118 protein-coding genes (2 of these 118 only partly in view) are annotated in these 110,151 nt (G+C 62.4%); 64 read left to right on the plus strand and 54 right to left on the minus strand.

What is annotated here, in order from left to right; genetic code table 11:
• Positions 1-739, plus strand: the 3' portion of a protein-coding gene (gene lpxK / locus AB8B02_RS01345) for a tetraacyldisaccharide 4'-kinase (protein WP_309947190.1). It extends 272 nt beyond the left edge of the window; 739 of the gene's 1,011 nt are visible here — the last part of the coding sequence; its start codon lies beyond the left edge, outside the window; it ends in the stop codon at positions 737-739.
• A 47-nt stretch (positions 740-786) separates the two neighbouring features.
• Here lpxK and AB8B02_RS01350 read toward each other — a convergent pair whose 3' ends face one another.
• Positions 787-1,014, minus strand: coding sequence for a DUF2093 domain-containing protein (locus AB8B02_RS01350; RefSeq protein WP_089261889.1), 228 nt, complete (start codon positions 1,012-1,014; stop codon positions 787-789).
• 120 nt (positions 1,015-1,134) lie between these two features.
• A complete protein-coding gene (xseA, locus tag AB8B02_RS01355; RefSeq protein WP_439062906.1) occupies positions 1,135-2,736 on the minus strand; it encodes an exodeoxyribonuclease VII large subunit in 1,602 nt (533 codons plus the stop codon).
• A 122-nt stretch (positions 2,737-2,858) separates the two neighbouring features.
• On the opposite strand from xseA, the gene AB8B02_RS01360 reads away from it, so the two are divergent.
• The 6 genes from AB8B02_RS01360 (at position 2,859) to AB8B02_RS01385 (ending at position 6,940) form a co-directional block, all read left to right on the plus strand.
• Positions 2,859-3,845, plus strand: coding sequence for an alpha/beta fold hydrolase (locus AB8B02_RS01360; protein ID WP_120288567.1), 987 nt, complete (start codon positions 2,859-2,861; stop codon positions 3,843-3,845).
• 4 nt (positions 3,846-3,849) lie between these two features.
• Positions 3,850-4,401 carry a hypothetical protein gene (locus AB8B02_RS01365; protein WP_439062907.1) on the plus strand — a complete coding sequence of 184 codons (552 nt, stop codon included), beginning with the start codon at positions 3,850-3,852 and terminating at the stop codon, positions 4,399-4,401.
• 1 nt (position 4,402) lies between these two features.
• Positions 4,403-4,705 carry a winged helix-turn-helix domain-containing protein gene (locus AB8B02_RS01370; protein WP_439062908.1) on the plus strand — a complete coding sequence of 101 codons (303 nt, stop codon included), beginning with the start codon at positions 4,403-4,405 and terminating at the stop codon, positions 4,703-4,705.
• A 21-nt stretch (positions 4,706-4,726) separates the two neighbouring features.
• The gene (locus AB8B02_RS01375; RefSeq protein WP_439062909.1) at positions 4,727-5,230 is read left to right on the plus strand and encodes a DUF6622 family protein; all 504 of its coding nucleotides are present in this window, start codon (positions 4,727-4,729) and stop codon (positions 5,228-5,230) included.
• 103 nt (positions 5,231-5,333) lie between these two features.
• Positions 5,334-6,617: a phosphoribosylamine--glycine ligase gene (gene purD / locus AB8B02_RS01380; protein WP_439062910.1), complete on the plus strand. Its 1,284-nt coding sequence runs from the start codon at positions 5,334-5,336 to the stop codon at positions 6,615-6,617.
• Positions 6,618-6,685: 68 nt separating this feature from the next.
• Positions 6,686-6,940 carry a DUF6894 family protein gene (locus AB8B02_RS01385; protein WP_315840796.1) on the plus strand — a complete coding sequence of 85 codons (255 nt, stop codon included), beginning with the start codon at positions 6,686-6,688 and terminating at the stop codon, positions 6,938-6,940.
• Here the strand turns inward: AB8B02_RS01385 and AB8B02_RS01390 are convergent.
• Complete coding sequence (locus tag AB8B02_RS01390) at positions 6,911-7,339, minus strand: nucleoside deaminase (RefSeq protein ID WP_068733659.1); 429 nt, start codon at positions 7,337-7,339, stop codon at positions 6,911-6,913. The two genes, AB8B02_RS01385 and AB8B02_RS01390, sit on opposite strands and share 30 nt — an antisense overlap.
• Positions 7,340-7,517: 178 nt before the next feature.
• Here AB8B02_RS01390 and AB8B02_RS01395 point away from each other — a divergent pair, with 178 nt between their 5' ends.
• The 3 genes from AB8B02_RS01395 (at position 7,518) to AB8B02_RS01405 (ending at position 11,028) form a co-directional block, all read left to right on the plus strand.
• Entirely contained in the window at positions 7,518-9,851 is a 2,334-nt protein-coding gene (locus AB8B02_RS01395) for a pseudouridine synthase (RefSeq protein WP_439062911.1), read from the plus strand.
• A 209-nt stretch (positions 9,852-10,060) separates the two neighbouring features.
• Positions 10,061-10,615, plus strand: coding sequence for a 16S rRNA (guanine(966)-N(2))-methyltransferase RsmD (gene rsmD / locus AB8B02_RS01400; protein WP_439062912.1), 555 nt, complete (start codon positions 10,061-10,063; stop codon positions 10,613-10,615).
• A 23-nt stretch (positions 10,616-10,638) separates the two neighbouring features.
• Positions 10,639-11,028 carry a VOC family protein gene (locus AB8B02_RS01405; RefSeq protein ID WP_089261869.1) on the plus strand — a complete coding sequence of 130 codons (390 nt, stop codon included), beginning with the start codon at positions 10,639-10,641 and terminating at the stop codon, positions 11,026-11,028.
• Positions 11,029-11,139: 111 nt separating this feature from the next.
• Here AB8B02_RS01405 and mutL read toward each other — a convergent pair whose 3' ends face one another.
• The 3 genes from mutL to arfB form a co-directional block, all read right to left on the minus strand.
• Positions 11,140-12,960 (minus strand): DNA mismatch repair endonuclease MutL, encoded by a 1,821-nt coding sequence (mutL, locus tag AB8B02_RS01410; protein ID WP_439062913.1) that lies wholly within the window; start codon positions 12,958-12,960, stop codon positions 11,140-11,142.
• Positions 12,961-13,129: 169 nt separating this feature from the next.
• Entirely contained in the window at positions 13,130-13,525 is a 396-nt protein-coding gene (locus tag AB8B02_RS01415) for a VOC family protein (protein WP_439062914.1), read from the minus strand.
• A gap of 48 nt (positions 13,526-13,573) precedes the next feature.
• Complete coding sequence (gene arfB / locus AB8B02_RS01420) at positions 13,574-13,990, minus strand: alternative ribosome rescue aminoacyl-tRNA hydrolase ArfB (RefSeq protein ID WP_089263593.1); 417 nt, start codon at positions 13,988-13,990, stop codon at positions 13,574-13,576.
• A gap of 155 nt (positions 13,991-14,145) precedes the next feature.
• Between arfB and AB8B02_RS01425 the strand changes: the two genes are divergently transcribed.
• Positions 14,146-14,829, plus strand: coding sequence for an ROK family protein (locus tag AB8B02_RS01425; protein WP_439062915.1), 684 nt, complete (start codon positions 14,146-14,148; stop codon positions 14,827-14,829).
• On the opposite strand, the gene AB8B02_RS01430 is transcribed toward AB8B02_RS01425, so the two are convergent.
• The 8 genes from AB8B02_RS01430 to AB8B02_RS01465 form a co-directional block, all read right to left on the minus strand.
• On the minus strand, positions 14,826-15,728 hold the full coding sequence (locus AB8B02_RS01430; protein ID WP_439062916.1) for a ketopantoate reductase family protein: 903 nt from the start codon (positions 15,726-15,728) through the stop codon (positions 14,826-14,828). The two genes, AB8B02_RS01425 and AB8B02_RS01430, sit on opposite strands and share 4 nt — an antisense overlap.
• Before the next feature lie 9 nt (positions 15,729-15,737).
• A complete protein-coding gene (locus AB8B02_RS01435) occupies positions 15,738-17,072 on the minus strand; it encodes a M16 family metallopeptidase (protein WP_439064567.1) in 1,335 nt (444 codons plus the stop codon).
• A gap of 29 nt (positions 17,073-17,101) precedes the next feature.
• Positions 17,102-18,499: a M16 family metallopeptidase gene (locus AB8B02_RS01440; protein ID WP_439062917.1), complete on the minus strand. Its 1,398-nt coding sequence runs from the start codon at positions 18,497-18,499 to the stop codon at positions 17,102-17,104.
• A 144-nt stretch (positions 18,500-18,643) separates the two neighbouring features.
• Positions 18,644-19,357, minus strand: coding sequence for a hypothetical protein (locus AB8B02_RS01445; RefSeq protein WP_089263592.1), 714 nt, complete (start codon positions 19,355-19,357; stop codon positions 18,644-18,646).
• Positions 19,358-19,457: 100 nt separating this feature from the next.
• On the minus strand, positions 19,458-19,955 hold the full coding sequence (gene lspA, locus AB8B02_RS01450; RefSeq protein ID WP_439062918.1) for a signal peptidase II: 498 nt from the start codon (positions 19,953-19,955) through the stop codon (positions 19,458-19,460).
• Positions 19,952-22,984 (minus strand): isoleucine--tRNA ligase, encoded by a 3,033-nt coding sequence (gene ileS / locus AB8B02_RS01455; protein ID WP_439062919.1) that lies wholly within the window; start codon positions 22,982-22,984, stop codon positions 19,952-19,954. The genes lspA and ileS overlap by 4 nt, the downstream gene beginning before the upstream one ends.
• A 179-nt stretch (positions 22,985-23,163) precedes the next feature.
• A complete protein-coding gene (locus AB8B02_RS01460) occupies positions 23,164-23,724 on the minus strand; it encodes a sugar O-acetyltransferase (protein ID WP_184520225.1) in 561 nt (186 codons plus the stop codon).
• Positions 23,721-24,692 (minus strand): bifunctional riboflavin kinase/FAD synthetase, encoded by a 972-nt coding sequence (locus AB8B02_RS01465; protein WP_184513773.1) that lies wholly within the window; start codon positions 24,690-24,692, stop codon positions 23,721-23,723. The genes AB8B02_RS01460 and AB8B02_RS01465 overlap by 4 nt, the downstream gene beginning before the upstream one ends.
• Before the next feature lie 260 nt (positions 24,693-24,952).
• Between AB8B02_RS01465 and AB8B02_RS01470 the strand changes: the two genes are divergently transcribed.
• On the plus strand, positions 24,953-25,348 hold the full coding sequence (locus tag AB8B02_RS01470; RefSeq protein ID WP_089263591.1) for a response regulator: 396 nt from the start codon (positions 24,953-24,955) through the stop codon (positions 25,346-25,348).
• Between the two features lie 1,051 nt (positions 25,349-26,399).
• Here AB8B02_RS01470 and AB8B02_RS01475 read toward each other — a convergent pair.
• The 4 genes from AB8B02_RS01475 to AB8B02_RS01490 form a co-directional block, all read right to left on the minus strand.
• Entirely contained in the window at positions 26,400-27,254 is an 855-nt protein-coding gene (locus AB8B02_RS01475) for a TIGR01459 family HAD-type hydrolase (RefSeq protein WP_439062920.1), read from the minus strand.
• 15 nt (positions 27,255-27,269) lie between these two features.
• Entirely contained in the window at positions 27,270-28,745 is a 1,476-nt protein-coding gene (locus tag AB8B02_RS01480; protein ID WP_439062921.1) for an EAL domain-containing protein, read from the minus strand.
• A 153-nt stretch (positions 28,746-28,898) separates the two neighbouring features.
• The gene (locus AB8B02_RS01485) at positions 28,899-30,026 is read right to left on the minus strand and encodes a YihY/virulence factor BrkB family protein (RefSeq protein WP_439062922.1); all 1,128 of its coding nucleotides are present in this window, start codon (positions 30,024-30,026) and stop codon (positions 28,899-28,901) included.
• Positions 30,026-30,619, minus strand: a complete 594-nt coding sequence (locus AB8B02_RS01490; RefSeq protein WP_439062923.1) for a phage holin family protein — start codon at positions 30,617-30,619, stop codon at positions 30,026-30,028. Before AB8B02_RS01490 ends, AB8B02_RS01485 begins: the two co-directional genes overlap by 1 nt.
• Positions 30,620-30,804: 185 nt before the next feature.
• Here AB8B02_RS01490 and hisS point away from each other — a divergent pair, with 185 nt between their 5' ends.
• Together hisS and AB8B02_RS01500 are read left to right on the plus strand one after the other, a co-directional pair.
• Positions 30,805-32,310 (plus strand): histidine--tRNA ligase, encoded by a 1,506-nt coding sequence (gene hisS, locus AB8B02_RS01495; protein WP_439062924.1) that lies wholly within the window; start codon positions 30,805-30,807, stop codon positions 32,308-32,310.
• Positions 32,311-32,348: 38 nt separating this feature from the next.
• Positions 32,349-32,552: a tautomerase family protein gene (locus AB8B02_RS01500; RefSeq protein WP_068731140.1), complete on the plus strand. Its 204-nt coding sequence runs from the start codon at positions 32,349-32,351 to the stop codon at positions 32,550-32,552.
• A gap of 4 nt (positions 32,553-32,556) precedes the next feature.
• Here the strand turns inward: AB8B02_RS01500 and AB8B02_RS01505 are convergent, their stop codons facing one another.
• The 3 genes from AB8B02_RS01505 to AB8B02_RS01515 form a co-directional block, all read right to left on the minus strand.
• Positions 32,557-33,348 carry a thioesterase family protein gene (locus tag AB8B02_RS01505; RefSeq protein WP_439062925.1) on the minus strand — a complete coding sequence of 264 codons (792 nt, stop codon included), beginning with the start codon at positions 33,346-33,348 and terminating at the stop codon, positions 32,557-32,559.
• A 115-nt stretch (positions 33,349-33,463) separates the two neighbouring features.
• Positions 33,464-34,009 carry a DUF3617 domain-containing protein gene (locus AB8B02_RS01510; RefSeq protein ID WP_439062926.1) on the minus strand — a complete coding sequence of 182 codons (546 nt, stop codon included), beginning with the start codon at positions 34,007-34,009 and terminating at the stop codon, positions 33,464-33,466.
• 47 nt (positions 34,010-34,056) lie between these two features.
• Complete coding sequence (locus AB8B02_RS01515) at positions 34,057-34,350, minus strand: hypothetical protein (RefSeq protein WP_068731365.1); 294 nt, start codon at positions 34,348-34,350, stop codon at positions 34,057-34,059.
• 164 nt (positions 34,351-34,514) lie between these two features.
• On the opposite strand from AB8B02_RS01515, the gene AB8B02_RS01520 reads away from it, so the two are divergent.
• From AB8B02_RS01520 to AB8B02_RS01535, 4 genes are all read left to right on the plus strand, one after another.
• Positions 34,515-34,985: a hypothetical protein gene (locus tag AB8B02_RS01520; RefSeq protein WP_089261833.1), complete on the plus strand. Its 471-nt coding sequence runs from the start codon at positions 34,515-34,517 to the stop codon at positions 34,983-34,985.
• A gap of 86 nt (positions 34,986-35,071) precedes the next feature.
• Positions 35,072-35,758: a ribonuclease T2 family protein gene (locus AB8B02_RS01525; RefSeq protein WP_439062927.1), complete on the plus strand. Its 687-nt coding sequence runs from the start codon at positions 35,072-35,074 to the stop codon at positions 35,756-35,758.
• A 32-nt stretch (positions 35,759-35,790) separates the two neighbouring features.
• Positions 35,791-36,651: a 23S rRNA (adenine(2030)-N(6))-methyltransferase RlmJ gene (locus tag AB8B02_RS01530; RefSeq protein ID WP_439062928.1), complete on the plus strand. Its 861-nt coding sequence runs from the start codon at positions 35,791-35,793 to the stop codon at positions 36,649-36,651.
• A gap of 253 nt (positions 36,652-36,904) precedes the next feature.
• Complete coding sequence (locus AB8B02_RS01535; RefSeq protein WP_068731145.1) at positions 36,905-37,120, plus strand: cold-shock protein; 216 nt, start codon at positions 36,905-36,907, stop codon at positions 37,118-37,120.
• 151 nt (positions 37,121-37,271) lie between these two features.
• Here AB8B02_RS01535 and AB8B02_RS01540 read toward each other — a convergent pair whose 3' ends face one another.
• Positions 37,272-37,892 carry an outer membrane protein gene (locus tag AB8B02_RS01540; protein ID WP_068731146.1) on the minus strand — a complete coding sequence of 207 codons (621 nt, stop codon included), beginning with the start codon at positions 37,890-37,892 and terminating at the stop codon, positions 37,272-37,274.
• Positions 37,893-38,210: 318 nt separating this feature from the next.
• Here AB8B02_RS01540 and uvrC point away from each other — a divergent pair, with 318 nt between their 5' ends.
• The 7 genes from uvrC to AB8B02_RS01575 all read left to right on the plus strand — a co-directional run bounded on the left by uvrC (position 38,211) and on the right by AB8B02_RS01575 (position 45,074).
• Positions 38,211-40,304, plus strand: a complete 2,094-nt coding sequence (gene uvrC / locus AB8B02_RS01545; RefSeq protein ID WP_439062929.1) for an excinuclease ABC subunit UvrC — start codon at positions 38,211-38,213, stop codon at positions 40,302-40,304.
• A 121-nt stretch (positions 40,305-40,425) separates the two neighbouring features.
• Entirely contained in the window at positions 40,426-41,037 is a 612-nt protein-coding gene (pgsA, locus tag AB8B02_RS01550) for a CDP-diacylglycerol--glycerol-3-phosphate 3-phosphatidyltransferase (RefSeq protein WP_309947229.1), read from the plus strand.
• The gene (gene moaD, locus AB8B02_RS01555) at positions 41,034-41,285 is read left to right on the plus strand and encodes a molybdopterin converting factor subunit 1 (protein ID WP_068731149.1); all 252 of its coding nucleotides are present in this window, start codon (positions 41,034-41,036) and stop codon (positions 41,283-41,285) included. Before pgsA ends, moaD begins: the two co-directional genes overlap by 4 nt.
• Before the next feature lie 24 nt (positions 41,286-41,309).
• Positions 41,310-41,789, plus strand: coding sequence for a molybdenum cofactor biosynthesis protein MoaE (locus tag AB8B02_RS01560; RefSeq protein WP_309947231.1), 480 nt, complete (start codon positions 41,310-41,312; stop codon positions 41,787-41,789).
• Positions 41,789-42,826: a 50S ribosomal protein L3 N(5)-glutamine methyltransferase gene (gene prmB, locus AB8B02_RS01565; protein ID WP_309947233.1), complete on the plus strand. Its 1,038-nt coding sequence runs from the start codon at positions 41,789-41,791 to the stop codon at positions 42,824-42,826. Before AB8B02_RS01560 ends, prmB begins: the two co-directional genes overlap by 1 nt.
• Positions 42,827-43,275: 449 nt before the next feature.
• Positions 43,276-43,500: a hypothetical protein gene (locus AB8B02_RS01570; RefSeq protein ID WP_184513794.1), complete on the plus strand. Its 225-nt coding sequence runs from the start codon at positions 43,276-43,278 to the stop codon at positions 43,498-43,500.
• A gap of 176 nt (positions 43,501-43,676) precedes the next feature.
• Positions 43,677-45,074 (plus strand): MATE family efflux transporter, encoded by a 1,398-nt coding sequence (locus tag AB8B02_RS01575; RefSeq protein ID WP_439062930.1) that lies wholly within the window; start codon positions 43,677-43,679, stop codon positions 45,072-45,074.
• A gap of 62 nt (positions 45,075-45,136) precedes the next feature.
• Here the strand turns inward: AB8B02_RS01575 and AB8B02_RS01580 are convergent, their stop codons facing one another.
• Positions 45,137-46,249, minus strand: a complete 1,113-nt coding sequence (locus AB8B02_RS01580) for a branched-chain amino acid aminotransferase (RefSeq protein WP_439062931.1) — start codon at positions 46,247-46,249, stop codon at positions 45,137-45,139.
• 237 nt (positions 46,250-46,486) lie between these two features.
• Here AB8B02_RS01580 and AB8B02_RS01585 point away from each other — a divergent pair, with 237 nt between their 5' ends.
• Genes AB8B02_RS01585 through AB8B02_RS01595 form a run of 3 tightly spaced genes read left to right on the plus strand, consistent with a single transcriptional unit; the run spans position 46,487 to position 49,182 of the window.
• Positions 46,487-47,053 (plus strand): MarR family winged helix-turn-helix transcriptional regulator, encoded by a 567-nt coding sequence (locus AB8B02_RS01585; RefSeq protein WP_089261815.1) that lies wholly within the window; start codon positions 46,487-46,489, stop codon positions 47,051-47,053.
• Positions 47,050-47,775 carry a response regulator gene (locus AB8B02_RS01590; protein WP_089261813.1) on the plus strand — a complete coding sequence of 242 codons (726 nt, stop codon included), beginning with the start codon at positions 47,050-47,052 and terminating at the stop codon, positions 47,773-47,775. Before AB8B02_RS01585 ends, AB8B02_RS01590 begins: the two co-directional genes overlap by 4 nt.
• 18 nt (positions 47,776-47,793) lie before the next feature.
• A complete protein-coding gene (locus tag AB8B02_RS01595) occupies positions 47,794-49,182 on the plus strand; it encodes an ATP-binding protein (protein WP_089261811.1) in 1,389 nt (462 codons plus the stop codon).
• On the opposite strand, the gene proC is transcribed toward AB8B02_RS01595, so the two are convergent.
• The 3 genes from proC to AB8B02_RS01610 all read right to left on the minus strand — a co-directional run bounded on the left by proC (position 49,183) and on the right by AB8B02_RS01610 (position 51,014).
• The gene (gene proC / locus AB8B02_RS01600) at positions 49,183-50,016 is read right to left on the minus strand and encodes a pyrroline-5-carboxylate reductase (RefSeq protein WP_439062932.1); all 834 of its coding nucleotides are present in this window, start codon (positions 50,014-50,016) and stop codon (positions 49,183-49,185) included. It lies immediately after the preceding gene.
• A 69-nt stretch (positions 50,017-50,085) separates the two neighbouring features.
• Complete coding sequence (locus AB8B02_RS01605) at positions 50,086-50,517, minus strand: GNAT family N-acetyltransferase (protein ID WP_439062933.1); 432 nt, start codon at positions 50,515-50,517, stop codon at positions 50,086-50,088.
• Entirely contained in the window at positions 50,514-51,014 is a 501-nt protein-coding gene (locus AB8B02_RS01610) for a YbjN domain-containing protein (protein WP_089261805.1), read from the minus strand. Before AB8B02_RS01610 ends, AB8B02_RS01605 begins: the two co-directional genes overlap by 4 nt.
• 423 nt (positions 51,015-51,437) lie before the next feature.
• On the opposite strand from AB8B02_RS01610, the gene AB8B02_RS01615 reads away from it, so the two are divergent.
• Entirely contained in the window at positions 51,438-51,950 is a 513-nt protein-coding gene (locus tag AB8B02_RS01615; protein WP_439062934.1) for a 6,7-dimethyl-8-ribityllumazine synthase, read from the plus strand.
• An 11-nt stretch (positions 51,951-51,961) separates the two neighbouring features.
• On the opposite strand, the gene AB8B02_RS01620 is transcribed toward AB8B02_RS01615, so the two are convergent.
• The 5 genes from AB8B02_RS01620 to lgt all read right to left on the minus strand — a co-directional run bounded on the left by AB8B02_RS01620 (position 51,962) and on the right by lgt (position 56,630).
• Positions 51,962-52,915: a ribose-phosphate pyrophosphokinase gene (locus AB8B02_RS01620; RefSeq protein ID WP_092141570.1), complete on the minus strand. Its 954-nt coding sequence runs from the start codon at positions 52,913-52,915 to the stop codon at positions 51,962-51,964.
• Positions 52,916-53,081: 166 nt separating this feature from the next.
• Complete coding sequence (locus tag AB8B02_RS01625; RefSeq protein WP_092139012.1) at positions 53,082-53,690, minus strand: hypothetical protein; 609 nt, start codon at positions 53,688-53,690, stop codon at positions 53,082-53,084.
• A gap of 198 nt (positions 53,691-53,888) precedes the next feature.
• On the minus strand, positions 53,889-54,656 hold the full coding sequence (gene pgeF / locus AB8B02_RS01630; RefSeq protein ID WP_439062935.1) for a peptidoglycan editing factor PgeF: 768 nt from the start codon (positions 54,654-54,656) through the stop codon (positions 53,889-53,891).
• The gene (locus tag AB8B02_RS01635; RefSeq protein ID WP_439062936.1) at positions 54,653-55,777 is read right to left on the minus strand and encodes a class I SAM-dependent methyltransferase; all 1,125 of its coding nucleotides are present in this window, start codon (positions 55,775-55,777) and stop codon (positions 54,653-54,655) included. Before AB8B02_RS01635 ends, pgeF begins: the two co-directional genes overlap by 4 nt.
• A gap of 1 nt (position 55,778) precedes the next feature.
• Positions 55,779-56,630: a prolipoprotein diacylglyceryl transferase gene (lgt, locus tag AB8B02_RS01640; RefSeq protein ID WP_439062937.1), complete on the minus strand. Its 852-nt coding sequence runs from the start codon at positions 56,628-56,630 to the stop codon at positions 55,779-55,781.
• 176 nt (positions 56,631-56,806) lie between these two features.
• On the opposite strand from lgt, the gene AB8B02_RS01645 reads away from it, so the two are divergent.
• From AB8B02_RS01645 to ychF, 4 genes are all read left to right on the plus strand, one after another.
• On the plus strand, positions 56,807-57,058 hold the full coding sequence (locus AB8B02_RS01645) for an accessory factor UbiK family protein (protein WP_089261793.1): 252 nt from the start codon (positions 56,807-56,809) through the stop codon (positions 57,056-57,058).
• Positions 57,059-57,301: 243 nt separating this feature from the next.
• A complete protein-coding gene (locus AB8B02_RS01650) occupies positions 57,302-58,012 on the plus strand; it encodes a 50S ribosomal protein L25/general stress protein Ctc (RefSeq protein ID WP_068731165.1) in 711 nt (236 codons plus the stop codon).
• 21 nt (positions 58,013-58,033) lie between these two features.
• Positions 58,034-58,657 (plus strand): aminoacyl-tRNA hydrolase, encoded by a 624-nt coding sequence (pth, locus tag AB8B02_RS01655; RefSeq protein WP_439062938.1) that lies wholly within the window; start codon positions 58,034-58,036, stop codon positions 58,655-58,657.
• Between the two features lie 9 nt (positions 58,658-58,666).
• On the plus strand, positions 58,667-59,764 hold the full coding sequence (ychF, locus tag AB8B02_RS01660) for a redox-regulated ATPase YchF (protein ID WP_175367602.1): 1,098 nt from the start codon (positions 58,667-58,669) through the stop codon (positions 59,762-59,764).
• A 126-nt stretch (positions 59,765-59,890) separates the two neighbouring features.
• Here the strand turns inward: ychF and AB8B02_RS01665 are convergent, their stop codons facing one another.
• Positions 59,891-60,214 (minus strand): DUF4282 domain-containing protein, encoded by a 324-nt coding sequence (locus AB8B02_RS01665; protein WP_068731168.1) that lies wholly within the window; start codon positions 60,212-60,214, stop codon positions 59,891-59,893.
• A gap of 178 nt (positions 60,215-60,392) precedes the next feature.
• Between AB8B02_RS01665 and AB8B02_RS01670 the strand changes: the two genes are divergently transcribed.
• From AB8B02_RS01670 to AB8B02_RS01680, 3 genes are all read left to right on the plus strand, one after another.
• The gene (locus AB8B02_RS01670) at positions 60,393-60,851 is read left to right on the plus strand and encodes a MaoC family dehydratase (RefSeq protein ID WP_309947255.1); all 459 of its coding nucleotides are present in this window, start codon (positions 60,393-60,395) and stop codon (positions 60,849-60,851) included.
• Positions 60,852-60,860: 9 nt separating this feature from the next.
• Positions 60,861-61,343 carry a MaoC family dehydratase gene (locus AB8B02_RS01675; protein ID WP_439062344.1) on the plus strand — a complete coding sequence of 161 codons (483 nt, stop codon included), beginning with the start codon at positions 60,861-60,863 and terminating at the stop codon, positions 61,341-61,343.
• Between the two features lie 125 nt (positions 61,344-61,468).
• On the plus strand, positions 61,469-61,612 hold the full coding sequence (locus AB8B02_RS01680) for a hypothetical protein (protein ID WP_170849743.1): 144 nt from the start codon (positions 61,469-61,471) through the stop codon (positions 61,610-61,612).
• Positions 61,613-61,966: 354 nt separating this feature from the next.
• On the opposite strand, the gene AB8B02_RS01685 is transcribed toward AB8B02_RS01680, so the two are convergent.
• The 4 genes from AB8B02_RS01685 to AB8B02_RS01700 all read right to left on the minus strand — a co-directional run bounded on the left by AB8B02_RS01685 (position 61,967) and on the right by AB8B02_RS01700 (position 64,497).
• On the minus strand, positions 61,967-62,407 hold the full coding sequence (locus tag AB8B02_RS01685; protein ID WP_089261783.1) for a hypothetical protein: 441 nt from the start codon (positions 62,405-62,407) through the stop codon (positions 61,967-61,969).
• A gap of 171 nt (positions 62,408-62,578) precedes the next feature.
• Positions 62,579-63,475, minus strand: coding sequence for a hypothetical protein (locus tag AB8B02_RS01690; protein ID WP_439062939.1), 897 nt, complete (start codon positions 63,473-63,475; stop codon positions 62,579-62,581).
• A gap of 121 nt (positions 63,476-63,596) precedes the next feature.
• On the minus strand, positions 63,597-64,028 hold the full coding sequence (locus AB8B02_RS01695; protein WP_089261779.1) for a nuclear transport factor 2 family protein: 432 nt from the start codon (positions 64,026-64,028) through the stop codon (positions 63,597-63,599).
• A gap of 193 nt (positions 64,029-64,221) precedes the next feature.
• Positions 64,222-64,497: a hypothetical protein gene (locus tag AB8B02_RS01700; RefSeq protein ID WP_309947258.1), complete on the minus strand. Its 276-nt coding sequence runs from the start codon at positions 64,495-64,497 to the stop codon at positions 64,222-64,224.
• A gap of 144 nt (positions 64,498-64,641) precedes the next feature.
• Between AB8B02_RS01700 and AB8B02_RS01705 the strand changes: the two genes are divergently transcribed.
• Both AB8B02_RS01705 and AB8B02_RS01710 read left to right on the plus strand, forming a co-directional pair.
• Entirely contained in the window at positions 64,642-64,821 is a 180-nt protein-coding gene (locus AB8B02_RS01705; protein ID WP_089261775.1) for a hypothetical protein, read from the plus strand.
• A gap of 34 nt (positions 64,822-64,855) precedes the next feature.
• Positions 64,856-65,173: a (2Fe-2S) ferredoxin domain-containing protein gene (locus tag AB8B02_RS01710; RefSeq protein ID WP_439062940.1), complete on the plus strand. Its 318-nt coding sequence runs from the start codon at positions 64,856-64,858 to the stop codon at positions 65,171-65,173.
• A 5-nt stretch (positions 65,174-65,178) separates the two neighbouring features.
• Here AB8B02_RS01710 and AB8B02_RS01715 read toward each other — a convergent pair whose 3' ends face one another.
• Entirely contained in the window at positions 65,179-66,498 is a 1,320-nt protein-coding gene (locus AB8B02_RS01715) for a dicarboxylate/amino acid:cation symporter (RefSeq protein WP_089261771.1), read from the minus strand.
• A 197-nt stretch (positions 66,499-66,695) separates the two neighbouring features.
• Between AB8B02_RS01715 and AB8B02_RS01720 the strand changes: the two genes are divergently transcribed.
• The gene (locus tag AB8B02_RS01720; protein WP_439062941.1) at positions 66,696-67,718 is read left to right on the plus strand and encodes a trypsin-like peptidase domain-containing protein; all 1,023 of its coding nucleotides are present in this window, start codon (positions 66,696-66,698) and stop codon (positions 67,716-67,718) included.
• 3 nt (positions 67,719-67,721) lie between these two features.
• Here AB8B02_RS01720 and AB8B02_RS01725 read toward each other — a convergent pair whose 3' ends face one another.
• Complete coding sequence (locus AB8B02_RS01725) at positions 67,722-68,426, minus strand: GrlR family regulatory protein (RefSeq protein WP_309947265.1); 705 nt, start codon at positions 68,424-68,426, stop codon at positions 67,722-67,724.
• A 212-nt stretch (positions 68,427-68,638) separates the two neighbouring features.
• On the opposite strand from AB8B02_RS01725, the gene AB8B02_RS01730 reads away from it, so the two are divergent.
• Both AB8B02_RS01730 and AB8B02_RS01735 read left to right on the plus strand, forming a co-directional pair.
• Positions 68,639-69,448 carry a transporter substrate-binding domain-containing protein gene (locus AB8B02_RS01730; protein WP_439062942.1) on the plus strand — a complete coding sequence of 270 codons (810 nt, stop codon included), beginning with the start codon at positions 68,639-68,641 and terminating at the stop codon, positions 69,446-69,448.
• A 629-nt stretch (positions 69,449-70,077) separates the two neighbouring features.
• The gene (locus tag AB8B02_RS01735; RefSeq protein ID WP_439062943.1) at positions 70,078-70,812 is read left to right on the plus strand and encodes a hypothetical protein; all 735 of its coding nucleotides are present in this window, start codon (positions 70,078-70,080) and stop codon (positions 70,810-70,812) included.
• 4 nt (positions 70,813-70,816) lie between these two features.
• Here the strand turns inward: AB8B02_RS01735 and AB8B02_RS01740 are convergent, their stop codons facing one another.
• The 4 genes from AB8B02_RS01740 to AB8B02_RS01755 form a co-directional block, all read right to left on the minus strand.
• Positions 70,817-71,260, minus strand: coding sequence for a hypothetical protein (locus tag AB8B02_RS01740; RefSeq protein WP_439062944.1), 444 nt, complete (start codon positions 71,258-71,260; stop codon positions 70,817-70,819).
• Between the two features lie 26 nt (positions 71,261-71,286).
• Positions 71,287-71,412 (minus strand): hypothetical protein, encoded by a 126-nt coding sequence (locus AB8B02_RS01745; RefSeq protein ID WP_283805439.1) that lies wholly within the window; start codon positions 71,410-71,412, stop codon positions 71,287-71,289.
• Between the two features lie 338 nt (positions 71,413-71,750).
• The gene (gene uvrB / locus AB8B02_RS01750) at positions 71,751-74,759 is read right to left on the minus strand and encodes an excinuclease ABC subunit UvrB (protein ID WP_439062945.1); all 3,009 of its coding nucleotides are present in this window, start codon (positions 74,757-74,759) and stop codon (positions 71,751-71,753) included.
• Between the two features lie 40 nt (positions 74,760-74,799).
• The gene (locus tag AB8B02_RS01755) at positions 74,800-75,189 is read right to left on the minus strand and encodes an EF-hand domain-containing protein (RefSeq protein ID WP_439062946.1); all 390 of its coding nucleotides are present in this window, start codon (positions 75,187-75,189) and stop codon (positions 74,800-74,802) included.
• A 115-nt stretch (positions 75,190-75,304) separates the two neighbouring features.
• Between AB8B02_RS01755 and AB8B02_RS01760 the strand changes: the two genes are divergently transcribed.
• A complete protein-coding gene (locus AB8B02_RS01760) occupies positions 75,305-77,269 on the plus strand; it encodes an alkyl/aryl-sulfatase (RefSeq protein WP_439062947.1) in 1,965 nt (654 codons plus the stop codon).
• 176 nt (positions 77,270-77,445) lie between these two features.
• Here the strand turns inward: AB8B02_RS01760 and AB8B02_RS01765 are convergent, their stop codons facing one another.
• The 3 genes from AB8B02_RS01765 to AB8B02_RS01775 form a co-directional block, all read right to left on the minus strand.
• Complete coding sequence (locus AB8B02_RS01765) at positions 77,446-78,489, minus strand: hypothetical protein (RefSeq protein WP_439062948.1); 1,044 nt, start codon at positions 78,487-78,489, stop codon at positions 77,446-77,448.
• 166 nt (positions 78,490-78,655) lie between these two features.
• Positions 78,656-79,420 (minus strand): anti-sigma factor, encoded by a 765-nt coding sequence (locus tag AB8B02_RS01770; RefSeq protein ID WP_439062949.1) that lies wholly within the window; start codon positions 79,418-79,420, stop codon positions 78,656-78,658.
• Positions 79,417-79,995 carry a sigma-70 family RNA polymerase sigma factor gene (locus AB8B02_RS01775; protein ID WP_439062950.1) on the minus strand — a complete coding sequence of 193 codons (579 nt, stop codon included), beginning with the start codon at positions 79,993-79,995 and terminating at the stop codon, positions 79,417-79,419. Before AB8B02_RS01775 ends, AB8B02_RS01770 begins: the two co-directional genes overlap by 4 nt.
• A 153-nt stretch (positions 79,996-80,148) precedes the next feature.
• Here AB8B02_RS01775 and AB8B02_RS01780 point away from each other — a divergent pair, with 153 nt between their 5' ends.
• The 4 genes from AB8B02_RS01780 to AB8B02_RS01795 all read left to right on the plus strand — a co-directional run bounded on the left by AB8B02_RS01780 (position 80,149) and on the right by AB8B02_RS01795 (position 84,192).
• Complete coding sequence (locus AB8B02_RS01780; RefSeq protein ID WP_439062951.1) at positions 80,149-80,925, plus strand: DUF4394 domain-containing protein; 777 nt, start codon at positions 80,149-80,151, stop codon at positions 80,923-80,925.
• A 193-nt stretch (positions 80,926-81,118) separates the two neighbouring features.
• Positions 81,119-81,829, plus strand: coding sequence for a glutathione binding-like protein (locus tag AB8B02_RS01785; RefSeq protein ID WP_439062952.1), 711 nt, complete (start codon positions 81,119-81,121; stop codon positions 81,827-81,829).
• A gap of 22 nt (positions 81,830-81,851) precedes the next feature.
• Complete coding sequence (locus AB8B02_RS01790; protein ID WP_439062953.1) at positions 81,852-82,547, plus strand: glutathione S-transferase family protein; 696 nt, start codon at positions 81,852-81,854, stop codon at positions 82,545-82,547.
• 172 nt (positions 82,548-82,719) lie between these two features.
• Positions 82,720-84,192 carry a diguanylate cyclase domain-containing protein gene (locus AB8B02_RS01795; protein ID WP_439062954.1) on the plus strand — a complete coding sequence of 491 codons (1,473 nt, stop codon included), beginning with the start codon at positions 82,720-82,722 and terminating at the stop codon, positions 84,190-84,192.
• A 54-nt stretch (positions 84,193-84,246) separates the two neighbouring features.
• Here the strand turns inward: AB8B02_RS01795 and AB8B02_RS01800 are convergent, their stop codons facing one another.
• The gene (locus AB8B02_RS01800; protein WP_439062955.1) at positions 84,247-84,450 is read right to left on the minus strand and encodes a cysteine-rich CWC family protein; all 204 of its coding nucleotides are present in this window, start codon (positions 84,448-84,450) and stop codon (positions 84,247-84,249) included.
• A 122-nt stretch (positions 84,451-84,572) separates the two neighbouring features.
• Between AB8B02_RS01800 and AB8B02_RS01805 the strand changes: the two genes are divergently transcribed.
• A complete protein-coding gene (locus AB8B02_RS01805; RefSeq protein ID WP_439062956.1) occupies positions 84,573-86,066 on the plus strand; it encodes a DUF1800 domain-containing protein in 1,494 nt (497 codons plus the stop codon).
• Complete coding sequence (locus tag AB8B02_RS01810; RefSeq protein WP_439062957.1) at positions 86,063-87,289, plus strand: DUF1501 domain-containing protein; 1,227 nt, start codon at positions 86,063-86,065, stop codon at positions 87,287-87,289. The genes AB8B02_RS01805 and AB8B02_RS01810 overlap by 4 nt, the downstream gene beginning before the upstream one ends.
• Before the next feature lie 220 nt (positions 87,290-87,509).
• Here the strand turns inward: AB8B02_RS01810 and AB8B02_RS01815 are convergent, their stop codons facing one another.
• The 3 genes from AB8B02_RS01815 to AB8B02_RS01825 all read right to left on the minus strand — a co-directional run bounded on the left by AB8B02_RS01815 (position 87,510) and on the right by AB8B02_RS01825 (position 90,168).
• Positions 87,510-88,451, minus strand: a complete 942-nt coding sequence (locus AB8B02_RS01815) for an aldo/keto reductase (RefSeq protein ID WP_439062958.1) — start codon at positions 88,449-88,451, stop codon at positions 87,510-87,512.
• Positions 88,452-88,547: 96 nt separating this feature from the next.
• On the minus strand, positions 88,548-89,402 hold the full coding sequence (locus AB8B02_RS01820; RefSeq protein WP_439062959.1) for a lysophospholipid acyltransferase family protein: 855 nt from the start codon (positions 89,400-89,402) through the stop codon (positions 88,548-88,550).
• A gap of 223 nt (positions 89,403-89,625) precedes the next feature.
• Complete coding sequence (locus tag AB8B02_RS01825; protein ID WP_439062960.1) at positions 89,626-90,168, minus strand: PAS-domain containing protein; 543 nt, start codon at positions 90,166-90,168, stop codon at positions 89,626-89,628.
• 261 nt (positions 90,169-90,429) lie between these two features.
• Here AB8B02_RS01825 and AB8B02_RS01830 point away from each other — a divergent pair, with 261 nt between their 5' ends.
• A complete protein-coding gene (locus tag AB8B02_RS01830) occupies positions 90,430-90,786 on the plus strand; it encodes a DMT family protein (protein WP_068731204.1) in 357 nt (118 codons plus the stop codon).
• Positions 90,787-90,793: 7 nt separating this feature from the next.
• Here AB8B02_RS01830 and AB8B02_RS01835 read toward each other — a convergent pair whose 3' ends face one another.
• The 4 genes from AB8B02_RS01835 to AB8B02_RS01850 form a co-directional block, all read right to left on the minus strand.
• Positions 90,794-91,957 carry a PQQ-dependent sugar dehydrogenase gene (locus tag AB8B02_RS01835; RefSeq protein WP_439062961.1) on the minus strand — a complete coding sequence of 388 codons (1,164 nt, stop codon included), beginning with the start codon at positions 91,955-91,957 and terminating at the stop codon, positions 90,794-90,796.
• A gap of 82 nt (positions 91,958-92,039) precedes the next feature.
• Positions 92,040-92,195: a hypothetical protein gene (locus AB8B02_RS01840; RefSeq protein ID WP_439062962.1), complete on the minus strand. Its 156-nt coding sequence runs from the start codon at positions 92,193-92,195 to the stop codon at positions 92,040-92,042.
• A gap of 140 nt (positions 92,196-92,335) precedes the next feature.
• Positions 92,336-92,989, minus strand: coding sequence for a glutathione S-transferase family protein (locus AB8B02_RS01845; protein ID WP_089261726.1), 654 nt, complete (start codon positions 92,987-92,989; stop codon positions 92,336-92,338).
• 181 nt (positions 92,990-93,170) lie between these two features.
• Positions 93,171-94,397 carry a glycosyltransferase family 87 protein gene (locus AB8B02_RS01850; protein WP_439062963.1) on the minus strand — a complete coding sequence of 409 codons (1,227 nt, stop codon included), beginning with the start codon at positions 94,395-94,397 and terminating at the stop codon, positions 93,171-93,173.
• Between the two features lie 217 nt (positions 94,398-94,614).
• On the opposite strand from AB8B02_RS01850, the gene AB8B02_RS01855 reads away from it, so the two are divergent.
• From AB8B02_RS01855 to AB8B02_RS01900, 10 genes are all read left to right on the plus strand, one after another.
• Positions 94,615-95,817, plus strand: coding sequence for a pyridoxal phosphate-dependent aminotransferase (locus AB8B02_RS01855; protein ID WP_068731379.1), 1,203 nt, complete (start codon positions 94,615-94,617; stop codon positions 95,815-95,817).
• Positions 95,818-95,936: 119 nt separating this feature from the next.
• Positions 95,937-96,467, plus strand: a complete 531-nt coding sequence (locus AB8B02_RS01860) for a DUF992 domain-containing protein (RefSeq protein WP_068731210.1) — start codon at positions 95,937-95,939, stop codon at positions 96,465-96,467.
• Between the two features lie 188 nt (positions 96,468-96,655).
• Positions 96,656-97,132, plus strand: coding sequence for a DUF992 domain-containing protein (locus AB8B02_RS01865; RefSeq protein ID WP_068731211.1), 477 nt, complete (start codon positions 96,656-96,658; stop codon positions 97,130-97,132).
• 184 nt (positions 97,133-97,316) lie between these two features.
• A complete protein-coding gene (locus AB8B02_RS01870) occupies positions 97,317-99,380 on the plus strand; it encodes an elongation factor G (RefSeq protein ID WP_439062964.1) in 2,064 nt (687 codons plus the stop codon).
• An 11-nt stretch (positions 99,381-99,391) separates the two neighbouring features.
• Complete coding sequence (locus AB8B02_RS01875; RefSeq protein ID WP_309947291.1) at positions 99,392-99,901, plus strand: AAA family ATPase; 510 nt, start codon at positions 99,392-99,394, stop codon at positions 99,899-99,901.
• A gap of 64 nt (positions 99,902-99,965) precedes the next feature.
• Positions 99,966-100,238 (plus strand): helix-turn-helix domain-containing protein, encoded by a 273-nt coding sequence (locus tag AB8B02_RS01880; RefSeq protein ID WP_068731217.1) that lies wholly within the window; start codon positions 99,966-99,968, stop codon positions 100,236-100,238.
• Between the two features lie 49 nt (positions 100,239-100,287).
• Complete coding sequence (locus AB8B02_RS01885) at positions 100,288-102,027, plus strand: SulP family inorganic anion transporter (protein WP_439062965.1); 1,740 nt, start codon at positions 100,288-100,290, stop codon at positions 102,025-102,027.
• 142 nt (positions 102,028-102,169) lie between these two features.
• Entirely contained in the window at positions 102,170-103,015 is an 846-nt protein-coding gene (locus AB8B02_RS01890; RefSeq protein WP_439062966.1) for a shikimate dehydrogenase, read from the plus strand.
• Between the two features lie 72 nt (positions 103,016-103,087).
• Complete coding sequence (locus AB8B02_RS01895; RefSeq protein ID WP_184513867.1) at positions 103,088-103,717, plus strand: hypothetical protein; 630 nt, start codon at positions 103,088-103,090, stop codon at positions 103,715-103,717.
• A 25-nt stretch (positions 103,718-103,742) separates the two neighbouring features.
• Entirely contained in the window at positions 103,743-104,546 is an 804-nt protein-coding gene (locus tag AB8B02_RS01900) for an alpha/beta hydrolase (RefSeq protein ID WP_439062967.1), read from the plus strand.
• A 7-nt stretch (positions 104,547-104,553) separates the two neighbouring features.
• Here AB8B02_RS01900 and AB8B02_RS01905 read toward each other — a convergent pair whose 3' ends face one another.
• The gene (locus AB8B02_RS01905) at positions 104,554-105,693 is read right to left on the minus strand and encodes an alpha-hydroxy acid oxidase (protein ID WP_184513869.1); all 1,140 of its coding nucleotides are present in this window, start codon (positions 105,691-105,693) and stop codon (positions 104,554-104,556) included.
• Between the two features lie 123 nt (positions 105,694-105,816).
• On the opposite strand from AB8B02_RS01905, the gene AB8B02_RS01910 reads away from it, so the two are divergent.
• From AB8B02_RS01910 to AB8B02_RS01930, 5 genes are all read left to right on the plus strand, one after another.
• A complete protein-coding gene (locus tag AB8B02_RS01910; protein ID WP_141137017.1) occupies positions 105,817-106,014 on the plus strand; it encodes a hypothetical protein in 198 nt (65 codons plus the stop codon).
• Positions 106,015-106,264: 250 nt separating this feature from the next.
• The gene (gene glmM, locus AB8B02_RS01915; protein ID WP_089261706.1) at positions 106,265-107,611 is read left to right on the plus strand and encodes a phosphoglucosamine mutase; all 1,347 of its coding nucleotides are present in this window, start codon (positions 106,265-106,267) and stop codon (positions 107,609-107,611) included.
• Positions 107,612-108,083: 472 nt separating this feature from the next.
• Positions 108,084-108,953, plus strand: coding sequence for an outer membrane protein (locus tag AB8B02_RS01920; RefSeq protein ID WP_068731233.1), 870 nt, complete (start codon positions 108,084-108,086; stop codon positions 108,951-108,953).
• A gap of 154 nt (positions 108,954-109,107) precedes the next feature.
• Positions 109,108-109,944: an outer membrane protein gene (locus AB8B02_RS01925; protein ID WP_439062376.1), complete on the plus strand. Its 837-nt coding sequence runs from the start codon at positions 109,108-109,110 to the stop codon at positions 109,942-109,944.
• A 72-nt stretch (positions 109,945-110,016) separates the two neighbouring features.
• Positions 110,017-110,151: the 5' portion of a glutathione S-transferase family protein gene (locus tag AB8B02_RS01930; RefSeq protein ID WP_439062968.1), read on the plus strand. Its footprint extends 447 nt past the window's final position; the window shows 135 of its 582 coding nt (coding positions 1-135); the start codon lies at positions 110,017-110,019; the stop codon falls past the right edge of the window.

The raw sequence follows: 110,151 nt of genomic DNA on the forward strand, positions 1-110,151 counted from the left end.
AGTCGATCCGTCGAGGCATGGGGCGGCAGATGTCGGCGACGAACCGCTGATGATGGCACGGCGGGTGGCGGTGGTGATCTCCGGGGATCGCGTCGCAGGCGCCGCGCTGGCGCGCTCGACCGGCGCCAGCGTGATCGTGATGGATGACGGCTTTCAGAATCCGGCTATCGCCAAGGATGCGTCGTTCATTGTGATCGACAGCAATCGCGGTCTCGGCAATGGCCGTGTGCTGCCCGCGGGACCTTTGCGCGCGCCGCTCGATCTGCAGATCGCACGCACCGATGCATTGGTCGTGATCGGCGATGGTGTTGCAGCGACGGGCGTTGCCGCGCTGGTCGCGGGCCAGGGCGGTCCGGTATTGACGGCGCGCCTCGTGCCAGCCGAGACGTCAGTGACTGCCCTGCGCGGCAAGCGCGTGCTGGCCTTTGCGGGAATCGGCGATCCCCAACGCTTCTTTCGCACGTTGCGTCATGCAGATGTGGACGTGGCTGTGGAGAAGGCCTTCGCCGATCACCACCCGTATGCGCTCGGTGAGATCGATGCGCTGGTCGCACAAGCAAAGCGTGATGGGCTAGTTCTGGTGACGACGGAGAAGGATGTCGTCAAACTCAGCAGCATGCCGGCCGCAGCGGAGATCGTACCATTCGCCGTCACGCTGGCCTTCGAGGACAAGACGGCGCTGCAGGCTTTCGTGGTCGAGAAGCTCAATCGGGCAAGAGTGAAGACGCTCAGAATGTAAGGTGGGCGAAGCGAAGCGTACTCACCTACGGAACGACCGATACGAGCTTATTTCTGACCCTTCACGGCGTCCGGATAATGCCGCGCCAGCACCGCATTCGGCACCGCATAGGCTTCCTGCCGATCGACGCTCCAGTATTTCAACTCATCCAGCGGAATGCGTTCGCCTGTGATGGCGCAAGTCACATAGGTGCCGGGCGACACCACGCGGAAATCGCCGTCGAGATATTGCAACTGGGCTTCGCCGTGGCCCGAGGGGCCAAATTTGTTCAGCACGGCTGGTCTCCTGGATCGTCACTAAGTCGTCTTGCCGGATCGGTCACCGGCCCTGAATGTCGTCATCTCGTAGCATAAATAGGGCCGCGGCGTCGCCCAATAAAGGCGGCCGCGCAACCTCTAGAACAGGCTGCCCTGATCGATTTTCGTCGCCTTTTTCGGCGCGGCCGGCGACGCAGGCTTGGCCTCGCGCGGGGCAGGTGCCGGGCGGTCGCCATCGGCAGTCACGCCGACGCGGCCATCGGCGAATTCGATGCTCAGGCGGGCGCCGGCTCCGACAGTGGCGGCGGCATGCAGTGCCGCGCCTTGCTCGTCGCGCACCAGCGCAAAGCCGCGGGCCAGCACGCTGCGATAGGAGAGGGCACCGAGCAGCTGGCTCGACGCCTGTACGCGCGCCTGCTGGCGCTGCACCAGTGTCGTCAATGCACGGCGCGCGCGTTCGGCAAGGCGCAGAGCGCGCTCCCGATCGCGGGTGATGGCATTGCGCTGCGCCTGCGCATTGGCGAGCTTGGAGGCCTTCAATCGTGCTTCAAGGCCAGTGAAGCGATCGCGGCGCTGCCGAAGCAGTGCACGCGCGGAGAGGCTCAAGCGTTCACCCGATACCGTCAGTCGCTGCGTGGCGTGGGCGATCTGCGCGCGCAGCACGCGCAGCGTCAGCCCGGCGCTGGCCTGCGCGAAGCGGCGATGATGCGCGTGTGTATTTGCTTTCAGAGCGCGCGGCAGCGATGCGGTTGCGCCATCGAGACGCTGGCGCGGAATCGCGAGCAATTCGCTGAGATCCGGCAGGGCACGCGCCGCGGCGCGTAGTTCGTTGCGGCGGGATTCCTGGCCGCGCTGCCAGCACAGCATCATGCGGCGCTCGAAGCCGGATATCTCCACCATCAGTTCGGCGCGCACGGGCACCGCCATTTCGGCAGCGGCTGTCGGCGTCGGCGCGCGCTTGTCGGCGGCGAAATCGATCAGCGTGATGTCGGTCTCGTGGCCCACGGCCGAGATCAGCGGGATCATGCTCTCGGCGGCAGCACGCACCACGATCTCTTCGTTGAACGACCACAGGTCTTCCAGCGAGCCGCCGCCGCGCGCGACGATCAGCAGATCCGGCCGCGGAATGGCGCCGCCCGCCGGCAGCGCATTGAAGCCATGAATCGCGGCCGCGACCTGCTCAGCCGAACCTTCGCCCTGAACTTTCACCGGCCAGACCAGTACGCGGCGCGGGAAACGGTCTTCAAGGCGATGCAGGATATCGCGAATGACCGCGCCGGTCGGCGACGTCACCACGCCGATCACCTCCGGCAGCCATGGCAGCAGCTGCTTGCGCGCTTCGTCGAACAGGCCTTCCGCGCCGAGCTTGCGCTTGCGCTCTTCCATCAGCGCCATCAGCGCGCCGACGCCGGCGGGCTCGATGGCCTCGATGACGATCTGGTATTTCGACGAGCCTGGATAGGTGGTCAGCTTGCCGGTGGCGATGACCTCAAGGCCTTCCTGCGGCTTGAACCGCATCCGGCCATGGACGCCCTTCCAGATCACCGCCTCGATCTTGGCGCTCTCGTCCTTGAGCGAGAAATAGCAGTGGCCGGACGAATGCGGCCCGCGAAAACCCGAGATTTCGCCGCGCACCCGCACATTCCCGTATGTGTCTTCCACCGTCCGTTTCAGGGCTGAGGACAGCTCGGAGACGGTGAATTCGGGGGAATTGGTGAGGGGGGCGGCGGCTTTGGGCATCGAATCTCGGCTTTCAGGATGGTCGCAAAGTAGGGATGTCGGTCGCAAAACGCCAATCAGATATTGATTTGCAGATAACTCTGTTATACAGAGTAATCTGTATTCAGAGAATGGCGGGTATTATGGCGTCGATATTGACCTTCGCGGTGCGTGGCATCGTTTGGCTCCTTGCTGCGGTGGGTCTGGCGGCCCTGGTGCTGGCCGGCATGATTGCGGTGCCGGTTTCCCGGCCCAAGGCACTGGCCTCCATTGCGGACACGGCGCGCAGTGCGTATCGCGGGGACGTTCCGCCACTGCAGTATTTCCAGGCGAGAGACGGCTCGAATCTGGCCTACCGGCGCTACACGCCATCCGGACCGTCCGTGAACCGTGCCGCACTGCTCATTCATGGCTCGTCGGGATCGAGCATAGCGGTGCACGCTCTCGCGAAAGCGCTTGCCGCGCGGGGCGTCGAAAGCATCGCTCCCGACATGCGCGGCCATGGCGCGTCGGGGACCCGCGGCGATATCGCCTATCTCGGGCAGCTCGACGATGATCTCGCAGATCTCGTCGGCCATTTGCGCGGGCAGGGGCTGGCGTCGCCACTGACGCTCGCCGGGCATTCGTCGGGCGGCGGGTTTGCGCTGCGCGTGGCAGGGTCTGCCAATCAGGGGCTTTTCGCACGCACCGTTCTGCTGTCACCCTATCTCGGCCTGAAGTCGCCATCCACACGCGAGAACGCAGGCGGATGGGCCAGTCCGAATGTGCCGCGCATCATCGCGCTGAGTGTGCTGCAGTCATTCGGGGTGACGTGCTGTTCGCAGCTCCCGGTGGTTGCCTTTGCCGTGCAACCGGGGTCGACACGCATTCTGACGTCCGAATATTCATTTCGGCTGCTGCAGAATTTTGGCACGCATCGTGACTATCGCCTCGATCTCGATCCGGCGAATGGACCCATATCGGTCATCGCCGGGCGCAATGACGAGCTGATGTTCGCCGACAAATATCGCGAGGCGATGCAGTCGAAGGCCAATATCGACGTGCGCGTCCTCGACAACGCAAATCATATGGACGTCGTCAGCACGGCAAGTTTCGTCGCCGTCGTCGCCGACGATCTCGCAACGAGGTGACACAGTGATCAACAGCCAGGAAGCCAGCGCTGCGTTGATGGAGATCGAAAGCCTCAGTCGGCTGGTCCGGCAGTCGGTGTTCTATCGGCACGCCAGCACAATGCTCATTCTATGGGGCGTTGCGACTTTTATCGGTTATCTGCTCTCGTTCTTTGCGCCTGCTGCGGCTCCCGTCATCTGGTCGGTCGTCATTGTCGCGGGTGTCATCTGCGCGATCGTCATCGGGGCACTCAACAAGAAGCGCGAAGGCGTCAGCACCTTCGACGCCCGAGCAACGGCAGCGTTTATCGCGTTCGTGGCTTTTGGCTGTCTGTGGAGCATCGTTTTCGGGAACATGGCGCCGCGGCAGATCGGCGCGTTCTGGACGACCTACTTCATGTTGCCTTACGTGATGACAGGGTTCTGGTTCGGCCGCGTCTTTGTCGTCATCGGCATGAGCGTGATCGCGCTGACGTTGCTCGGTTACTTCCTGGCCGGACCATGGTTCACGCTCTGGATGGCTGTCGTCAATGGCGGCGGCCTGTTGCTCGGTGGCCTCTGGATGCGGCGTAGCTGACATGGCCGAACTCGACGACATCATCCATCAGCCTCTGCGGCTCAAGATCATGGCAGCGCTGAACGCTCTGCAACCGGCACAGGGGCTGGATTTCCCGCGCTTGAAGAAATTGACCGGCGCCACCGATGGCAATCTCGGCGCTCATATCGAGACACTGGCGAAAGCCGGTTATGTCAGCGTCGAGAAAGCGTTCGTCGGCAAGAAGCCGCAGACGACGGTGACAGCCACCGCCGCCGGGCGTGGCGCCTTCGCGCGGCACGTCGCCACCTTGCGTGAGATCATCGCAACTGCGGAAGGCAAGTAGAGCAAAGCCTGGGAGATTGTCATGGACATCGCGTGGCGCATTCTGACCAACACGCCGATCTGGGTGTTCGCGTTGCTGGCCTTACTGATCTGGCTCGGAAGCCTGTCGCTCCGGCCGCGAAAGACGCAGCTGCGCCGTTTGCTGATCGTTCCGATGGTGTTTCTCCTGATGGGGCTGTCGCGGCTGATCTTTGCCGGCGGCCAATTGCATCTGATCGGGGCATGGCTGGCAGCGGCAATCGTGATGGCGGCCGTCGCTCTGTGGGTCGGTCCCGGCGAGATGACGGTCGATCGGCAGGACGGCACCATTCTGCGCCCCGGGAGCTGGCTGCCGCTGATCCGCAACCTATCGGTCTTCCTCCTGCAATATGCCGTGGCGGTCGCAACCGCGATGAAGCTGGGTTCGGGTGCTGCCGTCCCGCGGATCGGTCAATTGGTGTCAGGGGCGTGCGCCGGCTATTTCCTTGGCTGGACGGTGGGTTTGATCCGCCGCTATCGCGCGGAAACAAATGTCGCCGTCGCTTGATGGGGTGGCCGCTTGGCCGGCTGATGACTCAGACCACTGATTGCTGTCCCGACGCGCCGTGCTAAATGGTGGGCGTGTTTGATTGCAATTGGTCTGGCTGGTTATGAACATTCTCCTCCTTGGTTCCGGTGGTCGCGAACACGCGCTGGCGTGGAAACTCGCCGCGTCTCCGCTGTTGACCAAGCTCTGGTGCGCGCCCGGCAATGCCGGCATCGCCCGGGAGGCCGAATGCGTGGCGGTGGATATCACCGACCATGCGGCCGTGATTGATTTCTGCAAGGTGAACAAGGTCGATTTCGTCGTGGTCGGCCCGGATGCACCGATAGCGGCGGGCATCGTCGACGATCTTGCTGCCGTCGGCATCAAGGCATTCGGACCCAGTAAAGCCGCCGGCCAACTGGAAAGCTCGAAGAGCTTCACCAAGGAACTATGCCGGGCCAACAACATCCCGACTGCGGCCTATGGCCATTTCCATGATGCAGAGTCTGCCAAGGCCTATATCCGGGCCCAGGGCGCACCGATCGTGGTCAAGGCCGATGGCCTCGCCGCTGGCAAGGGCGTTGTGGTGGCGATGTCTGAAGCCGAGGCGCTGGACGCGGTCGACATGATGTTCGATGGCGGTTTCGGTGAGGCCGGTGCGGAAGTCGTGATCGAGGAGTTCTTGCAGGGCGAGGAAGCCTCGTTCTTCGCGCTGTGCGATGGCGAGCACGCGTTGGCGCTGGCAACTGCGCAGGACCACAAGCGCGCCTTTGACGGCGACAAGGGCCCGAACACAGGTGGCATGGGCGCCTATTCGCCGGCGCCTGTTATGACCGAGGCGCTCTGCGCGCAGGTGATGGACGAGATGATCATGCCGACCCTGCGCGCGCTCAGCGCCATGGGGACGCCCTATAAGGGCGTGATCTATGCGGGCGTCATGGTGACCGAGCAGGGGCCGAAACTCGTCGAATACAATGCCCGGTTCGGCGATCCGGAGTGTCAGGTGCTGATGGTCCGTATGATGTCGGATCTGCTGCCGGCGCTGATTGCCTGCTGTGACGGGCAGCTCAAGAATTTCGATTTGCGCTGGTTCCCGGATCCGGCGCTGACGGTGGTGATGGCCACGAAGGGCTATCCCGGCCACTACGACAAGGGTACGCGCATTGCCGGCTTGGACCGGGCCGAGAAGATCGAGGGCGTCGAGATTTTCCATGCCGGCACCAAGGCATCCGGCGACTGGATTCTCGCCAATGGCGGGCGCGTCCTCAACGTGACGGCCTCCGCCAAGACCGTCGCTGAGGCCCAGCGCCGCGCCTATGAGGCGATCGGCCTGATCAACTGGCCGGAAGGTTTCTGCCGCCGCGACATCGGCTGGCAGGCCGTGGCGCGGGAGCGCAAAGGCAAGTAACGGTATTCGGGTGATCCTCTCGGGGAACCGAAGGTTGTGGAACGCGTTGATGGGGCTGTGAGGTACCCATGGCGCACTATTACTTCGACCTCAAGAACGGCACGACACAGCGCGACCATGCTGGTCGGGAGCTGCGCAGTGACGCCGAAGCGATTGCACAGGCTTATGTGATCGCCGACGAAGTCAGCGCCCGGCCGGCGACGCATCAGGACCATGAGCGCCACATCTGCGTCATCCACGAAGACGGGCACGAAGTGACCCGCGTTCCCGTTAGCTTGGCTGTCAGCAAAGCCTCAGCGCCGCGCTCTAAAAAACTCTCGTAACAGCGCGGCGGACTGGGTTTCGCCCACGGACGGATAGACCTCCGGCGCGTGGTGGCAGGTAGGCGAAGCGAAGAAGCGCACGCCGGAATCGACCCCGCCGCCCTTCGGATCCGCTGCGCCGTAATACAGCCGCCGGATCCGGGCGAAGGAGATCGCGCCCGCGCACATGGTGCAGGGTTCCAGGGTCACATACAGGTCGCAGTCGACCAGCCGCTCGCTGCCGAGCCTGGCAGCGGCCTCCCGGATCGCCAGGACTTCGGCATGGGCGGTCGGGTCGCGGTCCCGGAGGGTGCGGTTGCCGGCCGTGGCGATCACCTCGTTATTCCCTACGATGACGCAGCCGATGGGGACTTCGCCGGCATTTCCGGCGTTTTCGGCCGCTTTCAGCGCCAGATCCATGAAAGAAGGTGCGGTCAACGGCTCGTTTCCTGCGCAAAACTCTGCTACGGAGTTGCATTCAGCAAAAGTGGATACTGGTTTTGCGTGAGAATGCGCCCCAATGAGCGCGCATTTTCGGCCCGCGAACCGTTTCTGCACCGCTCAACCCAATTCAGCTTCCGCTGCAGTGAGACCCTTCATGCCCCGCGACAACGACAAAAACAACGGCCCCTCGCGCGGCCGGCCACCCGGTGGCAAAGGCGGAGCCGGCAAGGGCCGCTCCGGCGCCGCACGTGGACCCGACAAGAAATTCGCCAAGCGTGACGGCACATATGCCCCGAAGCCGCCCGGTGCTGGTGGCGGCGAGAAGCGATCTTTCGGTGGCAAGCCGTCTGGCGGCAAATCTTTTGGTGCCAAGCCTTACGCCGGCAAGCGCGATGACGACCGCGCGCCGCGCCGTGACTACGGCGATGCGCCGCGACGCGATCGTGACGATGCGCGTCCGGCCCGCTTCAACCGCGACGACCGCCCCGCGCGCAGCGGTGGCGGTGATCGCCCGGATCGTGGCCCCCGCAAGGATTTCGGTGACCGCGAGAAGCGTCCGTATTCCCCGCGCGCCGTTGGCGGCGACAAACGTCCCTACAGCCCGCGCGGAGAAGCACCGCGTGGCGACCGTCCGAATTTCAACAGGGATGACCGCGCCCCGCGTGGTGATCGCGGCGATGCGCGTCCGGCCGGACGTTTCTCCGACAAGAAGTTCGGTGAGCGGAAGCCCTACGCGCCGCGCGATGGCGGCGGTGAGAAACGCCCCTATACGCCGCGCGGCGAAGGTTTCCGCGGCGGCGACGGTGACCGTCCGCGGCCGCGCTTTGATCGTCCGCAAGGCGATCGCAACGATCGCCCACAGCGTGATCGCCCGCAAGGTGATCGCAACGATCGTCCGCAAGGCGATCGTCCGTTCAGCCCGCGCCCCTCGCGTGACGGTGATCGTCCGCGCGGCGACCGGCCCTTCAGCGCCGAGAAGAAGTTTGGCGGCGACAAGAAATTCTCCCGTGGTGCGCCGGATCGCGGTGGCCCGCGCAAGAGCTTTGGCGATCGTCCCGATCGCAACGATCGTGGTGGGCGTGATTTCGAGCGCGGCCCTGATCGCAGCGAGCAGAAACCCTGGCAGAAGCGCGAAGGCGGTTCGGATGATCGCGGCAGCCGCAGCGCGCGTCCGCCGCGCGATGGCGCGCGCAATTTCGATCGTCCGAAATTCGACAGGCCGAAATTCGAACGCCCGCGTGAAGATCGTCCGGAGCGCGGCGACAGCGAACGTCCGCGTTTCTCGCGTCCGCGTGAGGACCGTCCAAGCTTCGATCGTCCGCGCGAGCCGCGTGGCCGCACCGACTGGCAGGAGCATGGTCGCAGCGAGGCTCGCGACGGCGACGAGCGTCCGCGTCGCGAGAATGAGGACGACAGCAGGATTTTCGCCAAGCGTCCTGCATTCGGCGGCCGTGGTGAATATCGCGAGCGCGATCCGGAAGCGCGCCGCCCGGCGCGCGTTCCCGCGGCCAAGAAGGCCGGCGAGCGTATCGCCAAGGTCGTGTCGCGCGCGGGCCTGTGCTCGCGCCGCGATGCCGAGGAATGGGTCACGCAGGGCCGTGTTGCCGTCAATGGCCGCGTCATCAACTCGCCGGCGCTGGACGTCAGCACCAACGATGTGATCACCGTCGATGGCAAGCCGTTGCCGGCGCCGGAGCGCACGCGCTTGTTCCTGTATCACAAGCCGCGCGGCCTGATGACGACCCATGCCGATCCCGAGGGACGGCCGACGGTGTTCGATCATCTGCCAGAGGGCCTGCCGCGCCTGATCTCCATCGGCCGGCTCGATTTCAACACCGAAGGCCTGCTGTTGCTCACCAATGACGGCGGCCTCGCGCGCACGCTCGAACTGCCGGAGACGGGCTGGCTGCGCCGCTATCGCGTGCGTGCCCATGGCGAAGTCACGCAGGCGCAGCTCAACGAGCTCAAGAACGGCGTCGAGGTCGACGGCGTCAAATATGGCTCGATCGATGCGACACTGGAGCGCGACAAGAGCGCCAATGTCTGGATTGTGTTCGCGATCCGCGAAGGCAAGAACCGCGAAGTACGTAACGTGCTGGCGCATCTCGGTCTCGAGGTGAACCGCCTGATCCGCATTTCCTACGGCCCGTTCCAGCTCGGTGAAATCGAGGAAGGCGAGGTCGATGAAGTGAAGACCCGCGTGCTGCGCGAGCAGCTCGGCGAGAAGATCGCGGATGCCTCCGGCGCCGATTTCGGTCGGCAACTGCCGAGCAAGGGCGATGTGTCGCTCGACCCGGTGATCGTGAAGAAGCCGGTTCTGAAGCGCTCCACGGTGGAAGACCGCAAGGGCCGTCGCATTCTCGTGCAGCGCGCCGGCTCGGAAGAGTCGCGTGCCCGCAACGAGGACGCGGCCACCTTCGGTGGCCCGCCGAAGAAGCCGAAGCGCGGCTATCACGGCAAGCGCGATCTGAAGCCGCGGGACGCGTAAGAGAAGTCAAAGAGAAATACGATGTACATCGCGACGGCAGTTGTGCTCCCTCCCCCCTTGCGGGGGAGGGTCGGGGAGGGGGGTAACCCGGAGCTCCGACGTTTGTGGCTCACCCCCCTCCCGGCGCTTCGCGCCACCCTCCCCCGCAAGGGGGGAGGGGACCACGCTACACCTGCGGTGGCTTTGCCACTTTTCAAACGAGGCATCTGATGCGTGTCGTCGGTGGCCGGCTGAAAGGCCGCAACATCGCGTCGCCCACGACGCAGGCGATCCGTCCCACGGCGGATCGATTGCGCGAGTCGTTGTTCAATATCCTGATCCACGCTTACGAGAGTCCGATCGCTGACGCACGCGTGCTCGATCTGTTTGCCGGCACCGGCGCGCTTGGCATCGAGGCCGTATCGCGCGGCGCCAAGTTCACGCTGTTCGTCGATAACGGTTCCGAGGCGCGCGCCTTGCTCCGCAACAATGTCGAGGCGCTGGGTCTCGGCGGCGTGACCAAAGTGTATCGCCGCGATGCCGCCGATCTCGGCCCCGCCCATCCGGTCGAGCCGTTCTCGCTGGTGTTCCTCGATCCGCCCTATCGCATGAAGCTTGCCGAAAAGGCGCTGGCCTCGCTGCGCGATGGTGGCTGGCTGACGCCGGGCGCTTTGCTGGTGGTGGAAGAGGCGAAGGATGCTGCCTTTGCGGCGCCGGACGGGTTTGAAGAACTCGAGCGCCGCGCCTATGACGATACCGAGTTTACATTTCTGCGATCTGTGTAAGAAGACGTCAAAAGGAGCCGCCGATGTCTGCGATCGAATACACTTGGGATCACGTCCATATCCGCACGCCGGACACCGAAGCCACAGCGCAGTGGTTTGCTGACATGCTCGGCGCCGAGATCCTGCGTGCCCCCGGCCGCATCGATATCAGGCTTGGTGGCGGCATGATCTTTCTCGCCCCGGTGACGCCGGAGATGGGCGTCAACCCGCCGCCCGTGACGCCCTATCAGGGCCTCGACCATTTCGGCCTGAAGGTGAAGGACATCGACGCGGTGGCTGCGTCGCTGAAGGCCAAGGGCGTGGAGTTCACCAAGGAGCCGCATACGCTGAAGCCCGGCCTGCGCATCTGCTTCATCCGCGCGCCGCAGGGCGTGTCGATCGAGCTCCTGGAACGCGATCCCAAATATACGTGAGTCGAGCACCAGCCCGTCCACGTCATTGCGAGGAGCGAAGCGACGCGGCAATCCAGTCTTCGCTTGCGGCTCTGGATTGCTTCGCTGCGCTCGCAATGACGGCTGAGGGGTCTATCGTCGCCCGAACAGCTTCTCGATATCGCTGAGCTTCAGCTCGACATAAGTCGGCCGGCCGTGATTGCACTGGCCGGAATTCGGCGTGTCTTCCATCTCGCGCAGCAGGGCGTTCATTTCCTCGGGCCGCAGGCGGCGGCCTGAGCGCACTGAGCCGTGGCAGGCCATGGTCGCGGCCACATGCAGCAGGCGGCGCTCCAGCGGCAGCGCTTCGTCCCATTCGGCCATGTGTTCGGCGAGATCGCGCAGCAGCGATGCGGCATTGGTCTTGCCCAGCAATGAAGGCGTTTCGCGGACGGCGATGGCGCCGGGGCCGAAACTGTCGATGGCGAGGCCATAGCTCGCAAGTTCCTCGGCGCGATCGAAAAGCTTCTCCACGATCGCTTCGTCGAGTTCGACGATCTCGGGGATCAGCAGGATCTGTCGTTGCACGCCATTGGCGGCGAGCGATGCCTTCAGCCGCTCATAGACGATACGTTCATGTGCGGCGTGCTGATCGACCACGATCATGCCGTCGCGGGTCTGCGCGATGATGTAGTTCTCATGCACCTGCGCGCGCGCCGCACCGAGCGGCCGGTCGACCAGATCGGTCTGCGGCGTCTCTTCGAAACGCACATCGGCCGTGGGCGTGCCGACATCGAAAGCCGCCTGGCTGCGTTCGGCAAACGCCGCCGAACCATCGAAGCCCGGCGTTGGATTGACCGGATAGGCCGGCGAGCGCTGCCAGTCCCAGTTCGCATTCGGGCGCGGCGCAAAATTCGGGGCGAAGTTGGGGCGGAACGAGTCCAGCACGGCGCCGTCGCTATTGGCCGCGGTGCGGCGTCCTTCGCGAGCCAGGCCTTCTTTCAAAGCATGCACGATCAGCCCGCGCACCAGCCCGGCATTGCGGAAACGCACCTCGGTCTTGGCCGGATGCACATTGGCATCGACCTCCGTTGGGTCGAGCGTGACGAACAGCGCGACGACCGGATGGCGGTCGCGCGGCAGATAATCGGAATAGGCCGCGCGCACTGCGCCGATGATCAGCTTGTCGCGGACCGGACGGCCATTGACGAACAGATACTGCCCGAGCGCATTGGCGCGGGTCAGCGATGGCGCGGCCGCAAAACCTTCGACCACCACACCTTCGCGTTCGCTGCGCACTTCGATGGCGCTGAGACGAAACTCAGGCCCGAGAATATCGCCGAGCCGCGTCAACTGCCCGGCCGGACCGGGCAGCGCCGCCGCCCATGTCACCGGCGCGCGTTCCTCGCCGGCCATGGTGAAGGCGATGTCCGGCCGCGCCATCCCAAGGCGGCGCACCACTTCGCGGATCGCCTCGGCCTCGGTGCGGTCGGTCTTGAGAAATTTCAGCCGGGCAGGGGTCGCGTAGAAGAGATCGCTGACCTCGACGCGGGTGCCCTGCGACAGCGCGGCGGGGGCGATCGGCGATTTCTCGCCGCCATCAACGGTGCGCGACCAGGCATGTGGTTCGCTTGCGTGGCGTGTGGTGATGCTCAGTCGTGCCACAGAGCCGATGGAGGGCAGCGCCTCGCCGCGAAAGCCAAGCGTGCGGATCTGCAGCAGGTCCTCGTCATCGAGCTTCGAGGTGGCGTGGCGGTCTACGGCAAGCGTGAGGTCGCCATGGGTCATGCCACCGCCGTCATCGGTGATGGCGATCTTCCTTCGTCCGCCGCCATCGGTGAAGATCTCGACCCGGGAGGCGCCGGCATCGATGGCATTCTCCACCAGCTCCTTCACCACGCTGGCCGGCCGCTCCACCACCTCGCCGGCGGCGATGCGGTTGACGATGGTTTCTGGGAGCTGGCGAACGGGCATGGATCTCGGGGCGTGGTGATGGGTCGGGATTATGTAGGGAACCTCAAGCGCCATTCTATGGCCCCGGGCGCCCGATGTCCCCGCCGCAGCCCGCTTTTCCCCGGTTCTGGCTTTTTGTTTTGACGCGTTTTCTGGACGCGAACCGGTATCCACTTCGCTCGAAAACGCTTTAAGCGAATCGGCCGCCTTTCTGGATCACCTCGATCTTGTAGCCGTCGGGGTCGGTGGCGAAGAAGAATTGCGCCAGCGTGCGGCCCTCATGTTTGAAATCGCGCAGCGGACCGGGCGCAAGCTTCTCGCCCTCGAAGCGGGCATGTTCCGCGGCCACGTCGTCCACGACAACCGCGAGATGGCCGTAGCCGTCGCCCAGCACATAGGGCTCGGTACGGTCGAAATTCACCGTCAATTCGAGCTCGAAGGGCGAGGAGGGATGGCGCAGATAGATCAGCGCAAAGTCGGGAAATGCGATGCGCTCGGCAATCTCGAAGCCAAAAGCGCGTTTGTAGAAATCCAGTGCGCGTGCTTCGTCGAGCACGCGGATCATCGAATGAACGGGTTTGGCCATCGGGAAATTCCTGGAAAAAGTGGTCTGGCTTGTTGTGTGGGGCGCCGCTCAGTCGTCGAAACGCCCGCCGCGGCCGGCCTTGACGTCGCTGCGGCGCTTCTTGCCGTCGAGGCGGCGCATCTTCGAGCCCAGCGTCGGTTTGGTGGCCCGCCGCGGCGCCTGCCGGAAGGCGGCTTCCTGCATCAGCTCCACCAGCCGCTCGATGGCGTCGGCCTTGTTGCGCTCCTGGGTGCGGAAACGCTGGGCGTGGATCACGATCACGCCGTCCTTGGTCATGCGCTGGCCGGCGAGGGTGCGCAGCCGGATTGCGGTATCCTCCGGCAGCGCCAGCTTGCGGCTGTCGAAGCGCAATTGCGCGGCGGTGGAGACCTTGTTGACGTTCTGCCCGCCAGGTCCGGACGCGCGGACGAAGACGATATCGATGTCGTCTTCGTCGATGGCGATGGAGCGGGTGATCCGGAGCAGCATTCTGTCTCCGTAGCACAGGATACCGCGTTTTGCTTGGTGCACCCGTGCGCTTGATCGCAGATCGCAAAGATATGCCCGGGACATAGCGGCAATGCTGGAACTGGCGCCCTGCCGAGGCTTATCGTTGCACCATCAGTCAATCCGGACGTCTCATGACCAAGACCCCTCGCAATATTCTCACCATCGATATCGGCGGTACCCATGTGAAGGTGATGACCAGCCGTGAAGGGATCAAACGCGAATTCGAATCCGGTCCGGACCTGTCCGCGAAGGAAATGGTGCGCAAGGTCAAGGCACTGACCAAAGACTGGCGCTATGACGTCGTCTCTGCCGGCTATCCCGGTCCGGTGGCCGGCAATCGTCCGCTCAAGGAGCCACACAATCTCGGTGCGGGCTGGAAAGGGTTCGATTTCGAGCGGGCATTCCGTAAGCCCATCAAACTCGTAAACGACGCCATGATGCAGGCCGTCGGCAGCTATGATGGCGGCCGGATGCTGTTTCTCGGCCTCGGCACCGGACTGGGTGCGGCCATGATCATCGATGGTCTGTCCGAGCCGATGGAGCTCGGTCATCTGCCCTATCGTCACAAGACATTCGAGGATTATGTCGGCGCAGCCGGCCTGAAGCGGCTGGGCAAGAAGAAGTGGCGGCAGCGCGTGGCTGATGTCGTTGCTGATCTGACGGCTGCGCTGGAGCCCGACTATACGGTGCTCGGCGGTGGCAATGTGGAGATGCTCGACAAACTCCCGCACAAGATCCGGCGCGGCGACAACGCGAATGCGTTCAAAGGCGGCTTCCGGCTCTGGGATCCACCGAAGCCAGTGAAGCGCCGCTAGGCGCGCCGCGATCCACTGCGTTCGACCAGCTTCACCATGACCTGCAGCGCATGGTTGGTCGGCGTCGGAATGCTGTGCTCGGCGCCTTTCCGGACAATGAAGCCGTTGAGGAAGTCGATCTCCGACGGCTTGCCACGCGCGAGATCCTGCGACGTCGAGGATTGTTGAAGCGGCATGCTGGCCGCGAGGGCGAGCGTCTTGTCCAGGAGGTCGGCGGGAAGCGATACGCCGCAGGCGCGTGCCACCGCCAGGCACTCGGTAACGGCATCGGTCACGATGTCAGGCACGCCCTCGACCTTGAACATCTCGCCATAGGCAATCCCGGCCACCGCCGATAATGCATTATAGGCGCAATTGTTGATGAGCTTCGACCACTGCACCGCGTCGATGTCGCCGGCGACGGTGGTCGGCACGCCGGCGTCGCACAGCAGCTTCGCCAGCCTTTCGCTCTCGGGCGATGCGCCGATGATCAACTCGCCGCGGCCATTGTGCTTCACATGACCGGCGGCCGGCATCTCGGAGGCCACATAGACGGCTGCAGCGATCACCGGCTGGCTAAGGATGGCGCGCAGGCGCTCGGGATTGTCGACGCCGTTCTGCAGGCTCAGCACGATGGAGTTGGGCTTGAGCACAGGCTTCAGCGCTGTTGCCGAGCTGTCCGTATCGCCGGACTTCACGGCGAACAGAACGAGATCCGGCGGCGCGAGATCGGTGATCTGCGTCACCGCCTTCGCCGGAATGAAACCGTCGAACTCGGCACTCTCGAACCGAAGGCCGTGCGCATTGATGGCGTCGACATGGGTCTGGCGTCCGACCAATGTCACGTCATGACCGGCGCGCAGCAGCTTGGCGCCGTAGTAGCAGCCAACTGCGCCGGCACCGATCACCGCGATCCGCACGGCGGCGCCTCAGTTTGCCTTCGGTGCCGGGGCCACCGGCGCTGCGGCCGCCTGCGGCGCGCGGCCGACGACGACGGTCAGCAGGCCATCCGCCCACAGCTTCTTCGCTGCCGCCTTGGCCTGGTCCAGCGTCACGGCATCGACCACGGCATTGCGCTTCTCGATGTAATCGATCGGCAGTTTGTCGAGCTGATATTGCAGCAGCGCGCCGGCCAGTTTCGACGACGTGTCGAGCGCCAGCATCTGCGAACCCTTGAGATAGGATTTGGCCTCATCCAGCTCGCGCTGGGTCGGACCCTGCTCGGCCATGCGTTTCACTTCGCTGGTCACGGTATCGACCGTCTCGGTGGCGCGGTCGGCGCGAGTCGCGGTGCTGCCGATATAGATGCCGGAATGCTGCATCCACAGCAGCGAACCACTGACGGAATAGACCAGGCCGCGCTTCTCGCGCACTTCGTGATACAGCCGCGACGACAGCGTGCCGCCGCCGAGGATGTGATTGACGATATAGGCGGCCATGAAATTCGGATCGTCGCGTTTGACGCCCGGGCTGCCGAAGGTGATGACCGTCTGCGGCACGTCCAGCGTCACGGATTCCTTCTGCGGCGGCTTGGCTGCCGTGACTTCCGGGATCGGCGTCAGTGTCGCCTTGGCGGGCAGGCCACCGAAGGTCTTGTCCAGCAATGTCGCGAGCGTATCGGAATCGACGTCGCCGACCACGGCAATCTTCAGCGTGTCCTTCGCGACGATACGTTGCTTGTAGGCCTTGATGTCATCGACATTGATGGTCGGCACGTCGGTCAGGCTGCCGTTGGACGGTCGGCTATAGGGATGGTCGCCGAATGCCACCTGCAGAAACTTGCGCGTCGCCAGCGAATTCGGGTTCGAGGTTTCGCGGCGCAGGCCGGACATGATCTGCGCGCGGATGCGCTCGACATCGGGGGCATCGAAGCGTGGCGACGTCAAAGCGAGGCGGGCGAGGTCGAACGCCTCGTCGCGATGCTCTTTCAGCATGCGCAGCGAGCCACGCAGGTAATCGCGCTGGGCGTTGAAGTTGAGCTCGATGGCGCGGCGTTCCATGCGATCGCGGAAGGTCGTGGAATCGAGATCGCCCGCGCCTTCGTCCATCAGGCTGGCCACCATGTTGGCGGTGCCGGATTTATCCTTCGGATCCTGTGCCGCACCGCCGCCGAACGCATATTCCATTGCGATCAGGGGAACGGTTGCATCCTGCACGAACCAGGCTTCGATGCCGCCTGGCGTCACGAGCCGCTGCACCTTGGCCGCGGCGAAAGATGGCGTCACCGTCAGGGTGACGAGTGAGAAGGCGGTAGCGACGGCAATGCCGAGGCGGCCGGCGTTGAAGATGATGCTCACGACCGCTTCTCCTCGCGCTTCGGCGCAGATGTATCCTTGACCAGATAGCCGGTGACCGAGCGCTTCTTGTCGAGCCAGGTCTGCGCGGCTGCGCGCACCTGTTCGGCGGTGACCGCCTTAATGCGGTCGGGCCAGCTACGGATGTCCTCGACGCTGAGGCCCGTGGTGAGTGCCGCGCCGTACCAGCGCGCCAGTGAGGCCTGGCTGTCCTGCGCATAGGTGGCCTCGGCGACAAGCTGCGTCTTGACGCGTTCGAGGTCGGCAGCCGGCACCGGGTTGGTTGCGAGGTCGGCGATCACAGCGTCGATGGTCTTTTCGATATCGGCGAATTCAGCGCCCGGCTTCGGCGAGGCTGAAATCATGAACTGTGCGCTGTCGAGTGCCGTGCCCTGGTAGCTGGCACCGGCATTGATCGCGAGCTGTTTGTCGATGACGAGGGCGCGGTAGAGATATGAGTTCGCGCCGCCGCCGATCAACTGACCGAGCACATCGAGTGCCTGGCTCTCGCCGGCCGCAGCGGTGGTGGCCGATGGCACCAGATAGTAGCGGCGCAGGCTTGTCTGTTCGACACGCGGATCGGAGAGCGTCACCGTGCGCGGCGCGGCGGGCGTCGGCTCCTGTGGGCGCATGCGGCGTTCGGGGATCGCCGGCTGTGCCGGGACCACGCCATAGGTGCGCTCCACCATCGGGCGGATCTCCGTCGGGTCGACATCGCCGGCGATGATCAGCGTCGCATTGTTGGGGGCGTAGAAGCGCTTGTAGAAGGCGAGCGCATCCTCGCGGTCGAGCTTCTCGATCTCCTGATGCCAGCCAATGATCGGGCGGCCATAGGGATGGTTGAGATAGAGCGCAGCCATGATCTGCTCGGACAGCCGAGCATCCGGGCTGTTGGCGACGCGCATGTTGTATTCTTCCAGCACGACGTCGCGCTCGGGCAGCACGTTCTCGTCCTTCAGCACCAGGCCGGTCATGCGATCGGCCTCGAATTCCATCATCTTGCCGAGCTGGTCCTTGCTGATGCGCTGGTAGTAGCCGGTATAGTCGGTCGAGGTGAAAGCGTTCTCCTCGCCGCCGACGCGCTGCACGGTCTGCGAGAACTCACCGACCGGATGTTTCGCGGTGCCCTTGAACATCAGATGTTCGAGGAAATGCGCCAAGCCTGACTTGCCCGGCGTCTCGTCGGCCGAGCCGACCTTGTACCAGATCATCTGCGTCACGACGGGCGTGCGGTGATCCTCGATCACCACGACCTGCATGCCGTTATCGAGCTTGAACGTGGTTGGCGGTTTCGCCGTCACTGTCTGTGCGCGGGCGCCCGATATGGCGAGGGCGGGAGTCAGCAGCAAAGCGACGACTGCGACGGATCGTACGGCAAGTCGGAATGAAGAGGTCATGGCGGGGCTAACAGCTCCAAAGCATGGGGGAAGAAAGCAAAGAGAAAGGCATGACCAAGCCATCGCGCGGGACACATCCGCACGTGCAGGCTGATCGCAGTGAAAGGACGTCTTTGGAATGGCAGCGCAAAGGGAGCGCTGCGATCAGAACTTACCCGTCATCGGGTTGATGTTGTAATCGTTCTTCATGGTTTCCTTCGGCCCGGTGCCATAGGCATAGCCCGAGGCAGGCGTCTGGTAACCGGCCGGCGGCTGGGTCAGCGACTCGCGTGTCGGCTCGCCCTTGAATTCGGCGGTCTCACCCTTGTTGCTGCCGAACATGTTCTTGAACAGTCCGCCTTCATAGCCGAGCTGCTTCGGGCTCAGCACGATGTTCTTGTTCGGATCGCCTGGCGAGGAATTGTCCACGGCGGACGAGGCGCCACGTGCGCGCTTCGGCGCCATCTCTCGCGGGGTCAACGGACGCGCGGCTTCCAGCACTTCTTCCGGACGTCCGGTCTTGGCGTTGGCGGCGGCTGCGCGGCGCTGCTGCACGTCGGGATCCTTCGGCCAGTTCGCGACAGGCGCAGGGCCCTTGGCATCCGGCGGCGGCAGGTCGATCTTCGGCGGCACCACCAGCGGCGAGCGCTCACGATAATCGATCCCGGTGTTTTCCATATTGGTACCGCCGAGACCGGTCATGATCTGCTTGATGACCTTCTGCTCGAACGGCTGGTCTTCTTCCTCGGCATCCTGGGCGCGTGCGGCGCCTGCGGACATCACGAGACCAACGCTGAGGGCAACGGCGGTGAGGCGCAGGGCGCGCATCCAGGCGCCCGATGAAGTGTGCAGAGCCCAACCGGTTTCGGTCTCGCGCATCGTGTTCATCCTGTTCAAATATCTGGCGGATCGGCAAGAATCCGAAAAAACCTGCTGCGGTTCCGCTGGTATCGCCCTTGGCCTTGCGTATCGGCTGGGATCAGGGCGCTTTTGCGGCGGGTACCGTGAAGAAAGAGTCATACAGCAGGGCCGCTACACCGGCAACAATGGCGACATCGGCAAGGTTAAACACGTACCAGTTGTAGGTCTTGCCAGCGATTTCGACGTGCAGCAGGGCGAAATCGACCACCGCGCCATAGGCGAACCGGTCGATGGCATTGCCGATCGCGCCCCCGATGATCAGTCCCAGCCCGATCGTGGCCAGTCTGGTCTCCGATTTCGCCATCCAGACGGCCAGCGCCAGCACCGCGATCGCCTTGATGGCCACCAGCACGACCTGACCGGTGGGGCCGGAATCGGAGAACCAGCCGTAGCTGATGCCGGTATTCCAGGCCAGGACGAGATCGAAGAACGGCGTGATCCTGACCAGGCCGCGATGGCCGAGATCGAAGCCATAGAGCAGCCACAGCTTCGTCGCCTGATCGAGGATCAGGATGACGATGGCTGCGATCAGCCCGGAGCGAACGGCTGGTTTCAAACAGCCACTCCCAGCGCCTTCCACTCCCGCAGTGCCTGCGCGTCGCGCGGGGTAACGTCGGGATACTCCTTGTCCTCGCCCACCGTCGGCAGGATCTTCCACGACCGCGCACATTTGGTGCCGACGGCCTTTTCCACGACCACGGCAACGCCGGGCACGTCGTTCAGCGCGAAGGCGCCTGCGGGTGCTTCGGCATTGGTCAGCATCGCATTCGAGGTGATGCAGATCTCCGCAAGATCGACGTCGGCCAGTATGGCAAAGATCGCGGGGTCTGTGACATGGATCAGCGGTGAGGCCTCCAGCGACGAGCCGATGTTCTTGGCAGCGCGCTCGACTTCCAGCGCGCCGGTGACGACGCGGCGCACATTGCGGATGGTTTCCCACTTCGCGGCGAGCGCCTCGTTACGCCATGCCGGCAGCGTCTTCTGGAACGTTTCGAGATGCACCGACACGGAGCTGCTGCCATAGCGCGACAGCCATGCTTCTTCGGCGGTGAAGCTCAGAATGGGTGCGAACCAGGTCACGATCGAACGGAACAGGTAATCGATCACGGTCAGCGACGCCTTGCGTGTCACCGACGACGGCGCGTCGCAATACAGCGTGTCCTTGCGGATGTCGAAGTAGAAGGCCGACAGTTCGGTGTTCATGAAGGCGGCGAGTGTGGCCACCACCGTCTTGTAGTCGAAATCGATATAGGCCTGTCGCACCACCGCATCGACTTCGGCGAGACGATGCAGCATCAGCCGCTCGAGCTCCGGCATATCGTCGGCCTTGATGCGATCCTCGTCGTGGAAATGCGCGAGGCTGCCGAGCATCCAGCGCACGCTGTTGCGCAGCTTGCGATAGGTCTCGATGGTATTCTTGATGATCTCCGCGCCGATGCGCTGGTCGTCGGCGTAATCGGTGGCGCAGACCCACAGGCGCAGGATGTCGGCGCCGGAGTCCTTGATGATCTTCTGCGGCTCGATGGTGTTGCCGATCGATTTCGACATCTTGCGGCCGTTCTCGTCGAGCGTGAAGCCGTGGGTCAGCACGATGTCGAACGGTGCGCGGCCGCGGGTGCCGCTGCTCTCCAGCAGTGACGACTGGAACCAGCCGCGGTGCTGGTCGGAGCCTTCCAGATACATGACGGTGTCCGCACCGCCCTGGGCCTTGCGCTTGATGCCGGCAAGGCCGGGGAAGTGCACGGGGTCTTCGAGCACGAAGGCATGTGTGGAGCCCGAGTCGAACCAGACGTCGCAGATGTCGTCGACCTTCTTCCACTCCTCATTGGCAAGCGAGCCGAGGAAATGCTCGCGCGCGCCTTCGGCATACCAGGCGTCGGCGCCTTCCTTCTCGAACGCGTCGGAAATGCGCTTGTTGACGGCCTCGTCCTGCAGGATCTCTGCGGAGCCGTCGCCTTTCTCGCGCACGAACACCGCGATCGGCACGCCCCAGGCGCGTTGGCGCGAGATCACCCAGTCGGGCTTGGTGTTGATCATGCCGTTGATGCGGTTCTGGCCGGTGGCCGGCACCCATTGCGTGACCTTGATGGCTTCGAGGGCACGGTGACGCAGCGTGTCGCCGGGCTTCGCCTTGCCGTCGTCCGCCATAGCTCCCGGCTTGCCGGGAGCGTTCACTTCCAAAATGTCCTTGTCCATCGCGATGAACCATTGCGGCGTGTTGCGATAGATCACCGGCTTCTTCGAGCGCCAGGAATGCGGATATTGATGTTTCAGGCGCGCACGCGCCACCAGCATGCCGCGCTCGACCAGCGCCTTGATGACGGCCTCGTTGGCGTCGCCCTTCTCGCCCTTGTCGTTGATTACGCGGGTGCCAGCGAAGCCCGGCGCCTGTTCGGTCAGCGCGCCGTTCTCGTCGACAGTGTAGGGGATCGTGGTGGCGATGCCGCGCTCGGTGAGCTGGCGGCCATTCGACGTCCAGATATCAAAGTCGTCGCGGCCATGGCTTGGCGCGGTATGCACGAAGCCGGTGCCGGTATCGTCAGTGACGTGGTCGCCGTCGAGCAGCGGCACGATGAAGTCATAGCCACCGGCGAGACCTTTCAGCGGATGACGGCATTCGAGATCCTCGAGGATGTCGGATGACAGCTCGCTGCTCTTCTTCCAGGAGGTCACGCGCGCCTGCTTGAACACGCTCTCGGCCAGCGCATCGGCGAGGATCAGGAGATCGCCGGTCTTCAGCCAGTTGTCCTCCGGCGCCTCGGTCACTTCATAGAGGCCATAGGCGATCTTGCTGGAGAACGAGATGGCGCGGTTGGCCGGCAGCGTCCAGGGCGTGGTGGTCCAGATCACCACAGCGGCCTTGGCAAGCCGGCCGAATTCGGCGGCGACGGGGAATTTCACCCACACCGCATCCGACGTGTAGTCCTCATACTCGACTTCGGCTTCGGCCAGCGCGGTCTTTTCCACCACGCTCCACATGACAGGCTTCGATCCGCGATACAGCGTGCCATTGGCGGCGAACTTCATCAGCTCGCGCGCGATCTGCGCTTCCGCGAAATAGTCCATGGTGGCGTAGCGGCCGGCCCAGTCGCCGATGATGCCGAGGCGCTTGAATTCCTCGCGCTGGATGTCGAGCCACTTGTTGGCATAGGCACGGCATTCCTGGCGGAACGCGATCATCGCCGCGCCGTCCTTGAAGTTCGGCTTGGTCTTGCCCTTAGAGCGGTAGTTCTCTTCCTCGATCTTCCACTCGATCGGCAGGCCGTGACAGTCCCAGCCCGGCACGTAATTCGAGTCGAAGCCCAGCATCTGCTGGCTCTTGGTCACCACGTCCTTGAGGATCTTGTTGAGCGCGTGCCCGATATGGATGTTGCCATTGGCATAGGGCGGGCCGTCATGCAGCACGAATTTCGGCTTGCCCTTCGCGGTCTCGCGCAGCTTGCCGTAGAGGTCGATCTCGTTCCAGCGCGCCAGCATTTTCGGCTCGCTGGTCGGCAGGCCGGCGCGCATCGGAAATTCGGTCTGCGGCAAATAGAGGGTCTTGGAATAGTCGTGGGTATCAGATTTGGCGGGCTTGTCGGACATAATGGCTCTGGCTTGCTCGAATGGCGCTGAAACGCGTGAAAACGCGATGAAACTGGACGGTCCCGGTCTTGCGCCGAGCGAAGCTCAGGCGGAAGCCGGGCCGATAATGCTTATGATGGGGCGCCGTGCAGACATCCGGCACTCAATAGCAGCCGGGGAGACGATCGCAAAGGGTCGGATTAGCCCCGTTTGCCAATCACCCGGGCCGGATTGCCTGCCACGGTGGCGCCGTTCGGAACGTCCCGGGTCACCACGCTGCCGGCTCCGATCACGGCGCCGTCACCGACGGTGACGCTGGGCACGATGATGGCCCCGCCGCCGATCCAGACATCGGCACCGATTTTGACCGGCCGGCCGAATTCCAGCCCGCTGCGGCGGGTCTCGGCGTCCCGCGGATGGTCGGCAGCGTAGATCTGCACAGCCGGGCCGATTTGGGTGCGGTCGCCGATGGTGACCGCGACGATGTCCAGGATCACGCAGTTGAAATTCAGGAAAACATTGTCGCCGAGATGGATGTTGTAGCCGTAGTCGCAGAAGAACGGCGGCCGGATCACGCAGTCGGCGCCGACGGCACCAAAATGCTCGGCGAGCAGCGTCCGTCGTTCGGCGACAGGCCGGTCCAGCTGCGCGTTGTATTTCGCGAGCCAGGCCTTGTTGGCCTTCTCGTCAGCGACCAGTTCGGGGCTGCCGGGGCGATAGAGCTCGCCCGCCAGCATTTTCTGCTTTTCGGTCCTGGTCAGTCGATGTCTCCCAGTCTCGGAAACGCATCCGGCGCAGCCGCCAGCGCGGCCCGCGCTTTGGCGCTGTCGTCGTCCATCTGGCGGATCAGGGGTTCGATGCCCTCGAATTTCATTTCATCGCGGATGAAGGCAATGAAGGCGACGTCCAGTGCCTGGCCGTAAAGGTCGCCCTTGAAGTCGAACAGGAACACTTCGAGCAAAGGCGCGCCGTTATCGAAGGTCGGGCGGCGGCCAAAGGATGCAACGCCGTCGAAGCGCTCGTTTCCGCGGCCGACCCGCACGGCGTAGATGCCGTGCTTGAGGCCGCAATTGTTATTCAGGCGGATATTGGCGGTGGGATAGCCAAGGTCGCGGCCGAGCTTTTTGCCGTGGATCACTTCGCCGGTGATGAACCACGGCCCGTTCAGCATCTCGGTGGCCTCGGTCACCTGGCCCTCAGCCAAGGCCATGCGGATGGCCGTCGAAGACACCGGGCGCTCATCGATATCGACATGCGGCTGGATGTCGACCTCGATGCCGAGGCGCGGCGCTTCGTTGGCCAGCAGGCTGGGCGAACCGACGCGGCCTTTGCCGAAATGAAAGTCGTAGCCGACGGCGATGCCGCTGATGCCGAGACGCTCAATGAGATCGTGGTGAATGAAGTCTTGCGCCGTGGTGCTGGCGCGTCCCTTGTCGAAGGTCATGACGACGGCGCCGGCCAGGCCGGTTCCTGCCAGCAGGCGCAGTTTGGCGGCTTCGTCGGAGAGGCGGAACTGCGGCGTGTTCGGGCTGAAGAAACTGCGCGGATGCGGCTCGAAGGTCACCGCCAAAGCGCTTGTTTTATGCAGTTCCGCCATGCGTAACGCAGCACCGATGACGGCGCGGTGGCCGAGATGGACACCGTCGAAATTACCCATTGCCACGACGCATCCGCGCGGGATGGCATTGGCAGGCGTTGTGTCGCGGATCACGCTGAAAGCAGTCGTCATGATTGGATTCGTTGGTGGTTTTGGCGGGTGAGGGACCGTGGCGCGCCCACCACGTCGAAGTCAAGCGAAGGTAAAATCGGCTTTCTTCTCGAATTTGACGAATTTCGCGCCATGGGGCGGTTAACTGGAAATTTAACCCACCCTGCTAATTCTGGCTCCGGGCCGCGGACAGCAATACTCGCCAATCCCGGTTGGAACGGTTTGCCTGACGGCAAATATCATTTTTTGCATTTGCGTATCGTGCCTCAGGGGGAATGAAGATGGCGGTTGATTTGTCGATGACGGTGCTGGTGGTGGACGATTACAACACCATGATCCGCATCATTCGCAATCTTCTGAAGCAGCTTGGTTTCGAACACATCGACGATGCCAGCGATGGTTCGATGGCGCTGGAAAAGATGCGCACCAAGAAGTATGGCCTGGTGATTTCCGACTGGAACATGGAGCCGATGACGGGCTACGACCTGCTCAAGGAAGTCCGCGCCGATCCCAACCTGTCGCAGACCCCTTTCATCATGATCACGGCAGAATCCAAGACCGAGAACGTGATTGCCGCCAAGAAGGCCGGCGTGAACAACTACATCGTCAAGCCGTTCAACGCGGCGACGCTGAAGACCAAGATCGAAGCCGTGTTCCCGGACACCGTGCCGGCGTAAGCCGCGCAGCTTCGCTCAGAGCTTTCGAGTTTCGCAATGCCCGGCTTCTCGCCGGGCATTTTGTTTTTTGAGTGCGTCCGCGTTGTCATTCCGGGGCGCACGAAGGCGGCTAAGCCGCTGCAGTGCGAACCCGGAATCCCGACATGTTCAGCGCAAAACACGCCGGGATTCCGGGTTCGCGTCCGGCAAGAGCCGACCACGCCCCGGAATGACAATATGGGGCGGCTAGACAAAGCCCAAACATTTTTTCCTATTTATCGTTGACAATATCCCTGCATGGACTATATTCCCCTCCGTCCTGCCCCGCCGAGAGGGGCGATCGCGATCGTCACGTTCGCGGGGTGGGATGCGGTGGACGCCGGAGATGCGGCGTCACGCGGTTCATGGGGGAACGTCTGTCTTCGGGCAGGACGGATCTGCGCCAGCACTGCCACTGGCAAGGACACGGCCGACCTTGAGATGGAAAGATCCCTGGACAGTGTGACGGACGACCAAATCGAAACGCGTTCGGCCAAGTGCTTTGCGGCTACCCTGTCCCTCCGCCCTGGGACATTAATTTTGGTGATGGGACCGTTCGCCATGGCAGATGTGCAAGCAACCGAAAAAACACCGCAGGCGGAACGTCGGGCACTTGCTCGGCGCCTCCGAAAGCCCTGATGCACTCTCAATTGCGGAAGACCGCATTCGCATCAGGCCCACGGGTGCAACGGGCACCTGGCGTTCCGCACGCCCTCTCACAGGGGCAGGGAATGCAAGCAACGACGGCGCCCCCGCGCCGCAAACAATGGGGGCGATGACGCATGTCTGAAGCGCAGTGGCTGTTTGACAGTTGAATCTGCGATGGCGCGACGTGGACGCGCCGCACCCGCAGGTGTCATCCCCGGGCTTGACCCGGGGATCCAGCTTGGCCCGCACACCGTCGCACAAGACAAGGTGGATGGCCGGGTCAAGCCCGGCCATGACGTGGGGAGAGGCCTGGGATTATTGCGAAGCGCGCTTCGCGCTGTCCGGCCATGACGACCGAGAGCGTCATCCCATTCTATGTTTCAGCTCACCACTTCAATTCGCGCATCAGCGCTTTCGGTGGATGGCCGAACAGTTCCTTCACTTCCGCGGCGCCCATCTGTTCGATGCCTTCGAAGTCGCCAGCATGGATGCCGCGGGTGACGAACAGCAGGTCGATGCCATAGGCATGCGCGCCGGTGAGGTCGGTGCGCACGGAATCGCCGATCGCCAGCACGCGATCCAGCGCCGTGTCCTTGCCGCGCTTCGCCTTGGCCAGCGCCATGGCCTGATCGTAGATCGGCCGATGCGGCTTGCCGTAGAAGATCACCTCGCCGCCCATCTCGCGATAGAGTTCAGCGACCGCGCCAGCGCAATAGATCAAGCGGTCGCCGCGCTCGACGATGATGTCGGGATTGGCGCATACGAGCGTCAGCTTGCGCGCCAGCGCTTGGCTCATCATGTCGCGATAGTCGTCGGCGGATTCGGTCTCGTCGTCGAACAATCCGCTGCAGACGATGTAGTCGGCCTGTTCGAGCTGGGTGAGCTTCACATCGAGGCCGCGATGAATCGAACTGTCGCGATCCGGTCCGATCAGATACATCGCCTGACCCGGCCGGCCCGCGACGAAATTGCGCGTGAGGTCGCCGGACGAGACAATGGCGTCATAGGTGTCGTCAGCGACGCCGAGCTTCCGGAGCTGCCGCTGCACGGAGTCGGCGGGGCGCGGCGCATTGGTGATCATGATCACCGTGCCGCCCTTGGCGCGAAACGTATGCAACGCCTCGCAGGCTTCGGGGAAAGATTCGAGGCCGTTATGGACGACGCCCCAGATGTCGCTGAGGACGACGTCGACATGTCCGGTGAGGTCGCGCAAGCGCTCGGCGAAACGTAGTGTGGTCATTGGATTGAGGGCCGTTCAGTTCGGGCCGGTGGCGCGGCGTGCCAGCGCGGCATTGCCGGTGGAGCGCGGCGGCTCAGGCCGCGGAGGCGTGGTTGGGGCGGATCTCAATGGGCCATTGGGGTCCGTAGATGCCCTGGCGGGTTCCTTGATAGCGGGATTTGGCGCACCGCCATTGGCCGGCGTTTCCGGCCGGAGCGGGCGGGGCGCCGCGAACAGGAAGCCTTGCCCGAACCGGACGTCGAAGTCGAGCAGGTCGACCACGGCCCGTTCGCCCTCGATTCGCTCGGCGATCAGATCGATTCCGAACCGGCCGAGCAGGTCGGAGAGATCGGCGGGATGAATGTCGGAATTCGACGTCTGCTTGGGGTCGAGCAGGAGTGCTGCCGGTACCTTGATAAAGCGCACGCCGCGATCGGCGAGGTCGCGGGGTTCGATCCGCAAATCCGTGACGTGATCGATGGAGAAGCGGTAGCCGCGCTGGGCGAGGGCGGCGAGATGCTCGCTCTCGATCGGGCCGAGATTGCGGAACACGTTCTGCTTGAATTCCAGCACGAAGGACGGCGCCAGTGCGCGATTGGCTTCGAGGAAGTCGATGCATTGCGCGAAGGTCTCGGCATTCGACAGGGTCGCGCCAGCCATGTTGCAGAACACGCCGACATCCTTGTTGCGCACCATCAGGCGGCGCAGCACCTGCATGCAGCGCAGCAGCACGATGTGGTCGATCTGGCCCATCAGGCCCGCGGCTTCTGCGGGACCGATGAACTCGTCGGCGGTGATCACCTGATCCTTGTCGTCGCGCAGCCGCGTCATCGCCTCGTAGAAGCGCACCTTGCGCTGCGGCAGCGTAACCATCGGCTGCAGATAGATGTCGATGCGGTTGTCGGCGATTGCATCCTTCACCATGGCGGTGAACTGCGCATTATCGCGCGCCGGCGTTGCCTCCGGCCTGACGATGATCGCAGGTGCCGTCGGTGTCACGGTGTCTTCGGCGACCTCGACGGCGAGCGGCACATCGCCAGCGGTCACGGGTTTGACCGGCGGCGATGGCGGCGCGATCGCCGCCGAAACAGTCGCCGGCGCAGGCATCGCTGTCAGCATGTCTTCGTGGGTGGCGACCGATGTGGCGAGTTGCTTCACCAGCGCGCCCAATTCGCCGATCTCGCCGGCGACGGTCTGGATACGGTCCTGGTTGGCTGTGCCGGCGGATGCGATCTTGCTTTCGACCACGGCGAGGCGGCGGCCGAATTCGGCAACCTGCCGGGCAAGGTCGGCGGTGCCGCGCGAGAGATCGGTGATCTGGCCAGTGGATTCGGCGCGGTCTTTGATGCGCATCGACACGGCGTTGTAGAGGATCATCACGGTCAGCGCTGTCAGTGCGACGATGGCCGATTCGTAGCCACTGATGCCGGCGATCGCATACAGCACCAGGCCAAGCGAAGCTGAGACCAGCACCATGCAAATGCCGACAAAAATCGTGGAGATGCGGATCATAACGCGCGCAACATCCTCAAATCCAAACTCCTGCACGGCACGACAAAGGTCCGGCCGCGAGCGCTCCCGGCGCTAAGTACCCGGCCAACCTTAGCATTATTGTTGATTCGGAAAGCAGGGCTGGGAGAACTTGCCCACCGGTGCTTTTGCACCTCAGGCGCTGGCGCGGCCGAGCGTATCGGCCATGGCGGCGCCACGTGCGCCCATCGGTCGTCCCGGTCCGACGGTGGTATCCACGGCGGTCTGGTGCTCGATCTCGGAATTCAGTTCGGCCCCGCACAGAACGATGATCGCGGACATCCACATCCACATCATCAGGCCGATGGCGGCGCCGAGCGAGCCGTAAGTGGCGCTGTAATTGCCGAAATTGGACAGGTACCAGGACAGCAGCGCTGAGCCGGCGAGCCAGAGCAAGGCGGCGACGAGGGTGCCGATGCTGAGCCATTCCCAGCGCGCGCCGGGGCGGCTCGGACCAAAGCGGTAGAGAATGCCGAGCGCCAGCACGACCACGAGCAGCAGAAGTGGCCAGCGGGAGAGGCTGATGATCGTCTTGCTGTCGGTGGCGAGACCGATCCGGTCCAGTGTCAGCGGCAGCGCAACGACGGCGCTCACCATGAGAAGGAGCGCGGCAATGGCGCCGGTGGTGAAAGCGAGCGAGAGCATATTGAGCTTGATGAAGCTGCGCTTCTCGCGCTCGCCATAGACGACATTGAGCGCGTCGATCACGGCCTTCACGCCGGCATTGGCGCTCCACAGCGCCAGCATAAGGCCGAACAGGAAGGTGAGGCCGAGTTTGGCCTGCCCGTTGGCGAGCACGCGCGCGATCTGGTCCTGCACGATCTGGAACGAGCCATCCGGCAGCATCAGCGCCAGCGTCTGCAGATTGTCGGAGATCGTCGAGGCATCGGCGAACAGCCCGTAGCAGGAGACCAGTGCGGTGATGGCCGGAAACACGGCGAGCAGGCCGAAGAATACGACGCCGGCCGCAATCGCCAGCAGCCGGTCCTCGTTGATCTGTTCGTAGGTGCGCCACAGCACGTCCTTCCAGCCCCTCCATGGAATCTGCAGCGGGCTGGACGAATGGCGGCCGCGTCCGGACTGGGCGAGTTCGCGGGTGAATGTCTGTGGTGGCGGGACGTCGGTGTCGCCGATCGGTTGCGGCTCATCGACAACGGACCTCTCTGCGGTGCGCGCCGAGAAAAAGCTCTGCAACGCGAGCACGGCGAAGGTCGTCGCTGCGACCAGCAGCAGACTGTCCGTGTCGGATCGGCGGACGGCCATCAGGCCTTCGCTTTGCTCGCGGGTCTGCGGGCAGGGGCCGGCTGCGCAAGGCTGCGGCGCCTCGCAAAGGCCCAGCCGGCAAGCGTCGCGGCGAGCACCAGTCCGGCTTTCACCGGGCCGCTGCTCTGCGGGGGCTGTGCGGAGCGTGTGCTCGGCCTGAATTCGTTCGGCGCGGGTGCGCGATGCGGTGCGGCCGACGTGACCTGCTCATGCTTGCCGGGGCTCGCATTGATCGCGACGCGCAGTCGGCTGCCCAGACTCGGAAACTGTTTCGTGGGGCGCTTCAAGCGACTCGCCGCGAGGATGGCGAAGAGCGCAGCGAGCACCAGCAGTAGTGCACCGGTTGCGCCAAAGGCCTGAAACAGCCCGTAGCGCAGTTCGATCCAGCGAAACAGCGCGGTGGCGCCCACCAGCAAGGTGGCGATCAGAAAGACGCCTGCGGCAGCATAAAGTCCGGCAGCGACCGCATAAGAGACCGCGATGCCCTGGGTCTGCTCACTGCGGTCACGGACATAGGACGACGTGGCGCGCTTGACCTGATTGAGCTTGAGCGCCAGCCCTGTTTGTAGCAGGGCGCTTGCGAGCGGTGGCATATTGAAAGCCTCGTTCTGCGCCGGCCAAATTCGGAATGTTTGCGGCGACCGGCATTTAAAATTGAACGGGGAGGCATGACGAAGGTTCCGCCGTGGCGAACCTTGTGGCGTTGCGCATGGCCAACCTCAGGTGATCGCGGGGCCGAACGCTTGCCGGTTCCTGCCTGCGCTGGTACCACGCCGCTATGAGCGAAAAGTCTGAAAAGCCCAAAAAACCCCAGAAACTGCGCGCGCGCCTGCCGCGCGGCCTTGGCGACCGCGGACCGGCCGATATCGCCGCGACCCGGCGGATGACCGACACCATCCGCGAGGTCTATGAGCGCTACGGCTTCGAGCCGGTCGAGACCCCGACCATGGAATTCACCGATGCGCTCGGCAAGTTCCTGCCCGATCAGGACCGGCCCAATGAAGGCGTGTTCTCGTTTCAGGACGATGACGAGCAGTGGATCTCGCTGCGCTACGACCTGACCGCGCCATTGGCGCGCTACGTCGCCGAGCATTGGGACGCGCTGCCGAAGCCGTATCGCAGCTACCGTGCAGGTTACGTCTATCGCAACGAGAAGCCAGGCCCCGGCCGCTTCCGCCAGTTCATGCAGTTCGACGCCGACACCGTGGGCTCCGGCTCGCCGGCGGCGGATGCCGAAATGTGCATGATGGCGGCCGATGCGATGGAAGCGCTCGGCATTCCGCGGGGCAACTATGTGGTGCGCGTCAACAACCGCAAGGTGCTCGACGGGGTGATGGAGAGCATCGGCCTCGGCGGCGACGAGAACGTCGGACGTCGCCTCACGGTGCTGCGCGCCATCGATAAGATGGACAAGTTTCCGGTCGACGAGATCAAGAAGCTGCTCGGCCCCGGCCGCTGGGATGGCGGCGAGGAAGGCAAGGGCGATTTCACTAAGGGGGCGGGACTCTCGCCGGACGATTCTGAGACAGTACTGCGCAGTCTCGACGCAGCGAGCGAGCCGACTGCGAAGCTCGATAGCTCCGATGCATACAAGCAGGGACGCGCCGAGCTTGCCGAGATCGAAAAGCTGATCACTGCGGCGGGCTATCAAACCGATCGCATCAAGATCGATCCGTCTGTCGTGCGCGGCCTCGAATACTATACCGGCCCCGTTTACGAAGTTGAACTCACGCTCGAAACCAAAGACGAAAAGGGCCGTCCCGTTCGCTTCGGCTCCGTCGGTGGCGGTGGTCGTTACGATGGTCTCGTCTCGCGCTTCCGCGGCGAGCCGGTGCCGGCCACCGGCTTCTCGATCGGCGTTTCGCGTCTGCAGGCGGCGCTGACGTTGCTCGGCAAGATCGATACCACACCGGATTTCGGCCCGGTGGTTGTGACCGTGTTCGATCGCGACCGTGTCGCTGATTATCAGAAGATGGTTGCGAGCCTGCGCAATGCCGGCATTCGCGCCGAACTCTATCTCGGCAATCCCAAGAGCATGGGCAACCAGCTGAAATATGCCGACCGGCGCAATTCACCCTGTGTGATCATTCAAGGCTCCGACGAAAAGGCGACCGGTGAAGTGATGCTGAAGGATCTGATCCTCGGTGCCGGACTGTCGGATCTGGAAGGCGATCGTGACGCCTATCTGCAGAAGCAGGCAGAGGCGCAGACCAAAATCGCGGAAAACGATCTCGTAAGCGCGGTCCGCAAGATTCTCGACAAGCACGGCGTGAAGTGGAATTAATCACGCGCCAACAATTGGTAGAGCAATGGGAGACATCAATGCCTGAGATCACGATCAATCTGGCGGCCGGCCGCACCGACGAGCAGAAGAAGGGCATGATGCTCGACATCACCCAGGCGCTGGTGAAGAATCTCGGCGTGACCGCCGACGCCGTCGTCATCCAGATCAACGAAGCGCCGCTCAACAACAAGATGAAGGGTGGCCAGACCTTCGTCGAGCGCGCCGCCGCCGCGAAGAAGTAAGCGTCTATCCAAACACTGCGATATTCTGACGGCTGGCCATGATGGGCCGGCCGTTTCGATTCCACAGCGTCATCGCCTGGCTGGAATAACCGCCGGCGATCTGCTCGGCGACATTGCGGATCAGCCACCAGCCGTCATCGGTGGTGATCTCGTCGGTGAGCATGTCGATCGACCAGGTCATCGTGCTGATCGGCGAGGGCGTTGTGGATCGAACGGAAGCTGCCGGCGGCGGCGCGTCGGCCAAGGCCAGCAACGCCACCAGCGATGGCTGGATGCCGGGCTCGCGGTGGCGCAGCCACAGCATCATCTGCGGATCTTCGCTGCCGCTGAACGGCGTCGAGCCCCCCATATGCCGGCCTTCGATATGCTCCAGGAAACGCAGCGTCGGCGGCGCACGGTGAAAGAAGTCCGGGCAGTCCTCCGGTGCTTTCAGTTCCGGCGTTCCGGTCACCACATGGGCAAAAGCCGATTCACGCGCGGCGCCGAAGCAGAACATGGCGCGGGTCGCGAGGCCTGCTTCGCCGATAAGATCGACGCTGGCGAACAAGGTCGATTTGCCCTTGCGCAGAACGCTGGCGCGCAAATGCAATGGACCGGGGGCCGGGCCGATGAAGGCGATCTGCGCCGAGCGAAGCGGCGGCACGGCGCCGAATTCATTGAGCGCAGCCTGCATGCACAGTGCCGCTGCCAGACCGCCATAGACGGTACGGCCCTGTAGCCAGTCGTCGCTGACGCTGACGGCCCAGCCGTCGCCGGAGCGCGTCATGGACGACATCAATGCGGTGAATTCGGTCATTGCGTGTTCCTGATGTTTCCTGTCGCCGGCGTCGTAACGCGCCATTGGGATGATTAGCATCATCTATAGCGGGGAACACAACGGTGGGAAACATCCAGTCAGCGGGCGCGCGGCTCTATTGCGGCCGGTGCATGCCCTTCATCTTCTCCATGTCTTTGACATTCATCTTCATGCCGCCGGGCATCATGATGTCACCGGGCTTCTGGTCCGGCTTGCAGGCGCCGAGCCATTTGGCTTCCAGCTGTGTGGTGCTGTCGCCAGTATTAGCCTTGGCGCCGCTCGAGCTCTGCGACGTGATCTTCATCGTATAGGCAGAGTTGAAATCGCCGGTGATCTCGGCATGCGACGTGCTGGTGGTGCCGCCGATATTGCAGACCGAATCCGTGACATAGCCCGTCGCGGTCTTCTTCATCTCGTTCTTCGAACACATGTCCTTCGCCATTGGCGAGAAGGTCGTGTTCATGGACTTGTCGGTGGACTCGTCAGTGCAGTGCTGCATCGTCATGCCGGGCATCCCGGCGCTGCCCTGCATCTTCATTTCCCAGAGCCCGGCCTTGCGCGCCGGCAACTCGATGGGATCGGCGATGGCGGGTATTGCCCACAACATCGCAGCCGCGCTCAAAACGGAAATATTCAACAGTGAAACACAGCGTCGCATCATGCTTGGTTCTCCCCAAGCCGATGAGACGCTGTGTCGCGTGAAAAGGTTCAGTAGCGAACGCGGAGCGGCCGATCCGAGGCGCCATAGGGCACCCAGCGGCAGGCGAACGAGACGTAGGCGCCATATTCCTGCGGGGCGCTCAGGAACTTCACGACCTTGCCGTAACGCGCGCAATGATCGATCGCCAGGGCGCGAATGTCGGTCTGGCTGATCAGGGATGTGGAGATGATGCCGCCGGTGTCATTGCCCTTGAATGGAGGCACCCAGTCGGCCTTGGCCGCGCTGCTCATGATCGCACCGCTCAGACCTGCAGCCAAAATCGCCAACCGAATCATTCGCATCACCGTCTCCATCGTTATGGGCACCTTAGAGGGCATCGGCGACGCTGAAAAGAACGCCGTCCGGGTTCTGACAGAGTTGTGCGCTGGGTGTGGCCGCGATGCACTTGACCCTGCACGGGCTTCGCGGCACGTTCCGGGAACAATCATCAGACGGCGGATTCCCCATGCGCGACCTCATTTCATCCTGGAAGAAAGCCGTCCTGGCTGCCGTTACCGGCGCCGTTCTCGGGCTTATGACCCTGGCTCCGGGCGCACAGGCTGCGAACCTGCTCGAGCTGAACTTCTGGCTGTCCGGGCCGAACTACGAGGGCCGTCTGGCGGATTGCGAAGCTGGTCTCTCGACGATTTCGTCGCAGTTCCAGGACAAGGAAAGCACCTTCTGGAATTCGGCGCTGCAGATTACCGGCTTCAGCCGAGTCCACGAGACGGCCTTCCGCCCTTGGACCTCCGACAACATCCCGCGCCGCTACTGCACCGCCGACGCGATGCTGACCGATGGCAAGACGCGCCAGGTGCATTACTCGATCATCGAGGATGGCGGCTTTGCCGGCTACGGCCAGGGCGTGGAATGGTGCGTCGTCGGTCTCGACCGCGACTGGGCCTATAACCCGCGTTGCCGGGCGGCGAAGCACTAAGCTTCGTTTGCGGATCCAACCCATTTTGTTCTTGAATTGTTCTTGATGCCTGATTAGGTTTGCCCTTCTCAGGGGTGGGGCGCGTCATGTTTCAGGCATTTCGACTTGTCATTTCGCTTGGGTTTCTCGCGCTCGCGGCGCTGAGCGTCGATCCGGCCTCAGCACAGGACCGCCGGCAGAACGCGCCGGGCGAATTCGATTTTTACGTATTGTCGCTGTCGTGGTCGCCGAGTTTCTGCGAGGCGGCCCAGGAGCGCGGCGGCAACAACCGCTCGGCCCAGATGCAATGCGGCGGCCGGCCTTACTCTTTCGTGGTTCATGGCCTCTGGCCGCAATATGACCGCGGCTTCCCGAATTACTGCGAGCGTCCGGCCCCGCGGCTGGCACGCAATATCATGCAGTCGATGCTCGACCTGATGCCGGCGCCCGGCCTGATCTTCAATGAATGGGACAAGCACGGCACCTGCTCCGGCCTCGGCCAGCGCGCCTATTTCGAAGCCATCCGCAAGGCGCGCGCCGGTATCAAAATTCCCGACGAATTTCTCGATCTGCAGCAGGCCAAGACGATTGCGCCGGACGCAATCGAGGAAGCCTTCATCAAGGTCAATCCGGGCCTCAGCAATTCGGCCATCGCCGTGACCTGCGATCGTAACCGCCTGACCGAGGTCCGGGTCTGCATGAGCAAGGATCTCCAGTTCCGCGCCTGCGAGGAGATCGATCGCCGCGCCTGCCGCCGCGACCAGGTGGTGATGCCGCCGATGCGAGGCGGCTAGCTCAACCGGCATTCCTAGCGTACTGCTGGCGCATGAATTATCGACACGCCTTTCACGCCGGCAACTTTGCCGATGTCATCAAGCATATCGTGCTGGTCCGCATCCTGACGCATCTGCAGGAGAAGCCGGCGCCGTTCCGCGTCATCGACAGTCATGCCGGCGCCGGGCTCTATGATCTGACCGGCGATGAAGCCACACGCTCCGGCGAATGGACGACCGGCATCGCGCGCGCCCTGCAGGCGCGGTTCAGCGAAGCCAGTACTCCGCTGGTCGCGCCCTATCTCGACATCGTCCGGTCGTTCAATGCGCCGCGCGAACTCAAGGCCTATCCCGGCTCGCCGCTGATCGCGCGCGCCTTGATGCGGCCGCAGGACAGCATGGTGTGCTGCGAGGTCGAGCCGCAGGCGCGCAAGAAGCTGATCTCTGCGCTGCGCAGGGACGAGCAGGCGCGCGTGGTCGATATCGATGGCTGGATCGGCCTGCCGGCCTATGTGCCGCCGAAGGAACGACGCGGCGTGGTGCTGATCGATCCGCCCTATGAAGACAAGAACGAATTCGCGCGGATGGCTGCAGTGTTCGAGCAGGTCTATGCCAAATGGGCGACCGGCATTTACATGCTGTGGTATCCCGCCAAGAGCCGCCGCGCCACCGATGAGCTGGCGCAGCACGTCGCCGCGACGGCCGCTGCATCCGCTACACCTGGTAAATGCCTGCGCCTCGAATTCAGCGTTGCACCGCAAACGGCGGATGGTCCGCTGACCTCGACGGGACTTTTGATCGTCAATCCGCCGTGGAAGCTTGCTGCCGAGCTCAAGGAAATCCTGCCGCAGCTCGAGAAGCCGCTTGGCCTTGGCGGCGCCGGACGCTTCCGGCTCGAGACGGCCAAACCCTGACGTCGCACGGCCTGCGCTGAACTACGCAAACTCCAACTATCAAACGGCGCCGCCAAAAACGGTAGTCAATCCCGGCGGAACCGTATTAAGCTGCTGGCATTATGACTGGCTTTACGTTCCGCTTCCGCGAATGGTTGCGGCGGAGTGACGTGGCCCAAATCGATATTGAAACAAGGCCTAGCTTCCGTGGAGTGAATGTCCGGTCGGTCGCAGCGCGAAAGCGCCGCGGCGGAGCATTGCGGGGAGGGACCCGATGGGCATGAGCGGTACGGTCAAGTTTTTCAATGGCGAGCGTGGCTACGGCTTCATCAAGCCGGACGATGGCGGACGGGACGTGTTTGTGCACATTACCGCAGTCGAGCGCGCTGGCCTGAAGGACCTGATCGAAGGACAGCGGATCACCTTCGAGGTCGAGCCCGACAAGAAGGGCAAAGGCCCCAAAGCGGTCAATCTGGTCATCACAGGATAGCGGCGGATCCAGCTTGGGAGTGGGCCATAAAAAAATCCCGGCCGCAGCGCGGCCGGGAGTGAATGGCGATGGTTTCTTGTACTTGGAGTCGGCGTATCTGGAGACGAAGTACTTGAGTAGAGGTCCGGACGCGAGGCGTCCGGAGCCGGACTTAGAAGTGATAGTTCACGCCGATACGCACAGTGCCGAAGCTGAGCGCGCTGTCGGTGCCGGTGAGCGTGTAGGTGTTCTTGGACAGATCGACATAGAGATATTCGATCTTGGCGGTCCAGTTCTGGTAGATGCCGACCTCGGCGCCGACGCCGGCGGTCCAGCCGACCGAAGTCTGGGACTGCTGCAGGCCGTTCAGCTCGGCTTCGAGGCTGCCGAAGGAGAGGCCGGCGGTGCCGTAGAGCAATACGTTATTGAAGGCGTAGCCGATGCGGCCGCGCGCGGTGCCGAACCAGGGGTTCGAGAACTTGTACGTGGCGAAGCGGTCATCCGCGCCGGTGCCCTGAAGATCGCCTTCGAGACCGAACACGATGTTGCCGCTCTGCCAGTTGTAGCCGCCCGTCACGCCGCCAGCGATGCCCGAGGGCTTCGCACCGGTATTGGAGACGCTGCCCCATTCGTAACCGAGAGTGGCGCCGAGATACGGGCCGGCCCAGCTATAGGCGTTGAGCGGCTGCGCGACGGTATAGGGCGCGCGCGACCGGTAAGGCATGTCCGCCGCATGTGCTGTTGTCGCACCTGCAGCCACGAGGGCGACTGCCGCGAACGCAAACTTACTCATCTCAACTCTCCAAACTACGCGTTACTGCCGGCCCATGGGAGCGCGCTCGGGATCTGCCGAACGAAGCCTTAGGGTTACGGAATTCCATCTTTTATCGAGACGATTTATCGAGAGTTTTAGATTAAGCGGTCCTTAACGGGCCGCTGTGGCGCCGTATTGGCGTTAAAAGAGTCTTACTTTTGGCAATCCGCGAATTTCCCGGGCGGGCGGCCAAAATCCTGTGGCCTGCCGCGAGCAGCCGGAAAACCGGCCGTTGCGAGGGCATTTCCGGTCGCACGAATGCTGGCGATGACCCGCTACAGCGCTTAAATTGACCTCATGATTCAAGACCCCACCGAGCCGCTGCACGAGACATCATCCGAGCCCGCAGCAGAGCCAGGTTCCGACAGCCCTAGTTCCGGGCAGGCCACCCAGTCCACCTTGCAGGCGCCACCCGACCTCGAACCGGAACCCGCGGCGGCCGACGACGAGGAAGACGGCGCGCTCCCGGATGCCGGCGACGACGATCTCGGCGAAGCGATCGCCGAAGGCCCGCTGGCGCTCGGCCGCGCGGCCATCGAACATGCAGTACGCCATGCTCCGACATCGCCCGGCGTCTACCGGATGCTGAATGCGGCCAACGACGTGCTGTATGTCGGCAAGGCCAAGAACGTGAAGAAGCGGTTGTCGTCCTATGCAAGGCCGACCGGGCAGGTGATGCGCATTGCACGCATGATCGCGGCGACCGTGGTGGTGGAAATCATCTCGACCGCGACCGAGACCGAGGCGCTCCTGCTCGAGGCCAATCTCATCAAGCAGCTGCGCCCGCGATTCAACGTGCAACTGCGCGACGACAAGTCCTTTCCGTATATTCTGATCTCAGGCGATCACTGGGCGCCCCAGATTCTGAAGCATCGTGGCGCGCAGTCGCGGCCCGGTCGCTATTTCGGTCCATTCGCGTCGGTGGGCGCGGTCAACCGCACCATCACGGCACTGCAGCGCGCGTTTCTGGTGCGGTCGTGCACGGATTCCTTTTTCGAGAGCCGCACGCGCCCGTGTCTGCTGTATCAAATCCGCCGCTGCTCTGGCCCCTGCACCGGCGAGATCGATTTTCCCGGCTATACCGAACTGGTGCGTGAGGCGAAGGACTTCCTGTCCGGCCGCAGCCGCGCGGTGAAGCAGCTATTGGCCGGCGAAATGGAGAAGGCTTCGGACGAGCTCGCTTTCGAGCGCGCCGCGCTGTATCGCGACCGTCTTGCAGCCCTGTCTGCCATCCAGTCGCAGCAGGGCATCAACCCCCGCACGGTGGAAGAGGCCGATGTCTTCGCCATCCATCAGGAAGGCGGTTATTCCTGCGTCGAGGTGTTCTTCTTCCGCACCGGCCAGAACTGGGGCAACCGCGCCTATTTCCCCAAGGCCGAGAAGTCGTACACGCCAGAGGAAGTGCTCGGCTCGTTCCTGGCGCAGTTCTACGAGGACAAGCCGCCGCCGAAGATGGTGCTGCTGTCGCATGCCATCGAGGAAAGCGAGCTGCTGGCCAGCGCGCTTAGCGTCAAGGCAGGCTTCAAGGTCGAGGTGCTGACACCGCAGCGCGGCGAAAAGAAAGAGCTGGTCGTCCATGCACTGACCAATGCCCGCGAGGCGCTTGGCCGCAAGCTCGCCGACACGGCGACGCAGACGCGTCTGCTGGAAGGCATGTCGAAGATGGCGGGCATGGCCACCGTGCCGAAGCGCATCGAAGTCTATGACAATAGCCATATCCAGGGCACCAATGCGGTCGGTGCCATGATCGTGGCGGGGCCGGATGGCTTCATCAAGAACCAGTACCGCAAGTTCAACATCAAGTCCGAGGGGCTCACGCCCGGCGACGACTACGGGATGATGAAGGAGGTGCTGCAGCGCCGCTTCAAACGGTTGCTGGCACCGCCGGTTGAGGGCGAGATGGTCAAGCCGAAGGACGATGACGTGCCGCTCTGGCCGGATCTGGTCATCATCGACGGCGGCCGCGGCCAGCTCAATGCGGTCAAGGAGATCTTCGACGAGCTGAAACTGACCGATGTGACCCTGATGGCGGTGGCCAAGGGGCCGGATCGCGACGCCGGCCGCGAGACGATGTTCATTGCTGGCCGCGATGCCATCAAGCTCGAGCCGCGGGATCCTGTGCTGTATTTCATCCAGCGGCTGCGCGACGAGGCGCATCGGTTCGTCATCGGATCGCACCGCACACTGCGCAAGAAGGACATCCGCGAGGCCGGATTGCAGGAAATCCCGGGGATCGGCCCAACCCGCAAGCGGGCACTCCTGCACCATTTCGGAACGCTGAAAGAGATCGAGCGGGCCTCCGTAGGCGACCTCGGCAAGGTTCCTGGCATCTCGGCGGAGAGCGCCCGCAAGATTTTCGACTTTTTTCACCCCCAGCCGGTGGCCAGATGACCGCAAAGATGGACGAGACGTAATCTGGCTGTCGCATGCCTTGGGGCAGTTTTGCGGTAAACTAAGCCGCGCCGCTTCGCTGGCGGTTGACCTCTGCGCTCTGGCAGTATTGGTAAGACGGATGACAGTGACCACGAGACGGGCCGCGAATTCCGCGATGTCCCTGCCAAATATCCTGACCATGGCCCGCATTGCCGCCATTCCGGTGGTGGTCGGCTGCATCTATTCGCAGTCGATCATGGATGGCCCGCTATGGCTGCGCTGGGTCGCGCTGGCCGTCTTTATCGGCGCGGCGGTCACGGATTTTCTCGATGGCTATTACGCCCGGATCTGGAATCAGCAGTCGGCCTTCGGCCGGATGCTTGATCCGATCGCCGACAAGCTGCTGGTGGCCTCTTGCCTGCTGATGCTGGCGGCCGATGGCATCATCCATGGCTGGACCCTGTGGGCCGCCATCGTGATCCTGTGCCGCGAAATTCTGGTCTCGGGTCTACGTGAATATCTCGCCGCACTCCGTGTCAGCGTCCCGGTCTCCAGGGTGGCGAAGTGGAAGACGACGGCCCAGTTGGTCGCCATCGGCTTCCTGCTGGCCGGTGAGGCCGGCGATCAGGTGATCCCGATCACGACACAGCTCGGCCTGTTGCTGCTCTGGATTTCCGCGCTTGTCACCATTTACACGGGCTACGACTATTTCAGGGCTGGCATTCACCACCTCATTGCGGAGGATGCATGAAGGTCGTCTACTTCGCCTGGGTGCGCGAGCGCATCGGCAAGGCCGAAGAGACGGTCGAGCCGCCAGCAGCCGTGCGCACAGTCGGCGATCTGATCGGATGGCTGAGCACGCGCGGCGACGAATATGCCTATGCGTTCGAAACACCGAAAGTGATCCGCGCAGCCATCGACCATACCCATGTGCGGCCCGACACCGTCATCGCTGGCGCCCGCGAGATTGCATTTTTCCCGCCGATGACCGGCGGCTGATTTACCAACGACTGCGTTGATCTCATGACCTCCAACGTGACCATCCGCATTCAGGATGCCGATTTCGACGTCTCCAGCGAGATCGCCGCGCTGACGGCGAGCCGGACCGATATCGGCGCGGTGGTCACATTCAGCGGCATCTGCCGCGGCCAAGAAAACTTAAGTGGCAGCGGCGACGCGACCACGGCGCTGACGCTGGAGCACTATCCCGGCATGGCCGAAGCCGAGATTGCGCGCCACGCCGAGGAGGCGATGACACGCTGGCCGTTGACAGGCGTGACAATCGTTCATCGCGTCGGCCGCATCCTGCCCGGCGAGAATATCATGGTGGTGCTAACCGCGTCGGCACATCGCCAGGCCGCGTTTCAGGCCGCCGAGTTTCTGATGGATTACCTCAAGGCGCATGCTCCGTTCTGGAAGCGCGAGGAAACCGCCGGTGGCAGCAGCTGGATTGCTGCGAAGACCGACGATGACGACGCCGCGGCGCGCTGGGATAAAAACTGATGGCAAAGAAGACTGTGAAGACAACCGCGAAGAAGGTGGTCAGGAAATCTGCGAGCAAGGCTCCTGCAAAGGCAAAGACTTCCGTGAAGAAGATCGCGACTGTGACCCTGCCGAAGGTGGCGCCGGGCGAGCTTGCGACATTGCTCGACTATGTACGCTACGCCACCAGCCGTTTCATCGAGGCCCGGCTCTCTTTTGCGCACGGCACCACCGATCCCGTGGCCGAAGCCGCCTTCATCGTCTGCGAAGTCCTGCATCTGCATCCCGACCAGTTCGAGAGTTTCGCCATGGCGCGGGTAACTGCGGCTGAAGGCAAGCAGATCCTCGACATCATTCATCGCCGCGTGACGACGCGTAAGCCGGCGGCCTATCTGCTCAACAAGATCTATATGCGCGGCCTGCCGTTCTATGTGGACGAGCGCACTATCGTGCCGCGGTCTTTCATCGGCGAATTGCTGGATTCGCATTTCAGCGGTGATGACGGCGAAGGCGGATCGCTGATTGACGATCCCATGGAGATCGACAGCGTGCTGGATCTTTGCACAGGTTCTGGCTGCATCGCGATCCTGGCGAGCCAGTCGTTCCCTAATGCGCAGGTCGATGCCGTCGATCTGTCGCCCGCAGCGCTCGCCGTCGCCATGCGCAATGTCATCGATTACGGGCTCGATGAGCGACTGACGCTTTACAAGGGCGATCTGTTCGAACCGCTCGGAGATACCCGCTACGATCTCATCATTACCAATCCGCCTTATGTCGATGCGCAGGGCATGGCGGATTTGCCGGATGAATGCCTGGCCGAACCGGCTATGGCTTTCGATGGCGGCGATGACGGGCTCGACATCGTCAGGAAGATCATTGAACAGGCTGGCGATCATCTGAATCCGCATGGCGGTTTGTTGTGTGAAATCGGTCGTGGCCGCGCCAATGTCGATGAAGCCTTTCCCGATCTGCCGTTGATCTGGCTGGACACCGAAGACTCCGAGGGCGAGGTGTTCTGGGTGTCCGCTGCTGCGCTGCAAGGTCGCGGCGCCGGCTAGTTGAGCCGCAGCAAGCAGGGCAGCCTCAAAATTCTTGTTTTCAATCTATAGTTGTGCAATCCTTCAGCCATTGATTTTAGGCAGAAGGATTTGCAGATGCGCGTATTCTGGATTTTTCTTTTTGGTCTCACCGTCGCGGCTTCAGCTACCGACTCTGCGCGGGCACAAGCATCGATTTGTACGACCGATGTCATACCAGTTTGTGCTGTGAAGAAGGACGGATCACGGCAGACCTATTCGAACGCTTGCTGGGCGAAGCTCGACCATGCCCGCGTTCTGCATCCAGGCATGTGCCTTGGACCCATATGTATTTTCAACTTGAATCCCGTCTGTGCAATCGATCCCGTCAAAGGTTATCCGCGCACCTATCCATCCTTGTGCGCCGCCGAGACTGCGAATGCACGATGGGTGCGTGATGGCACGTGCCGATAGGTAAGACGGAGACGACGATGTCGAACGCCAAGCCACGACCCACGGAAGTCATCTTCGAAGGCCTCGGTACGACGCTCGACGAGGCATTGTCTGCGGCCCACGATCAAATTCCGGGAAGGACGGGATTTGATTTTGCGATATCCAAGGTCGTCGAATGGGGAATGCAAAGGGGCGGCATTACCGGCCAGCGATTGATTTGGGTGAAGGTGGTCCAAGACAAGTCCGCAGGATTCAAGACATGAGCGAGGCGCAGCAGGCTGCGCTGAGATCGCAGTGCAGTCTGCCGAGCCCTGCTCTGATGGCGCTACGATGCTGAATGATGCATGCTTTGCGAAGATATGGATGGATTCAGCTGTGTTACGCGCATTTTGACGTTTGACGGGTTTCACAGCCGTTCATCCCGTCTTACAAGCTCGTAATGTCCGCAAATGAATCACGTCGCAGTCTCACGCGCAACCAATGGCTCACCGAGTTGCGAGCGACGCTGGCGCTCGGCTGGCCGCTGATCCTGACCAATCTGGCACAGATCGCACTGACGACGACCGACGTAATCATTCTCGGCCGCGTGAGCGCGGAGGCATTGGCTGCGTCGGCGCTCGGCGTGAATCTCTATTTCGCGTTTCTGATTTTCGCCATCGGCCTCGTTACGGCGACATCGCCGATGATGGCGGAAGCGATTGGTCGCAAACTGCATGCCGCGCGCGATGTCCGGCGAACATTCCGGCAGGGTTTGTGGACAGCGCTGATCGTCTCAGTGCCGGCATGGATCTTCCTCTGGCATACCGAAGCGATCCTGTTGCTGTTCGGTCAGGAGGCACAGGCGGCTGCCGACGCCCAGAGCTTCGTGCATATGCTGCAATGGGGCTTCCTGCCCGCGCTAGGCTTCATCGTGCTGCGCTCATTCGTTGCCGCCGTGCAACGCCCACTCTGGGCACTGGTGGTGACGGGCGTCACCATTCTGTTCAATGCTGCTGCAAACTGTGTTCTGGTGTTCGGTCATCTCGGGTTTCCGGAGATGGGTTTGCGCGGCTCCGGTCTTGCGACCACGCTGTCGAACGTCTTTTTGTTCACTGTCTTTGCATTCGTCGTCGCATGGCATCCGAAGTTTCGGCGCTATCGTCTATTCGGCAACTGGTGGCGCGCCGATTGGCCACGCCTCGCAAAGCTATGGCGCATCGGTCTGCCGATCGGCGCGACGCTCGCATTCGAAATTACCGTCTTCAATGCGGCGGTGTTCCTGATGGGGCAGTTCGGAACGGCCGCCATCGCGGCGCATGCGATTGCAATCCAGATCGCATCGATCTCCTTCATGGTGCCAATGGGACTGAGCCAGGCGGCAACTGTCCGCGTTGGATTGGCCAAAGGCGCCGTGGATCGCGATGGCATCACGCGAGCAGGATGGACTGCATTCGGCCTTGCGGTGGCATTCATGGCGTCGATGAGCATGTTGTTGCTGGCTGCGCCGCGTCTCCTGATTGGCGCCTTCATCGATCTCAGCAATCCCGCCAATGCCGTCGTCATCGATACGGCAATGTCGTTTCTGTTTTGTGCGGCGGTGTTCCAGATTGCGGACGGCGCGCAGTCGGTTGCAGCAGGGATGCTGCGCGGATTGCAGGATACGCGGGTGCCGATGATCTTTGCCGCATTAGGCTATTGGGGCTTCGGCATGGGCCTCAGCCTGCTGTTCGCATTCAAGCTGGGTTTCGGCGGCGTCGGCATCTGGATTGGGCTGGCAGCGGGTCTCGCGGTCGTTGCACCGGTCATGCTCTGGCGTTGGACCCGGCGCGAGCAACTCGGGCTCGTGCCGGCGACTTGAGCCAAATAAAAATGCCGCAGCCTCGAAAGGCTGCGGCATTTGTCGCCTTGAAGCGCCTGCGCTTACAGAACCTTGCGGATCCAGTTGTGCTGGTCTGGCGCGCGGCCGTACTGAATGTCGACCAACTGTTTGCGCAGTCCCATCGCAACGGGGCCTGCGGCGCCGCCATTGATGGTAAAATCACCGCTCGCAGAGCGCACCTGGCCGATCGGCGAGATGACCGCCGCCGTGCCGCAGGCAAAAGCCTCCTTCAGCTTGCCGCTGGCAGCGTCGGCACGCCATTGGTCGAGCGTATAGGGTTCTTCGCGCACCTGCGTGCCCTTGTCCTTCGCCAGCGCGATGATCGAATCGCGCGTGATGCCCGGCAGGATCGTGCCGAGTGGCGGTGTCAGCAGCGAGCCGTCCTCGAACACGAAGAAAATGTTCATGCCGCCAAGTTCTTCGATGTAACGGCGCTCGACCGCATCGAGGAACACGACCTGATCGCAGCCGTGACTGATGGCCTCGGCCTGCGCACGGAGGCTTGCGGCGTAGTTGCCACCGCATTTGACGGCGCCGGTGCCGCCGATCGCGGCGCGTGTGTAGTTCTCCGACACCCAGATCGACACCGGGGCGGGTCCGCCCTTGAAATAGGAGCCAACCGGCGAGGCGATTACAGCGAAAATGTATTCCGCGGAGGGCTTCACGCCGAGGAAGATCTCGCTCGCAACCATGAAGGGGCGCAGGTAGAGGCTGCCTTCGCCTGATGGAATCCAGGCGCGGTCGATGCGCACGAGTTGCTCGATCGCATCGATAAACACGGGCTCGGGCAGCGGGGCCATGGCCATACGATCGGCAGAATTCCGGAAGCGCCTTGCATTGGCATCGGGGCGGAACAGATTCACGCCGCCATCTTCACGCACATAGGCCTTGAGCCCTTCGAAAATCTCCTGGGCGTAATGCAGGACGGCTGCTGCGGGATCGAGCGGGAAATTCGCGCGGGATTCGATGCGCGCGCCATGCCAGCCGTCGGTCTGATTATAGCGGACGATGGCCATGTGATCGGTGAAAACCCGGCCGAAGCCCGGATCCTTGAGCTTTGCTGCGCGGTCCACCTCGGACACTGCGTTCGCCGCGGGCTGAATGTCGAATTTCAGCAAAGCTGCGCCATCGATTTTATCAAACGAAACTCCCATGGACCTCACTCCTGCTTACGGCGCAGCTCCTGGGGGCGGCAGCGTCGATGTTGTTCTACGTCAAGCGGACCCACGGCAAAAGCGTTTCCGGCCCCGGTGGATGACCGAGGACAGGCTTTAGCGCCATGCCGAAGTCCGGTATGGTTCTCAGATCGGCCCTATTGGGCCATGCGGCGAGAGGTCTAATGTTTCGTCGCGATGGTCAGTTTTGTAAGATTGAACCCAAGATATGTCAATATGGTTGACGTAAATTCCAAGGACGCGGCGTCACGATCGCTTGAGACGATCCAGCGGCAATCCAGCGGCGATCCTGCGAAACCGCCCCGCTGGGACATCATCGAGCTGTTGTTCTTTGCCTATCGCGACTTTGTGGGCGATCCCGACGATGTGCTCGATCAGTTCGGTTTCGGGCGCGCCCATCACCGGGTCGTACACTTTGTGCATCGCTATCCCGGCCTGAAGGTTGCCGATCTGCTCGATGTCTTGCGTATTACAAAGCAGTCGCTGGGCCGTGTCCTCAAGCAATTGCTCGATGAAGGGTATATCGTTCAGAAATCCGGCGAGGCCGATCGGCGGCAACGGCTTCTTTTCGCCACGGCCAAGGGCGAAGCTCTCGTTGCGCAGCTCGCGGGTTTGCAGACCGATCGCATCAACCGCGCGCTCAAGGATTTTACGCCGGTCGAAATTGAAGCGATCGGCAGGTTTCTCTCGGCGATGATTGACCGCAATGATCCCGACAAGGTGCTGCAGGTCATCTTGGGACAGGCATCAGCCAAAACTGACGGCAGGACAAACAAGACATGATGTTAGCTCAGGCCGCCAAACGTATGCCGGTGCCATTGGCCGACGATGCGCCACATCTGTTGCTGGTCGATGACGACCGCCGTATCCGCGATCTCCTCTCGCGCTTTCTCTCGGGCGAGGGCTACCGCGTCACCACGGCGCCGAGCGCCAAGGAAGCGCGCGCCAAGCTGCTCGGTCTGCATTTCGACCTCCTGATCCTCGATGTGATGATGCCAGGCGAGACCGGCTTCGAGCTCGCGCGCTTCATTCGGACGTCTTCGGCCGTGCCGATCATCATGCTGACGGCGCGGCACGAGGCGGAAAGCCGGATCGAGGGATTGCAGATCGGCGCCGACGACTATGTTGCCAAGCCGTTCGAGCCGCGCGAACTGGTGCTGCGCATCGCGAACATTCTCAAGCGCAGTGCGCCGGTCCCGGTCGAGCGCGCGGAGTCGCTGCAGTTCGGGCCTTATGTGTATCACCTCGCGCGTGGCGAACTACGCCAGGGCGACGAGATCATCCATCTCACCGACCGCGAGCGTGACATGCTGCGCGTGCTCGCCGCAGCGCCCGGCGAGACCGTGCCACGCGGTGAACTCACCGGCGGCGGTGGCACCGTGAACGAGCGTGCGGTGGACGTGCAGATCAATCGCCTGCGTCGCAAGATCGAGACCGATCCGGCCAATCCGCTCTTCCTGCAGGCCGTGCGTGGCATCGGCTATCGCCTCGTCGCGTCGCCATAGTTCGATGAAGTTTGCACGATGACCACACTCGACACCGGCATCACCATCCTCCGCTCTGCGGCGGGCCGCGTCTCTGCGGCGCACAGTCTGATGGGCCGGCGCTTCAAGAGTGTGATGCCCACGGGCCTCTATGCCCGCACGCTGCTGATCATGATCGTGCCGATGGTGCTGCTGCAGTCGGTGGTCGCCTTCGTGTTCATGGAGCGGCACTGGAACACGGTGACGCGGCGCCTGTCGCAGGCCGTGGTACAGGACATCGCAACGCTGATCGACGTCTACAAGGTCTATCCGCAGGATAAGGACCGCACGCAGATTAAAGCCATCGCGCAGCAGCGCCTTGGCCTCGTGGTGGATTTTCTGCCGCTCGGCGACATGCCGCCGCCCGGTCCGAAGCCGTTCTTCTCACTGCTTGATCAGGCGCTGTCCGTCCAGATCGGTCGGCAGATCACGCGGCCGTTCTGGATCGATACGGTCGGTCGCTCCAATCTCGTGGAAATCCGCATCCAGCTCGATGATGCCGTAATGCGCATCTTCGCCCAGCGCAGCGCAGCCTATGCATCGAATTCGGAAATCTTCCTGTTCTGGATGGTGGGGACGTCCTCGATCCTGCTGATCGTCGCGATCCTGTTCCTGCGTAACCAGATCCGCCCAATCCTCAAACTTGCTGACGCCGCCGAAAGTTTCGGCAAGGGCCGCGAAGCGCCGAATTTCCGGCCGCGCGGCGCACGCGAGGTCCGTCGTGCCGCCAATGCCTTCATCGAGATGAAGGCGCGTATCGAACGCGCAATGGAGCAGCGCACGGCCATGCTGGCCGGCGTCTCGCACGATCTGCGCACCATCCTGACGCGCTTCAAGCTCGAACTGGCGTTGATCGAGGACGGTCCGGAAGTCGATGGCATGCGCAAGGATATCGACGAGATGTCGGGCATGCTCGAGGCCTATCTCGCCTTTGCGCGCGGCGACAGCGGCGAGCAGGCCCAGCCGACGGACATGGCTGCGGCGCTGGAAGAATTGCGCAGCGATGCCGAGCGCAACGGCCATAAGGCGACGGTCACGTTCCACGGCCTGCCGATCGTCACGGTGAAGCCAGCCGCGTTCAAGCGTTGCCTCGGCAATCTCGTCTCCAACGCCGCGCGCCATGCCAATGACATCGCTATAACCGGCCATCGCGATCATCGCTATCTGACGGTGACTGTGGATGATGACGGCCCTGGCATCCCCGCCGACATGCGCGAGGAAGTGTTTAAACCGTTCCTGCGGCTCGACGATGCGCGCAATCAGGACGAAGGCGGCACAGGCCTCGGCCTCGCCATCGCCCGCGATATAGCGCGCTCCCATGGCGGCGATATCACGCTGGCCGAGAGTCCGATGGGCGGATTGAGGGCGGTGGTGCGGGTGCCCGTCTAGTTACTTCGCCAGTTCCTTAGACCGCGCCGTTGCCGCAGCAATCGCGCGAGTCAGCAGCGGCTCGAAACCATCATCGGCCATCAATACGGCGAGCGCGGCTGCAGTGGTGCCGCCGGGCGAGGTGACGTTCTTTCGCAGCGTCGCCGCGTCGAGATCGGACTGGCGGAGGAGCTCGCCCGAACCGGACACTGTCTCGCGAGCAAGCTTCATCGCGAGTTCGGGCGGCAAGCCCGCAGCAATGCCGGCGCGGGCCATTTCTTCCGCCAACAGAAACACATAAGCAGGCCCTGAGCCGGAGACGGCCGTCACAGCATCGATCAGGCTCTCGTCCTCGACCCATTCCACCGATCCGGTGGCGCGCAAGAGCGCGTCGGTCAGGCCGCGTTGCTCCGGCGATACGTCGCTCGCGGCAACCGCCACGGTGATACCGCGGCCGATGGCGGCCGGTGTATTCGGCATCGCGCGAACCACCTTGCCGCCGCAGGCCTTGGCGATGCCGGCGATGGTCGTGCCGGCCATGATTGAGACCACGAGGGACGATCCGGCAATGGCGCGCAGGGTCGGGCCGACCTCCGCGAACATCTGCGGCTTCACGGCAAGAACCAGCGCGGCGACAGCGCCGATGTCTTTCACATCTGGATTGAGGCGGACGCCCTTGGCCGCGAGCGCCTTGATCTCGTCGGAGACATACGGGTCGATCACGACGGCGCGCTTCGGATCGAGCCCGCCAGCGATCCAGCCCGTCAGCATCGCACCGCCCATCTTTCCGGCGCCGGCCAGCACGATGTGGCCGTCGATGGTGTTGAGCGCGCGTGAGGTCGTGGAGGAGGTCATCGCAAATCCCAGCTGTCAGAACGGCCGGGACCATAACATTGCGGGGCGGGCTGCACAGCCTGAACCCGTCTAGATGAGATTCTTTTTCAGGAAGTAGCGCGGGCCGCCGCGCGGATAGTCCGGGATTTCGCCGAACACCTCATAGCCCTGCTTCTCGTAGAAGCTGCGGGCCTGAAACCAGTAGGTATCGAGCCACAGACCGATGCAGCCGCGTTCCCGCGCGATCTCTTCGGCCTTGGCGAGAACTTTCGAGCCGATGTCGTGGCCGCGAAATTGTTCGGGCACGACGAACAGTTCGACGAAACACCAGTTGAACGCGGTCTTGCCCCAGATGCCGCCGATCGGCTCGCCGGTCGCAGGATCGTGGATCAAGATCGAGAGCGGCTGGTGATTGTTGGGGCCGACGGTCTTGGTATTGTAGGCCAGCAACGCATTTGCGACCACCAGCCGTTCGGCCTCGCCGGGCGCATCCGGCACGGTGATGACCGGCGCGTCGGTCATGCTTCGCCGGCAGTGTCGAACATCGCAGCAGACATCGCTTCGGCTGCGGTCTTGCCGGCCCACACCACGAATTGCAATGCCGGATAGTAGCGCTCGCAGGAATGGATCGCCGATACCAGCATCGCTTCGCACTGCGCGGTCGTTGCGGTGAGGCCATCGGGCAGCACCAGTGCCTGCCGGTACATCACCATGCCTGAGTGAGTCCAGATATCGAAATGACCGACCCACATCTGTTCGTTGATCGCCGCGATCAGGCGCTGCACTTCCGCGCGGCGAGCGGGTGGAATCTTCATGTCGAAGGCGCAAGCCAGATGCAGGGCCTCGATCTCGTTCATCCAGGTGAAGGAGAGCTGGTAATCGATCCAGTCACCTTTAGAAACAATTGTGACTTCGTCTTCGCCGGAGCGCTCGAAGGCCCAGTTATGATCGGCGGCAATATCCTCGACAACGGCGAGCGGGTTGAGCCGTGAATCGATAGTACCTTCGAGAAGTGACATGCCGTCGCGACCTTGCTCTTGAAATGTGATGATGCAAACAGCTGGCCGGTACGCGAAAATGTCGGAGCGTCGCTGCAGGCTGCAAGTTCTATTCGTCCAGACCTTGCGAGTTTGAAGTGATGTGATTTGCTGAATCTGCGCAACGGCACCACGAATCCATCCACAGACAAACCGGCCCTCATCCACAGGTCATCTCGCCGCAATGAGAACAAACCGGAATCGGATTCCCGGATTGCGAGTCTGTGCGGTGCGCCCTCGCGCGCCGCGAGTCCGGTTGGGGTGGTAACTATTGATTCCGCCGCGGGGCCCGAAAGCTTTCCCGGCCTCGCAGGAGTCCTGTTGGGCCCCCGATACAGCCTGTGGACGGCCTTGCTGGGCTGGTTCGGTTTCGGCATAGTTTGGCCGTAACGAAAGTATCAGGCCATGAACGACACCACCTCCGAGTCATCCGCAGTCCAGCATCCGCGCTTTGCCAAGCCGCAACGCGTCGCCTTCGTGCAGTCGTCCTGGCATCGCGACATCGTTGCACCGTGTTGGGAATCGTTTCTGAGCGAGATCGAGGCGCGTCATATCAGCCCCTCGCAGGTCGATCTGTTCGAAGTGCCCGGCTCGTTCGAGATCCCGCTGCATGTTCAGGTGCTGGCCAAGACGCGGCGTTATACGGCCATCGTCGCGGCCGGCCTCGTGATCGACAGCGGCACCCGCGGCTTCGTGGCTGACACTGTCATCCGTGCGCTGATGGATGTGCAGCTACGCACCGAGATTCCGGTGTTTTCGGCCGTGACGGCGCCAGAGGATTTTCACGAGACCGAAGAGCGCGCGGCATTCTTCCGCAAGCACTTTGCGGAGAGCGGCCTCAAGGTCGCAGCAGCCTGCGCCGAGACGCTGCTCAGTCTGGAGCGTCTGCGCGGGCAGGTGGCGGCTGGGATCGTGTAGAAGCGCGAGCCTTAGTCGAACAGGCTCGACACCGACTCTTCCGATGCGGTTCGGCCGATCGCTTCGGCGATCAGCGAGGCAACCGAGAGGACGCGGATGTTCGGCGACTTGCTCACGGCTTCCGTGGGCTGGATCGAGTCAGTGATCACCAATTCCTTGAGCCTGGAATTGGCGATGCGAGCCGCGGCGCCGCCGGACAGCACGCCATGGGTGAGATAGGCGGAGACGTCCTTGGCGCCGTATTTGAGCAGCGCATCGGCGGCGTTCACCAGCGTGCCGCCGGAGTCGACGATGTCGTCGATCAGGATGCAGGTGTAGCCGGCGACGTCGCCGATCACGTTCATCACTTCGGATTCACCGGGGCGTTCGCGGCGCTTGTCGACGATGGCGAGCGGCGCGTTGATGCGTTTGGCAAGACCGCGGGCACGGGCGACGCCGCCGACGTCTGGCGACACCACCATCACATTGGCGAGATCGAACTTCTCCTTGATGTCGCGCACCATCAGCGGCGCGGCATAGAGGTTGTCGGTCGGGATATCGAAGAAGCCCTGGATCTGGCCGGCATGCAGGTCGAGCGTCATGACGCGGTCGGCGCCGGCATGGGTGATCATGTTGGCGACCAGCTTGGCCGAGATCGGGGTGCGGCCACCGGCCTTGCGGTCCTGGCGAGCGTAGCCGAAATAGGGGATCACCGCGGTGATGCGGCGCGCGGAAGCGCGGCGCAGCGCATCGGTGATGATCAGCAATTCCATCAGATGGTCGTTGGTCGGAAACGACGTGGATTGAAGAATGAAGACGTCGGAGCCGCGGACGTTTTCCTGAATCTCGACGAAGATTTCCATGTCGGCGAAGCGCCGGACGCTGGCCTTGGTCAGCGGGATATTGAGCGCGGTTGCGATTTCCTGCGCGAGGACAGGATTGGAATTACCGGCGACCAGTTTGATCGAACCGTTCTTGGCCGACATCGACGCGTCTCCCCGCGGCTTGGTGGATACAACGTTCAGCATATCGGATTACCCACAAGAACTCGTCTAGCTGAGCGAGGTGATATCAAGGACGGCCGTCCGCTGGCAACCCGTGGGCCGCTGTTTTCCTGCGTAAAAACGGGCCTCTGCTTAACGTGAACTGAAGTCAGCGCGTCTCGGCAAATGCGGTGGCCTGCACGGGCAATTCATCGGTACTGGCGATGGCAGGTCCGTTGCCACTCGGCGCAGGCGGCTGCTCGCCGGGCGTGGTGCCGTTGATCATGCCATTGAGGCCGGTGAGCCCCGCTTGCGCGATCCGCCGCAAGACAAGGTCGTCGGCAGTAGCCCAGGCGTCGCGGCCGCCTTTGCCGGCCTGTTCCTCGCCGCTCAGGCGCAGAGCACGGTTCTGGTCGCGGTCATAGACATCCCACACCCAGGCGATCGAGGTCTGGCCGCCGCGAACCTGGGCCGAGAGGTAGCTTCGGACCCGAAAAGCCGCGCTGTCCTTGCGCGATACAACCGCAAGGTTGCGCAGGCGCGCTTCACTATCCAGAAGGTTGACCATGCGGTCGAAGACCTGCGGCGGCGGCCCGTCGATGGATTCGAACGCGATCGTCGGGCCGGAGGCGGTGGAAAGGCTGGCCTGCGCGTTCATCGCGCCGCCCGAATTGGGGACATTGGCGCAGCCGGCAAGCCCAAACGCTACGGTCAGCAACAGCGCAGCCTGGATCAGGCGCGGTCTGGCTCGATCGGTCGTAAGGGCAGAAAATCGCATAGGGCGTCCCGACTTCCGTCCGTTTGCCGCAAGCGGCGCCGGACAGGTCGAGCGATATCGTTAAAATGCGTTAAGGTCTAGGGCAGCGCGGCCACAGGTCTTTCCAGGGTGACCGAAACGGTCACCGCGCGCCGACAATTCGCGTTCAGTTTGAGGCAGTTCGGCCGCGTTAAGGATAACGGCGCGTCAACGCCCGAGTTACCGCTCAAGCACGATGGCGTGGATCTGGCGTCCGTAATCCGGCTCGTTCCGATGCACCGACCGGCGATAGCTGAACAGGTTGCTGTCGGGATAGGTGTCGATGCCGGTGTCATCGATAATGGCAATGCCGGCGCGCTCCAGCCGCATCCGAATGAAGCCGCCGAGATCGAACATGGCATGACCGGCGCGGGTTGAGGGAATGAAGAACCGCGCAAAACCGGCATCGGCCTGCGTGAAACGCTCGACGAATTCGGCCCCGACCTCATAGCTTGGCTGGCGGATCAGCGGACCAATCGCGACCACAATGTCGGAACGATCCGCGCCGAGTTTTTCCATCTCCGCGATGGTGGCCTCGAGCACGCCGGTGAGGGCGCCCTTCCAGCCGGCATGGGCGGCACCGATGACGCGGGCCTTGGGATCGGCAAACAGCACCGGTCCGCAATCGGCCGTCGTAACGCCGAGCGCCAGGCCCTCGACCTTCGTCACCATCGCATCGACGCGCGGCCGTGAATCGCCATTCCACGGTGCCGTGGCGACGGCGACATCGGGCGAATGGACCTGATAGGCGGTGAGGAAGTGCAGGGGGGCGACGCCCATCTCCGCCGCCATGCGCCTGCGGTTCTCCGCCACATGCGCGGGATCGTCGTTGGATCCGAGCCCGCCATTGAGGCCGGCATAGATGCCTTCGGAGACGCCGCCGTCGCGCGTGAAGAACGCGTGGCGCAGGCCGGGAATGGCTGACAGCAAAGGCGATGTGAAAGTCATGATGTCGGGGCCTCGATGCCGGTGTCGTCGCTCAGCGCCACCAGCGTGTCGATATTGGGATCGGAGATGCCGACCACCTTGAACATCGAGCCCATGCCGCCGCGGCCGCTGTCGATCAGGCGTTTCAGTGCGCCCGAGACGGTTTCGGAAACTTCCGGCGTGGCCTTGGCCATCAGGGTCAGCGCGCGCGTCTCGATGCCGAGGCGCTTGAGGAATTCGCCCTGCGTCACCGGCCCGTGCACGCGTGCGCCGACATCCTCCGCCGCGCGGCCGAGCGCCTGGAAATCAACATGCGCGGTGATATCGGCCATGCCGGGATTCTTCAGCGGATCAGCATAGCTATGCTGTGCGATAGCCTGCAGGGTGTCGCCGGCATCGCTGCGGACATGACCATAATCGATGATCAGAGCCGCGCCGCCTTCGTCGCGCACGCGGCTGGCAATCTTCATCATCTCGGTATCGGGGCGCCATTCGAACACCGCGCCGACAGGGGCTGCGCGCACCAGCGGCGGCAGCAGCACGTCGAAGCGCGGCAGCGGATCGGTTGACGCGCTGAACATCAGCTGGCCGTTGCTGTCGATATCCACCATGCGCTCGTGCCAGCCGCCTTCGCGCTTCACGGCCTGATGGATCGGCAGCACGTCGAAATATTCATTGGCGAGGATGATCGACGGGCCCGCGGGGACGGTTTCGATACTGTCATGCCAGGTGATGTTGCGGGTGCCGGACAGCGTCGCCTTCTGCTTCTCGCGCAGCACCGGATTGATTTCAACGAGATGCACGTTGAGCGCCTGATACAGCGGCGGCAGCACGCGCAGGGCACGGAGCGCGTCGGCCATCATGGTGCCGCGGCCGGGGCCAAGTTCGATCAGGTGCACAAAAGGCGGCGCGGCCATGGCCCGCCAGACCGAGGCCGACCAAAGGCCAAGCAGCTCACCGAACATCTGGCTGACTTCCGGCGACGTGGTGAAGTCGCCCTCGCGGCCGAGCGGATCGCGGGAAATGTAGTAGCCGTGTTGCGGATGGGTCAGGCACAGCTGCATGTAGCGCCACACCGGCATCGGTCCGGTGGACTTGATCAGGCGCTTGATTTCATCCTGCAGCGGCGATTGGTCGGTCACATCAGGCCTTCTTGCCCGGACTCAATTCGAGCGACGCCTGCGGCTTTCGCCAGGCGCGCACCATCAAAACGAGTCCCACAAATATCATCGGCACGGAGAGCAGCATGCCCATGGTGAGCCCACCCCACAGAAATCCGAGTTGCGGGTCCGGCTCGCGGAAGAATTCTCCCGTAATACGCGCCAGCGCATAAAAAAAGATGAAGGCGCCGAGGATCAGGCCAGGCCGCTTCAGCGCACCGGCCCGGATCATCAGGGCCAGAATCAGAAACAGTACGATGCCTTCGAGGCCGGCTTCATAGAGCTGGCTGGGATGGCGCGGTAGCGGCCCGCCATTGGGAAACACCATCGCCCAGGGCACGCTGGCGTCGGCGTGGCGGCCCCACAATTCACTGTTGATGAAATTGGCGAGGCGCCCGAGCAAGAGGCCGATCGGGCCGACCGCGCAGGTGATGTCGCCGAGCGACAGGACCGACAGGCCACGCTTCCAGCAGAACAGAAGCACGGCAAAGACGCAGCCCATGAAACCGCCATGGAACGACATGCCGCCCTTCCATAGCTCGAAGATCTCGGCGGGGTGGGCAATGAAGAAATCGAGATTGTAGAACAGCACATAGCCGGTGCGGCCGCCGACAATGATGCCGATGGTCACCCAGAGGATGAAGTCGTCGAAATCCAGCAGGGAGATCGGTGAGGGCCCGCCCCACAGTTTCGTGCTCTTGATCAGCGCGCGGGCATAGATCCAGCCGAGCACGATGCCGCCGATATAGGCCAGCGCGTACCAGCGAATGACGATGGGGCCGAGCGCGATGGCGACCGGATCGAAAACGGGGAAGGCGATGGTCAGGAATGGCATGTGGTGGGCTTACGGCTCCCGATGGCGCCAGTAAAGCATTGGCATGTGACGAATTAAGGGACTTCTGCAGTTGTGAACGCCAAAAGCAGGCGATACTTGAACTGCGCGGCCGGGATCGCCATTGTCGATCTACAACTTAATCCCGCGTGTTTGTTCATCCGACCGGAGTTCTTGCCATGACCCAGACCAACAATCGGTTCTTCGACGAGATCGGCCGCCTGATGAACGATGCCGCCGGCGCGGCCCAGGGCGTCAAGCGCGAGGTCGATACGGTTGTGCGCAACCAGGCTGAGAAGATCCTGCGCGACCTCGATATCGTGAAGCGTGAAGAGTTCGAGGCGGTCAAGGACATGGCCCGGCTCGCCCGCGAGGAGAACGAGGCGCTGAAGGCCCGGATCGCAGCGCTGGAAGCCAAGCTCGGCGGCTGAGCGGAAGCCCTGCCGGTGGCCTGCACGGCGCGCCGGACATCGGCTGCCTGTTCACAAATGGCTAAAATAGGCCCCTGGAAGGGCTCCGCAGACGAAGAAAAAGCCTGTCATTTCCTTGTCTTTTTGGCGTTTCGGCGGTAGAAGCCGCCCACGCCCGCAGCCCCCGCACCCCTGGAGGCTTGCTGCAGCGTGAAAACGGGCCGCATTGCGGCCTTTAACTTTTAGAAAACAAGGACTTAAACGATGGCGACCGTCAAGGAATTGAAGGCGACCTCACGTCCGGTCGGCGGCAAGGGGGCCGCACGGGCAGAGCGTCGCGCCGGCCGAGTGCCCGGAGTGATCTATGGTGACAACAAGCCCCCGGTGGCGATTTCGGTGAATGATGCCGAACTGCGTCAGCGCATTCTGGCAGGCCGGTTCCTCACCACGATTTACGACATCGAGCTCGAGGGCAAGAAGCACCGCGTGATTCCGCGCGACTTCCACCTCGACCCGGTCAAGGACTTCCCGCTCCACGTCGACTTCCTCCGCCTCGGCGAAGGCGCGACCATCCGCGTCAGCGTTCCGCTACACATCAAGGGCGCTGAAGGCGCTCCGGGCGTGAAGCGTGGCGGCACCATCAACATCGTGACCCACACGATCGAACTGGAAGCCGAAGCCGAGAGCATTCCGCAGTTCCTCGAAGTTGATGTCGGCCAGCTCGATATCGGCACGTCGCTGCACATCACCGACGTTGTTCTGCCGAAGGGCGTGAAGACGCTGGCGCGCGATGCCGACCTGACGCTGGTCACCATCGTGCCGCCGTCGGGCTACGGTGAAGAAGCTGCGACCCCTGCGGCTGCTGCTGCGGCTCCCGCGGCTGCTGGTGCCAAGGCTCCGGCTGCCGGCGCCAAGGCCCCCGCCGCTGGTGCAAAGGCTCCGGCCGCTGCCGCCGCTCCGGCGAAGAAGAAGTAACCCGGCGCGGAGCTCCGCGTCATGCTTCTCTTTGTTGGACTCGGAAACCCTGGTGCCAAATACCAGGGCAACCGGCACAATATCGGGTTCATGGTTCTCGATGATATCGCGCGGCGCCACGGTTTTGGACCGTGGCGCCGTCGCTTTCAGGGCGAGACCTCGGAAGGCACGCTGTCTGGTGAGCGCGTCATCCTGCTGAAGCCCATGACCTTCATGAACGAGTCCGGCCGCTCGGTGCAGGAAGCGTCCGCCTATTTGAAGATTTCACTCGGCGACATCGCCGCGTTTCACGACGAGCTCGAACTGCCATTCGCCAAGGTGCGCGTGAAGGTCGGCGGCGGCATTGCCGGACATAACGGTCTACGCTCGATCTCCGCGCATATAGGCAACGACTATCGGCGCGTTCGCCTCGGCATCGGACATCCCGGTGCCAAGGAGCTGGTGCATAATCACGTGCTGAGCGATTTCGCCAAGGCCGAACGGCCTCAGCTCGAAGCGTTCAACGATGCGGTGTCGGACCATGTCGGCCTGCTGGTCGGTGGTCAGGACTCGTCGTTTCAGAACAAGGTGCATCTGACGATGCAGGCCAAGGGTTTCACGTCGAAGGACGACAACGGCTCCGCTGAGAAGCCGTCGAAGAATTAGGACAGGGTCATGGGCTTCAAATGCGGGATCGTTGGACTGCCAAATGTCGGCAAATCGACGCTGTTCAATGCGCTGACGGAAACCGCGGCTGCGCAGGCTGCGAACTATCCGTTCTGCACCATCGAGCCGAATGTCGGTGAAGTTGCGGTGCCGGACAAGCGCCTCGACAAATTGTCCGAGATCGGCAAGTCGCAGCAGATCATTCCGACGCGCCTGACCTTCGTGGACATTGCGGGTCTGGTGAAAGGCGCGTCGAAGGGCGAAGGCCTTGGCAACCAGTTCCTCGCCACGATCCGCGAAGTCGATGCCGTCGCCCATGTGGTGCGTTGCTTCATCGATGACGACATCACCCATGTCGAAGGCAAAATCGATCCGCTCGCCGACATCGAGATCATCGAGACCGAGCTGATGCTCGCCGATCTGGATTCCTGCGAGAAGCGCATCGACAACCTGACCAAGAAGGCCAAGGGCAACGACAAGGACGCCAAGGAACAGCTCGATCTGGTCCAGCGCGCTTTGGTGCTGCTGCGCGACGGCAAGCCGACACGTTTTCTCGAGCGCAAGCCCGAGGAAGAGCGCGCGTTCGGCATGCTCGGCTTGCTGACCTCCAAGCCTGTTCTCTATGTCTGCAACGTCGAGGAAGGCGCGGCGGGCGAAGGCAACGAATACTCGAAGCGGGTTGCTGAACATGCTGCGAAGGAGGGCGCTGTTGCGGTCGCCATCTCCGCCAAGATCGAATCCGAGATCGCGACGCTGTCACGTGCCGAACGCGTGGAATTCCTCGATACGCTCGGGCTTGAAGAAGCGGGCCTCGATCGGCTGATCCGTGCAGGCTATTCGCTGCTGCACCTCATCACCTACTTCACCGTCGGCCCCAAGGAAGCTCGTGCCTGGACCATCACCCAGGGCACCAAGGCACCGCAAGCTGCAGCCGTGATCCACACGGATTTCGAGAAGGGCTTCATCCGCGCGGAAACGATCGGCTATGAAGACTATGTCAGGCTCGGCGGCGAAGCCGGGGCGCGCGATGGCGGCAAGCTGCGGCTGGAAGGCAAGGAATATGTCGTCGCTGATGGCGACGTGCTGCATTTCCGGTTCAACACGTAAGATATTCTCAGTCCTCTCCCCGTCATTGCGAGGAGCGAAGCGACGCGGCAGTCCAGGAGCCACAAGCGAAGACTGGATTGCTTCGTCGCAAGGGCTCCTCGCAATGACGGCGGAGAGAATTAACGCTCAGTACTGCTGGCCGTGGCCGTGATCCTGCCCGAGGTTTTGCCCCTGATCCCGTAGCGCGCCGAGGTGTTCGTTGATGCGGAACACGATCAGAACGAACTCAGCCGCAATACGTGCGAAGATGATGCCGACGATCACGCTGGCGAGGCTGGACATCACGAGGACGAAACCGCCGAACGGGCTGATGGCCATTGCGGCGAGACCCGAAAAAATCCCGGAAATGCCGAACAGAATGATCAGTGCGATCACCAGCCAATAGAACGTCTTGATGATGGTGGGCGTAATGAAACGGTCCCACTGAAACAGATCGCGAAATTCGAACATCGGTGAAATCCCCCGCCATGTAGATGAGTGACAAATTCAATTGCATTGAGAAACGGCTTCAAATATCCCGGCCCGACCACATTGACGGGCAGGATCGCGGGAAAGCCATGCAAGCGACCGGGTTGAGATTGCTGCAAATAACGGCCACAATCAGGCTTCCTCGACGGCATTCCCCATTATGACCCTGACATTTGAAGATTTTAAGCCCGGCCACTTCGGGACCTTCGGGCCGCGCCATATTACGCGCGACGAGATTATCGCCTATGCCCAAGAATACGATCCGCAGCCGATGCATCTCGATGAAGTTGCCGCAAGCGCATCGATGCTCAAAGGACTTTCCGGCTCCGGCTGGCACATGTGCTCGCTGATGATGCGGATGATCTATGACGGATTTCTGCACAAGACCGCATCGATGGGCTCGCCGGGCGTGGATCAGATGCGATGGCTCGCGCCGTTTCGCCCCGGCGACGATCTGACGCTGGATGTCGAAGTGATCGAGGCGCGCGCATCTCAAAGCCGGCCGACCTTGGGTATCGTCAAATTCAAGTTCAGCACACGCAACGCCAAGGGACAGACGATTTCCGAGATGATCACCCCGATCATGATCGGGCGGCGCGAACCCACGTCCGGGAACTAGGGTCACAGCATGCGCTATCTGGAAGACATCCAAATCGGTATGCGCCGTGAGCTCGGTTCGTTCACGTTCACGGCGGAGTCGATCAAGGCGTTTGCCAGGCAATTCGATCCGCAACCGTTCCATCTCGATGAAGAGGCCGGCCGCAAATCGCTATTCGGTGGTCTCGCTGCGTCGGGCTGGCACGTGGCGTCGGTGTGCATGAAGTTGCTGGTCGCCGATGGCCAGCGCGCAAAGGCGGAGGCAGAGGCGCGTGGCGAAGAGCCTCCAGTCGGCGGCCCATCTCCCGGTTTTCGTGATTTGCGCTGGACCCGGCCTGTTCTCGCCGGCGATACCCTGACCTATAGCAGCGAGGTCGTGTCCGTGCGCGCGACCGCGACGCGTCCGGGTTGGGGGATCTTGCAGTCGAGGAACGTTGCCGTTAATCAGCGCGGCGAGGAGGTCTACAGCTTCCTTGGTTCGGTCTTCCTGCCGCAACGGGGCGACGCGGCTTAACCATTTCAAACTTTATCGATGGAACCCTAGCTCTGTTAAGGGGTTCTGAACCTTGTGAGCGTGATCTGCGACTCACGGGTATGACGACCGAGACGACACTTCGTAGGACGATTTTGGGGACGACAATGGCTGACCGCACCGGATTAAAATTTGTGGGCTTCATCTTCGCGAGCGTGACGCTTGCGGTGATGCTGGCCACGTGCATGGTGGTCAAGGGTTATGCCGATGGCGCCTATACGCTCGAGAGCAGCGCGGTCGTCAGCGAGTAATTTTACGAGTTGCTAACCAGACCCGCGCCGAACTGCGCGGGTTTTTTCGTGAGTAGGGTCGATGATGGCGACCTCAGCGACTCCAGGCCCAGGCGAGCAATGCCACGGCCACCAACAGCAATCCGACAAAACGTAAGATAATGGTCCCCATCCTGGGCGCGTTGCTGCGCGCCGGAATGGGATCGGTGTTGTTCGGCCGAATGGTCTCCACGGATCGATTCCCCCAAAAGCAGTTCGCAGGTGCTGCGTAACCGTTGGTCGGGAACAAAACGAATAAAGTTCAATTGAACGGGCTCATGAAAAAGCCGCCGCCCTTTCGGGCGGCGGCTTCTGATTCGGGTGGTCTAGTGCCGATCAGTCGTGACGCAGGCCGTCAGCGGTGCGCTTCCACTGCGCAACGTTGTCGGCGATCAGCCGGGTCGACTTCATCGCGGCCTGGCTGAGCTGGGCATAGCCGGAGATCTCGCGCTGAACGCGCTGGCCTTCGGCGTGGAGCAGGTCGCGCAGGCTCTCGAGTTCGGAAACCAGCTTCTCGATCTCGCCGAGCGAGGTGCCGGCAACGCGCTGGATCAGCGAATTGACGCTGTTGACGGTCGCTTCGGTGGTCGCTTCCAGCGGCGCTTCGGTGCCGGTGGTGGTTTCACTGCTGTTGTTCACCATGCCAGGCACCGGACGACGGAGGTAAGCGATATCGTTGCGCACGAAGTCGCGGATACCCGCTTCGACTTCAGACACAGCGGCGAGGTTGCTGTCGTCATCTTTGGCTTCTGTCTGTTCTGAACGAATGGCACTCATCAGCTCTTCCTTGTTTGTGTGAAGTGAACTTCACAATGAGCGAGCGCGGTCCCCCGCATGACAAATTTACGTGTACATCTGCGCAGTGGATTTTGACGAGATCGCGGCGAATATGCGGCAGGGCGCCGATCTTTGCCGGCAATCGTCTGGCAAAGTGTATTAAAACTTAATTCACCAACTATGCTTGAAGCCGGCCGAGAAAGTCTTGTTCGTCACGCCCTGAACGGTCTCGCTGATCGATCCGGAGACGTTGACGCCGCCAAACAGCTTCTGCTCCGCACCGAACTTGCGCAGCCATTTGTCATCGGTGGTGGCGAGCGATTGTCCGGCGATGAAGCTGGTGCCGGTATCAGTGATGTTGAAACGCGCGAGCTGGTCGGTCTCATAGCTTCGCGTGGGGCGACCGTTGTAACCAATGGCCGGAATGCTGCCTTGCTGGATCACGTTGTAGCCGCTCTGCAGTGTCAGCGAATACTGATCGCCGGCAATGGGTACCGACTTGCTGAGCGAAGTGCCCAGTTTGGTTTGATCCGCACCCGGATCGACACGTGCTTCGATCGCCGTCTTGTCCCAGATTGAGCCCACGCCGGGAGCAGTTGCTGCCGCCCAAGCGGCGCCGCCCGATTGGGCCTGCGCCGTGCCGTCGCCGAACTGATTGCGGTAGGCATCGGCTGCGCTGCGCGGCGCGTTTTGCCGCGCGACATTGATGTCGGCGCCGACGCGGGTATCCCAGAACGGCGTAACCGACTGCTTGACCGAGAGTGCGGACGCGCCGTTGCTCTCATTGTTGGTCCAGCTGGACGACGGGCTGCCGACGATCAGCGACGAGCGCTTCTCGCGGAGCGATGCCTTCGCCGTCGGCGAATCGTCGGTATTCAAGAGGCTCCAGTCGGGTTCCGGGGCGTCGGCAGGAGGAGTGGCTGCCGTGTCGACCTGCTCTATTTCACCGGGAGGCGGCGCAACATCGACGAGACCGCGCCACGGATTCTGCGCGTGAACCGGAAAGGCAAACGCGGTTCCGCCGAGTGCTGCGACAAGCGCCCAATATGTCGGTGTGACTGAAGCCATCGTGCCACTGCCCAGCAAGATCGCGGATCGATTGGCACATAATACCATCAGGCCCGGCGGAATTGTGGCGTTGCAACATTTCGCTGGGGATGAACGTGGCGATTGGCAATCGCCGTGCTGCTCAGGCGATCTTCGGCAGATGGATAGGCCGGCCCAATGCCTGTTCGACCAAGTCGAACGTATCCACGACCACGCGCATGCTGGTCAGACGCCCGGCCTTGAACTGCGCGAATTGCGCCAGCCGCAGGCTGATGGGGCGGTTCGAATCCAGCGCGGTCAGCGAGAAGCGCATCATTGCAGAGCCAGACTCATCACCAAGGATCATCGACTCGCGCTCGAAACGATGCACCCGCACATTGTCGGCGATCTGCTTGCAGACATCGAGGACGGCGGCTTTGCCGTGGCGCGCACCGAGAAACGGAAACATGTCGATCGGGCCGTAGACCGCCCATTCGATATTGTCGTCGATGATGTCAGCGAGTTGGTCGAGCTGGCGTTCGTTGATGGCGCGATGCAACGCGCGCGAGAAACGCCAGAGGCTGTGCTCTGTCATTGGGATAGTCCTGAAAATGGTTGAAACACTTGCGCGCCGGGGCAACGTAGCCCGGGCGGTCTGCACAAATTGCTTGATAGCTGAAGTAATATAATTTCGCTAAAATTCAACGGTTTATTTTGCAATGCACAAATGTTTGTGGTGAGGAGCTGCTCACCAAAACGTTAAGCTGCATTGCGGCGTCGGCATAACCTTACCGGTATGTCTGCTCGTGGTCCTGCACGGGGAGCGGTTCCATGGCGACATCGCCGTTGCGGGCGGCCATGATGCCGAACAGGAGGGCCCCGCCGACGGCGCCGAGGAGTGCGCCAATGGGCATGAAGGTGAAAAACACCAGCATGGCGCTATAGCCCTCAAAATTGCTGGTCTTGAACAATTCGACCCATGCAACGCCGGCGCCGATCCCCACGGCCGCTCCACCGAGCAACCCCAGAACCAGACCCAGCAAGATCAGCAACGCGATTTTCATGCAGCGCCCCCACTCAATGTTTTATGCGTCAAACAACGGCGCCAGAAGGTTCAACGGCGGGCGGCGATTTCATGTGCTGGAGCCTAGTTAAGGAACGCAGTTTGGGCGGCTGCGTTTTCTCCCGATCTGCAAGGGAGATTCCCGATGACCAAGCACATCCAGCCCGTTCCCGAGGATAACTGCAGCGACAAGGGACCTGGCAGCGCGCCGAAGGTGACGCTCGATAACACCAAGGGTCATCGCGACGACGAGAAGCACAATATTCGGGAGCAGGCGGCGCACGGCAATCTCACGCAGAACACCAGCAACCGCCGGTCGGGGTGATCGCAATGCAGCGGGCGGTTTCTATATAACAGGAATGGCCAGTAAACCCGTCGTCACCGCGCGCTTGCGCCGCGCGTCACCCGTTCTTGTCTGCAAGAAATGCCTTGGCCGCATTGATGACGGCAAGGCGCTGCGCAAATCGCTCAAGTCGGACTTGAAACGCTGCGGCGCGAAGCAGGACGTGAAAAGTCCACGCGTGGTGCTGACGGGTTGCCTTGGCATCTGCCCGAAGCGCGCCGTCGTCGTGGCCAGCGCCGCGACGTTACAGAATGGGCAGTATCTGTTGTTGTCAGGTGCGGACGCCAGCGCAGAGGCGGTGGCGATGCTGATGCCGGATCGGGCGCCTAAATAGAGCGATCAGGCGGCCGATTTCTCCGGCAGTTCTCCCAGCGGCCGGCGCTCCATCTCTTCGCCGAAATCGATCGGATGCAGCAGCGCCTCGTGGAGCTGATGGCGATCGAGTTCGCCTTCCCAGCGGCTGATGACGATGGTGGCGACGCCATTGCCGATCAGATTGGTGAGCGCGCGGCATTCGCTCATGAACTTGTCGATGCCAACGATGATCGCCAGCGCGGTGATCGGAATATCGGGGATGATCGACAGCGTCGCGGCCAGCGTCACGAAGCCCGCACCGGTGACGCCCGATGCACCCTTCGATGTCAGCATCGCCACGCCGAGCACCGCGGCCATCTGGCCGAAGGTGAGATGCGTGTTGGTGGCCTGCGCCAGAAACAGCGTGGCTAGCGTCATGTAGATATTGGTGCCGTCGAGATTGAAGCTGTAGCCGGTCGGGATCACGAGGCCGACCACGGGCTTCGATGCGCCGAGCGCTTCCATCTTGGTGATCATGCGCGGCAGCACGGTCTCGGACGACGAGGTGCCGAGCACGATCAGCAGCTCGTCCTTGATATAGCCGATGAAACGCAGGATCGAGAAGCCGAAGGCACGCGCGATACCGCCGAGCACCAGCAGCACGAACAGCAGCGACGCCAGATAGAAGGTGAAGATGAGATAGCCGAGATTGACGAGGGCGCCGAGGCCGAACGAGCCAATGGTGAAAGCCATCGCGCCAAAGGCGCCGATGGGCGCGAGCTGCACGATCATGCCGATGATGCGGAAGAACATCTTGCCGGCGAGATCAACGCCTTCGGCGATCTTTTCGCCGGGCTTGCCCATATGCGAGATCGCGAAGCCGGACAGGATCGCCACCAGCAGCACCTGCAGCAGATCGCCTTTGGCCAGCGAGTCGAAATAGGACGTCGGAATGATTCCCATCAGATGGGTGACGAAGCTTTCCTCCTTGGCGCGGCTGACATAGCTGGCGACGGATTTTGCGTCCAATGTGGAGGGATCGATATTGAAGCCGGCGCCGGGCTGCAGGAAGTGGCCGACCAGCAGGCCGATCAGTAGCGCCAGGGTGGAGACCGTCTCGAAATACAGCAGCGTCTTGCCGCCGATGCGGCCGACCTTGCTCATGTCGCCGATGGAGGCGATGCCGTGCACCACGGTGCAGAAGATCGCCGGCGCGATCATCATCTTGATCAGCGCGATGAAGCCGTCGCCGAGCGGCTTCAGGGCCTTGCCCGCATCCGGATAGAAGTAGCCGACGGTGACGCCGATCGCGATCGCGATCAGCACCTGGATATAGAGAATGCGATACCAGGGTTGCTTGGCCATCGTGGTTTCGTCCCTTGAAAGCGCTCATCACCATCGACAGCCGCGCGCAAAACATAGGTGCGCTGAGCTGCGGCGTAAAGTCACGCTTTGAACAGACCTGAGGTTAAAGCGCGGCGCAGCCCCGCCATGTCCACTGCGCATGCTGCACTTGCAGTGGTGCGCGCCGGGGCCATTTAAATGTCAAAGGAAGCATCGCCATGCTTGATATCACCGCACATCCCTTAGATGACGATTCCGAGACACCCGCCGTTGCCGCAGTGCCGAACGATGCTGCGCTGCTCGATGCCTATTCAAACGCCGTCATCGATGTCACCGAACGCGTCGGCCCCGCGGTCGTGCGGGTCGAGACCGGAGCCAAGACGCCGAATGCCCGCGAACGCGGCGGGCTGGGCTCTGGCATCGTCATCTCACCCGACGGCCTCGTCCTGACCAACAGCCATGTCGTCGGCAATTCGAAGCATATTCGCCTGCGTGACACCGAAGGCGTCGTCACCGATGCCCGCGTGCTCGGCGCCGATCCCGATACCGATCTCGCTTTGCTGCGGGCCGATGGCGCGCGCGAGTTGCGCTATGCGGGTCTCGGCAATTCAAAGAACCTGAAGCGCGGCCAGCTTGTCGTGGCCATCGGCAATCCGCTCGGCTTCGAATCCACCGTCACCGCCGGCGTGGTTTCGGCGCTCGGCCGCTCGATCCGCTCGGTGAGCGGGCGCAACATCGAGGACGTGATCCAGACAGATGCCGCGCTCAATCCCGGCAATTCCGGCGGCGCCCTGGTGTCGTCGCGCGGCGAGGTGATCGGCATCAACACCGCGATCATCCAGGGCGCGCAGGGCATCTGCTTTGCGGTCGCCAGCAACACCGCGCAATTCGTGCTGTCGGAGATCATTCGTCACGGCTATGTCCGCCGCGCCTTCATCGGCGTGTCCGGCCAGACCGCGCCGATCCCGCGCCGCCATGCGGTGCTTGCCGGCATCGAGAACACCATGGGCGCGCTACTCGACCAGATCGATCCCGACGGTCCGGCGTTCAAGGCTGGTCTGTTGCCTGGCGATGTCGTGATCAGTCTCGATCACGTGCCGGTGAATGGCGTCGATGATCTGATCCGCATTCTTGATCGCGACCGTATCGATCGGACGATCGAGATCGATGTGCTGCGGATGGGCCGTTTGCGCGCCATCGACATTCATCCCGTCGAACGCAAGGTGCTGGCGCGCGCGTAACCATCAGGCCTTGTGCAGCAGCGACAGCTCGGCCTTCAGGCGCAGGCTGCGCTTGCCGGCGAGGGCGGTGGCTTCGAATGCCGCGCCGCTCTCGCTGCAGCTGCCGGAAAAGCCGATGCCCACTTCATAGCCGGCGAAGAGCGAACTCCCGCCGGCTGCGGGCGTGTGTTCCTGATTGACGATCTCGCCCTTCCAGCGGCTGCCGGCCGAACCATAGGCGCCGAGATAATAGAAGCGCGCGTCGCCGCCGAGAATGCGGCCGTCGAACAGCAGCATCACGCCGGTCAGCCCGTCCTCGACGCCGTCGAGGGTTTTCATGTGTAGCGAATACAGCCCGTTGGCGATGCCGCCATCTCCCACCGTGCCGGTGTCCGGGAAGTCCTCTTCGTCGAGCCGTGTCATCACCGACTCGAAGGCCGGCCCCTTGCCCTGCGCGTCGCCGCCCGTGAACCTGTAGTTCTTGCCGTCGTGGATGCCACGCACGCGGATCGAGCCGTCGTCGTCGCCATAGAGCGTGCGAAACTGCGAGCCGACATGATGGCGCTGGCCGTGGATCACCGCATGGATGCCGTCGTCGGCTTCCTCATAGGTGCCGATATGGGCGAAGGCGGTGTTGCCGCCCAGCATGCGGCCGTCCTTGCAATACATGACGCTGCGGCCGACCACGTCGCCCGCCCGGTAGTCGCATTTGTAGAAACCGTCGAACACCTAAAGCCACCCACTGCGCCAACGGGCACCAGTGTAGACGGTCGCGCAGTGCGATAACAGGCATTCCCGGCCGGGCATATCAGCCATCCCGTCCGCGTGACGAACGGAGGGTGGTCGCGCCGGCTGATCACGCTGTCGTCGAAGCCCCTGGTCGCCGATTGTCGCGCGGCGGGTTTGCGGGCATGGTCGCGCCGAAATCGGGGAGGCCTATGATGCGTATTTTACGATGGATGGTGCTGTTCATGAGTGCTGCACTTCCGGCTTTCGCCCAGGCGGCGCCGTCGCCCGAGGTGCTGCGCGATCTCGCCCCCACCGGAAAGCTCCGCGCCGCGATCAATTACGGCAACAGCGTCTTGGCCCAGAAGGGCCCCGACGGCGCGCCGCGCGGCGTCTCGGCGGATCTCGCTGCCGAACTGGCCAAGCGTCTCGGCGTGGCCGTGGACTATGTGCCCTATGAGGCGGCAGGCAAGGTGTTCGAGGGCGCCAAGGCCGGCGCCTGGGATGTCGGCTTCATCGCCATCGAGTCGGTGCGCGCGCAGGAGATCATCTTCACCGCGCCCTATGTGATCATCGAGGGCACCTACATGGTCCCCGTGCATTCGCCGCTGAAGAGTGTCGACGACGTCGACAAGGACGGCGTCAAAATGTCGGTCGGTCTCGGCTCGGCCTATGACCTCTATCTCACCCGCACCATCAAACACGCCACCGTGCTGCGCGCCGATGCCGGCGGCGGCAGCGCGATGATCCGGAAGTTTCTCGACGAGAAGCTCGATGCCGCCGCCGGCGTGCGCCAGCAGCTCGATGCCTATGCCAAGGACCATCCGGAGATGCGCGTGATGTCCGGCCATTTCCAGGAGATCCAGCAGGCGATGGCCATGCCGCGCATCGCCGACAAGCCGCGCACGGCTGGTGTCGCCTATCTTGCCGCCTTCGTCGAGGAGATGAAGGCCTCGGGCTTCGTCGCCGAAGCTCTGAAGCGCAGTGGGCAGGTCGCCGATGTCGCGCCGCCGGCGGGGAAGTAACGACGCGGGAGAAGCCCGCCGTCGTTCGCTCGGATGTACATGTCAAACAGCCACGCAACATCGTTCTCGTGGGCGAAAGCCCCGAGGTGAGCTGTCGTTCTCCCCTCGAAAACTGAGGGGAATGGAGCGCCGCAAGGCGCACCTTGATAGTTAGTCGCTGCGTCCGGTCCGGTTGCGACACCGTTCCATCCACAGCGCAACGCCTTGCGGCGCTCCATCACGGCGATTTCTGTTCCAGGGACCGTGCTTCCGGGTACTGGGCAGGGCTAATGAAAGCCCTCCGTTCCGGACAGGCTTTCGCCTGCCTTCACCCGCACCCGTCCAGCCGTTTCCGGCGCAGCCCCGTAGTGGGCCAGGACGGTGACCCCGGACCTCCCGAGTCCGTGCTTGCGAGGCACGTCCGCAGGCGCCGTATCCTGCTCCACTCCGAAAGCGCCCTCGAGAAGCGCCCCTCATGAGCAGGACGGGGAGGGGTATATAGTCTTGTAGGAATTATGTCAATGCAGATCGCGAGCTTCCCACCGACTTCTGCAGAATGCGGCGCTATCGCCGGCAAGAGCGCGTGCCTGAAGCTCCTTTAGGGGCTTCGCTTTTTGGTTGTCTGGAATAGTGCCGACGGGGAGCTTCGAATGGCATGTTTTTCAGACGGCGCGAAGGCAATACTCGACGCTGGAGAAGACCAGAAGCTGCATACTCATCTTGAGATGAGACATGCCGAGCTGCTTGGCGAACGTGTCGAGTTTATCGAATACGGCAATCCCGAGGATTTAACCGACAAAAAGCAGGCCAGGCTCAACGCAGAGCTTTTGAAACAGGTCCTGATTCATCGCGCGGAGCAGCTTATGACCGGCACCAGCGTGATGCTGGAAGAGAAGAACCTGTACGGTCTAGCTCTTGTTGTTCGCGGCCACATCGAGGCCGTCGCCGTTCTCGGATATTTCACCCGTAGGATAGATTCGTTGATGAAGGGCAACATCATCTTTGAGCAGTTCAAGCAGGACATCGCCAATGGCCTAATGGGCGCCAAGCATGACCTTTTCGATAAGGCCAATGCGCCGGTCAACATCATCACCTGCGTCGAGCATTCCGACAAATACGCGGACGTCGAACTGTTTAAGGAAAAAAAGAAATACCTCGAAGACTTGTACGGCTGGCTGTCGGAATTTGCCCACCCGAATTTCTGCTCGAATAAGACCGCCTATACCCTCGACAAGAAAAATGGCCGGATGGTGCTCCGGAAGGAGAGGGAAATTTCAAGCGATCACTATCGGATGATTTCGACACTCACGATGAGTGCGGATATTCTCGCATGGTTCTTGCCTAAGTTCGATGAGAATTTGGACGCCGCGCTTCCTAAAGAATAAGTGGTCATTCCAATTTCATTTCCTTGTAAATGCGCCGGAACAGGTCAACCGCGCTACCTACATAGGCCGTGATCTCATCGGCGGCGGCCCTCATCCGAGCAACGCTGGAATGTACCTCGACAAGCTCGAATGTCTCTTTGCGAGTCTGCCGATACAGCCTGAATTCGATATCGTGATTGCCCTGAGGGTCGGCGGTCAATTTCACCATGCCGTGTGCCATGAGGTGTCTTGCCTCGTCATACTCCAACAGTTTGTCGCAAATCTTGATCATCTCTTCGCGGTAGGACGCGTACTCGGGCCGCTCAACGATTTTCTTCGCCGCTTTGATGCGGTCCTTTATCCGATAAGGAAAATCGACGTTAATCTTCACCGAGAAGTCGGCGAGCAGGAATTCCACTTGGGCATACGAGGTGATTATCCGACCCCGCAAGTGGGTCAGCTCTTTCACTAAGGCGACGGTCTGTTCTCGCGGTCTCATAGGTATTTGTAGAACGCGATGGCCCCGAAGAACACGACAACGGCGGCCACGATACCGAGCGCACCTTCAGCGGAAATACTCAGGCCAATGAACTTAACTTCAAACTTAGTAGGTTCGGGCATGTCACAGCTCTCCATTTGAAATTCATGGAGAACAATCAGGGGGTAGAGAATCTGTCGGTGATTTGCGGACTCCACGCAAGGGAATCGTGCCGTTACACCCGATTCCCACCGATATGGTGGATAACTGGGATAACGTGGATAAGTAGCCCTTCGAATATTTTGTGCGGTCGGGTTCGACTGCCGCGGTCAGGCGCGGGATTGGTCGCCGCAAGATGCTCGTCGTTCAATGCGATGTGTGGAGCGCGGTTACATCGGCCTCCGCTCGCGGCTCCCCCTCTCCCTGCCCCTCTCCCGCGAGGGGACATCGCGGGTGGTTCGTGTGGCTAAGAGAGCAGCGATCAGGGCCGCTTCTTCCATCCGCCCCGATGCCCCGGCGCGCCGCCGGTTGATCTTGGCGCGGGGCCAAACTCCGGACCGGACTCGCGGCTGTTCTTCGGCTGGAAGATCTTGCTCTCGGTGCCCGGACCCATCTCGTCCAGCGTCGGCTTGCGCGGGCGCTCGACTTCTTTGCCGCGGGCGGGCTTTACTTCATGCCAGTTCGCGATGCCCATCTCGTCGAGCCCGGGCTTGTGCACTTTCGACGACGCTCCGCTCTTGCCGTATTTGCCGCGCGCTTTGCCTTGTGCGGCCTTGTCGAGACGCGCTGGGAGATTGGCGGCATCGCCGTATTTCTTCTCGCCTTTGTAACCGCCGCCGCGTGCGGCGACGCCGCGCTGCTTGACGGTGGGGTCGTCGACCACAGCCAGTTCGGTGGCGCGCAGGCGCTTGACTTCGTCGCGCAGGCGGGCGGCTTCCTCGAAGTTCAGGTCGGCCGCGGCCTCGCGCATCCGCACTTCCAGATCGGCCAGCACTGCTTCGAAATTGTGCCCGATGGTGATGGCGTCCTCGGCCATGCCGCCGCCGATATCCACCAGCACGCGGTCGCCTTCATAGACCGAGTTCATGATGTCGCCGATCGACTTCTTCACACTCTCCGGCGTGATGCCGTGCAGCGTGTTGTATTCGACCTGCTTCTCGCGGCGGCGATCGGTCTCGGCGATGGCGCGGGTCATCGAGCCGGTCATCTGGTCGGCATAGAGAATGACCCGGCCGTCGACGTTGCGCGCGGCGCGGCCGATGGTCTGGATCAGCGAGGTCTCCGAGCGCAAGAAGCCTTCCTTGTCGGCATCGAGCACGGCGACCAGCGCGCATTCGGGAATGTCGAGGCCTTCGCGCAGCAGGTTGATGCCGACCAGCGCGTCGAAGGCGCCGAGGCGGAGATCCCTGATGATCTCGATACGCTCGATGGTGTCGATGTCGCTGTGCATGTAGCGCACGCGAATGCCCTGCTCATGCAGGAACTCGGTGAGGTCTTCGGCCATGCGCTTGGTGAGCACGGTGATCAGCGAACGATAGCCCTGGGCCGCGGTGGCGCGGACCTCGCCGAGCAGATCGTCGACCTGGGTGCGGGCCGGGCGGATATTGATCGGCGGATCGATCAGGCCGGTCGGGCGAATGACCTGCTCGACGAACACGCCGCCGGATTCCTGCAGCTCCCAGCCGGACGGCGTGGCGGACACCGCGATCGATTGCGGGCGCATCATGTCCCATTCCTCGAAGCGCAGCGGCCGGTTGTCCATGCAGGAGGGCAGGCGGAAGCCGTATTCCGCCAGCGTCGCCTTGCGGCGGAAGTCGCCCTTGAACATGGCGCCGATCTGCGGCACCGAGACGTGGCTTTCGTCGGCGAAGACCAGCGCATTGTCCGGGACATATTCAAACAAAGTCGGCGGCGGCTCGCCCGGCCGGCGGCCGGTGAGATAGCGCGAATAGTTCTCGATGCCGGCGCAGCTACCGGTGGCTTCCATCATTTCGAGATCGAAGGTGGTGCGCTGCTCCAGGCGCTGGGCTTCGAGCAGGCGGTCCTGATTGTGCAACTGGTCGAGCCGCCACTTCAGCTCTTCCTTGATCGACTTCATGGCCTGGATCAGCGTCGGCCGCGGCGTCACGTAATGCGAATTGGCGTAGATCTTGATGAATTCGAGCTCGTCCTGCTTGTGGCCGGTGAGCGGATCGAACTCCTCGATGCTCTCCACGGTGTCGCCGAACAGGTTCACGCGCCAGGCGCGGTCTTCATAGTGGGCCGGGAAGATGTCGATGACGTCGCCGCGGACCCGGAAGGTGCCGCGGGTGAAGTCGTGCTGGGTGCGCTTGTATTGCAAAGCGACGAGGTCGGCGATCAGCTGGCGCTGGTCGATGCGCTCGTCCTTCTTCAGCGCGAAGGTCATCGCGGTATAGGTTTCCACCGAGCCGATACCGTAGATGCACGACACCGAGGCCACGATGATGACGTCGTCACGCTCAAGCAGCGCGCGCGTCGCCGAATGGCGCATGCGGTCGATCTGCTCGTTGATGGACGAGTCTTTCTCGATATAGGTGTCGGTACGCGGGACGTAGGCTTCCGGCTGGTAGTAGTCGTAATAGCTGACGAAATATTCGACCGCGTTGTCGGGGAAGAAGTTCTTGAACTCGCCATAGAGCTGCGCGGCCAGCGTCTTGTTCGGCGCAAGGATGATCGCCGGGCGCTGCGTGGCCTCGATCACCTTGGCCATGGTGTAGGTCTTGCCGGAGCCGGTGACGCCGAGCAGAACCTGGGTGCGGTCGTTGCGGTCGATACCCTCCACCAGTTCCTTGATCGCGGTGGGCTGGTCGCCCTTCGGCTCATATTCCGATTTCAGCTCGAAGCGCACGCCGCCTTCGGACTTCTCCGGGCGCGGCGGACGATGCGGCGTCCACACTTTCTGGTCCTTGAACTCCGGACGGCCATCGCGCACCAGCGCTTCCAGCGCGTCGGCGGTGGCCTGCACGCCGAGAGCTTCCATCTTGTTGCGCGGCGGCCGTGCCGTCAGCGCCTCGGCGTCTTCTTCCTCGGTGGTGAAGCCGAGCTGCTTGGCCAGTTCCGGATCCAGCGTCGGGATCGAAGCGGAGGTGTTGTAATTGGCCTGCGGCGCTTCCTCGAGGCCCTTCTGCTCGCTCAGCCGCGGCGCATAGGGCGCAACGACGGGCTGGGGAAACGGCTGCAGCGGGGTCGGGCGCATGCCTTCATCGCCCTCGAATTTCTTCGGCGTCGACTTGCGCGCGCGATGCACCGCGGCCTCGCCGCCGGAGCGGCGCTCGAAGGAATTACTCGGCGGCGGCTGCAGTCCGGTGCCCGAGCCCATGCCGGCATCGCCGCGATTGATCGCGGGATTCAGCAGTTCCGCCAGCGCGGGTCCGATCGGCTTGACGTCGGGACGGCCGGCGCCAGGCTTGGCGGCGGGGGTCTTGATTGATTTTGCGGGCTTTTTCGGAGAGTCGGGTTTCTTCGCCATGGGCGGAATATGGGGCGAGTCCGGTGGCGATAAAAGGGCCCTACTTGAGCAGCTTCAACAGCTTCTTGCCCGCCGGCGTGGCGAATTCCCTGGCGTCGATGGTGCCGTCATTATCGGGGTTTGCCGCGCGGAACCGGGTTTCCACCACGGCGAGATATTCCGCTCTGTCGAGCGTGCCGTCATTGTCCGGATTGGCGGCCGCGAATTCACCCTTGCTCAGCCGTCCACGCAGCTCCCGGGCGTCCAGCGTGCCGTCCTTGTCGCGGTCGAGCTTGTCGAACAGTTTGCCGGCGGCCGCCTTGGCCTCGGCGAGGTCGACGGTGCCATCCTTGTCGGGATCGAGCTGCGCCAGGAAAGAGGCGGCCTGCGCCGGCACCAGCGCGGCAAGAGGAATCGCGAGGGATAGCAGAACCGTGCGGCGTGTGGTCATGATCATCTCCCTTGGCGTACTCTATGTTTCCATCAGGATGCGTCATTCGGATTCCGGGTTCAACACTCAAATCCGGCGATGCGGCCGAGGTCTGCGAGGGATTGCCATGCGTGTGATGCCGACAATATTACTGTGCACTGCAATAGGATTTGCAACAGCGCCGTGCCTCGCCCAGTCCAGGGATGCCGAGCCGGCCACGAAGGGGCTGAACGAATCGGTGCTGAAGACGCTGCCGTTTTCCGACCGCGCCGATTTCGACGATGCCAAACGCGGCTTCATCGCTACGCTGCCGGATGGCGTGATCGCAGGTCCGGACGGCAGGCCGGCATGGGACACCAAGCCCTATGCGTTCCTGCAAAACGACGCCGTGCCGGCGACCGTCAATCCCAGCCTGTGGCGACAGGCGCAGCTCAACGCGATCAACGGCCTCTTCAAGGTCACCGAGCGCGTTTATCAAGTGCGCGGGCTCGATATTTCCAACATGACCATCATCGAGGGCGACAGCGGCCTGATCCTGATCGATCCGCTGCTGTCGAACGAGACCGCAAAAGCCGCGCTCGAACTTTATCTGAAGAATCGGCCTGCGAAGCCCGTCGCCGCCGTGATCTACACCCACAGCCATGCCGATCACTTCGGCGGAGCCAAGGGCGTCATCAGCGAGAACGACGCCAGGCAGGGCAACGTCAAGGTGATCGCGCCCGACGGCTTCATGGAGCATGCGGTGGCGGAGAACGTCATTGCCGGCAATGCGATGTCGCGCCGCGCGCAATACCAGTTCGGCAGCACACTGCCGGTCGGTGAGCGCGCCCAGGTCGATACGGGGTTGGGCAAGGCATTGGCGCGGGGGACGATCTCGCTGATCCCCCCAAACGACCTCATCAAGCAGTCCTATGAGACGCGCATCGTCGATGGCGTCGAGATCGAATTTCATCTGGTGCCGGGCTCGGAAGCCCCAAGCGAGATGATCTTGTATTTTCCGCAGTTCAAATTGCTGAACATGGCGGAAGATGCCACCCACAACATGCATAATCTCTACACCATCCGCGGCGCGGAAATTCGCGATGGCCGGTTGTGGTCGCGCTACATCGGCGAGGCGATCGCGCGCTACGGCGACAGGACGGATATCGTGATCGCACAGCATCACTGGCCGATGTGGGGCAACGAGCGCATCGTCAATTTTCTCAAGAAACAGCGCGATCTCTACAAATTCATCCACGACCAGGCCGTGCGGTTGCTCAACCACGGCCTCACATCTACCGAGATTGCGGAGCAATTGAAACTGCCGCCGTCGCTGGCGAACGATTGGGCGTCGCGCGGCTATTACGGCACCCTGAGCCACAATGCCAAGGCGGTCTATCAATTCTATCTTGGCTGGTATGACGCCAATCCCGCGGACCTCAATCCGTTGCCGCGCGCGGAGGAGGCGAAGAAGCAGGTCGAATACATGGGCGGTGCGGACGCCACGATCAAACGCGCGCGCGAGGATTTCAAGGCAGGGCAATATCGCTGGGTCGCCAGCGTGATGAGTCGGGTCGTGTTCGCCGATCCGTCGAACAAGGAGGCGCGCGATCTCGGTGCCGATGCACTCGAACAGTTGGGCTATCAGAGCGAGGCGGCGACGTGGCGGAATGCTTATCTGCTCGGTGCACTGGAACTGCGCAGCGGCGTCGGGCCGCAGAGATCGTCGCTGGCGAACGCCGAGCTGCTCAAGGGCGTATCCATCGATCTGGCCTTCGATTTTCTCGGGGTGCGGCTCAACGCGACGAAGGCGGAAGGCAAGAAGATCGTCATCAACTGGACCTTCACCGATCTCAATGAAACCTACGTGATGAACCTGGAGAATTCAGCGCTGACGCATATGTCGGGCAAACTTTCAGACAGCGCCGACGCCAGCGTGACGCTGACCCGCGCAGCGCTCGACGCCATCACGCTGAAGCAGCGCACCTTTGCGGACAGTGTGGCCGCCGGGGAAACATCACTCAGCGGCAATCCGCTCAAGCTGCGCGAATTGTTCGGTCTGCTGGACGAATTCTCACCGGGATTCGAGATCGTGGAACCGAAGAAAGCGCGCGCGGAATAGAACCAGGCATGATGGCAAAAGCGCGTTCCCGCCCGATGGTTGATCGGGAGGCTATTTCAACTTGATGACGTTTGACGATGTCGTTCTCCGGCGAGGTCGTCCAGTGGGGGCCCGATCGCGGTCTCACAGGGGCCAGACCTGCAGGGCCAGCCTCATCAAACCTATCCGGCGACCGGTTACGCCCGCAGGCGCTTGAGCGATTCGGGCAGGCGCGCATCGACCCAGGCGCCGATGTCGCGCTGGTGGCGATGGACATACAGCCCCAGCGCAATGATTCCGATGCCGATCAGGGACAGCGCGAACGGAAACAGCATCGAATCCTTAAAAATCTTCTCGGCGAGGTCGCCGAGATAGATCGCAATGCCGATGGTGCCGAACACCGCAAAGACTCGTCGCGACAGCGCGACCGAGATCAGCAGGAAACCGACGTTCAGCAGGCAGTATAGCGCCTTGTCGAGATTGGTGCCGTTCGAGGTGGCGGTGATGCCGCCCCAGAATGTCAGCACGCCGAACAGATAGAGCCAGAATGCGAAATCGCCGCTGCGCTGGCGCAGGTTGACGATCACCGCAGCAACCAGAATGCCAAGGCCGAACCAGATGGACACCTTGCGCGATAGCTCCCAGTTGCCGTAGCTCGCGCCCGCGATCCATGGCACGACATCCATCGACAGAAACCATAGCGTGACCGCCATGATGAAGACGATGAAGGGAAAGCGATAGAATTGCAGTGCCACGATCGCCGCGGCGATGGTCGCAAGCTCCATGAAGACGAAGCTGCCTTTGATCCAGACATAGAAATCGCGCATCGCCGCCGGCTTGCCGAATTCGGTCCAGGCACCGTAGGCATCCTGTATGCCGAACACGGCTAGCGGTGTCATTGCCACGGCCACCGCAATCAGCAGACCACCCGGTGTGCGTAGTTTCTTGACGGTCCAGAGATAGTGCCCGGCAGCGGTGAACAGGCCGGCATAGACAAGTGCAGTGGCGGTCAGGGCCGGTCCGCCCATTTGCGAAAACGCCAGCGTCGAGAACAGCCCCATCGCTGATATCACCACCAGCGCGCCTGCATACCAGAGCAAATGCACGACATCGAAGCTGGGCCCGGCCGCCTGCTGCTCCGGCACACGCGCCGTGAGGAAAGCCAGCAGGGCGTCGAGCAGCGTGGAAGGAAGCACGCCGGCTGTGACAGCCGCGCGCAGATCGTCGGTCGAATATCGCATGCACTCTCTCCGCAACGCGCCATTCGACGCCGCAAGATGGATCGATCAGGTCACAAGGAATAGGCTGCAGGAACACCATGTCCGCCGCCGTGTCACGCCCTTTGTCGAACGCAGCGACTGATACGTTCAATGCGCGGCTATAGGTTCGAAGGATGACTGCGAGAGCTCACAAAGCCCTTGCCGCATTGCCCTTGAACAGGATCGGGCCCGTCGGTCTTCCGATCGGCGAGCCGCCTTCTGGCTCCAGCGTGATCTCGAACAACTGATCTGCGACCGTATCCGGCAATGCTTCCAGATCGAGCTGCAATGTCCGCGACTGTCCGGTGAGGCCGATGGACTTCGGGCCGATGTCGCGGTCCCACAGGGTCCAGACCTGCAGCGTGCGGCCGGCGGGCACGTCGATCGGGCGCAGCGGGATCAGTTCGACGCGGCCGTCGGAGAAGGTGTTGACGATGGCGCCGGTTTCCCTGGTGGCGTCGTTGACCAGCACGGCGACATAGATCGGCTTGCGCTGCGCCAGCGCGATCAGTTCGCGGCGGAGCTGGCGCGACGTGGCGAGCGCGCCGATCAGGATCACCACCAGCATCAAGGCTGCGAACACCCCGCCGATCCCGGTGCCGCGCCAGAAGCCGATATTGTCCCATAGCGTTGCGCCGCGCAGCGCGGCGCGGGCGCCGGGCAGCGGGATCGCCGGTTTCACCTTGGTGGAGTCGGCGATGCGGTCCCACAGTGCGGCGCTGGGGGCGAGCGCTTCGGCCGTGGCGTCGAGATCGGCCAATCGCTCGCGCCAGGCGCTGACGGCCCTGGCGAAATCGGCATCGTCGGTCATGCGCGCTTCGGCAGCGGCGAGCTCCGTGCCTTCGAGCAGGCCCATCACATAGTCGGCGGCGAGATCGTCGGTGGGATGCGTATTGTCGTCGTGCATGCTCATCCCATGCACTCCTGCAGTGCGAACAGGCTGCGGCGGACCCAGCTCTTCACGGTGCCCAAGGGCACCTTCAGCCGGCCGGCCAGTTCGCCGTGGCTCATGCCGTGGACATAGGCCAGCACCACGACATCGCGGCGCGGCCGGTCGATGCGCTCCAGGCATTTGCGCAGCGCCGATGTCTCGGGCATCCGCGTCACGGTCGCCCCGCAGTCGATATCGAGCGCGCTGTCGTCGGACACATCATAGCGATGCTCGTTGCGGTGAATGCTGAGCGCGCGGTTGCGTACGACGGCATAGAGCCAGCCGCGGGCCGAGCCGCGATGCGGATCGAACGACGCGGCCGCGCCCCAGATCCGCACGAAGGCATCGTGCACGGCTTCCTCCGCCAGATCCTGCCGGAACAGGATGCGGCGGGCGACCCCGATCATCTTCGGGGCTTCGCTGTTGTAGATCATCTGCAGAGCCGCCCGGTCGCCGGCGGCGCATCGCGCCAGCGCGGCCGACAGCTGTGCCTCGCGCGCGTGGTCGAGGCCCGCCTCGTCGCGCCGGGTCTCGGTGATGGTGCCATTCCCAGTCATGTCCATGCCCTTGCATGGTCAGTCTACCTTTGCCGCGCGCAATTGGATGCACCCAAATGAATTTATTTTCAGGGGCGTGCATCCAGTCGGGAGGGCCCGCCGGTAGTCCTTGTGTCGGTCCCGAGGGGATCGCGGAAACACAGGGAGCCACTTATGTCATTTCGTTCGCTTTTCGCCGCCTCTGCAGCATTGCTGCTGATCCCCGCGGCCGCCGCCAATGCTGCCCAGGTTGCAGCCCTGGTCGGTGGCGACACCATCGCCATGGTCGATACCACCAAGAAGATGGCCGCCGGATCCGTCAAGGTCACTGGTATTTCCGGCGCGCTGGTCGGCATCGACGTCCGTCCTGCCGACGGCATGCTCTATGGGTTGGTCGATGACGGCACCGTGGTCACCATTGCCGCGGACGGCAAGGCGACGGCGAAGTCGAAGCTCGACACCATGCTGGCCAAGGGCGTCACCGCCACCGTGGACTTCAACCCCGTGGCTGATCGTCTGCGCGTGATGGGTTCGGACGGCATGAGCCTGCGCGCCAATGTCGACGACGGCAAGGTGACGAAGGACGGCGATCACAAATATGCCGAGACCGACATGCACAAGGGCGAAAAACCGAATGTCATCGCCGGCGCCTACACCAATTCGGTGAAGGGCACCAAGGAGACCGCGCTGTTCAACATCGACGGCACCATCGGTGCGCTGGTCAAGCAGGCGCCGCCGAATGACGGCATCCTCGGCGCGGTCGGCAAGCTCGGTATCAAGCCGGCAGCTGTCGCCTTCGACATCTGGTCGGACGGCAGCAAGAACGAAGCCTGGCTGATGGCCGATGGCACGCTCCATTCGGTCGATCTCGCCACCGGCAAGGCCACCGAAGCCGCCAAGATCTCCGGCGTCACCGGCAAGGTGACGGATATCGCGATCATGGGCATGTAAGTCGCACGCTGCGATTTCACGCAACATCGCCAATGGAATGCCGCCCTCCATGGGAGCGCGGCATTCGTCTTTCGCAGGACGGATCTGCATTCCGGTGCTGCGCCGGCATTGACTTCACTTGGTCGTTCTGGCGAACTCGATGCAACCGCATTCAGTTCGGATGCATGCCATCCAACGCGCGCAGGAACACCTGATGATCGATCTCTATTACTGGAGCACGCCGAACGGCCACAAGATCACGATCTTTCTTGAGGAGACGGGGCTCCCCTACAAGATCATTCCGGTGAATATCAGCAAGGGTGACCAGTTCAAGGACGAGTTTCTGGCCATCGCGCCGAACAATCGCATTCCGGCGCTGCTCGATCATGCGCCCAAGAGTGGCAGCAAGCCGATCTCGGTGTTCGAGTCAGGCGCGATGCTGCTGTATCTCGCCGAGAAGACCGGGAAGTTCCTGTCCGATGATCTCGCTGTGCGCTATGATGCGATCCAGTGGGTGTTCTGGCAGATGGGCGGCCTCGGCCCGATGGCCGGACAGAACCATCACTTCCGCAACTACGCGCAGGAAAAGATCACTTACGCCATCGATCGCTATGTGAACGAGACCAACCGGCTCTATGGCGTGCTCAACAAGCGCCTCGCGGATCGCAAGTTCATCGCCGGCGACTATTCGATTGCCGATATGGCGAGCTATCCCTGGATCGTGCCCTACAAGAACCAGGGCCAGGACATCAACGACTTCCCGCATCTCAAGCGCTGGCTCGAAACCATCGCCGAGCGGCCGGCGGTCAAGCGGGCTTACGAGATCGCCAAAGAGGTCAATCCGAATTTCGGCCAGCCGCCGATCCGCACCGACGAAGAGCGCAAGCTGCTGTTCGGCCAGACCTCGGCTGTGGTGAAGAGTTAGCTCAAAATTACGAGAAGCAATTATGGCGCTGCAACTGTTCGAACTGGTCGGCACCGAAGAAGATCGTCCCTTCAGCCCGTTCTGCTGGCGCATCCGGATGGCGCTGGCACATAAGGGCCTCGACGCCACGTCGATCCCGTGGCGCTTCACCGAGAAGGACGCGATCAACAAGCACAAATCCGACAAGGTGCCGGTGCTGCTCGATGGTGAGCGCGCGGTCAACGACTCCTGGGCGATCGCCAATTATCTCGAAGACACCTATCCGGATCGCCCGTCACTGTTCGGCGGCGAGGGCGGCCGCGCCATGGGGCGGATGCTGAACTGGTGGGGCGACACGGTCGTGGTTGCCGGCATGTTTCCATTCATCGTCGCGGATATTCATGGTCATCTGCGTCCGGTCGATCAGGTCTATTTCCGCGAGAGCCGCGAAGCGCGGTTCAAGAAGTCGCTGGAAGAGGTCGCATCCAATCGCGACACGGGCGTAGATGCCTTCCGCAAGTCGCTTGATCCGATGCGCCTCACCCTGAAGACGCAGCCGTTCCTTGGCGGCGCCGCGCCAAACTATGCCGACTACATCGTATTCGGTCCGTTCCAGTGGGCGCGTGCGATCTCGCCGTTCAAGCTGCTGGCGGAAGACGACGCGATCTATGCATGGCGCGAAAAAATGCTTGATGCTTTTAACGGCATGGCGCGGAACTCGGCGGGCTATCCGGTCTGAGTTCCACTCTCTACGGGCGATGAATTGAGCAATCGCTGGTATTCATGTCCGCATACCAGCGTTGTTCTCGATGGTGCTTGGTGCCTTCGTGAAAATCCGAGGATATTCCCTGTAACTCTCGCTATAAGGGAATACCTCAACGATTCACGCTGTCTCACGCGCCAAGGTCTCTATGTCCGTTCCGCCTACCAATCTCGCCGACGATGCCGTGATGTTTGATCTTGCCCCGGTCTCGCTCTGGATCGAGGACTACAGCGATGTGAAGGGGCTGTTCGAACAGTGGCAGGCGCAGGGCGTCGACGACATCGAGACATTCCTGCTCGCCAATCCCGAACGGGTCCGTGAGTGCTCGCAGCACATCCGCATTCTCAAGGTCAATCGCAAGACGCTGTCACTGTTCGGCGCGCGCGACCTGTCTCACCTGACGCTCAGTCTCGGCCTGGTGATGCGCGACGATACGTTCAAGAGTCATGTGTCGGAACTGGCCCAGCTCTGGAGCGGCCGGAATCATTTTTCCAGCCATACGGTCAACTACACGCTGAAGGGTGAGCGGCTCGACATCCAGCTGCACGGCATTGTTCTGCCCGGGCATGAAGAGCGCTGGGATCGCGTGATGATCGCCATCGAGGATGTGACCGAACGTGAAGGCGCGCGTCGTCGCCTCGCGGAGAGCGAGAATTATGCGTTCGGCCTGTTCGCGCATTCGCCGGTGTCGCTGTGGGTCGAGGATTTCAGCGGCGTCAAGCGCCTGGTCGACGACGTTCGCGCGCGGGGCATTGAGGATTTTCGCGTGTTCACGGATGTGCACGAGGAATTCGTTTTGCGCTGTATGAGCGAGATCCGTGTGCTCGACGTCAACAGCCGCACGCTCGAACTGTTCGGCGCGCCCGACAAGGACACGTTGCTCCGTCAGTTGTCGGATGTGTTTCGCGACGAGATGGAGCCGCATTTCCGCGAACAGTTGATCGACCTGTGGGAGGGCAAGCTGTTCCAGCAGCGCGAGGTCGTCAACTACGCGCTCGACGGCACCAAGCTGCATCTGCTGCTGCAGTTCTCGGTATTGCCCGGGCATGAGCGCGACTGGTCACAGGTGCAGGTCGCGCTGACCGACATCACCGCGCGCAAGAAGGCGGAAGCCTATCTGGAATATCTCGGCACCCACGACGTATTGACGCGCACCACGAACCGCTCGTTCTTCGTGGACGAACTCAACCGGCTCGAACGCAAGGGATCGCAACCGGTCACCGTGATCGTTGCCGATCTCAACGCGCTGAAAGCTGCCAATGACGATCTTGGCCATGCCGCAGGTGACGGGTTGCTGCGCCGTGCCGGCGAGGTGTTTGGCGAACTGGTCGAAAAGCCGGCGACGGTGTCGCGCATCGGCGGCGACGAATTCGCCATCTTGCTGCCCGGAGTCGATGCTGCCGGCGGCGAAGCTGTGCTTGCCTCGCTGGCGCGACTGATCGAGGTCAACAATCAGTACTATCCTGATCTGACGCTGAGCCTCTCCACCGGGATTGCCACCAGCCGGACCGGCGAGCGGCTCGAAGCCGTGGTCAAGCGCGCCGATATGGAAATGCTGCAGGCCAAACGCAGCTACTACGCGCAACCCGATCGTGACCGGCGCAGCGCGGGCATGGTGTAGGCAAGCTGCGGGAGCCGATGCGCAATCGCGCGCGACGCGGATCAGGCACGTCCGTCAGGTCGTGGCGTGCGCCGCCGCCGCCTTGGCGCGCAGGCAGTCGCGGCACAGGCAATCGCCGCCTGTGGTCGGCATCGGCAGTTTTGCGGTCTCTTCGGCGCACCAGCAATTGCCCGACAGGTCGCAGCCGAATTCAGTCCCGCAGTCCGAACAGGTGAGGCGGCGGCTGAGCGGCTGTAGTGTTTCTGTCCGATAATTCATGAAAGCAGCCCAAATTTCAGCGCGATTTTCATGCCGGGTTCATCTGTTCCACCCGTATATCGGGCGTGGCGCCTGTGACGGCCTGATGCATCATAGGACGAAGGCAGAGTGAGGGAAACCCGATGGCCCGCGACCCGCAAGGCGCGCTGATCGCGCTGAATCGCTTCGGCTTCGGCGCGCGCGGCGGCGCCTCCGGCGATATCGTCAATGCGGCCTCCGATCCCCGCGGTTTCGTGAAGGCCGAACTGGCGCGCCCCAATGCGGCGCTGCTGGAATTGCCCGGCCTGCAATCGACGACGGAGCTGGGGCAGGCGATGTTTGCCTATCAGCTCGAGGTGAAGACGGCGCGCGAGGCGGCGCTGAAGACGCCGGGGCTGGTGCCGGTTGAAGCGCCGCCGGCTGCGATGGACAGGAAGCCGGAAGCTCCCGCGATGACCGGCAACACCACCATGACAGTGCAGCCTGACGCACCGAAGCCGCCGCCGGCCGTCGCGCTGCCGCCGAATGTGGTGCAGAAGACCTATCGTGCAGAAGCGCTGGCGCGGATCCAGCGCGCGACCATTACCGAGGGTGGCTTTGTCGAACGCCTCGTCGTGTTCTGGTCGAACCATTTCTGCATCTCGGCCAGCAAGGGCGACCCGGCGCGGATGTGGGCTGGCTCCTTCGAACGCGAGGCGATCCGCCCCTATGTGCTGGGCAAATTTGCCGACATGCTGAAAGCCGTCGAACAGCATCCGGCGATGCTGTTCTTTCTCGACAACCAGCAATCGATCGGCCCGAATTCGAAAGCCGGTGAGAGGGGCAAGCGCGGCCTCAATGAAAATCTCGCGCGCGAGATCATGGAGCTGCATACGCTCGGCGTCGGCGGTGGTTACACGCAGGCCGATGTGACGTCGCTGGCGCGCATCATCACCGGCTGGACCTTTGCCGGCCGCGAAGGAAAGATCGGCACGCCCGGCAGTTTTGCCTTCAACGCCAATGCGCATGAACCGGGGCCGCAGCAATTGCTGGGCAAGACCTATGACGACAGCGGCGTCGCGCAAGGCGAAACAGCGCTCGCCGATCTTGCGCGGCAGCCATCGACGGCGACATTCATCGTCAGGAAATTCGCGCAGCATTTCGTGGCTGATGCGCCGCCGCCGGCACTGCTGGCGCGGCTGGAAGGGGTGTTCAAAAAGACCGACGGCGATCTGAAGGCGCTGGCGCTGGCGCTGCTCGATTCCAGTGAAGCCTGGCAGATGCCGATGGCCAAACTGCGCACGCCCTATGAATATCTGATCTCCACCGGCCGCCTGCTGGCGCGCATCCCGGAAGATCCCGGCCGTTACTTTGCGGGACTGCAGACGCTTGGCCAGCCGCTCTGGACTCCGCCGGGGCCGAACGGCTTTCCGGACGGCAATGCCGCCTGGGCCGTGCCCGAAGGCATGAAGCTGCGGCTCGATCTCGCCGCACAGGTTTCGTCGCGCATTCCCGACAGTATCGATCCGCGCGAGATGCTCGACGTGGTCGCCGGCGAGGCGGCCTCATCCGAAACACGACAGACGATCGCGCGCGCGGAGACGCGGCAGCAGGCACTGACGCTGCTGCTGATGTCGCCGGAATTTCAGAGGAGATGACGATGGACTGCTGTGAAAGCCGCATGCTCGGCCCCACACGCCGCTCGCTTCTGTTATCAGGCGCGGCCTTTGCCGCCTGGGCCTATCTGCCGAAATTCGCTAGGGCCGCCGACGCGCGCGATCCGCGCCTGATCGTGGTGATCCTGCGCGGCGCGCTCGATGGTCTGGCCACCGTCGCGCCGCTCGGCGATCCCGATTATGCCGGTCTGCACGGCTCGATCGCGCTGGCGAAGGATGGTCCGAACGCAGCCATCGCGCTGGACTCGTTCTTCGGCATGCATCCAGCGATGCCGGAATTTGCGCGGATGTATGGCGACAAGAAAGCCGCCGTGGTCCATGCGGTGGCGACGTCCTATCGCGAACGTTCGCATTTCGACGGCCAGGACGTGCTGGAGAGCGGCTATGCCGGCCCCGGCCGCGTGCAGTCGGGCTGGCTCAATCGCGCCATTGAATCGTTGCCGCGTGGCGAACGCGTCTCGTCCGGTCTTGCGATCGGACCGACCACGCCGCTGGTGCTGCGCGGCGCCGCGCCGACCGTCGGATGGGCGCCGGTCAATCTGCCCAATGCGGCCGATGATACAGCGATGCGGCTGATGCAACTCTATCAGGACCGCGATCCCGCTTTGGCGACGGCCCTGTCGCAGGGCCTGAAGCTCGACAAGATCGCCGTTGGCGATGAGATGAAACCGAAGGGCGGCGGAAATGCCGTAGCGGCGATGCGCCAGGTCGCACGTGGCGCAGCGAAACTCATGGCCGCGGATGACGGACCACGCATCGCGGCACTCGCCTTCGATGGATGGGACACCCATGCGCAGGAGGGCGGGCCGGTCGGCCGCCTCGCGCAATTGCTCGGCGGTCTCGATGGCGCGCTGGCGGAATTCGAGAACGGGCTTGGGCCACATTGGCGCGACACGGTGGTGGTCGTGGCCACGGAGTTCGGCCGCACCGCCAAGATCAACGGCACCGCCGGCACCGACCACGGCACCGGCACGATTGCGTTGCTTGCGGGTGGTGCGGTCAAGGGCGGCCGGGTGATTGCGGACTGGCCCGGCCTTGCGAATGGCAAGCTCTATGAAGCCCGCGATCTCGCGCCAACCACGGATCTGCGCGCGATCTTCAAGGGCGTGCTGCACGATCATCTCGGCATCAGCGAGCGTGCACTGGCCGAGCAGGTGTTTCCTGACAGTGCGCTGGTGAAGCCGGCGAAAGGATTGGTGGCTTAACCGACGGCTAGAGGGAGCTCTTACTTTCCCCTCTCCCCCAGCGCAGCGAAGCTGCGCGCAGTGGGAGAGGGTGCCTGAGCGAAGCGAAGGCGGGAGAGGGTCTGGCCGCAAGCACGACAGGGCCCTCTCCCGTCTCGACCGCTGTCGCGGTCGATCCACCCTCTCCCGCGGCGCGCGGCGTTGCCGCGCTGGGGGAGAGGGGAAGAATCTGCGCGTTTAACTACCCCAACGTAATCGTATCGATCTCCGTCATCTCCTCCGTCGTCAGCTTCCACTGCGCCGCCTTCACATTTTGCTCGATCTGCTCGGGCGATGATGCGCCGGCGATGACGCTGGAGACTTGCGGGCGGGCGGCGAGCCACGAGAAGGCGAGCTCAAGCATCGAATGACCGCGCGCGCCGACGAAGGCCTGCAGTTGATCGACCAAGGCGATGTTGCGCGGGTTCAGATAGCGCTCTTGCATATAGGGGGTCTTGCCGAAGCGCGTATCGGCGGGGACGTTCTTCAGGCCGGCATATTTACCGGTCAGCATGCCGCCGGCGAGCGGGAAGAACGGCAGCAGGCCGAGATTGAAATGCTGCGCGGCCGGCAGCAGGTCCTTCTCGATGTCGCGGACGACGAGACTGTATTCGTCCTGGCACGACACGAAGGGCGCGACGCCCATCTGGCGCGCGGCCATCTCGGCTTCGGCGATGCGCCAAGCCGGGAAGTTGGAATTGCCGATATAGCGCACCTTGCCCTGGCGGACGAGGTCGTCGAGCGTGCGCAGCGTCTCCTCGATGGGCGTCAGCGCATCGTAATCGTGCTGCTGATACAGATCGATATAGTCGGTCTTCAGCCGCTTCAGGCTGGCTTCGACGGCGCTCATGATGTAGCGGCGCGAGGCGCCCTGCTTGCTGCCATCATTGCTCATTGGCTTGCAGTATTTCGTCGCCAGCACGATGTCCTTGCGGCGATCGCCCAGCACTTCGCCCAGCACCGTCTCGGAGCCACCCATGCCGGCATAGATGTCGGCGGTGTCGAACAGCGTGATGCCGAGATCGATCGCCTTGTGGATGACCTTGCGCGCGGTCTCCAGATCGGTGCGCTGGCCGAAATTGTTGCAGCCGAGACCGACGGCGGAGACGCGAAGGCCGGAGCGGCCGAGATTGCGGATTTCCATGATGAGTGTGCCTTGTGAGGGAAGCGCGGACCAAGGTTATGGCGCGCGCCTCATCGCGCAGCAAGACGCGCTGCATCATGGCAGTCGCGCGGGCGCTCAGGCGATGGCGGAAGCGGACTCGGGCGTTTGAACTTCGGGTGCGGGCGCGGCGGTCGGGGTCTTCCGCGGCGGGCCGGCGCGCAGGGCTGCGGATGTCATGCGCCGTACAGCGTTTTCCGCGTTACGCGTGATGGTCTTGCGATCAGCGGACATGTCATAGGCGACGGCTTCGCCCCAGCTTACGACGACGTCGATGGCGCCCGACGACAGGATGCCGATGAAATGCGGGATCAGATCGATGTCGCCATACCACGCCACGTTTTCGCGAAAGGCGCGGCCGACCGGCAATCCACCGAAGCCGACATAGGCGATCGACATCGGCTGCACCGTGATCTCTTTGTGATGCGTGGAATCGCCGAGCGCGTGATGCACCGAGCCGACCAGTGCCGAGCGAAACGGCAGAACGCGCATGCCGTCGCTGGAGGTGCCCTCCGCGAACAGGACCACCGCGTCGCCGGACAGCATGCGGTCGCCAATTTCCTGCGCCGTCGCGCCGGTCTTCTGCCGGCGTTCGCGCTCGACAAAAATCGTGCGCTGCAATTTGGCAAGCCAGCCGAACACCGGCCATTTGGCAACTTCGCTCTTGGCGACGAACACCACGGGCGCCCTGGCGCCGATGATGATGATGTCGAGCCATGAGACGTGATTGGAGAGGATCAGTACCGGCGTGTCCGTCGTCCGCTTGCCGACTTCGTGAATGCGCACCCCGATTAATGCGCAAAGGACGCGGTGAAACAGATGCGGAATACTCTGCTGCCAGCGCAGGCCGAAGGCCAGTGCGATCAGCTGAAACGGCGCCAGCAGCAGCGTCAGCATGGTCAAGGAGATCAGGACGGCGGCGAAACGGATCATGGGTTTATTATACCGGGGCCGACTTCCGCAGGCAAAGTCAGTTGCTTGAATTAAGAGAAACCACGGCAAAAAGAAGCGGTCCCGGTCAGCGCGGCAACTGACGGAGACCGCTGGGGAAGCACCCGATTGGCGACGGGGGGAAGCAACCGGCTGCATAGGGAGCCTAGCCGGGGCGAGTGACATCGCCATGACAACCCGGGATATCCACAGGCGGCGTTGTGCCCTATTCGGCCGCATCCAGCCGGTGGGAGCTGAACACGTCGCCCTCGCGCAGCGCCAGATAATAGTCGCGCTCGGAGAGGTCGTCAGTGTGACGGATGAGGTCGGTCACCGGAGTGTAGCTCAGCATCCGTCCGCCATCGGGCAGCACGGCGCAACTCATCCGCAGCACCCGGCCATTGGCGAGGCGCAACGTCGTCGGCGTGGAAGTGCCGGCGCGGATCATCTCGACGCGCCTGGCGATGAAGCTGTCGACCTCGTCGTCGGGGAGGGCGTAAGCGTGGATATCGCGCGCGTGATACATCAGCGCGATCAGCGGCGGCTTGCTGTCAGCCTTCTCGTCGGGGAGCGTGAAGTAGTCGCGGAAGGCGCGGTTGATGAATTCGGCGCGGGTGTCGGCATTGAGAAGCACGACACCGATATCGATCTGGTCAAGTGCAGCCGAAAGGCGCTGGGCAGTGGCGTGCTGCTCGTTCTCGCGGGCCCGGGCCGCGCGTCGCAGCCGGAAGAGGCGGATTGCCAAAGTAATCCCGACGGCTGCGATCACAATGATCGCCGTTTCAATTCCCGGATCGAGAATCAGTCGCCAATCGTACTGCATCGGCTGTACCTGTGTCCGTACAAAGGTAAGAAACGCAGGTTGGCCTCTGGTTGCAAAAAGGCCCACAATTTCCCGGCGGTATAGCTAACGGCGCGTGAAGAGCCCGGCATCATTTTCCCCTTGTTCGCTTCAAATGCTATCGATGCCACCGGAACCGGCGCCGGCCCCTGAATGTTAGCGCCGGGATTTAAAAAGGACCCCGATCGAATGCCCTTCACCATTCCGCCGCTGCTGCTGCCGATTTTGATGCTGCTGGCCTCGAATATCTTCATGACCTTCGCTTGGTATGGCCATCTCAAATTCAAGGATCACTCGTTGCCCCTCGTCATCATGGTGAGCTGGGGCATTGCCTTCTTCGAATATTGGCTGGCGGTGCCCGCCAACCGCTGGGGCAGCGAAGTCTACAATGCCGCCCAGCTCAAGACGATGCAGGAAGTCATCACGCTGGTCGTGTTTGCTGCATTTTCGGTGCTGTATCTGAAGGAGCCGCTCGGCTGGAATCACGCGCTGGGCTTTGCCTTCATCGCGCTCGGGGCGTTCTTCATTTTCCACAAGTGGTCGTAACGACCGCTTACTTCCCGGCTGGCGTAATCCGCAAGATTCGTCCTGCCGAACTATCCGTCAGCAGCCACAGCGCGCCGTCCGGTCCTTGCCGGACGTCGCGGATGCGTTCGTTGAGATTTTGCAGGACGCGCTCTTCGGACGTGACGGTGTTTCCGTTGAGCTGTAGCCGCACCAGCATCTGGCCTGCCAGCGCGCCGGTGAACAGGCTGCCCCGCCAGCGCGGGAAGAGATCGCCGGTATAGAACGTCATGCCGGACGGGGCGATCGACGGCACCCAGTATTTCACCGGCTGCTCCATGCCCGCCTTCGACGTGGTTTCGTGGATCTTCGCGCCGGAATAGTCGATGCCGTAGCCGATCACAGGCCAGCCGTAATTCTTGCCCTTGCCGATGATGTTCACTTCATCGCCGCCGCGCGGCCCGTGCTCGGTCTCCCACAAGTCGCCGGTCGCCGGATTGATGGCGAGGCCTTGCTGGTTGCGATGACCGTAGCTCCAGATCTCCGGCCTGGCGCCGTCGCGGCCGACAAACGGATTGTCCTTCGGTACCGAGCCATCGGGCGCGATGCGGATCAGCTTGCCGAGATGATTATCGAGATTCTGTGCCTGATCGCGGCCGCTATAGTGTTCGCCGAGCGTGACAAACAGGTTGCTGTCAGGCGCCTGAACAATACGGCAGCCGTGGTGATTGCCCGACGACAGCGGGCCGTCCTGGCGAAAGATCACCTTCATGTCGTCGAGACGCGGCGCAGTGCCGTCGATGAGCTTGCCGCGCGCGATCGCGGTGCGAGCGCCGCTGCCCGAACGTTCCGAGTAGCAGAAGTAGATCGTGGTGTTCTGCGCGTAGTTCTTGTCGGTGATGACGTCGAGCAAACCGCCCTGGCCGATGGCCATCACCTCGGGCACGCCTTTCACCGCAGGCGACAACTGTCCCTGCGGCGAGACGATACGGATGCGACCGGGCCGTTCTGTAACGAGCATGCGGCCCTCGGGCAGAAACGCCAGCGCCCATGGATAAGCGAGACCGGAGGCGACGGTCTGTACTTCGAGCCTGCCGGCCGACGAGCCGAACGAGGTGTTTTCGCCACGGGTGGTCGTGGCGATCAGAAGGGTCGCGGTCACGACGATAGCCGCCGTCAACGTGACAGTGACCCAGATCACGGGCCTTTTCATCGAAATGGCTCCATCACGGAGTCGCAGGTTGCATAAGCGATGCGCGGCATCGCGGCTGAGTGTTTATGAGTTGTGGGGACCGTCAGAGCGGCATCGCACTCGCCACCGGGATCGACATCACGGTGAGGGCGAGGATGACGCAGAGCGACAGACAGCCAACCGCGAGCGACGCCGCGACGGCGTGGGTCAACCGGGTGGATGCGATGGACGTGGGGCGCGCCTGAAATCCTGCACCCATGGCCGTAAATCCTTCAAATCGCGGGCGAATCACCCGCGTGCTACAAATTCGCAGCTGCGGCAGGCGAGATTTGGGCGGGATTGGCCGTAACTATGGCGGGAAAATGGCATTCACAGCGGTTATGCCCGCTATTTCAGGACTTAAGCGTCGGCGACTACGTCCAAAGTATCGTATTCCGACGAGGTCGGGTGCCAGTCCATGGAGATAAAGCCCGGCTGGGTTTCCACCAGACGCAGCCAGCGGCGGATCGACGGAAAGCTGGAGAGGTCGAAATCGCACTTCTCGGCGACGTGGGTGTAACCGTATAGCGCGATGTCGGCGATTGTCAGCTGGCCCGCGGCGAAGAAGTCATGGATCTTGAGGTGATTCTCCATCACCTGCAGCGCGGCATAGCCACGCTCCATCCAGTCTTCCAGCGCGTGGGTCTGCAGGTCGCGGCCACCGCGCACCAGGCACAGCCAGAAATAGGCGGCACCGAGATTCGGCTCCAGCGCGTGCTGCTCGAAGAACATCCACTGCATGGCTTCGGCACGGTCCATCCGCGATTCCGGCGCCAGAGATGTACCAATGGCGACATACCACAGGATGGCGTTGGATTCGGCGAGATAGCGGCCTTCGGCGATCTCGAGCAGCGGCACCTGACCGCTGGGGTTCTTGGCCAGAAATTCCGGGGTACGGCTCTCGCCGCGCAGGATGTCTACTTCGATGGCGCGATAAGGCGCGTCCAGGAACGCCAGCGCAAGGCGAACCTTGTAGCTATTGCCAGAGCGCTGCATCGAATAGAGTTTGTACATTCGCAGATGTTCAATTCATTTCAGGTCAAGGCAACTGCGCGATTGGCCAGCGCAGATCGCGGTTAGACAATGATGCTGATGCGAGCCTGTCGCAAGGCCCACGGAATGGAAAAAGTCGAAAACGGCTGCGGCAGTCTGGATTGAGAAAAATGTATGTCAGGCAGCATTCGGCAATGGAAGATCACGCTGCCGCGATCAGTGTGTGAAGGTGCCGCGATGTGCTGTTATCAGCGAGTGCGCGCCGCAGCACGATGATATAGAAAGCGACCATCACCAGAAAGCCGAGCGGCAGTGCGATGGCGCCGGCGATGCTGCGCGTCAGCAGCGGCATGATCCAGGTCAATGCGAGCAGGCTGATCTCGCCCGCGCGAAAGCCATGATCGAGTCCATGCCGCGCGAAGAAGGCGATGCCGATGGCGAGCACCATGAGATCGTAGTCGAGCACATAGGGCGTCGCCAGCAGGCTGCCGACCGCGAGCGCTGTTGCCTTGAGTTCGAACGCTGCATGGCTGCGCCATATCCACATCAGACTGATGGCAATGCCGGCTGCGAGACCGAACTGTGCGGCATAAGCGACAGGAAGACCGGCGCCCCACATCCGTGTCGCGGCGAAGATCGACTGGATTTTCTGCCACCCGGTGCCGCCCTGTTCGAGTACGACATCGCGAGTGAAAGCAGTGGAGTCGGCAAAGGCCTGCCAGATGCCGGCGCCGAATAGCCCCGTGCTCAATACGATGAGGACAGCGACGGTGAGCGCGGCCGATACCATCGTGATCCAGCGTCTATCGGCGAGCAGGGCGAGAGGAATCAGCACACCGAATTGCGGCTTGTAGGCCAATAGCCCGATCAACACGCCGGCCAGCCACGGCCGGCGATGGAGCAGAAGCAATGCGCCGCCCAGCAGTGCGGTGGTTAGAAATCCGTTATGGCCGTGACCGACATTGATGAAGACGGCAGGAAAGGCGGCGGCCACCAGCAGCGTTTCCTGGCGGGGCAGGATCGTGCGGATCGCGGCGAGGTAGGCGGCGAAGCTGGCGACGAGCCACAGACCGAGCCCCCATCCATAGGGTACCGTGGCCACCAGCGCGGCAATTCCGAGAAAGAACGGCGGATAGTGCCAGCCGTAGAACGGCACATCGCGGCCGAACACCCTCTGTTCTGCGGCATGTTGCAGGGCGGGATCATAGGCGTCGGCGGGTTTGCCTTCGAGGGTGAGCCGGCCCGCCGCATAGATGTTGGAAAAGTCGGTCCCGATCGGCTTGCCATTGCGGTCGATCACGCCGTCCGAGACCGCAATCCAGCCGGCGAAGGCCAATGTGCCCAAAGCGAGCACGATCAGGCTGTAAGCCCGCACGCGTTCGAGGGTCAGCCATGCGCCGCTTTCAATGTGCTGCCAGATCCAGATCATTTTAAGGGTGCATTTTGGCCCAAATCGTCGATTGCGACGTGCGGTTGACGCTACCGTCCCCCGTTTAACGCTTGCTGAATTGCATCACTTCCAGATGTGTTTTTGCCCAAGCTTCTTGCGATGCAACGTCGCACGCACTAGGGTGCGCCGATCCCAGCAGGATCAGCCATTTTGACGTCGCCGACCGCGGGTCCGCGACCTTTCTCAGGAGAAGATGATGTCGTTTTTGTCCGCTGCGCTCGACCGTGTGAAGCCGTCCGCGACGATCGCGGTGACGGATAAAGCACGTGCGCTGAAAGCAGCCGGCCGCAACGTCATCGGTCTTGGTTCGGGCGAGCCCGATTTCGACACCCCGGCGAACATCAAGCTGGCAGCGATTCACGCCATCGAGGCCGGCAAGACCAAGTACACCGCCGTGGACGGTATTCCCGAACTGAAGGAAGCCATTATCGGCAAGTTTCAGCGCGAGAATGGCCTGACTTACAAGCCGAACCAGATCATCGTCGGTACCGGCGGCAAGCAGGTGCTCTACAACGCGCTGATGGCGACGTTGAACCCGGGTGACGAAGTCATCATCCCGGCGCCGTATTGGGTGAGCTATCCGGAAATGGTGGCGCTGGCCGGCGGCACGCCCGTGTCCGTGGTCTGCACCGCAGAATTCGGCTTCAAGCTGCAGGCTTCCGCGCTGGAAGCAGCGATTACGCCGAAGACCAAGTGGATCATCCTGTGCTCGCCGTCGAACCCGACGGGCGCCGCCTACAAGAAGTCGGAGCTCAAGGCGCTCACCGATGTCCTCGTGAAGCATCCTCACGTTTGGGTGATGACCGACGATATGTATGAGCACCTCGTCTATGACGACTTCGAATTCACCACGCCGGCACAGATCGAACCGTCCCTGTTCAATCGCACGCTGACCGTGAACGGCGTCTCCAAGGCTTACTGCATGACCGGCTGGCGCATCGGTTACGCCGGTGGTCCCGCCGAGCTCATCAAGGCAATGGCGACGATCCAGTCGCAATCGACCTCGAACCCGTCGTCGATCGCGCAGTGGGCGGCGGTGGAAGCCTTGAACGGTCCGCAGGATTTCATCCCGAAGAACAATGCTGTGTTCAAGGAGCGCCGCGATCTCGTGGTGGCAATGCTGAATCAGGCCTCGGGCATCAACTGCCCGCGTCCGGAAGGCGCGTTCTACGTCTATCCGTCCTGCGCCGGCACCATCGGCAAGACTGCGCCTTCGGGCAAGGTTATTGCCAATGACGAAGACTTCGTCACAGAACTGTTGGAAACCGAAGGCGTGGCGGTGGTGCAGGGTTCGGCCTTCGGCCTTGGCCCGGCATTCCGCATCTCCTACGCGACGAAAACATCCGATCTCGAAGATGCCTGCAAGCGCATCCAGCGCTTCTGCGGAAATCTTCGGTAACAAAACCTGCTCCGAAACTTTTGACGGTTTCGGGGCTTATTCCGGGAAGCGCCTTGTTTTCGACACGGCGCTTCCTTCTTGTCCCCTCGCTATCAAAATCCCCAAGGTGGAGTAACACTATGCGACTTTCCAAGATGTTCGGCCTGACGGCCGTGGCCTTTGCGGCGTCGGTTGCGACCGCAAATGCACAGCAGCCTGGCAGCGTTCAGGTTGGCGTGCTGGAGTGCCGTGGCGGCCAGAACGTCGGCTACGTGGTCGGTTCGAATGCGCACCTCAACTGCGTCTTCCAGAGCGCCGGTGGCCGCGCCGAAGGTTACGTCGCCAACATCCGCCGTTTCGGCCTTGATCTCGGCTTCACCGAAAACACCACGGTGCAGTGGGCTGCCTTCGCTCCGACCACCCGCGTGCCGCGCGGCGCACTGGCCGGCAGCTACGGCGGCGTTGGTACCAACGCATCGGTTGGCCTCGGTTTCGGCGGCAACTTCCTCGTTGGCGGTCCGGGCAACACCTATTCGCTGCAGCCGATCTCGGTGCAGGGCCAGACCGGCTTGAACGTCGCCAGCGGCATCGTTCAGCTCGAACTGGAAGCGACCGGTCCGGTCAGCGGTCATCGCTACAACAAGAAGCGCCGTCATCGCAGCCATCGCTAAGCGATCGCTACGATCGCCAGCGATCGCTGTGATCGCGTAAGCGATCCGGCAAGGTTAACGAGAAGGCCCGCGTGAGCGGGCCTTTTTTGTTGCGCGCGCTGCGCGTGCGACGCTGTCATTGGGCGGTATCATTAGCTATGGATAGTCGATCCACATCCTTACTTCCGTTCATCACCCGGAGATTCCTGATGGTCCGCCTCTCATCGCTTGTTCTCGGTATCGCTGCCGCCGCCTTTTTCACTGCATCGCAAGCGCAGTCGCAGCAAGGCGTGCAGGTCGGTGTCTTGAATTGCCGGGGCGGAGCCAGCGTCGGATTCGTCGTGGGCTCGGTGACCAATCTCGGCTGCGTGCTCACCGGTACCGGTCGTCCGGATCAGCCTTATGTCGCCACGATCCGCAAAGTGGGCATCGATCTTGGTATTACCGAACAGACCGCGCTATCCTGGGCCGTGTTCGTGCCGGTGAACTATAGTGGTCCCGGCGATCTGTCCGGCAACTATGCGGGCGCACAGGGCAGCGCGTCGGTTGGTGTCGGCGTCGGCGCGAATGTCCTGGTTGGCGGTTCGCAAAACGCCTTCTCCCTGCAGCCGCTCAGTCTGCAGGGGTCGGTGGGACTGAATGTCGCCGCCGGTCTGCAGAGCCTGGAGTTGCGCCCCGGTCGCTGATCTCGCGGCGATCGCTCGCACAAATCCATCTGGCTTCGCCCATGGCGGAGCCGGATTTTTTATGGCGCAATCCGATCACGTTCATCGCAGCGCAGCAACTTTTCCATCTTGCCAAATATCCGGACCGGGCGGAGCATTGACCGCCGACCCAATCATGGGCCGAGCTCCACATGAGGAGGCGGCAATGGGACAAGACCTGAGAAGTCCCCGCGGTCCACAAGGCAATGCCGCAAAGTGCATTGCGCTGGTGGGCCCTTTCCAGAGCGGAAAAACCACACTGCTTGAAGCGATTATGGCCCGCACCGGGGCGATCCCGCGGGCCGGCAGCGTCGACAATGGGACAAGCATCGGCGATGCCAATGCGGAAGCCAGAGCCCACAAGATGGGCGTCGGCCTGACGGCTGCGACCACCACCTTCATGGGCAACAGCTACACATTCATCGACTGTCCGGGCTCGGTGGAATTCGCGCATGACATGCGCGCGGCATTACCCGCCGTCGATGCAGCCATCGTGGTTTGCGAGGCGGATGCGCGAAAATTGCCGCAGCTGCAATTGATCCTGCGCGAACTCGAAGACCTCGGCATTCCCAGATTTCTGTTTCTCAACAAGATCGACCGCGCCCACAAGCGCGTGCGCGAGACGCTGGCGACATTGCAGCCGGCCTCGCGCGTGCCGCTGGTGCTGCGGCAGATCCCGATCTGGAACGGCGATCTGGTCGCCGGTTTCGTCGATCTCGCGCTGGAGCGCGCTTTCGTCTATCGCGAGCACAAGGCGTCCGAAGTCATCAAGCTCGAAGGCGGCGATCTCGATCGGGAGAAGCAGGCGCGTTTCTCCATGCTGGAGAAGCTTGCGGATCATGACGACGCGCTGATGGAGCAGTTGCTTGACGACATCGCGCCGCCGGCCGACGCCGTGTTCGACGATCTCGCGCGCGAATTGCGCGAAGGTCTGATCTGTCCGGTGCTGCTGGGCTCGGCGATGCGCGAGAATGGCGTGCTGCGGCTGATGAAGGCGCTACGCCACGAGGCACCCGGCGTGGCCGAGACGGCCAAGCGCCTCGGCGTGCCTGACGGCAAGGATGCGATCGGTTACGTGTTCAAGAGCAGCCATCTACAGCATGGCGGCAAGCTGTCTTACGCGCGCGTGCTGAGTGGTCATCTCGATGATGGCGCAACATTGCTGTCCTCGTCGGGCGAAAGCGGGCGTGTCTCCGGCATTCTTGCGGCGAGCGGCGGACATGACAGCAAGCGCGCATCGGCCGAAGCGGGCGAGACCGTCGCGCTCGGCAAGCTCGATCATGTCAGGACCGGCGACACGATCTCGACCGGCAAGACTGCGCCGGCCTCTGTCGTGAGTGTCATAGCTGCATCGCCCGTGCTGGCGATGGCGCTAGCGTCCGCCGATCGCAAGGACGACGTCAAGCTCGGGCAGGCGCTGTTGCGGCTGACCGAGGAAGATCCGTCGCTTGCGGTGGTCAATAATGCGCAGACCCATGACGTGGTGTTGTGGGGGCAGGGCGAGATGCATCTGCGCGTGGCGATGGAGCGCCTGCACGAACGCTTCGGCATTAACGTCAAATCGCATGCACCGGTGATCGGCTATCAGGAGACCATCCGTAAACCGATCACCCAGCGCGGCCGGCACAAGAAACAGTCCGGCGGTCACGGCCAGTTTGGCGACGTTGTGCTGGAGATAGGCCCGTTGCCGCGCGGCGAAGGCTTTGCATTCCAGGAAAAGGTGGTCGGCGGCGCGGTGCCGCGCAACTACATTCCCGCGGTGCAGGAAGGCGTCGTCGACGGGCTGCAGCGTGGTCCGCTCGGTTTCCCCGTCATCGACGTGCAGGTGACGCTCACCGATGGGTCGTATCACAGCGTCGATTCATCCGATCAGGCTTTCCGGACGGCTGCGCGCATCGGTTTCACCGAGGCGCTGCCGCAATGCCAGCCGGTGCTGCTGGAGCCGATCCATACGGTGGAGATCGTCTGTCCCACCGAGGCCACGGCCAAAGTCAACGCCATCCTGTCAGGACGGCGCGGCCAGATTCTCGGCTTCGATACCCGCGACAACTGGCCGGGCTGGGACACGGTGCGCGCGATGTTGCCGGAAGCGGAGATCGGCGACCTGATCGTCGAGCTCCGCTCGGCCACCGCTGGCGCCGGCAGCTTCACCCGCAGCTTCGACCATATGGCCGAAGTCTCGGGCCGCGCCGCCGACCAGATCGTTGCAGCGCATCGGGTGGCGGCTTAGTACAGTGGCCCATGACGCTTGGACCGCGGGTTGTAATCATTGGCAATAGCGGCTCGGGCAAGAGCACGCTGGCGCGGCAGCTTGAAAGCCGCGTCGGCGGCGAACGCGCAGATCTCGATCATATCCATTGGCTGGACAGGGTCGGTGTGAAGCGCGACGAGGGGCAGGCCAAAGAACTGGTGGCCGCCCTTGCCGTGAAGTCGAACTGGATCATCGAAGGCGTTTACGGCTGGCTGGTCGAAGCGGCATTGCCGCGCGCTACAGCATTGATCTGGCTCGACATGAGCCCGGAGGTTTGTCGTGATAGCCTCGCTCTCCGGGGCCCTTGGCGTGGCGCGACGGCCGAGGAATGTGCAGATTTTCTGGCTTGGGCCGAGGCCTACTGGCAGCGCAAAACGTCGAGTTCGTTCGCTGGCCACCTGGCGCTGTTCGACGACTTCGGCGGCGTCAAACGACGCCTGACATCGCGCGCCGCTGTCGCCCAGTTCGTGGCGACCATGGCGGCTTCGCCGATCGAGTGATGTTTTATACATCATTGAAGATATCTCACATATGATATAAGACTCGTGAAACTGGAAACCGCCCTTGATTACATCGTTTCAGATGCGGGCCGCCCGTGCGCTGCTGGGTATCGATCAAAAGCGGCTGGCCGAAATGGCCGGCGTGTCGCTACCGACCATCCAGCGCATGGAAGCGAGCGAAGGCAATGTCAGGGGCGTGGTGGATTCGCTGATCAAGGTGGTGGACGCGTTCAATCGCGCCGGCGTCGAATTGATCGGCGAACACACCCGCAGCGACTCCGGTGGCCGAGGGGTGCGTCTGAAGCAGCCCGGTCCGCCGCCTAAGGTGGATGGATAAAACTGGCAGATCGAGACGAGTCGCTGCGTGCGACAGAGGCGAGCCGAGTATGGGCATTTCTGGCGGGGGCATGCGGCGCCCACATCAGCCGACATTCGCGGAGCTGTTCACACCGAAACTGATCACGGTGCTGCGCGAAGGCTACAATCTTGCGGCATTTCGCGATGATGTGCTCGCCGGTCTGACGGTGGCGATCGTGGCGCTGCCGCTGTCGATGGCGATTGCCATCGCCTCGGGGACGTCGCCGGATCGTGGCCTCATCACCGCTGTGATCGGCGGCTTCCTCGTGTCTGCGTTGGGTGGTAGCCGCTTTCAGATCGGCGGCCCAGCCGGCGCCTTCATCGTGCTGGTGGCTGCGACCGTGAGCCGACATGGCATCGATGGACTGATCCTCGCCACTATGATGTCGGGCATTTTTCTGACGGCGGCCGGCTATCTCCGGCTTGGCACCTACATCAAGTTCATTCCCTATCCGGTCACGGTCGGCTTCACAGCCGGCATTGCCGTCATCATCTTCGCCAGCCAGATCAGGGATCTGTTGGGGTTGACGCTGACTGGCAAGGAGCCGGGAGATCTCATTCCCAAACTGGAGGCACTGGGTGCAGCGTTGCCGACGGTGAACGCTGCGGCCGTTGCCGTTACCATCGTCTCGCTTGCGATCATTGTCGGGCTCCGGACGCTGCGGCCATCATGGCCCGGCATTCTGATCGCGGTGGTCGTGAGCGCTGTCGCGGCAGCTTCGTTGGCGTTACCCGTGGAAACCATCGGCACCCGCTTCGGGGGCATTCCGCAATCGTTTCCGTTGCCGACGCTGCCCGCGATGTCCTTCGCCAAATTGCAGGCCATCCTGCCCGATGCCATTGCCTTCGCGCTGCTCGGCGCCATCGAATCGCTTTTGTCGGCGGTTGTTGCCGATGGCATGACCGGCCGGCGGCATCGCTCCAATTGCGAACTGGTGGCGCAGGGCATCGCCAATATCGGCTCGGCGCTGTTCGGTGGAATCTGCGTGACCGGCACCATCGCGCGAACCGCCACCAATGTCCGCGCCGGCGCGCACGGCCCGATCTCGGGCATGCTGCATGCGGTATTCCTGCTGGTATTCATTCTCGTCGCGGCGCCATTGGCAAGTTACATTCCGCTGGCGGCGCTCGCCGCGGTGCTTGCCGTGGTCGCCTGGAACATGGCGGAGAAGCATGAATTCGCGACATTACTGCGGTCATCATGGGGCGATGCTGCCGTGCTGTCGGCGACTTTCCTGCTAACGATCTTCCGCGATCTTACCGAGGGCATTGTGGTCGGCTTCGCGCTTGGCGCGATTCTGTTCATCAACCGCATGGCGCAAACAACCGGCATCGAGGCGGATAAGCCGCTGGTCGTGGCCGACAAGGCCGACGACGCCAATGGCGACCGAAAACCCTATGATCCCGGTCTCGCTGCCGATCCCGACGTCGTTGTCTATCGCATCACCGGCGCATTTTTCTTCGGCGCGGCCTCCACCATCGGATCTGTGCTCGACGGCTTTTCGGATCGCCACAAGGCTTTTGTGATCGATTTTGCCGCGGTCCCCTTCCTGGATTCGACTGCTGCGAATGCGATCAAGGGCATTGCTGAGAAGGCAAAGCGACAGGGCGTCCGCGTCATTCTCACCGGCACCTCGCAGGGCGTGCGCCGGGCGCTGCTGACCCACGGCGCGCGACCGCCACTGGTCAAATACCGTGCTGATGTTGCAGTGGCCGTCAGCGAGATCAAGATCCGACGCGCTGCAGCGATCCAGGAGACGTCGAGCTGATGGCATCGGCAGTTGCTCGCAGCTGCAGTATTGATCGTCTGCATGGTTGCCGGACTTGCTGTGCGCCGCAAAACTGTCTGATGATTAAGAGCCCCTGCATGATTTTTATGCTACGCACGCTTCCGCCTGAAGCGAAGGATGAATGATGCCGAACGAGACCACGCCCCGCGCCGCCTGTTTGATCGGCTGGCCTGCCGCGCATTCGCGCTCGCCGCTGATCCACCATCACTGGCTGCGCAGCATGGATATTCCGGGCGGTTACAGCATCGAGTCGATCCCGCCGGAAGGCGTAGCCGAATTCGTGATGAACCTCTCCAAGCACGGTTACATCGGCGCCAATGTCACGATCCCGCACAAGGAGCGTGTGCTGAAGCTGACCTCACCGGATCGCCGCGCGCGCGCAGTCGGCGCCGCCAACACGTTATGGTATGACCACGGCACGCTACGCGCGACCAATACGGATATAGAAGGCTTCATCGACAATCTCGATCATGCGGCTCACGATTGGGACCACACGGACGATGCACTGGTGCTCGGCGCGGGCGGTTCGTCGCGTGCAGTGGTGTTCGGATTGCTCGAACGCGGAATCAAACATGTCTATGTCGCCAATCGCAGTCTCGATCGCGCCGAGGCGATGGCCGCGCAATTCGGCTCGCAGGTGGTGCCGCTGGCGTGGGAGAATGTCGCCAGCATGTTGCCGCGCGCATCCTTGCTGGTGAACACCACGTCGCTCGGCATGAGCGGCCAGCCGCCATTGATCATCGACCTCGATCTGTTGCCTGACCAGGCGGTCGTCGCCGATCTCGTTTACGTGCCGCTCGACACTCCGCTGCTCGCCGGCGCCCGGGCGCGGGGCCTCCGCACCGCGGATGGTCTCGGCATGCTGTTGTATCAGGCCGTGCGTGGCTTCGAGCTCTGGTTCGGGCAGCGCCCCGATGTGACGCCGGAACTGCGTCGCCTCGTCGAGGCCGATCTCACGGTGGCGTGAGCGGGGAATAGCTATTTGGCCTTGGGGTTTCCATTTGCAGCGGTGGGCGCTGTCGTCAAAGGAAATTCCCCTATGGTTCAGATCGTATCGACTTCGGCTCGCTTGTTCGCGGGCTCACTTCTTGCTGGTTCATTGCTGATCTCCGCTGCATCGGCGCAGCAGCCGCAACCCCTACGCATCCGTGGTGCCATCGAAGCCGTCGACGGCGCGGTGCTGACGATCAAGACGCGCGACGGCGACGAGCGCAAAGTGAAGATGACGGACAATGTCACCGTGACAGGCATTGCCAGAACGACAATGGCCGAGGTGAAGCCCGGCTCCTATATCGGCGTGACCGGCATGCCGCAGGCCGATGGGTCGCAGAAGGCCATCGCGATCCATATCTTTCCAGAAGCGATGCGCGGCACCGGCGAAGGCTCGCGCCCGTGGGATCTGCGCCCCAACAGCAGCATGACCAATGCCACCGTCGATCAGAAGGTCCAGGCCTCCGATGGCCAGACGGTGACGGTGAAGTACAAGGACGGGGAAAAGAAAGTGACCGTGACGCCCGACACGCCGATCGTGACATTCGTGCCGGGCAACAAGGATGAACTCAAGCCTGGCGCGAAGATAATCATCATGGGCGCTACCAAGAAGGATGACGGCACCTTCGAGACGGCACGCGTCAATGTCGGGCTGGATGGGCTGACGCCGCCGATGTGAGAAATTCGAAACAGCGGAGAAGCTCTTGCGCAGACCATTGCTCGCACCGTGCCTCATCCTCGCATCTCTGTTGTTGTCTGCGCCGCACTTCGCTGCTGCGCAGACAGCGCCCTCCACGACGGAGCGGGTGTTGAACCTGCCTGTTCATGGCGGCGATCGGCAGCGCGCGCTCTACGCCAGTCCATCGCATCCACGCGCGACCATCGTGATGCTGCCCGGCGGAGCAAGCGATGTAGGCATCGCCCGGGATGGCGAAATAGCGCACGGTAACAACTTCGTCGTCCGTTCGCGCGTGCTCTGGAATGCTGCGGGTTTCGCGGTGCTGATCCCCGACGCCGTCGATAGTCAGAACTTGCGCGGGCTGCGCAGCTCGCCGCAATATGCAGCACTTGTGGGCGATCTCGTCGCTGCGGCTCACGCGCAGGCGCCGGGACCGGTCTTCCTGCTCGGGACCAGCCAAGGCTCGATTGCGGCGATGAACGGCGCAGCGAATCTGCGTGACGGTCAGATCGCAGGTATCGTGCTCACTGAGTCGGTGTCGCGCCTTGGTGGCAGCCACGAGACGGTGTTCGACGCGCATCCTGAACGAGTCAATGTGCCCGCACTCGTCGTTGCCAATTCAGACGATCGCTGCAATGTCGCACCGCCGGAAGACGCCGACAAGATCGCAGCAGCGATGAGTGGCGCGCCGCGCGTCGAGGTCCTCAGGGTCAGTGGCGGAGATCAGCGCTCGTCCACGGATTGCGGATCGCTGTCTCCGCACGGCTCTTACGGCATCGAGCAAAAAGTCGTCGATACGATCGCCGCGTGGATCGACGCGGCGATCTGACGAGTCCTCACTGCACCAGCACGTGCCTGTCGATCTCGGCGATCGAATTCACGCCGCACAGGCCCATGGTCACGCTGAGTTCGTTGCGCAGGATGTCCAGGGCCTTGGTCACGCCGGGGCCGCCATAGGCACCGAGGCCGTAGATATAGGCGCGGCCGATCATGCAGGACTTGGCGCCGAGTGCGAGCGCACGCATCACGTCCTGCCCCGAGCGGATGCCGCTGTCGAACATCACTTCGATCTCCGAGCCGACGGCATCGGCGATCCCCGGCAGTACCGAGATTGACGACGGTGCGCCGTCGAGCTGACGTCCGCCGTGGTTGGACACGACCATCGCCTGCGCGCCGACCTTCACGGCTTCGCGGGCATCCTCGATATCGTGAATGCCCTTGATCACGATCTTGCCGGGCCAGATGCTGCGGATCCAGTCGAGATCCTTCCAGTTCAACGACGCATCGAATTGCGATGCTGTCCACTGCGCGACGGAGCCGAGATCGTCGGTGTTCTTCACGAAGCCGGCGATGTTGCCGAAGTTGCGCCGCTTGGCTTTCAGCGTGCGCACCAGCCAGCCGGGCTTGCTCATGAAATCGATCAGATTCTTCACATTCAAGATCTGAGGCGGCACCGACAGGCCATTCTTGATGTCGGCATGACGCTGGCCGATCACCTGCAGATCGACGGTCAGCACCAGCGCGCTACACTTCGCCTTGATGGCGCGCTCGATCAATTCCTTGATGAAGCCGCGATCCTTCATGACATAGAGCTGAAACCAGAACGGTTTCTCGACATTCTCGGCGACGTCTTCGATCGAATTGATCGACATCGTCGAGAGCGTATAGGGAATGCCCGCCGCCTGCGCCGCCCGGCAGGCGTGAATTTCGCCGTCGCCATATTGCAAGCCGGTTGAGCCGACCGGCGCGCAGATCAGCGGCATGGTGGCCTTCTCACCGAGGATGGTCGTCGAGGTGTCGCGATTGGCGATGTCGACCAGAATGCGCTGGCGGAACTTCAGCTTCTGCAGATCCTCGCAATTCGCACGGAACGTGTCTTCGCTATAGGAGCCATGGTCGACGTAATCGAAGAACGCCTTCGGCACGTTGCGCTTGTGCTCGAGGCGAAGATCTTCGATGCAGGTGATATGCTTCATGAGATGTCCCAGCCGTTCTTGTCTTTGCTTGTATTTGCTTGTTTCGGTGTCATCTAGCATGGTTAGGCGGTCCGCCATATCATCCTTGTCATTGGAATGTCGTCGAAATTGAAGGAGGCCAGAATGTCCGGCTCCAAGACAAATCCAGCAGGCCACGGGGCCGGCAAGGCTCCCGGCAAGGCAGCCGAGGACGAAGAAAAGCGACAGCTGGAAGTTGCGCTGGACGAAGGGTTGGAGGAGACTTTTCCGGGCTCCGATCCGGTCAGTGTGACCCAGCCTGCCCATTCAAAGGCGGACGCGCATATCAAGCGAAAGGGCTGAGCGGGCCGGGTTCCGGTCAGCTGATGCTCCATCGAAGGCAATACACGAGAGTTAAGGTATATAAGTAATATCAATGGCTTGTCGTTAATTACGTGTTCCGGGCCTTGGTAATGATTCATCATATTTTTTGAAGCGATTTTAGGGGCCCGAGCCTTATAAGTCCGTCACATATATGGCGCTGCCAATGGGTCAGTCGCCTGAGACAGGGTTTTGAGCCCTCGCGCGAAGCGCGAGGGCATTGGGGGTTACCATGAGCCGTAAATATTTCGGGACAGACGGCATTCGCGGCCGCGCCAATGGTCTGATCACGCCGGAACTGGCACTGAAGGTTGGGCAGGCCGCAGGTCTTGTGTTTCAGCGCGGCGAACACCGTCATCGTGTCGTGATCGGCAAGGACACCCGGTTGTCCGGCTACATGATCGAAAATGCGATGGTGGCAGGCTTCACGTCGGTCGGCATGGATGTGCTGCTGGTCGGGCCGATGCCGACGCCCGCCGTGGCGATGCTGACCAAGTCGATGCGCGCCGATCTCGGCGTGATGATTTCCGCATCGCACAATCTGTTCGAGGACAACGGCATCAAGCTGTTCGGACCGCTCGGTTACAAGCTGTCGGACGATGTCGAGAAGCAGATCGAGGAGCTGCTCGACGAGAATCTCGACAAGAGACTGTCGCAGAGCGCCAGCCTCGGTCGGGCGCGCCGCATCGACGGGGTGCATGATCGTTACATTGAATTCGCCAAACGCACGCTGCCACGAAATCTCAGCCTTGATGGTTTGCGCGTCGTCATCGATTGCGCCCATGGCGCCGCCTACAAGGTGGCGCCGGAGGCGCTCTGGGAACTCGGCGCGGACGTCATCTCCATCGGCGTCGAGCCGGATGGTTTCAACATCAACAAGGAATGCGGATCGACCGCACCGGAAGCGCTGAGTCGCAAGGTGCGCGAGATGCGCGCCGATATTGGCATTGCGCTGGATGGCGACGCCGATCGGCTGATCATGGTCGACGAGCGTGGCCATCTGGTCGATGGCGATCAGTTGCTCGCCGTTATCGCGCAGAGCTGGAAGGAAGACGGGCGGCTTGCCAAGCCGGGTATCGTCTCCACCGTGATGTCAAATCTCGGTCTGGAGCGCTTCCTGAAGGGGCAGGGCATCGACCTCATCCGCACCGCGGTGGGCGATCGCTATGTGCTCGAGCAGATGCTACAGCACGGCTACAATGTCGGTGGCGAACCCTCCGGCCATATCATCATGTCGGACCATGCGACGACAGGCGACGGTTTCGTAGCCGCGCTGCAGGTGCTGGCCGTGGTGACCAAGCTCGGTCGGCCGGTGTCGGAAGTTTGCCACCTGTTCGATCCGTTGCCGCAGATTCTGAAGAATGTGCGTTATCGCAGCGGCAAGCCGCTTGATGATGCGGAAGTGAAATCCACCATCGCTGCCGGTGAACAGCGCCTCAACGGCCATGGTCGTCTCCTGATCCGCCCGTCGGGCACGGAGCCAGTCATCCGCGTGATGGGAGAGGGCGATGACCGCGTGATGGTCGAGGAAGTGGTGGATTCCATCGTTGACGCGCTGGGCCACGCAGCCGCGGCGTAAGCTTCCTGTTCATTCGCCCTGGCCAAGGCGCCAGCGCGCGATCACTGCCGAACTGACATGAAGAGCTGTCTTGTCCGAATATTTACCGGGCGAGGCGGCTCTTTTGCGTTTTGATAGTTCGCGTTGGAGCGCTTTGGAGCGAAGTGGGCACCGGTTCGCATCAAGGAAACGCGTCAACAAAAAGCTGGAGCCTGGTTTTGATCCGGTCAGAGCCGAAGGCTCCGGGCAGGTAAGTCCTCGTTAACACCTGGCGATGCCACGGCGCATTGCAGCGCGGTTTGATAGCAAGACATTGTTAGTAACTGTGGCGACGCAGTGGCGTGATGGAATTTGCGTGCATTTTCGTCACCAAATATCAACCTTAAAAGTTAGGGTTAAGCGCCGCTTAAGGAGTTGGTGTCATCGTCCGTTTGTGAGTTTCCGAGTGTGAGGCCTCCATTAGTTGCCTCTTTGGCCCAAAAGGACGAAGCCAATGCGTAGCGTTAAATTCATTCTGGCCGCGGGCGCGGCTTCCCTGATGTCGACCGCCGTTCTCGCTGCCGACATGCCCATTGCTCCACCGCCTCAGATGTATGCGCCGCCGCCGGTCGAAGACTTCGGCGGTTGGTACCTGCGCGGCGATATTGGTTTCAGCAACCAGCGCGTCAAGAACATCGAGATGGGTGACGGTCGCAACGCCAATCTCCTCTCGCTTCAGCAGACCACTGCCTTTGATACGGCTGGCATCTTCCAGCTCGGCGTCGGTTATCAGTTCAACAACTGGTTCCGCGGTGACATCACCGGCCAATATCGCGGCAATTCGAACTTCAAGGGCACCGATCACGTGACGTTCCCGTCGAGCGGCCTCGTCGGTACCGGCGTGAACAACTACAACGCCACCAAGTCCGAATGGGTGGTGATGGCCAATGGTTACGTCGATCTCGGCACCTGGTGGTGCGTGACCCCGTTCGTCGGCGCCGGCGTCGGTATGGCTCGCGTCAATATCGGGAACTACACGGATAACGGTGCGATCAATGTCGGTTCTGCCGGCGGCGTGCCCTTCATCGGCGGCCCGTTCCCGAGCTACGCAAGTGCACCGGCTGCATCGAAGTGGAACTTCGCATGGGCCCTGCACACGGGCCTGGCTTACAAGGTCAATCCGGCAATGACCGTCGAACTCGGCTACAGCTACATGAATCTCGGCGATGGCCAGACCGGACCGGTCTCCACCTATGATGGCTTCACCCGCGGCGTGGCGATGCAGTTCAAAGACATCACCTCGCATGATCTGAAGCTCGGCGTGCGCTGGAACCTCGACAGCCCGCCGGCATATGCGCCGCCGCCGTTGATCCGCAAGGGCTAAAGCAAGCGCTGATCGCCTCAACTATCTTAAGAGACCTTAACGGCGCGGGAGCTTCCCGCGCCGTTTTGTTTTGCACGGGTAGTATCATCGCAACCAATGATTAAGGTTAACAGCGGATGATCGGGACAGTTCGGTGAGTTGAGGAATTGTCGTGATGCGTAGACTTCTGATCGCTGCAGCTCTGCTGGGCGTCGTGCAAACTGCTCAAGCGGCTGACATGCCGGATTTTCCGGTGCTCCGCGGTTCGTTCCCCGAGGGACTGAGTTCAACACGCGCGATCTGGGACGGCTTCTATGTCGGCGGACAGGTCGGCTACGGATCAGGCGATACCAAATTCAAAGGCTCGAACTCCGACATGACGGGGAGCCTGGTGGCCAACACCTTGGTCGGCAGGGAAACGGGTGTCGCATCATGGCCGCTCAGTTTCACCAACCAGTCGGGCCATTCCGAGGTGTATGGCGGTTTCGCAGGTTACAACTCGCAGTGGGAAGACGTCGTAATCGGACTTGAGATGAGTTACGTTCATGGCAAGTTCGGCGGTGCATCTTCAGGCGATATGTCGCGATACAGCCTACTGTCAGATAATAATTATCATACGGTGACGTCGCGCGCGTCGAGTTCGATTAGCATCAGCGATATCGGCACATTCCGTGCTCGCGCCGGTTATGCTTTTGGCAACTTCCTGCCCTACGCCTTCGGTGGACTGGCGCTTGGCCAGGCTGACATCGTCCGGACGGCCTTTGTCGGCGATTTCGTCACCGCGGGGCCGGGATCGACGACGCCATCCAATCTGCTAGGGCGGCAACTCAACAACACCATCGAGGATGGCAAGTATAGCCACCTGATCTACGGCTATACCGCTGGTCTGGGCTTCGACATGGCGATCGTTGGTGGCCTGTTCCTGCGCGGTGAATGGGAATACATCCGTTTCACGTCCCAAGTAGATACCTCGATCAATACCGTCCGAGCCGGTATCGGCTATAAGTTCTGACATCCACCCCGCGCTCGCTTGACAAAGTGTAGCGCGGCTGCTGCTCTTTTGCTTCCGTACAGGGGAGCAACAATGAAGATCTACGGCGATCTGAATTCCGGCAATTGCCTTAAGGTGAAGTGGGTGAGCGATCACCTCAAACTTTCCTATACGTGGATTGATATCGATACGAGCAAGGGCGAGAGCCGGACGCCGGAGTTTCTGGCG

The sequence above is a fragment of the Tardiphaga sp. 862_B3_N4_1 genome (assembly GCF_051811085.1).
Taxonomy (GTDB): Bacteria; Pseudomonadota; Alphaproteobacteria; order Rhizobiales; family Xanthobacteraceae; genus Tardiphaga; species Tardiphaga robiniae.

Bases quoted from the DNA above. Each gene is read 5' to 3' on its own strand.
- AB8B02_RS01605 (WP_439062933.1), bottom strand. From the start codon at position 50,517: ATGACCGACGCGCCGGTCATCACCGTGCCGGATGCGCCCGGCGAGGCC.
- xseA (WP_439062906.1), bottom strand. From the start codon at position 2,736: ATGCCCAAAGCCGCCGCCCCCCTCACCAATTCCCCCGAATTCACCGTC.
- prmB (WP_309947233.1), top strand. From the start codon at position 41,789: ATGGCAAAGAAGACTGTGAAGACAACCGCGAAGAAGGTGGTCAGGAAA.
- AB8B02_RS01890 (WP_439062966.1), top strand. From the start codon at position 102,170: ATGATGCCGAACGAGACCACGCCCCGCGCCGCCTGTTTGATCGGCTGG.
- AB8B02_RS01425 (WP_439062915.1), top strand. From the start codon at position 14,146: ATGACCAAGACCCCTCGCAATATTCTCACCATCGATATCGGCGGTACC.
- AB8B02_RS01585 (WP_089261815.1), top strand. From the start codon at position 46,487: ATGGTTGACGTAAATTCCAAGGACGCGGCGTCACGATCGCTTGAGACG.
- AB8B02_RS01675 (WP_439062344.1), top strand. From the start codon at position 60,861: ATGCGCTATCTGGAAGACATCCAAATCGGTATGCGCCGTGAGCTCGGT.
- purD (WP_439062910.1), top strand. From the start codon at position 5,334: ATGAACATTCTCCTCCTTGGTTCCGGTGGTCGCGAACACGCGCTGGCG.
- AB8B02_RS01670 (WP_309947255.1), top strand. From the start codon at position 60,393: ATGACCCTGACATTTGAAGATTTTAAGCCCGGCCACTTCGGGACCTTC.
- AB8B02_RS01500 (WP_068731140.1), top strand. From the start codon at position 32,349: ATGCCTGAGATCACGATCAATCTGGCGGCCGGCCGCACCGACGAGCAG.
- AB8B02_RS01395 (WP_439062911.1), top strand. From the start codon at position 7,518: ATGCCCCGCGACAACGACAAAAACAACGGCCCCTCGCGCGGCCGGCCA.
- AB8B02_RS01905 (WP_184513869.1), bottom strand. From the start codon at position 105,693: ATGAAGCATATCACCTGCATCGAAGATCTTCGCCTCGAGCACAAGCGC.
- mutL (WP_439062913.1), bottom strand. From the start codon at position 12,960: ATGCCCGTTCGCCAGCTCCCAGAAACCATCGTCAACCGCATCGCCGCC.
- AB8B02_RS01475 (WP_439062920.1), bottom strand. From the start codon at position 27,254: ATGACCACACTACGTTTCGCCGAGCGCTTGCGCGACCTCACCGGACAT.
- AB8B02_RS01795 (WP_439062954.1), top strand. From the start codon at position 82,720: ATGTCCGTTCCGCCTACCAATCTCGCCGACGATGCCGTGATGTTTGAT.
- AB8B02_RS01375 (WP_439062909.1), top strand. From the start codon at position 4,727: ATGGACATCGCGTGGCGCATTCTGACCAACACGCCGATCTGGGTGTTC.
- AB8B02_RS01505 (WP_439062925.1), bottom strand. From the start codon at position 33,348: ATGACCGAATTCACCGCATTGATGTCGTCCATGACGCGCTCCGGCGAC.
- AB8B02_RS01480 (WP_439062921.1), bottom strand. From the start codon at position 28,745: ATGATCCGCATCTCCACGATTTTTGTCGGCATTTGCATGGTGCTGGTC.
- AB8B02_RS01680 (WP_170849743.1), top strand. From the start codon at position 61,469: ATGGCTGACCGCACCGGATTAAAATTTGTGGGCTTCATCTTCGCGAGC.
- AB8B02_RS01775 (WP_439062950.1), bottom strand. From the start codon at position 79,995: ATGACTGGGAATGGCACCATCACCGAGACCCGGCGCGACGAGGCGGGC.
- AB8B02_RS01785 (WP_439062952.1), top strand. From the start codon at position 81,119: ATGATCGATCTCTATTACTGGAGCACGCCGAACGGCCACAAGATCACG.
- AB8B02_RS01695 (WP_089261779.1), bottom strand. From the start codon at position 64,028: ATGACAGAGCACAGCCTCTGGCGTTTCTCGCGCGCGTTGCATCGCGCC.
- AB8B02_RS01610 (WP_089261805.1), bottom strand. From the start codon at position 51,014: ATGTCACTTCTCGAAGGTACTATCGATTCACGGCTCAACCCGCTCGCC.
- AB8B02_RS01820 (WP_439062959.1), bottom strand. From the start codon at position 89,402: ATGATCCGTTTCGCCGCCGTCCTGATCTCCTTGACCATGCTGACGCTG.
- AB8B02_RS01920 (WP_068731233.1), top strand. From the start codon at position 108,084: ATGCGTAGCGTTAAATTCATTCTGGCCGCGGGCGCGGCTTCCCTGATG.
- AB8B02_RS01895 (WP_184513867.1), top strand. From the start codon at position 103,088: ATGGTTCAGATCGTATCGACTTCGGCTCGCTTGTTCGCGGGCTCACTT.
- AB8B02_RS01390 (WP_068733659.1), bottom strand. From the start codon at position 7,339: ATGGATCTGGCGCTGAAAGCGGCCGAAAACGCCGGAAATGCCGGCGAA.
- AB8B02_RS01530 (WP_439062928.1), top strand. From the start codon at position 35,791: ATGAATTATCGACACGCCTTTCACGCCGGCAACTTTGCCGATGTCATC.
- AB8B02_RS01490 (WP_439062923.1), bottom strand. From the start codon at position 30,619: ATGCCACCGCTCGCAAGCGCCCTGCTACAAACAGGGCTGGCGCTCAAG.
- AB8B02_RS01925 (WP_439062376.1), top strand. From the start codon at position 109,108: ATGCGTAGACTTCTGATCGCTGCAGCTCTGCTGGGCGTCGTGCAAACT.
- AB8B02_RS01805 (WP_439062956.1), top strand. From the start codon at position 84,573: ATGGCCCGCGACCCGCAAGGCGCGCTGATCGCGCTGAATCGCTTCGGC.
- AB8B02_RS01620 (WP_092141570.1), bottom strand. From the start codon at position 52,915: ATGTCGGCCAAGAACGGTTCGATCAAACTGGTCGCCGGTAATTCCAAT.
- rsmD (WP_439062912.1), top strand. From the start codon at position 10,061: ATGCGTGTCGTCGGTGGCCGGCTGAAAGGCCGCAACATCGCGTCGCCC.
- AB8B02_RS01665 (WP_068731168.1), bottom strand. From the start codon at position 60,214: ATGTTCGAATTTCGCGATCTGTTTCAGTGGGACCGTTTCATTACGCCC.
- AB8B02_RS01835 (WP_439062961.1), bottom strand. From the start codon at position 91,957: ATGAAAAGGCCCGTGATCTGGGTCACTGTCACGTTGACGGCGGCTATC.
- AB8B02_RS01845 (WP_089261726.1), bottom strand. From the start codon at position 92,989: ATGTACAAACTCTATTCGATGCAGCGCTCTGGCAATAGCTACAAGGTT.
- AB8B02_RS01440 (WP_439062917.1), bottom strand. From the start codon at position 18,499: ATGACCTCTTCATTCCGACTTGCCGTACGATCCGTCGCAGTCGTCGCT.
- AB8B02_RS01540 (WP_068731146.1), bottom strand. From the start codon at position 37,892: ATGAGTAAGTTTGCGTTCGCGGCAGTCGCCCTCGTGGCTGCAGGTGCG.
- AB8B02_RS01840 (WP_439062962.1), bottom strand. From the start codon at position 92,195: ATGGGTGCAGGATTTCAGGCGCGCCCCACGTCCATCGCATCCACCCGG.
- AB8B02_RS01865 (WP_068731211.1), top strand. From the start codon at position 96,656: ATGGTCCGCCTCTCATCGCTTGTTCTCGGTATCGCTGCCGCCGCCTTT.
- AB8B02_RS01465 (WP_184513773.1), bottom strand. From the start codon at position 24,692: ATGACGACTGCTTTCAGCGTGATCCGCGACACAACGCCTGCCAATGCC.
- AB8B02_RS01910 (WP_141137017.1), top strand. From the start codon at position 105,817: ATGTCCGGCTCCAAGACAAATCCAGCAGGCCACGGGGCCGGCAAGGCT.
- hisS (WP_439062924.1), top strand. From the start codon at position 30,805: ATGAGCGAAAAGTCTGAAAAGCCCAAAAAACCCCAGAAACTGCGCGCG.
- AB8B02_RS01470 (WP_089263591.1), top strand. From the start codon at position 24,953: ATGGCGGTTGATTTGTCGATGACGGTGCTGGTGGTGGACGATTACAAC.
- AB8B02_RS01690 (WP_439062939.1), bottom strand. From the start codon at position 63,475: ATGGCTTCAGTCACACCGACATATTGGGCGCTTGTCGCAGCACTCGGC.
- AB8B02_RS01575 (WP_439062930.1), top strand. From the start codon at position 43,677: ATGTCCGCAAATGAATCACGTCGCAGTCTCACGCGCAACCAATGGCTC.
- AB8B02_RS01595 (WP_089261811.1), top strand. From the start codon at position 47,794: ATGACCACACTCGACACCGGCATCACCATCCTCCGCTCTGCGGCGGGC.
- AB8B02_RS01815 (WP_439062958.1), bottom strand. From the start codon at position 88,451: ATGGAAATCCGCAATCTCGGCCGCTCCGGCCTTCGCGTCTCCGCCGTC.
- AB8B02_RS01645 (WP_089261793.1), top strand. From the start codon at position 56,807: ATGACCCAGACCAACAATCGGTTCTTCGACGAGATCGGCCGCCTGATG.
- uvrB (WP_439062945.1), bottom strand. From the start codon at position 74,759: ATGGCGAAGAAACCCGACTCTCCGAAAAAGCCCGCAAAATCAATCAAG.
- AB8B02_RS01810 (WP_439062957.1), top strand. From the start codon at position 86,063: ATGACGATGGACTGCTGTGAAAGCCGCATGCTCGGCCCCACACGCCGC.
- AB8B02_RS01765 (WP_439062948.1), bottom strand. From the start codon at position 78,489: ATGCGATATTCGACCGACGATCTGCGCGCGGCTGTCACAGCCGGCGTG.
- AB8B02_RS01685 (WP_089261783.1), bottom strand. From the start codon at position 62,407: ATGAGTGCCATTCGTTCAGAACAGACAGAAGCCAAAGATGACGACAGC.
- AB8B02_RS01875 (WP_309947291.1), top strand. From the start codon at position 99,392: ATGACGCTTGGACCGCGGGTTGTAATCATTGGCAATAGCGGCTCGGGC.
- AB8B02_RS01445 (WP_089263592.1), bottom strand. From the start codon at position 19,357: ATGCGCGAGACCGAAACCGGTTGGGCTCTGCACACTTCATCGGGCGCC.
- glmM (WP_089261706.1), top strand. From the start codon at position 106,265: ATGAGCCGTAAATATTTCGGGACAGACGGCATTCGCGGCCGCGCCAAT.
- AB8B02_RS01720 (WP_439062941.1), top strand. From the start codon at position 66,696: ATGCTTGATATCACCGCACATCCCTTAGATGACGATTCCGAGACACCC.
- AB8B02_RS01385 (WP_315840796.1), top strand. From the start codon at position 6,686: ATGGCGCACTATTACTTCGACCTCAAGAACGGCACGACACAGCGCGAC.
- ileS (WP_439062919.1), bottom strand. From the start codon at position 22,984: ATGTCCGACAAGCCCGCCAAATCTGATACCCACGACTATTCCAAGACC.
- pgsA (WP_309947229.1), top strand. From the start codon at position 40,426: ATGACAGTGACCACGAGACGGGCCGCGAATTCCGCGATGTCCCTGCCA.
- moaD (WP_068731149.1), top strand. From the start codon at position 41,034: ATGAAGGTCGTCTACTTCGCCTGGGTGCGCGAGCGCATCGGCAAGGCC.
- AB8B02_RS01700 (WP_309947258.1), bottom strand. From the start codon at position 64,497: ATGAAAATCGCGTTGCTGATCTTGCTGGGTCTGGTTCTGGGGTTGCTC.
- AB8B02_RS01360 (WP_120288567.1), top strand. From the start codon at position 2,859: ATGGCGTCGATATTGACCTTCGCGGTGCGTGGCATCGTTTGGCTCCTT.
- AB8B02_RS01715 (WP_089261771.1), bottom strand. From the start codon at position 66,498: ATGGCCAAGCAACCCTGGTATCGCATTCTCTATATCCAGGTGCTGATC.
- AB8B02_RS01510 (WP_439062926.1), bottom strand. From the start codon at position 34,009: ATGATGCGACGCTGTGTTTCACTGTTGAATATTTCCGTTTTGAGCGCG.
- AB8B02_RS01705 (WP_089261775.1), top strand. From the start codon at position 64,642: ATGACCAAGCACATCCAGCCCGTTCCCGAGGATAACTGCAGCGACAAG.
- AB8B02_RS01535 (WP_068731145.1), top strand. From the start codon at position 36,905: ATGGGCATGAGCGGTACGGTCAAGTTTTTCAATGGCGAGCGTGGCTAC.
- AB8B02_RS01830 (WP_068731204.1), top strand. From the start codon at position 90,430: ATGCCCTTCACCATTCCGCCGCTGCTGCTGCCGATTTTGATGCTGCTG.
- AB8B02_RS01755 (WP_439062946.1), bottom strand. From the start codon at position 75,189: ATGACCACACGCCGCACGGTTCTGCTATCCCTCGCGATTCCTCTTGCC.
- AB8B02_RS01860 (WP_068731210.1), top strand. From the start codon at position 95,937: ATGCGACTTTCCAAGATGTTCGGCCTGACGGCCGTGGCCTTTGCGGCG.
- pgeF (WP_439062935.1), bottom strand. From the start codon at position 54,656: ATGACTTTCACATCGCCTTTGCTGTCAGCCATTCCCGGCCTGCGCCAC.
- AB8B02_RS01615 (WP_439062934.1), top strand. From the start codon at position 51,438: ATGAACGACACCACCTCCGAGTCATCCGCAGTCCAGCATCCGCGCTTT.
- AB8B02_RS01590 (WP_089261813.1), top strand. From the start codon at position 47,050: ATGATGTTAGCTCAGGCCGCCAAACGTATGCCGGTGCCATTGGCCGAC.
- AB8B02_RS01855 (WP_068731379.1), top strand. From the start codon at position 94,615: ATGTCGTTTTTGTCCGCTGCGCTCGACCGTGTGAAGCCGTCCGCGACG.
- AB8B02_RS01580 (WP_439062931.1), bottom strand. From the start codon at position 46,249: ATGGGAGTTTCGTTTGATAAAATCGATGGCGCAGCTTTGCTGAAATTC.
- AB8B02_RS01520 (WP_089261833.1), top strand. From the start codon at position 34,515: ATGCGCGACCTCATTTCATCCTGGAAGAAAGCCGTCCTGGCTGCCGTT.
- proC (WP_439062932.1), bottom strand. From the start codon at position 50,016: ATGACCTCCTCCACGACCTCACGCGCGCTCAACACCATCGACGGCCAC.
- AB8B02_RS01525 (WP_439062927.1), top strand. From the start codon at position 35,072: ATGTTTCAGGCATTTCGACTTGTCATTTCGCTTGGGTTTCTCGCGCTC.
- AB8B02_RS01560 (WP_309947231.1), top strand. From the start codon at position 41,310: ATGACCTCCAACGTGACCATCCGCATTCAGGATGCCGATTTCGACGTC.
- AB8B02_RS01745 (WP_283805439.1), bottom strand. From the start codon at position 71,412: ATGCCCGAACCTACTAAGTTTGAAGTTAAGTTCATTGGCCTGAGTATT.
- AB8B02_RS01760 (WP_439062947.1), top strand. From the start codon at position 75,305: ATGCCGACAATATTACTGTGCACTGCAATAGGATTTGCAACAGCGCCG.
- AB8B02_RS01790 (WP_439062953.1), top strand. From the start codon at position 81,852: ATGGCGCTGCAACTGTTCGAACTGGTCGGCACCGAAGAAGATCGTCCC.
- AB8B02_RS01800 (WP_439062955.1), bottom strand. From the start codon at position 84,450: ATGAATTATCGGACAGAAACACTACAGCCGCTCAGCCGCCGCCTCACC.
- AB8B02_RS01870 (WP_439062964.1), top strand. From the start codon at position 97,317: ATGGGACAAGACCTGAGAAGTCCCCGCGGTCCACAAGGCAATGCCGCA.
- lgt (WP_439062937.1), bottom strand. From the start codon at position 56,630: ATGCCATTCCTGACCATCGCCTTCCCCGTTTTCGATCCGGTCGCCATC.
- AB8B02_RS01780 (WP_439062951.1), top strand. From the start codon at position 80,149: ATGTCATTTCGTTCGCTTTTCGCCGCCTCTGCAGCATTGCTGCTGATC.
- AB8B02_RS01850 (WP_439062963.1), bottom strand. From the start codon at position 94,397: ATGATCTGGATCTGGCAGCACATTGAAAGCGGCGCATGGCTGACCCTC.
- uvrC (WP_439062929.1), top strand. From the start codon at position 38,211: ATGATTCAAGACCCCACCGAGCCGCTGCACGAGACATCATCCGAGCCC.
- AB8B02_RS01625 (WP_092139012.1), bottom strand. From the start codon at position 53,690: ATGCGATTTTCTGCCCTTACGACCGATCGAGCCAGACCGCGCCTGATC.
- AB8B02_RS01770 (WP_439062949.1), bottom strand. From the start codon at position 79,420: ATGAGCATGCACGACGACAATACGCATCCCACCGACGATCTCGCCGCC.
- AB8B02_RS01730 (WP_439062942.1), top strand. From the start codon at position 68,639: ATGCGTATTTTACGATGGATGGTGCTGTTCATGAGTGCTGCACTTCCG.
- pth (WP_439062938.1), top strand. From the start codon at position 58,034: ATGCTTCTCTTTGTTGGACTCGGAAACCCTGGTGCCAAATACCAGGGC.
- AB8B02_RS01650 (WP_068731165.1), top strand. From the start codon at position 57,302: ATGGCGACCGTCAAGGAATTGAAGGCGACCTCACGTCCGGTCGGCGGC.
- AB8B02_RS01415 (WP_439062914.1), bottom strand. From the start codon at position 13,525: ATGGCCAAACCCGTTCATTCGATGATCCGCGTGCTCGACGAAGCACGC.
- AB8B02_RS01885 (WP_439062965.1), top strand. From the start codon at position 100,288: ATGGGCATTTCTGGCGGGGGCATGCGGCGCCCACATCAGCCGACATTC.
- ychF (WP_175367602.1), top strand. From the start codon at position 58,667: ATGGGCTTCAAATGCGGGATCGTTGGACTGCCAAATGTCGGCAAATCG.
- AB8B02_RS01570 (WP_184513794.1), top strand. From the start codon at position 43,276: ATGTCGAACGCCAAGCCACGACCCACGGAAGTCATCTTCGAAGGCCTC.
- AB8B02_RS01515 (WP_068731365.1), bottom strand. From the start codon at position 34,350: ATGCGAATGATTCGGTTGGCGATTTTGGCTGCAGGTCTGAGCGGTGCG.
- AB8B02_RS01485 (WP_439062922.1), bottom strand. From the start codon at position 30,026: ATGGCCGTCCGCCGATCCGACACGGACAGTCTGCTGCTGGTCGCAGCG.
- AB8B02_RS01735 (WP_439062943.1), top strand. From the start codon at position 70,078: ATGGCATGTTTTTCAGACGGCGCGAAGGCAATACTCGACGCTGGAGAA.
- AB8B02_RS01370 (WP_439062908.1), top strand. From the start codon at position 4,403: ATGGCCGAACTCGACGACATCATCCATCAGCCTCTGCGGCTCAAGATC.
- AB8B02_RS01405 (WP_089261869.1), top strand. From the start codon at position 10,639: ATGTCTGCGATCGAATACACTTGGGATCACGTCCATATCCGCACGCCG.
- AB8B02_RS01710 (WP_439062940.1), top strand. From the start codon at position 64,856: ATGGCCAGTAAACCCGTCGTCACCGCGCGCTTGCGCCGCGCGTCACCC.